The following is a 115,343-nucleotide window of genomic DNA, read 5'->3' as shown; positions in this document are numbered from 1 at the left end:
CGAGTAGACGACGGCGTCGGCGCCGTCGGTGAGCGGATGCTGCAGGATCGGCGACGCGAAGGTGTTGTCGACGACGACGCGCGTGCCGTGCTCGTGCGCGAGCGACGCCGTCAATGCGATGTCGGTGATGTTCAGCAGCGGGTTCGACGGCGTCTCCACCCAGATGTAGCGGTACGACTTGCGCGCGAGCGCCGTGTTGACGGCGGCCGGGTCGGTGATGTCGACGACGTCGAGTTCGACGCCCCACGGCACGAAGACCTTCGCGAGCAGTCGGTAGGTGCCGCCGTAGACGTCGTTGCCGATGAGGATCGCGTCGCCCGGCTTGAGCGTCGAACGCAGCAGCACGTCGATCGCGGCGAGTCCGGAAGAGAACGCGACCGCGTGCCTTGCGCCTTCGACGGCGGCGAGCTGTTCGGTGAACGAGTCGCGCGTCGGGTTGACGGAGCGGCTGTAGTCGTAGCCGTGGCGCAGTCCGCCGACGCCGTCCTGCTTGAATGTCGAGGTCATGTAGATCGGCGTGGAGACGGCGCCGGTGATCGGGTCAGGCTCCTGTCCGGCGTGGATGCCGCGCGTCGCGGTGCCGTAAGTCGTGGTTTCGTTGACGTCGAAGTTGCTCATGGGTGCTGTTGTTCCTTTGGATGCTCTGCGATTGATGATTGATGATTCGGCGATTCATGCGCGCGTTCAAGCGCGGCGCGGCCTCGCGATGTAGCTCGTGACGCTGCCGCTGCCGTGCCCGCGCAGCGGCGCGTGGTGGATGATGAAGGTCGTGCCGCCGGCCGTCCTCGTCGTCGTGCGCGCCGTGTGTATCGTGTCGTGCTTCATAGGTCCGTCTCCTCTGTCGTATCCGTCGTATCCGTCGTATCCGTCGTGATGTGCCGCGTTCAGATCTGCAGCAGCGCCTCGTCGACGATCGACGGGCGCGCCGTCGCGGCGACGACGTCCGCGTAGCCGTGGTCGATCATCCAGTCATCGTTGAAGATCTTCTCGAGGTAGCCGCGGCCGGAATCGGGCAGCAGCACGACAACGGTCTGCGTCTCGTCGAGGTCATGCTCCTTTGCGTATTTGACGGCGGCGGCGACGGCCATGCCGCTCGAGCCGCCGACAAGCAGCCCCTCCTCGGCGGCGAGGCGGCGCGTCATCAGGAACGCCTCGGAGTCGGTGATCTGCACGATCTCGTCGGCGATGTGCTGGTCGTAGGCGCCGGGCATGAAGTCCTCGCCGACGCCTTCGATGTTGTAGCCGTGGATGTTGTCCGGATTCGAGTAGATCGAGCCTTCCGGGTCGGCGCCGATGACGGTGACGGCGCCGTCGGAGACGTCCTTGAGGTAGTTGCCGGTGCCGGAGATCGTGCCGCCGGTGCCGATGCCGGCGACGAAATGCGTGACTTGATGGTCGGTCTGCTTCCAGATCTCCGGGCCGGTCGTCTCGTAGTGGCTGCGCGGTCCGGCCGGATTGAAGTACTGGTTCGGCTTGAACGCGCCCGGGATCTGCTGCGCGAGGCGATCGGAGACGCGGTAGTAGGAGCGCGGATCGTCCGGCGCGACGTCGGTCGGCGTCACGACGACCTCGGCGCCGTAGGCGCGCAGCACGGCGCGCTTCGTCTCGCTGACCTTGTCCGGCAGCACGAAGATCGCGCGGTAGCCGCGCTGCTGGGCGACGAGCGCGAGGCCGACGCCGGTGTTGCCGGAGGTCGGCTCGACGATGACGCCGCCCGGCTTGAGCCTGCCGTCGCGTTCGGCGGCGTCGATGATGCGTTCGGCGATGCGGTCCTTCGACGAGCCGCCCGGATTGAAGTATTCGACCTTGACGGCGATTGTGGCGCGCACGCCCTCGGTGACGTGGTGGAGCTTGACGATCGGCGTGTTGCCGATGTTCTCGGCGATGGTGTCCTGCAGCATGATGGTTCCTTCGGCGTTCGATTGTTCTGGTCTGTGGTCTGTTTGTTTGCTTCGCCGACGCGATTGTTCATGTTCGGTCAGCGGTTTTCGAGACGCCACATGCTCGCATTGGAACCGTATTACGCACAGTTTTTCGTTAGGAGACACCGATGGATTCCGCTGTTTCCCTCTCGTCGAAGTCGTGATGACTACGACCGAAAAGGCTTGGAATCATTGGGTTTCGCAGATGAAGTATCAGATATTGGCGTCGATTCGTACTGATGAATGACCCCGATGAATGATTCTGCTGTCTCAAGTTATGCGTCGATACCCGCGCGCCGGAGGCGTCGGTCAGCGACAACAACAACATGAGCGATTGATCATGGTTGCAAGAATATAACGCCACACCGACAATCAAAAAATACGGCGTCCATATATTGAACGCCGTCGCCCATGAGCCGGCCGCTCACAGCGTCGCCGCGGCGACGAGCTCGCGCGTGTACGGGACCTGCGGGTCGCCGAACACGGCGGCAACGCACCCCTGTTCGACGACGACGCCGTCGTGGAGCACGACGATCGTGTCGGCGATCGACTGCACGACGCCGAGGTCGTGCGAGACGAGCAGCATCCCCATGCGCGGGTCGCGTGCGCGCACCGCGGCGAAGGCGTCGAGGATCTGCAGGCGCGCGGCGACGTCGATTGCGCTCATCGCCTCGTCGGCGAGCAGCAGCCGCGGCCCGGTGACGATCGCGCGCGCGATCGCGACGCGCTGCGCCTGCCCGCCGGACATGTCGATCGGATAGCGGTCGAGGAACTCCTGCGGATCGAGCGCCACGAGGCGCAGCGCTTCGCATACACGTGCGACGAACCCATCATCGGAATGTTTCACATCGTGTTTCCCGCCATCGCCCCTGTCGTGCGCACGCAGCCGCAGCGGTTCGCTCACCGATTGGAACGCCGTCCATCTGGGGTCGAGCGACGAGAACGGATCCTGATAGACGATTCCCGACGCCCGCCGCAGCCGATGCCTCCCGTCGGCCGATGCGATCGGCTCGCCGTCGAAGCGCACGTCGCCCACGTCGGGCGCCTCGAGCCCGAGCAGGATCCGCGTCAACGTCGATTTTCCCGAACCCGAACCCCCGATGACGGCGACGCATTCGCCCTCGTGCACCCGGATCGAGCAGCCGTGCAGCACCTCGTGCCGCCGCCTGCCCTTGCCGAAGCTCTTATGGATGCCGATGCCTTCGAGCAGCGTCGGCGCGTCCGCAACGGAGGTCGCGGTGGATACGGTCGTCGCAGCCGCCGTGGTCCTCCCATCCGTCCCGTTCATCACCGCTCCTCCGTTCCCGTCGTCGAAGTCTCCACGACCGTCTCCTCCGTAGTCGTCTCCGCTACAGTCGTTTCCCTCATGACCGCCGTCTCCCGCGCGTGCGAATCGCCGACGTGCAATGTCAGCCGACGCGCCGCCCCGACGAGCGTGCGCGCCTGCGGCGTATGCGGATCGTCGAGCAGCGCCTGCGTGCGCCCCTGTTCGACGATGCGCCCGGCGTCGAGCACATAGCAGTAGCGCGTGGCGCGCGCGAGTACCGAGAAATCGTGCGTGATGAACAGCAGCGCCGCGCCGGCCTCGTCGACGAGCGAGACGAGCAGGTCGACGATCTGCCGCTGCGTCATCGAATCGAGCGCCGTCGTCGGTTCGTCGGCGATGATCAGCCGCGGCGACGTGATGAGCGCCGTCGCGATGCCGACGCGCTGCTGCTGGCCGCCGGACAGTTCATGCGGCCGCCTGCCGTACAGATCGGCGGGCAGCCCGACCTTGCGCATCATCGCGCGCACGCGCGCTTCGCGTTCGTCGGCCGTCAGCTCGTAGTGCAGCGCGAGCGGCAGCGCGATCTGCCTGCCGACGGTGAGCAGCGGGTTGAGCGACGTTCCCGGATTCTGGAAGACCATGCCGACGGCGGCACCGCGCAGCGCAGCCATCTCGACGTCCGGCAGCCCGACGAGCTGGCGGCCGCCGAGTTCAATCGAGCCGCTGCGCTCGGCCGTCGGCGGCAGCAGTCCCATGATCGCGCGCGAGATCATCGACTTGCCCGAACCGGAAGGTCCGACGAGCCCCACGCGCTGCCCGTCGCGCACCTCGAGATACACGCCGTGCAGGATCGGCCGCGATGCGATCGCGACCCGCAGATCATCGACGACGACGCCCATCGTCACCTCGCAATCTCGGGTTGGTGAGTGGGTCGGCGGCCTCACGCAGCGCGTCGCCGAAGAGGTTGAGCGCCACGACGACGACGGTCACGAGCAGGCCCGGCCACAGCACCGTCAACGGATAGATGTTGATGAAACGCACCGACGTGCTCAGCGAATGCCCCCAGCTGGGCACACCCGACGGCACGCCGACGCCGAGGTACGTCAATCCGGCCTCGGCGAGGACGGCCGTGCCCGCCGACAGCGAGCACTGCACGACGAGCGTCGGCATGACGTTCGGCACGATGTGCGTGGCGAAGACGCGCATCGCGCTTGCGCCGTCCGCACGCGCCGATTCGACGTACATGCTGCGCGCGGCGAGCATCGCCGACGGGCGCGCGACGCGCGCGAGGTTGAGGCCGTAGCCGAAGCCGCAGGCGAGCACGATGACGGCGACCGACGCGCCGAGCGGCACGGCGAGCATCAGCGCGATGAGCACCGTCGGAATCGAGATCAGCGCGTCGATGAGCACGACCGAGCCGTGCGCGAGCGCGGCGGCGCGCGACGTCATCGCGGCGACGAGCAGCAGCCCGATCGCGAGCGCGACGAGGACGGTGAGCGCGACGATGACGAGGTCAGTGCGCGAACCGGCCATCAGCCAGCTGAAGACGTCGGCGCCGACGCCGTCGGTGCCGAGCCAATGGTCGGCGGACGGCTTCGCCCAGACGGCGTAGCCGTTCGTCTCCCACAGCGAACGCGGCGTCCAGAAGAGCGAGACAAGCGAGACGAGGATCCACAGGCCGAGCGTGACGAGCGCGAAGCGGCCGGTGCCGCGCGCCCACATCGACGCGACGACGACGCCGGCGCGCCGCAGCCGGCCGCACTCGACGACGCCGTGCGCGGCCGCAGAGGATGCGTGTTGACTGTCATTCATCGTCCTGCCCCAATCTCGGGTCGAGCGCGCGGTGCGTCAGGTCGATGAGCAGGCCGATGACGAGGAAGAACGCCGCGAGCATGAACAGTTCGCTCTGCACGGCGATCAGGTCGCGGTGCGTCAGGTCGTCGACGAGCCCAGAGCCGATGCCGGGCAGCGCGAACAGGTTCTCGATGACCATGACGCCGGTGATCATCTCGGCGAAGGTCAGTCCGACGACGGAGACAAGCTGCGGCATCGCCAGCCGCAGACCGACGTGCGTGAGCGCGCGTCGGCGCGTCATGCCACAGGCCATCGCCATCTCGATCGCGCCGGTCGAGGCGACCGACTGCAGCGCCGAACGCGTGTAACGCATGATCGACGCGCCGACGATGACGCCGACGGTGACCGCCGGCAGCACGAGCGCGGCGAACGCACGCCCGGGGCTGGACCAGCCGTCCTGCGGGAATCCGGAGGCCGGCAGGATCGGCAGCAGGCCGGTGCCGCGCCCGAACAGCAGGATGAGCACGAGCCCCGCCCACAACGCCGGCACGGCACCGCCGACGATCGCGACCGCCTGGTAGAGGCCGCGGGCGCGCGCGGATTTCGCCATCACCGACGCGCAGCCGAGCGGCACGCCGAGCACGAGCGCGATCAGCAGACCCAGCACGATGAGCGGGAACGTGATCTGCGCGCGTGCGCCGACGACGGACGCGACCGGCTGCCCGGTGAGCATCGTCGTGCCGAAGTCGCCGTGCGCGAGTCCCGCGATCCACGCGCCGTACTGGGCGACGAGCGGACGGTCGAGTCCGAGTTCGGCGCGCAGCGCGGCGACGCGTTCGGGTGGCGAGTTGAGTCCCGCCATGATCGTCGCGAGGTCGCCCGGCAGCACGCGCAGTGCAAGGAACACGACGACGGAGACGACGAACAGCGCGAGCGCGAACAGCGCGCAGCGGCGTGCGAGGTACTTGAGCATCGGCGGGTTAGCCTTCAGTCATCGGGGATCATCGGGGATCATCGGAAATCAGTCGGCGCACGGCGTCACTTCGCCGGCGTGTAGGCGACGTTCCACAGCGGCAGATACGTCTGGTTCATGTTGAGCGGGAAGCCGGTCACGCCCTTGTCCATCGCCGTCGTGATGCGGTAGTTGAGCAACCAGTCGGCGGCCGCGTCCTCGCTGACGATGCGCGCGGCCTTCGCGAGCTTCTCGTCGCGCGTCGCGTCGTCGGTCGCGTGCAGCGCCTCGTCGGTGAGCTTCTGGACGTCCTTGTTGTCGTAGCCGTAGTAGTAGTCGGGGTTCGACCACTGCGTGAAGTCGTGGCTTTCGTTGTGGTCGACGAGCGAGAGGTCGTAGTCCTTGTCGGTGTACACGTCCTGCAGCCATGTCGAGAACTCGACGACGTTGACCTTGAGGTCGATGCCGACCTCCTTGAGCTGCGAGCGCAGCTGGTCGCCGATCTCGCTGCCGTAGGTGTTCGCGTAGGTGAGCGTGAGCTTGAGCGGATGGTCCTTCGTGTAGCCGGCCTCCTTGAGCAGCGCTTCCGCCTTGGCCGCGTCGTGCGGGTACAGCTTCGTCAGGTCCTCGTAGCCGGGGTCGAGCGACGGGATCGGGCCGCCGAGCGCCTTGTCGACGCCGCCGCGTGCCGCGATGAGCTGGTCGTGGTCGATCGCGTAGCGGATCGCCTGGCGCACCTTCTTGTCGGCCGTCGGCCTGCCGGCCGCGTTGTTCATGCCGAGCACGTACTTGTCGGTGCCTTCGCCGGTCTTGACGACGTATTTGGCCGTGTCCTTCCTGAACGGTTCGGCCAGCTGCGCGCTGATCGGCGCGAGCACCTGCACCTCGCCGGACCTGAGCGCGTTGACGGCCGCGTTGTCGTCGGCGTAGTAGCGCACGACGATGGTCGGCGTCTTCGGCTTGGCGCCCCAGTACGTCGGGTTTTCCTCGAGCGTGATCATCGTGTTCGGCTTGAAGTCCTTGACGAGGTACGGGCCGGAGCCGACGGCCTGCGTCTTCGCGACGTACTTCGCGTCCTTGTCGAAGACGAGCCCGGCACGTCCGGTGAGCGCCCACAGCAGCTGCGAATACGGCTGTGACAATGTGATGACGACGGTGTCGTCGCCGCTCGCGCCGATCGTCTCGAGGTTCTTGAGCGAGTCGGCGTCGTGGTACTGCTTGGAGACGAGCTCGTCGAGCGACCAGACGACGTCCTCGGCCGTCAGCGCGTCGCCGTTCGAGAACGTGGCGCCGTCGCGCAGATGGAACGTGTACTTGAGGCCGTCGTCGGAGACCTCCCAGCGTTCGGCGAGCGCGGGGACGACCTTGTTCTCGCTGTCGCGCGCGACGAGTCCCTCGTAGACGTTGCCGATGAGGATCTGGTCGAGGCTCGAGCCGGCCGTGTTGCGGATGTCGAGGTTCGTCGGCGCGAGCTTGAGGCCGATCGTGACGCTCTTCGCGGCGCCGTCGTCGGCCTTGCCGCCGCCGCGCGAGTTGGCGGCGCGCACGCCGAAGATCACGGCGACGAGGACGACGAGGACGAGGACGACGCCGATCCACGGCGCCGCCTTACGCGGGCCGCCCGGCCGCTTCGACTTCGCGGCGAGCGACGCATCCGTCGTCATCGAAGTGTTCGTGTCCGCCTGCTGCGGCTGCTGGTTGCTGTGCTGGTTCTCGGTTGCGCCGGCCTCGCCGTGCGCACCATCTGGTGATGCCATCTTCTGGTCTTTCGTTTTCGTTGGTCGGGTTCCCCGCTTACGGGTGCAGTCGGCACGCGGCGGGCGGTTGGCCGCCTCGATGGGTCGGCCACCACGCGTTATTGTAGAGGACGGTCCATATCTGCCGTGCCAGGCGCGGCGTCATCACCAAGCAAAGGAGCGCATATGCTGATCGCGGTCGATATCGGCAACACGAACATCGTCATGGGATTCGTCGACGACGACGAACGGATCTTCGGCACCTACCGCGTCACGACAAAGGCGAACCACACGTCGGACGAGTACGGCCTGATGCTGCTGCAGTTCCTCGCGCTCAACAAGCTCAAGCCGGCCGACGTTGACGACGTCATCATCGCCTCCGTCGTGCCAAAGGTCATGCATTCGTTCACGTCGAGCATCATCAAGTTCCTCGACGTCGACCCAATCGTCGTCGGCCCCGGCATCAGGACGGGCATGAACATCCGGATCGACGATCCGCGTTCGCTCGGCGCCGACTGCCTCGCCGACTGCGCGGGCGCGTACGCGACCTACGGCGGCCGCGTCCTCGTCATCGACATGGGCACGGCGACGACGTACAACTACGTCGACGCGCACGGCACGATCACCTGCGGCCTCGTGACGACCGGCATCCGCACGGCCTCGGAGGCGCTCGCCTCGGCGACGGCGCAGCTGCCGGAGGTGCAGATCGCGCGGCCGACGACGATCCTCGCGAAGAATACGACGAGCGCGATCCAGGCGGGCCTCTACTACGATTTCCTCGGTGGCATCGAACGGATCATCACGCAGTTCCACCGCGAGATCGACGACGACTTCCGCGTCATCGCCACCGGCGGACTCGCGCGCGTCATCGAGACGCCGATGATCGACGTCGTCGACCCCGACCTCATCTTCAAAGGCATGTTCGCGATCTGGCGCCGCAACGTGTGAGCCGCGCGGCTCAGCGCATCGTGAAGCCCTGGTTGGCGCCGTACTCCTTGAGGTCGGACTGCCACAGCGCGATGCCGTCGCGCAGCGTGACCTTCGCTCCGGGCTTCTCCGGCAGGTCCTTGACGTCAACGAGCCCCTCCTGCAGGCGGCGTATCGCGTCGTTGTAGCGTTCCGCCTCGTTCGCCCACGTGTACGCGGTGCCAACGGTCGCACGGAAGTCGGCGCGCGCATACACCTCGAAGGGCAGGTAACTGAAACGCGTGCTCACGCGTCCCGCCGCCTGCGCGAGCACGCGGTTGAACTTCTGGCCGCCGAAATACGGCACGTCGATGCCACGCGCGTCGGTGACGGTCGTCTTGTCGAGGAAGGCCTCGCTGCCGAGCGTCGCATTGTCGGCGGGGAACGAGCCGCCGTCGACGCGCGTGCGGATGCCGGCGCGGCTGTGGCATACGTAGTCGACGAGCCGGAACGCAGCGTCGGGTTTGCGGCTCGAATTGAGCACGCCGAGCGCGGATCCTCCGTTCTCGGCGTTCGTCGCCTTGCCGTCTCGCGTCGGCATTTGCGCGACGCGCCACAGGCCGGCCGTGCCGGGCACATCGGCGAGCAGCAGCGACGGCATCCATGCGCCGGCGAAGACCGATGCAACCCTGCCCGAGCCGAGCGCCTGCTTCCAACGGTCCGACCAGGTGACGAGCGTCGTGTCGACGAGGTCGTCGTCGATCATCCGCTGCCAGAACTCGGTGAAGGCCTGCGTGCCGGCGTCGGTATCGAGCGTGATCGAAACGTCCTTGCCATCCGGGCTCGTATGGTAGGGCGTGCCGCCGGCGAGCCAGATCATCGCATTGTAGAAGCTCGCGTCGCCGGCGTCGGCGGCGATCGACACGCCGATCCTCTTGAGCTTCACGGCGGCCTCGCGGTAGTCGTCCCAGCTGCGGATCTTCGTCGCGTCGACGCCGGCCTGACGGAACACGTCCTCGTTGTAGAAGAAGGCCATCGGGCCCGAATCCATCGGCACGCCGTAGACACGGCCCGCCAACTGCACCGACGCCCACGAGCCGGGCGTGTAGAAATCGCCGTACCCCTTCGTACGGTCGGTCAGGTCGCGCAGTTGTCCGCTGACCGCGTACTGCGGCAGCGCGAAGTATTCGAGCTGCACGACGTCCGGCGTGCCGTAGCCGTCCTGGATCGCCGAGTTGAGCTTCGCATAGTCGGCGGTGCCGATCTGCGTGACGTGGATGTCCGGGTTGTCCTTCTCGAATCCCCGGATGAGCGCGGCCATGCTCGGCTCCCACGACCACACGCTGATCTGCGTGCGCGTGTCGCCGTGTCCGCAGCCGGCCGCGGACACGGCGCCGGCGAGCGCGAGGAGCGCCGCGAGCGCACGCGTCAGCCGTCGGCGCGCGCCGACGGTCCTCGGAAAGCGGATCTTCGCAAAGCGGAAAAACTGCACCGTTTCAATATAGCCGATGTGCGCTATCGGCCGTCGTCGTACAGCCGCCCGCAGACGGCTGCATGACGACGGCCGCCCATGTGTCAGATATCGATGCTGACGTCTTCGCCGGGGCGCACGGCGATGCGCACGATGTCGCCTTCCTTGACGCCGTTCGAGGCGAGACGCTGCTGCGGGACGCTGACCTTGTCCACGCCGGTCTCGGTCTTGCGCGCCGTCTTGCTCGGATGGGCGTTGTACCACAGGATCCGCACGTCGGCGGTGCCGTCCGATTTCGGATCGATGTGGTTGACGATTCCCTTCTGATGCCAGCTGCTGCGCTTGTCGTCGTCGTAGATGATCGGCGTGCGGTAGAGCTCGTCCTGCTTGTCCGCGTCGATGCCGGCGAAGTAGCGCTCCTCGCGTTCGCCGTCGTCGCGTCCGAGCACGTAGGCGATCGCCGCGAAGGCCGCGAGCGCGACGACGCACATCGTGATTGCATATCCCATGTCTGCTCCTTGGTCACTACCGTTGTAGCAAATCCGGGCAGCCGCGGAACTGTTTTGCGCTACCTGCACAAGCGATCCGTGAACAATCGACGATCAAAAACAGCCGACCGACGACCGACACGCGCCGCGTCACCCGTGCAGCAGCGGGACCTGCGACGTGAAGACGCGACGTTCGCCGCTCAGCGGATCGGCGAACTCGAGGCGGCGCGCGACGAGTTCGAGCGGGCGGGAGAAGTCGTCCGACGCGCGTTCCTCGATCGCCGGATAGAGGTCGTCACCGACGATCGGCAGCCCGAGCGCGTTCATGTGCACGCGCAGCTGATGCGTCTTGCCGGTGCGCGGTCGCAGCACGTAGCGGGCGATCGGCGTGCCGTCAGCAGCGTGTCCAAGCGACTGCGCGCGTTCGATGTACGTTTCGGCGTTGACGATGCCGGGCGTCTCGCACGCCTGCAGCACGCCGCGCGTCTTGACGATGCGCGAACGGCGTTCGAGCGGGAACGGGCGCGGCGGCTCGAGGCGGCGCACGGTGCCGGTGCGGGGCCTCGACGCCGGACGCAGCGGCGCCGCGCATTCGTAGGTCTTCACGGCACGCCGCTCCTGGAACATCGTCTGGTAGGCGCCGCGCGCCGCCGGGTCGCGCACGAAGACGAGCACGCCCGCCGTCGCCCGGTCGAGCCGGTGGGCGGGCGTGATGTCCGGGTCGTCGTACTGTGCGCGCAGCCGCATCAGCGCCGTCTGCCGATACCACATGCCGCGCGGCATCGTCGCGAGGAAATGCGGCTTGTCGATGACGATGATCGCCGCGTCCTCGTGCAGCACCGGCATCGCGAAGGGGATGTCGGGCTCATCGACGACCCAGCGGTGACGCCGTGGCGTGCTCACTCGACGGTGACCGACTTCGCGAGGTTGCGCGGCTTGTCGACGTCATAGCCCTTCTGCTTGGCCATGTCCATCGCGAGCAGCTGCAGCGGGACGACGTCGACGAGTGGGCTCATCAGCGTCGGGCACTGCGGGCGCCAGAAGATGATGTCGGCGTAGCGTTCGACGTCCTTGTCGCCCTCCTCGGCGACGGCGATGATGAACGCGCCGCGTGCCTTGACCTCCTCGATGCCGGAGATGACCTTCGCGTGCAGGATGTTGCGCCCGCGCGCGGGAGGGACGATGAAGACGACCGGCTCGCCTTCGTCGACGAGCGCGATCGGGCCGTGCTTGAGCTCGCCGGCGGCGAAGCCCTCGGTGAAGGTGTATGCGATCTCCTTGAGCTTCAACGCCCCTTCGAGCGCCACCGGATAGCCGACATGGCGGCCGAGGAACAGGAACGAGTTGGCGTCGGCGAGCTGTTCGGCGGCCTTGGCGACGCGCGGCGGCTGCGTGTCGAGCACCTGCTGGATCTTCTGCGGCATCGCCTTGAGCGAGTCGAGCGTCTGGTGGATCTCGTCGCGGAAGACGGTGCCCTTGAGCTGGGCGAGGTACAGGCCGAGGATGTAGGCGGCCGTGATCTGCGCGACGAAGGCCTTCGTCGAGGCGACGGCGACCTCGGGGCCGGCGTGCGTGTACAGCACGGCGTCGGCCTCCCTGGGGATGCTCGCGCCCTGGGTGTTGCAGATCGCGAGGACCTTCGAGCCCTGCTCGCGCGCGTGGCGCAGCGCCATCAATGTGTCCATCGTCTCACCCGACTGCGAGATCGCGACGACGAGCGTGCGCGGCGTGAGGATCGGGTCGCGGTAGCGGAACTCGTGCGCGAGCTCGACCTCGACCGGGATGCGCACCCAATGCTCGATCGCGTATTTGGCGACCATGCCCGCATAGCTCGCCGTGCCGCAGGCGACGACGATGATCTTGTCGATCGCCCTGAAGTCGTGCTCGTCGATGCGCACCTCGTCGAGGTTGATGTTGCCCTCGTCGTCGAGACGGCCGAACAACGTGCGCTGCACGGCGGCCGGCTCCTCGTGGATCTCCTTGTCCATGAACGAGTCCCAACCGCCCTTCTCGGCCGCCGATGCGTCCCAGTCGATCTCGTAGACGGCCGGGTCGGGCACCGGGTTGCCGTCGAAGTCGGTCACGCTCACGCCGTCGGCCGAGATCATGACGGCCTGATCCTGGTCGATCTCCATCGCCGTCTTCGTGTACGCGACGAACGCGGCCACGTCGGAGCCAAGGAAGTTCTCGCCGTCGCCCAGGCCCACGACGAGCGGCGAATCGTGACGCGCGCCGACGACGACGCCCGGCTGGCGGCAGTCGATCGCCAGGATCGTGAACGCGCCCTCGAGCATGCGCCCCAGGCGGCGCATCGCCTCGAACAGGTCCGGCTCGCCGGTCTCGGCGATGATGTTGTCGACGATCTTGCCCAAGAGCTTGGCGGCCACCTCAGTGTCGGTGCTCGACGCGAAGCGGTAGCCTTCGGCCTGCAGGTCGAGGCGCAGCTGCGAGGCGTTCTCGATGATGCCGTTGTGGATGATCGCGACCTTGCCGTCACGGCTCGCGTGCGGATGCGCGTTGACATCGTTCGGCACGCCGTTCGTCGCCCAGCGCGTATGCCCGATCGCGACCGTCGCCTCCGGCAGCGGATCGGCCTTGATGTCGTCGATGAGATTGGACAGCCGCCCCGCCTTCTTGCGCACGGCCACCCGCTCCATGCCCGGCGCGGTCAGCGCCACGCCGGCCGAATCATAGCCCCGGTACTCGAGACGCTCAAGACCCTGGAGGCACACCTCGAGCGGCCGCATCGACGGGGAGTTCACATTACCTGCATAACCTACGATTCCACACATAGGCAACAGCATAACGGACATAGGGCGCAAATGCATGCGTCCGGCAGCGAAACCCGCCACTCCCCCACGATTCGTCCACATCGCGCGCCGCTGACGACGTATGCATGGATGCCGGACGCAAAACGCGAGACGGCCGCCGCCCGCGATGGGCGACGGCCGCCGACGGCACACGTCCGCCTAAAGGACTCACAGCACGTGCTGCAGGAAGTCCTTGAAGCGCGGCTCCTTCGGATTGTCGATGATCTCGGGGCCGCCGGACTCGACGACGACGCCGCCGTCCATGAACACGACCTGGTCGGCGACCTCCTTCGCGAAGCCGATCTCATGGGTGACGACGATCATCGTCATGCCCTCGTCGGCGAGCTGGCGCATGACGCCGAGCACCTCGCCGACGAGCTCCGGGTCGAGCGCCGATGTCGGTTCGTCGAAGAGCATGATCTGCGGCTTCATCGCGAGCGCGCGGGCGATCGCGACACGCTGCTGCTGGCCGCCGGACAGCTGCGCCGGATAGTAGTCGAGGCGTTCGCCGAGCCCCACGCGCGTGAGCTCCCTGACGGCGAGCTCGCGCGCCTGCGCCTTCGGCATCTTCTTGACGTGCACCGGCGCCTCCATGACGTTCTCGAGCGCCGTCATGTGCGGGAAGAGGTTGAACTTCTGGAACACCATGCCGAGCTTGGCGCGCTGGGCGGCAATCTCCTTGTCGTTGAGCGTCTGCAATGTGCCGTCGGGCAGCCGCTTGTAGCCGATCATCTCGCCGTTGACGTCGATCTCGCCGCCGGTGAGCGTCTCGAGCTGGTTGATCAGGCGCAGGAACGTCGACTTTCCCGAACCCGAGGGGCCGAGGATCACCGTCACCGTGCCCGGCATGACCTTCATGTCGATGCCCTTGAGCACATGCAAGTCGCCGAAGGCCTTGTGCACCTGCTTGGCCTCGACGGCCGGCTGCCCCGGTCTGGCGGCCTGCTGCTCGGCGGCCGTGTCCTGCTCCGCGAGGTCCTTGTTTTCGTCACTCATGCTTTCCGTCACGTCCTTCCCGTCCGGTTGGCCGCCGCGCGGGCGGCCGTATGTCATGCGCTAGGCGTTGTATCCGAGGAACGCCGCCTCGTTCGTCTTGTCGACGTCGTCCTTCGGTTCGCCTTCGGTCTTGCCCGGCAGCGGCGGCTGCTTGCCCTTCGTGCCGACCGGACGCGCCTCGAAGCCCTTGCCGAAGTGCTTCTCGAGCATCGACTGGATGACCATCAGGATCGACGTGATGAGCAGGTACCAGATGCTCGCCACGAGCAGCAGCGGGATCGGCTTGTAGATGCGGTTCGCGATCGCGTTCGTCGCGTACTGCAGTTCGAGCGTGAACGGCACGGCGAGCACGAGCGACGTCGTCTTGAGCATGCCGATCGTCTCGTTGCCGGTCGGCGGGATGATGATGCGCATCGCCTGCGGCAGGATGACGCGGCGCATAATCATCGAACGCTTCATGCCGAGCGCCTGCGCGGCCTCGGCCTGTCCCGGGTCGACCGCCTCGAGGCCGGCGCGTACGATCTCGGCGAGGTAGGCTGCCTCGTTGAGCGCCAGGCCGATCCATGCGGCGTTGAACGCGGTGATGACGGCCTGCGAGTCGACGCTCCAGAACTCGATCGACGTCAGCGGGATGCCGATCGACAGCCTTGGGATGAGCACGGCGAACAGGCCCCAGAACACGAGCTGCGTGTAGACAGGCGTGCCGCGGAAGAACCAGATGTAGAACCAGCTGACGCCGCGCAGCACCGAGTTGACCGATTTGCGCATGATCGCGAGGATCACGGCGAGGATGATCGCGACGACCATCGAGATCACGGTGAGCAGCAGCGTGTAGCCGACGCCTTCGAGCACGCGTTCGTTGAACAGGTACTTCCAGACGATGTTCCATTCGAAGCGCGGGTTCGTGACGAGGCCCTTGACGAGCATCGCCGCGAGGATCGCCACGATGACGGCGGCGACGATCGAGCCGGTGCGCCTGACCGGCTTCGCTGAGATGCGGTTCGGGATCGGCAGTCCCTCACCGTCCGGTTCGACATGATGCGGCATGGTCTCTCCTTAGCTGTTGTGTATGAGCCCGGGCCTCAGTCGAGGTCGGTCGGGTCGATCTCGGCCTTGTCGATCGCGCCGTTCTGGACGCCCCAGGCCTTGAGGATCTTCATGTAGTCGCCGTCGTCCATCAGATGCTGCATGCCGGCCTGCACGGCCTTCGCGAGCTCGGTGTCGCCCTTCTTGATCGCGATGCCCTGCTTGACGACGCCTTCGGCGCTGCCCAGCTCCTCGAGCTGGTCGCCGGTCTGCGAGATCGCGTAGCCGGCGACCGGCGAATCGGCGTAGAACACGTCGGCCTTGCCGGTGACGACGGCCGTCGCCGCGTCGGTCTGCAGCTTGCTCGGCAGGACCTCGACGGCCTTCTTGCCGTCGGCCTTGCACTGCGCCTTGATCTCGTTGGCCTCTTCCTCCTGCGTCGTGCCCACCTGGACGGCGATCTTCATGCCGCACAGGTCGTCGGTGTTGACGTTCTCGGGGTTGCCCTTCTTGACGGCCCAGCTCGAGCCGGCCTTGTAGTAGCTGACGAAGTCGACGGCGTCCATGCGCTCCTGCGTGATCGTCATCGCCGTGATGCCGAGGTCGTACTTGGAGCCCACCGACGGCACGATCGAGTCGAAGGTCGACGAGACGATCTCGGTGTCGAGGCCGAAGACGCGTCCGAGCGCCTTCGCGAGGTCGACGTCGTAGCCCTGCGGCGTCTTGCCGTCGTCGGCGAGGAACTCGGCCGGCGCATAGGACAGCTCCATGCCGACGGTCAGCTTGCCGCTGTCGGCGACCGACTTGGGTACCATCGCGGCGATCGCGTCGTCCTTCTTGACGCTCGCGACGTCGAAGGCGCCCTGCTTCGCCGCGCCGGCGTCGCCGGAATCGTCGCTTGTGCCGCAGGCGGCGGCGCCGAACAGCAGCGCCGCGCCCGCGAGCGCGGCGGCGAACCTCTTCAATCCATGCATGGACATGCTTCCTCACTCCTCAGATCATCATGCCGACGGCAGCCGTCGACGTTGACGCTTCCGGTCGCACCTTCGAAATACGTCAGTCAGTGTAGTGCATCGTGTGCTACGGGACGGTTACGTCGATCCTCGCGCGGCCGCACACGTCGTACTGAATAAATATGTAGTCGAGTGCATAAACATGCATGGCGTGGTTCTGCGCTGTGCGCGAACCACGCCATGTCATCGCCCGGCGTGTCTCGTCACGCCGTCGTCCGTCCGTGCGGGGCATATGCGGCCCCGCATGCAGGCGGACTCACTTCGTATCGGTCGGGTTGATCTCGGCCTTGTCGATCGCGCCGTCCTGGACGCCCCACTCCTCGAGGATCGCCTCGTAGGTGCCGTCGTCCATCAGATGCTGCATCGCTTTGCGCACCGCCTCGGCCATCTGCTTGTCGCCTTTCTTGACGACGATGCCCTGCTTGGTGACGCCGACGTCCTCGCCGAGCTTCTCCAACTGCCCGCCGGTCTGCGCGATCGCGTAGCCGGACACTGGCGTGTCCGCGTAGAAGGCGGAGGCCTTGCCGGTCGTCACGTTCGTCGTCACGTCGGTCTGCAGCTTGTTCGTGAGGACCTCGATCTCCTTCTTGCCGGCGGCCTTGCACTGCTCGTTCATCTCGGTCACCTGCTCCTCCTGCGTGGTGGCCGTCTGCACGGCGATCGTCTGGCCGCACACGTCCTTCGGGTCGATGCCGTCGGGGTTGCCCTTCTTCGTCACCCATGTGGAGCCCGCCTTGTACATGCTGACGAAGTCGACGGCGTCCATGCGTTCGGGCGTGATCGTGAACGACGAGATGCCGACGTCGTACTTCGAGCCGACGGCCGGGATGATCAGGTCGAAGCTCGCGACCTTGTTCTGGGCTTCGAGCCCCATGACCTTCGCGAGCGTCTTCGACAGGTCGACGTCGTAGCCGACCGGCGTCTTGCCGTCGTCGGCGAGGAACTCGGCCGGCGCGTAGGAGGTGTCCATGCCGACGGTGAGCTTGCCGTCCTGCTTGACGCTGTCCGGCACGAGCGCGGCGATCTCATCGACGGTCTCGACCTTCGTCACGTCGTAGCCCTGCGTCGTCTTGCCGGCGGCGTTCTTCGTGCCGCCGTCCGCGGCGTCGCTCGTGCCGCATGCGCCGGCCGCGACGCACAGCGACGCGCCGAGCACGAGCGCCGCGAGGTTCCTGAACGTGTTCTTCTTCTGCATAGGCGTACCCTCTGTCTTCCCTGCTGTATGCCGTCCGGGCCCGCGCCCGAATCCGCACACAGCGTACGCAGCCTCATGCTACGAACGCGTTTCGCCTGTGCAACGTGTGGACATGTCCGGCCATATGCGTCAGCCGCGGGCATGCATGTTGCGGTAGCGCAGCATGCGCTGCGCCTCGCGCTTGTCCTGCTCCTCGCGCAGCGCCTGGCGCTTGTCGTATTCCTTCTTGCCCCGGGCGAGCGCGATCTCGACCTTCGCGCGGCCGTCCTTGTTGAAGTAGATGCTCAGCGGCACGATCGTGTAGCCCTTCGCCTGGATCTGGCGGCCGAGCTTTTCGATCTGCGCGGCGTGCAGCAGCAGCTTGCGCTTGCGCTTGGGCGCGTGGTTGTTCCATGTGCCGTTGAGGTATTCGGGGATGTTGGCGCCTTCGAGCCAGATCTCCCCGCGCTTGTCGATGCTGATGAACGCCTCGGCGAGCGACGCCCGTCCCTCGCGCAGCGACTTCACCTCGGTGCCGGTGAGCGCGATGCCCGCCTCGTAGCGGTCCTCGATCTCGTAGTCGTGCCGTGCCCGCTTGTTGCGCGCGACGACCTGGTCGCCCTCGACCTTCTTCTGCTTCGCCATCGCCGCTCCTTTCGTGATGCGTCCTTGACGTGTCCTGTGTCCTATGTCTGTCCTTATGCCCGCGCCGCCCGAGGCCGCCGTGCGGCGCGCCGCCCGACCTCCCACATTAGCGCAGCATACGCGAATCCGCCGCCCGCGCATGGCGGATACGGCGGATTCGGCACGACGTGCGACGATGCGGTCAGTGCACGTAGCGGAAGCGTCCCGGATTGTACAGCGTGCGGTATGTGATCGTGTACAGGCCGGCGACGTTCGATTCGGAGATCGTGATCGAGTTCGCGCCGACGCTTTCGACGACGGCGACGTGGCCCCACGGCGACGACGCGCCCTCTTGGCCTGGCAGGAACGACAGCGCGGCGCCGACCTGCGGCACGTTGTCGACGCGCAGGCCGTAGCGCGGCGCGTTCGCCGCCCAGTCGCCGCCGTTGCCGAGGTAGGACGGCGTGCCGATGCCCATCTGCCGGCGGCGCTCATAGGCCCACCAGGTGCACTGGCCGGCGGCGTAGGCGTTGCCGTAGTCGCCGTTCGACGTGCCCTGACCTCCGCTCGAAGGCCGCGTCGGCTGCGTCGGCTGCGTCGGCTGCACAGGCTGTGTCGGCTGGCTCGGCTGCACGGGCTGTGTCGGCTGGCTCGGCTGCACGGGCTGTGTCGGCTGTGTGGTGTTCGTGCCTGTGTTCGTGTTCGTCGGCGGCCGCGTCGTGCCCTGCGCCTGCTGCTGGCGCACATGTTCGGCCTCGGCGGCCTGCTCGGCCTGGTATTTGCGGTTGTTCGCGTCGATCTGCGACTGCAGCATGACCGTCTCGGCCGCCTGCTGCGCCGCGGCCGTGCTCAGTTCGCTCTTGCGGCTTTCGAGGTCGGCGCGGATCTGCTCGCCCTTGACGCGCTGCGCGTCGAGCGAGTCACGCTTCGCCTGCGCGTCGGCGGCGGCCAACTGGGCGGCCGACGACTTCTCGTCGGCGTCCGACTTGTACTTCGTGATGCGCGTCTCGATCGCCTTGAGGCGGTCGCCGCGGTTCATCGAGATGCTCAGGCCGTCGGCGGCCTCGGAGGCGGCGTTCGCCTCGCTGCGCGACAACGCGTCGCGCGACTGCATCTGGCGGATGAATTCCTTCGTGTCGGTCGCGCCGGTCATGACGCTCATGACGTCCGACGTGTCCGAGCCGTGCATCGACTCGCGGGCGACCTGTGCGACGGCGGCGTGCGCGTCGTCGTAGTCCTCGCCGGTCTTCTTGATCTCGGCCTCGAGGTTCTCCTTGTCCTTCTGCGCGGCCTTGAGGCGCTGCGCGGCCGATTCGGCCTCGGCCTTGGCGGACGCGGCGGCGGCGTTCGCCTCCTGGACCGCCTTGGCGGCCACCGGGATCTGGTTGTTCGTCAGGTCGTCGAGTTCGACGACCTTGTCTGCCAGGTCGCTGTTGACGCCGGCGAGCTGGTCGCGCAGCTCGGCCTCGCGCTGCACGCTTTGCTGATGCGAGTTCTGCGCGTTGACGAGGTCGCTGTAGGTGTCCGCATGCGCCTGCGGAACCGGCGCGATCACCGGCGCCGCGAATCCGACCGCGCACAGCGAAGCGGCGAGCAGCGTCGCGATCCATGGACGACTTGCAGTTCCTCGAGTCATTGCACACCTTTCGACGTCTCGACGGCAGTCACGGCACCCAAGCCTAGCATTGCCACCTGAGGGCATGCCGGCGTGCCGCGACCGGCATGCGTTTTGCGCACAGATTCTTCACATTCCTCCCCGCCATGCTCCGGCGGGACGCGCTCAGGCCTTGAGGTAGCGGTTGAGCGCGACCGACGAGGCGATGACGGACAATACGATCGCGCCGACGATGAGGATCGGCGAGATCATCAGCACCGTGCCCTGCGTGACGTACGGGATCCAGGTGACCGATTGGGCGAGCCAGTCGGTGATGAAGACCTTGACGAGGGCGCTGAGCGCCAGGCACGACAGCAGCGAGCCGAGCAGCGCGGCCACGGCGCCCTCGAGGATGAACGGCAGGCGGATCGTCCAGTTCGACGCACCGACGAAGCGCATGATCTCGGTCTCCTCGCTACGTGATGCCGCCGACATGCGGATCGTCGTGCCGGTGAGCATGACGGCGACGACGACCATGACGGCCGCGAGCATCGCCGTCGCCGCCGTCGCGTGGTTGAGCACGGCGAAGACCGGTTCGAAGATCTGCCGCTGGTCGACGACGTCCTCGACGCCGTCGCGTCCCGACAGCACTTCGGAGACGACCTTGTACTTCTCCGGGTTCTTGAGCTTGAGCCACAGCGAGCCCTGCATGTCGGCGGCGGTGAGCGTGCGCCCCTGGAACTCGCCGTTCGGGTACTGCTTGAGGAACGAGTCGTTGTAGAAATCCTCGGGGCTCTCGTAGGTCACCGACGAGACGTCGTCGCCGAGTTCCTGCTGGATGACGTCCTGCAGCGCGTTGATCTGCTGCGCCGTCGCGGCCTTGCCGGCCGCGCAGTTCGGTGACTGGCTCGTGCCGTCCGGGCACAGCCACACGACGACCTCGACCTTGTCGTACCAGTCGCCCTTCGCCTTCGTGATCTGCGCCTGCATGAGGAAGGACGCGCCGATGAACAGGAACGAGATGAAGGTCACGAGCATGACCGACAGCAGCATCGGGACGTTGCGCCGCAGGCTCGTCCATGTCTCGCTGAGGATGAATCGCAATCTCATCGGCTGCCCTCCTGCTGATGCGTCTGTCCGTGTCCGCGGCCGTGCCGTCCGCCCTGCGGGGGCCTCGGCGGCTGCGGGGGCCTCGGCGGTGCGAGCGGCGGCGTCGGCGGCTCGCCCGTCGCGTCCGTCGTCGTCTCGGTCGCGGTCGTGCCGTCCGCCATGACCGTCTCGGTCGTTTCGTTCGTCGTGGTCGTCGTGGTCGTCGCCATCTCGGTTTCGGCGGCAGCATCCGCCGCCGTCTGCGCCCCGGCGCCGTCCTCGCGCTGCGCGAGCTCGTCGAACGTCAGTCCGCCGCCCCACGTCAGCGTCTCCTCGACCGGCGCGAAGGCCTCGCCGTAGCGTCCGGTCTTGCCGGCGTGCACGCTCTTCGCGAGCCGCGCGATGCCCTCGCTCGACTCGTGCTCGATCACGTCGTTGACGGCGTCGGCGGCCGCCTCGGCGCGTTCGATGCGTTCGCGGCGGTTCTTCGGACGCGCCGCGTGCGCGAGGTCGGCGGCCGGCCGCGTCGCCATCGCCGCGTCGCCGCTGATCGCGTCGTGCGCCTGCGCGGCGACCTGCTCGTCGGGGAAGTACAGCGCCGAATCGTAGACGCCGGCCGCCTGGTCGCGCACGATCCTGCCGTTATGCAACTCGACGACGCGTTTGCGCATCGAGTTGACGATCTCCTCGTTATGCGTCGCCATGACGATCGTCGTGCCGGTGCGGTTGATCGCGTCGAGCACCTCCATGATGCCCAGCGACGTCGTCGGGTCGAGGTTGCCGGTCGGCTCGTCGGCGAGCAGCAGCTGCGGATGGTTGACGTAGGCGCGCGCGATCGTGACGCGCTGCTGCTCGCCGCCGGACAGCTCGAGCGGCTTGTTGCGCTCCTTGCCGGTCAGGCCGACCGTCTTGAGCACCTTCGGCACGAGCGAGCGGATCGCCGAACGCGGCGTGCCGATCACCTCGAGCGCGAAGGCGACGTTCTCCCAGACGGTCTTGTTCGTCAGCAGCTTGTAGTCCTGGAAGATCATGCCGACCGAGCGGCGGTACTGCGGCACCTGCCGGTTCGGCAGGCGGCGCAGGTCGTAGCCGCCGACGCGAATCTCGCCGTCGGTCGCCTCCTCCTCGTGCAGCAGCAGACGCAGCAGCGAGGTCTTGCCGGAGCCGGAGGCCCCGACGAGGAAGACGAAGTCGCCGCGGTCGATCCGCAGGTTGACGTCCTCGAGCGCGGGACGCGTGGAATTCGGGTAGATCTTGCTCACATGGTCCATCGAGATCAGCGCCATGTCATCTCCAATCCATCGTGCGCACGGCTGCGCGCCGACGCGCCGGTCGCCGTGCGGCAAGTCTACTCGGCAGCCTGCTCAGCGGCCTCGCGGCGCTGCTCGTGGCGCCAGCGGATGCCGGCCTGGATGAACTCGTCGATGTCGCCGTCGAAGACGGCCTGCGTCTGCGAGGTCTCGTAGCCGGTGCGCAGGTCCTTGACCATCTGGTACGGGTGCAGCACGTAGGAACGCATCTGGTCGCCCCAGCTGGCCTTGATGTCGCCGGCGAGCTCCTTCTTCTTCTTGGCCTCCTCCTCGTGGCGCAGCACGAGCAGTCGGGACTGGAGCACGGCCATCGCGGCGGCGCGGTTCTGGATCTGCGAGCGCTCGTCCTGCATCGTCACGACGATGCCGGTCGGCAGGTGGGTGATGCGCACGGCCGAGTAGGTCGTGTTCACGCCCTGGCCGCCGGGGCCGGAGGCGCAGTAGGTGTCGACGCGGATCTCGCTGTCCGGCACGTCGATGTGGTCGGTCGCCTCGACGAGCGGCACGACCTCGACGGCCGCGAAGCTCGTCTGGCGGCGGCCCTGATTGTCGAAGGGCGAGATGCGCACGAGGCGGTGCGTGCCGCCCTCGACGGACAGGCGTCCGTACGCGTAGGGCGCATCCACCTGGAACGTCGCCGACTTGATGCCGGCCTCCTCGGCGTAGGACGTGTCCATGACCTTCGCCTTGTAGCCGTTGCGTTCGGCCCAGCGCAGGTACATGCGCAGCAGCATCTGCGCGAAGTCGGCCGCGTCGACGCCGCCGGCGCCGGAGCGGATCGTCACGACGGCGGAACGCTCGTCGTATTCGCCGTCCATCAGCGTCTGGATCTCCATGTCCTCGAGGTCCTTCGCGATCGAGCCGATCTCGTTCTGCGCCTCGGCGAGCGTGTCGGCGTCGTCCTCCTCACGGCCGAGCTCGACGAGCGTCTCGACGTCGTCGATGCGCGAGGCCGCCGAGGACAGCCGCTTGATCTGCGACTGCACGGCGGAGAGCTTCGACGTCACCTGCTGCGCGTGCTCCGGGTCGTCCCACAGGCCCGGCTCGGCCGCCTCGACCTCGAGCTCCTGCTCCTGACGCTTGAGCCGGTCGACGTCGAGCGCGAGCGCGATCTCCTCGTATTTGGCGCGCGCGTCGGCGATCGCCTGGGAAAAATCAAATTCTGCCATGATGCTCCTCAAAAAACTCTACAAAATCGTGGGTTCGGTATCGTTCCGCGCGTCCAGCAGGCGCGCGAGGCGGGGTTCCGCGCTCCCCGCTCCGGTGTCGTCCGTCATCTCGTCGAACTGTCATCTCGTCCAACTGTTCGGGACGGACATGCATTCCCGGACGTCCATGTCACGGGAACATGGAGGTTCAAAGGCCGGACAGAACCATCGGGACGCACATCCCGACGACGATGGCCGCGATGACGGCGACGGTGAGGATGCGGCGCAGGTCATGGCCGCCCTCGTCTCGACGTTCCGGTTCATGCTGGTTCTTGGCGCTCACAGGAACCACAGTGTAGCGCACACCCAACCCGTGTTCGCGCCGGGCCGCATCCGCCCCGTGCCCATGCGTGCCCGCGCACGCCGCAGTGGCCCCACGGCGCATCCCCCGTTGTATCGTGGGAAGCGCGCGGCGCGCGTGGATGCGCCGTGGCAGCGCGGCCGGCACGACGCCGGCCGGCACCGTCTTCACTGAAGGAGCGCACATGACCGATGAACGCTGGGCATGGGGCTGGGGTCTCGCCAACGTCGACGCCGCCGGCAACACCCTCGACGTCTGGTATCCGAAACTTGAGATGGGCGAAGCGAAGCCGTCCGCACCGGCCGGCACGCACGGCTTCGGCACGCTCGTGCACGACGGCCCCGACGCGCGCGGCGTCAAGCGCGTGCCGGTGTTCACGGCCGCGAACATCGACGGGCCGATCGCCGACGCCGCGGACGCCTACCTGCGCCTGCACCTGCTGAGCATGCGCATGGTCAGGCCGAACTCGATGAACCTCGACGGCATCTTCGGCGCGCTCAACAACGTCGTGTGGACGAACTACGGCCCCTTCGCCGTCGAGGACTTCGCGCTGCGCCGCCTCGACGCCATGAACGCGAACGCCGGCGCCGGCATGCCGGGCATGCACGCCGACGTCAACGTGCTGTCGGTCGACAAGTTCCCGCGCATGCTCGACTACGTCGTGCCCAGCGGCGTGCGCATCGGCGACGGCGACCGCGTGCGCCTCGGCGCCTATCTGAGCGAAGGCACGACGGTCATGCACGCCGGCTTCGTCAACTTCAACGCCGGCACGCTCGGCACCTGCATGATCGAGGGCCGCGTCTCGCAGGGCGTCGTCGTCGGCGACGGCTCCGACGTCGGCGGCGGCGCGTCGATCATGGGCACATTGTCCGGCGGCGGCAAGCTGCGCAACTCGATCGGCGAGCATTCGCTGCTCGGCGCGAACGCCGGCATCGGCATCTCGCTGGGCGACAACTGCGTCGTCGAGGCGGGCCTGTACGTGACGGCCGGCACGAAGATCGAGGTGTGGGACAAGGAGAAGGTGGCCGCGGGCGTCGCGCTCGACGTCGTCAAGGGCGCCGAGCTGAGCGGCAGGGACAACATCATGTTCATCCGCAACTCGCTGACCGGCGCCGTCCAGGCGCGTGCGCGCAAGGTCGGCATCGCGCTCAACGACGCGCTGCACAGGAACTGACGGAGGAAAATGCTCCTCCCCAGCGGGAATCGATTTCGCGAAACGGCGTCATCGTGCCGGTTCCGCGGACGTATTCCCGCTGGGGAGGAGCATTTTCCATATAGGGGGAAGCCATGAACATCGACATCGTCTGCGTCGGCAAGGTCAAGGAACGCTATCTGCGCGACGCGATCGACGAATACCGCAAACGCCTGTCGCGCTTCGCGAAGGTCGACGTCATCGAGGTCGGCGACGAGAAGACGCCGGAGCACGCCTCCGACACGCTCAACGAGCAGATCAAGGCGAAGGAGGGCGAGCGCATCCTCCGGCATCTGCGCGACAACGCCTTCGTCGTCGCGCTCGCGATCGAGGGCAGGCAGCTGACGAGCGAGCGGCTCGCCGCGCAGATCGCGCAGTGGGGGCTGCACGGCGTCAGCCATCTGCAGTTCGTCATCGGCGGCTCGCTCGGCCTCGACCCGCGGGTCCTCAGACGTGCGGACATGCTGCTGAGCTTCTCGAAGATGACGTTCCCGCACCAGCTGATGCGCGTCATCCTGCTCGAGCAGGTCTACCGGGCCTTCAAGATCAACGCGCACGAGCCGTACCACAAATGAACGTGCGGGGCGCGCCCATGGAGGGCACGCCCCGCACGTTCGGACACGAACGGACGACTCAGCCGCGTTCGTCCATCGGCACGTAGTCGCGCAGCACCTCGCCGGTGTAGACCTGACGTGGACGGCCGATCTTCGTCATCGGGTCGGCGAGCATCTCGCGGTACTGGGCGATCCATCCGGGGATGCGGCCCAGCGCGAACAGCGGCGTGAACATCGATGGGCCGAAGCCGATCGCGCGGTAGATCAGGCCGGTGTAGAAATCGACGTTCGGATAGAGGTGGCGCGAGACGAAGTAGTCGTCGTTGAGCGCGATCTCCTCGAGCTTGAGCGCCACGTCGAAGAGCTCCTCGTCGCCCGGCAGCAGTCTGAGCGTCGCCGTCTGCTCCATGATCCGCTCCAGATAGTGCTTCGCGATCGCCGCGCGCGGGTCGTAGGACTTATAGACGCGATGGCCGAGACCCGAGATGCGTTCGCCGTCGCGCTTGGCGCGGTCGACGAACTCGCGCACGCTCATGCCCGAGTCGCGGATCTTCATCAGCTGGCGCAGCACCGCCTCGTTCGCGCCGCCGTGCAGCGGCCCGGACAATGCGTTGATGCCGGCCGCGACCGCCGAATACAGGTTCGCGTGCGCCGAGCCGGCGATACGCACGACCGACGTCGAGCAGTTCTGTTCGTGGTCGGCGTGGATGATGAGCAGACGGCCGAGCGCGTGCACGTAGAGCGGGTCGGATTCGAACTGCTCATACGGCACGGCGAAGCACATGCGGATGAAATCGTCGACGTAGCCGCGCGCATAGTCCGGGTAGAGCATCGGCTCGTCACGCCGGCGGCGCAGGATGTAGCTGACAATCGTGCGCGCCTTCGCCATGATGATCGTCGCCGCCTCGTCGAGCTGCTCGGGATCGCCGATGTCGGTCGTCTCCGGATTGAAGGCGGCGAGCGCGTTGACGGCGGACGCCATGACGCTCATCGGCTGCGCCTCGCGCGGGAACGAGCCCATGAAGGTGCGGAAATCCTCGCCGACCATCGTGTGGTGGTTGATGTCGTCGACGAACTTCTCGTACTGCGCGCGCGTCGGCAGCTCGCCGTGACGCAGCAGCCACGAGACCTCGAGGAAGTCGGAGCGTTCGCACAGCTGCTCGATCGGGTAGCCGCGGTAGCGCAGAATCGAATGCTCGCCGTCGATGTAGGTGATCTTCGACTCGCACTGCGCCGTCGTCAGGAATCCCGGATCGAGCGAAACCCATTTGTCATTGCGCAGCGAGGACATGACGATGCCGTCGGGTCCCGCGCTCGCCTTCACGACCGGCAATTCGAACTGGTTGGACTCCACATGCAACTGCGCTACGCCCATGCCGCCTCCTCTGTATCTGACGCTGCTTCCTTCCGCCCGTGGCGTGCGCACCGCCGGAAAAGGCTCCATGCGCGCGGCTCCGGGCACTGCCGACCACTATAGGGTATCCGTATTTCGCGGGCGCCGCGCCGTCTCAAAACGGGTGTCGCGGCGCCCGTGAAATGCACGGGCCCCGCGCATCGGATGCGCGGGGCCCCTGTCCGTCGATGGGCGCCGGTGGCCGATCAGCCCTTGAATTCGGCCGAGATCGGGTCGCCTTCACGCTGCGTGAGCACGATCGGACCGCCTTCGGTGATCGCGATCGTGTGCTCGCTGTGCGCGCCGCGCGAGCCGTCCTCGCTGCGCAGCGTCCAGCCGTCCTTCGGATCCTGGTAGATCTCGTCGGTCGTCTTGAGGAACCACGGTTCGATCGCGATGACGAGGCCCGGACGCAGCTTGTAGCCGTGATGCGCCTTGCCGTCGTTGGGCACATGCGGGTCGCCGTGCATGATGTGGCCGACGCCGTGGCCGCCGAACTCGAGGTTGATCGGGTATCCGTAGGCGCGCGCGACGTCGCCGACGGCGTGCGAGATGTCACCGAGGCGGTTGCCCGGCTGCGCGGCGGCGATGCCGGCGGCGAGCGCCTCCTGCGTGCACTTGATCAGGCGCAGGTCCTCGGGGTCCTTGTCCTTGCCGACGACGAAGCTCACGGCGGAGTCGGCGACCCAGCCGTCGACGCTGATCGCGAGGTCGAGGCTGACGAGGTCGCCGTCCTTGAGGTCGTAGTCGTAGGGCACGCCGTGCAGCACGGCGTCGTTGACGGACACGCAGATGTAGTGCGCGAACGGGCCGGTGCCGAAGTCCGGCGCGTAGTCGACGTAGCAGGATTCCGCGCCCTTGCGGTCGACGATGCGCTGATGCACGAATTCGTCGATCTCGAGCAGGTTCGTGCCGACCTTCGTGCGTTCCTGCAGGTCATGCAGGATGCCGCCGACGAAGCGGCCCGCCGGCTTCATCGCTTCGATTTCCGAATGGGTCTTGAGTTCGATCATGGAGTTTCTACCACCTTTTGTCACGCTTGCCGATCATTGCAGCGACTGCCCTGTCACTCTATCCCCCACAGCTTACATTGGGCGCTCAGGCGGCGGATATGGCGCAGGCCGACCCCGCGCGATGCGGGACCGGCCTGTGAAGGATGCGTCAGGCCATATGGCTCAGTTCTGCTTCGGCACGCGTCCGAAGGTGAAGGCGCGCACGATCGCGACGATGCCCATGACGATCATCGCGCAGCCGCCGAAGATGATGAGCGCGACGGTCGAGGCGGCCGGCATGCACAGAATCGCGAATCCGGCGATGATCGAGATGATCGCGTAGGCGATCGCCCAGCCGGAGCTCGGCATCGACCATGATTCGGCGAGCGCCATGACGCCTTCCAGGATCCAGCAGATGCCGACGATGAGCGTGAACATGATCGCGAGCGTCGCCGTCGAGAACGCCGTGTAGCGCAGTGTGACGAGGCCGCCGATGATCAGGATGATGCCGATGAGGATGCCGAGCACGCGCCATCCGGCCGGCAGGCCGACTTCGACGATCGAGCTGACGATGCGCACGATGCCGGAGATCAGGAAGTAGATGCCGAGCATGATGCAGGCGACGACGAGCGTCTTGCCCGGCCACACGAGCAGGCAGATGCCGAGCGCGAGCGCGGCGAGGCCGATGACGGCGTAGGCGATGCGCACGGCGTTCTTCGCGCCGGTCGGCAGCGACTGCTCGACGAGCCTGAACGGGCTCCAGTTGCCGTTCGGCGAATCATTGACGTTGGACATGGTGACTCCTTTCTTCCCGTCGCGGCCCATGCATATCGCGCCTTCGGGCGCCGCACATTCGGGGTTCCGCGACCACATGGTTCCGACCGCGGATCCGCCCGCGGCCATGTCTCCAGTGTGCCCCATGCGTCGTCCCGCCGTCGCGTTTTCGCGATTGTTTCCCTTGTCGCGTAGTCGGCGGCGAAATCGGTCCGGATGTGGCCGGCGCGCCGCGGACCCCGCCGAGGCACCCGCATGCAGGGCCGTTCCGGACTTCCGGCATCCGCCGCGCCGGGCCGGGTCCGCCGTCCGCCGTCCCTCCGGCGTTGTCAGAAAAGCTCTATAGTGTGGAATCATGAGCAACAGCTATCAATCCCACCGGCCCGGTCGATCCGGCATCGATCCGGCCGCGTTCTCCTCCGTGATCCGCCCCGCCGACGACCTGTTCCGCTACGTCAACGGCCCGTGGATCGACACCTACGCGCTTCCCGACGACCGTTCCCGCTACGGCTCCTTCGACCGCCTCGCCGAGAACGCCGAATCCCAGATCCGCGACATCCTCGAGTCCGACGGCGACGAGGCCGCCGTCTCGAAGGCGATCTACCGTTCCTTCCTCGACGTCGACGCCGTCGAGAAGGCCGGCGCCGAGCCGATCCGCCCCGACCTCGACCGCATCGACGCCGTGCAGTCGAAGGCCGAGCTGACCGCGCTGCTCGGCGAGCTGAGCCCCTACGGCGGCCCCGACCTGTTCGGCTTCGACATCTTCGGCGACTTCAACGACCCCGACCACGACATCATGCATATGAGCCAGGGCGGTCTGGGCCTTCCCGACGAGGCCTACTACCGCGAGGACCACTACGCGCCGATCCGCGACGCCTACGTGACGATGGTCGCCCGCCAGCTGCGCAACGCCGGTTACGACGACGCGCAGGCGCAGGCCGAGCGTCTGCTCGACGTCGAGAGGACGATCGCCTCCCACCATTGGACGAACGTCGAGACGCGCGACTCGCAGAAGACGAACAACCCGACCGACTTCGCCGCGCTGTCGTCGATGCTCGCCGCGTTTGACGTCGAGGCGTGGGCGAAGGCGATGCAGACGTCGTACGACCGTTCGAAGACGGCGCGCAGCTACCCGGTCGACGTGCTCGGCGCGCTCGCGCACGTCAACGTCATGGAACCGTCGTTCTTCACCGGACTCAACACGTTCTGGGCGGACGCCGACCTCGAGGACCTCAGGCTGTGGGCGCGCGTCCACGTCATCGTCGGCCGCGCGAGCATGCTGTCGAGCGCCTTCGACACGGCGAACTTCGACTTCTACGGCAGGACGCTCTCCGGCGCCAAGGAGCAGCGCGCGCGCTGGAAGCGCGGCGTCTCGCTCGTCAACGGCGTCTGCGGCGAGGACGTCGGCCGCGTCTACGTGCGCGAGCACTTCCCCGAATCCTCGAAGACGCGCATGGAGCAGCTCGTGCGCAACCTGACCGAGGCCTACCACGTCTCGATCCTGAACAGCGACTGGCTCGGCGACGAGACGAAGCGCAAGGCGCTCGACAAGCTCGACCATTTCGAGGCGAAGATCGGCTATACGAACCATTGGCGCGACTACACGGCGCTCGACGTCGACATGTCGGCCGGCCTGATGGACAACATGCGCGCCGCCTCGGTCTACGAGTTCGGCTACCAGATGGCCAAGTGCGGCAAGCCGGTGGACAAGGACGAATGGCTGATGAACCCGCAGACGGTCAACGCCTATTATGAGCCGACGCTCAACATCATCGTGTTCCCGGCCGCGATCCTGCAGCCGCCGTTCTTCGACCCGGACGCCGAGGACGCGGTCAACTACGGCGGCATCGGCTCGGTCATCGGCCACGAGATCGGCCACGGCTTCGACGACCAGGGCGCGCAGTTCAACGGCGAGGGCAAGCTCGAGGACTGGTGGACCGCCGAGGACAAGGCGCGCTTCCAGCAGCTGACGAAGGCGCTGATCCACCAGTACGACCAGTTCGTGCCGACGCAGCTGCAGGAGAAGTACGGCGACGATCCGGACAAGGCGCCTCACGTCAACGGCGCGTTGACGATCGGCGAGAACATCGGCGACCTGTCCGGCGTCAACATCGCGCTCAAGGCCTACGCGTTCTCGCTCGACGAGGCGCAGGGCAAGCCGATCGACGGCGACCCGGACGCGGTCGAGGCCGCGCTCGACACGGCGCCGACGCTCGACGGCTTCACCGGCCTGCAGCGCTTCTTCCTTGGCTATGCGCTGATCTGGCGCACGAAGAACCGCGACGAGCTCGCCGAACAGTACCTGCAGATCGACCCGCATTCGCCGGCCGAATGCCGCACGAACGGCATCGCGCGCAACGTCGACCTGTTCTACAAGGCCTTCGGCGTCACGCCGGACGACCGCATGTGGCTCAAGCCCGAGGAGCGCGTCCACATCTGGTGACACGATCCGGCTTGATACGCCGGATATGACGGTGGGGAGTGCGCGGTTCAGTTCTGGACTGAACCGCGCACTCCCCTTTTCGTCGTGTCGTCGCGTCGTCGTGTCGCCGTGTCGCCGGCGTCCGCCGCCCGTCAGAAATCGTCGCCCTGTGCGCCGACGGCGACCGGTTCGGCGGCCTGCGCGGCGACGGCGTTCGCCTCGGCGATGACCTCGGCCTGCGCGGCCTCGTCGGCCGTGACCTCGCCGGTGCGCGGGTCGACCTGCACCGCCTGCGCGTCGAGCTCGGCCGGCGCGTCGTCGCGCCCTTCGCCCGGCCGTGGCGGCCTTGCGTCCTGCGCCTCATTTTGTTCCTTCGCGATCCTGCGCACCACCGTCACGCCGTAGTTGAGGTCGTGGCCGACGTTGCTCGCCTCGATGAAGGTGTGCGAGCGCGGGTTGCCGTCCTCGTCCTTCCATTCCTCGGTCGACAGCACGCCGACGACGATGACGGCCTGTCCCTTGTGCAACGAGTTGACGATGTTGAGCGCGAGTTCGCGGAACGCCTTGACGGTGATCCACGTCGTCGGCAGCGACTGCCAGCGCCCGGCGCCGTCCCGGTAGCCGCGCGTGCATGCGAGGCGGAACCGGCAGGCGGCGCGCGCCCCGTCGTGCATGCCGAGCGGCGTCGGCTCGCTGCCGAGGAATCCGGTGATCGTGATCTGTCCCTGTTGTATCGCCATGGTCGTGTCCTTTCGTCTGGCTGCGCCGTCGTCGGGCGCCCGGGTTGACCCCACCTGTTGGGTCCCACCACTATCGGCGCGGGCGCCCCGTCGGCGCAAGCGTGACGGGGTCATGTGACCGGAAGGGTGTGTCGCGCCCGGAATGTGGATGGGCAGGACCTCCATCCACAGCAATCCACATGCGCGATGTGGATGGATTCGCAAAGTCATGCACGTCGTGCATGGCTTGCCCGCCGCTGCCGTCCGCCGTCATCGGCGACGCGGACATGGCGACTCCCGGCGCAGACGACGGGACCCGCCACCGTGTGCAGTGGCGGGTCCCGATCGATCATGCACGCGCGTGCGGCGCGGCGATCAGAGCATCCGGCGCAGACGGTCGGCGATGACCTGTGCGGCCGATTCGGCCGGCACGGCCTCCTTGTTGCCGCCGTCGCGGTCGCGTATCTCGATCGTGCCGTCGTTGACGGTGTCGCGTCCGGCGACTGCGATGATCGGCACGCCGATGAGTTCAGCGTCCTTGAACTTGACGCCCGGCGAGACCTTTTTACGGTCGTCGTAGATGACCTCGACGCCGTCGGCCTCGAGTTGCTCGATGAGGCGCTCGGCCGCTTCGAAGGCCTTCTGGTCCTTGCCGGTCGCCACGACGTGCACCTGCGCCGGGGCGATGTTCGACGGCCATGCCAGGCCGCGCTCGTCGTGATGCGTCTCGGCGATGCAGGCGAGCACACGGCTCACGCCGATGCCGTAGCAGCCCATCCACACCGGCACCGTCTTGCCGTTCTGGTCGAGCACCTTGAGGCCGAGCGCCTCCGAATACTTCAGGCCGAGCTGGAAGACCTGGCCGATCTCGACGCCGCGTTCGAAGCTCAGCGGGCCGGAGCCGTCCGGGCTCATATCGCCGTCGCGGACCTCGACGGCCTCGACGACGCCGTCGGCCTTGAAGTCGCGGCCGTAGACGAGGTCGTAGTAGTCGACGTCCTGCTCGTCGGCGCCGGTGAACCATGCCGAGCCTTCGGCCACATGCGCGTCGATGAAGTAGCGCAGCGCATCGTCGGCGTCGTTCTGCGGACCGGCGATCATCGGGCCGATGAAGCCCTGCACAAGTTCCGGATGCGCCTTGAGGTCCTCCTCGGTCGCCTCCTCGAGCTCGGCCGGGGCGAACTGCGCCTCGAGGCGCTTCATGTCGATCTTGCGGTCGCCGGGGATGCCGACGACGATCAGTTCGCGCCACGGTTCGTCGTGCTCGTCGTCCTCGGCGTGCCTGACGGCGACGACGACGTTCTTGAGTATGTCCGAAGCCTGCCATGCGCGGCCGTCGGCACGCGGATAGGTCTCGTTCGCGAACGCGACCATCTCGTCGATCGTCTTCGCGTCCGGCGTCGCGCGCTTCTCGGCGGCCGGCGTCGCCGAGAAGTCAATCGCCTCGACCTGAGGCGTGTGCAGCGCCTCGACGTTCCATGCCTTGCCGCTCGGCGCGAGCGCGAAGGTGTCCTCGCCGATCGGCATCGGCGCGAGGAACTCCTCGGACGCCGAGCCGCCCATCGGGCCGCTCATCGCGAACACCGGGACGTACTTCAAATCGAGACGCTGGAAGATGCGCTCGTAGGCGCCGCGCTCGTCCATGTAGGCCTTGCGCATGCCCTCCTCGTCGACGGTGAACGAGTAGGCGTCCTTCATGATGAACTCGCGGCCGCGGATCAGGCCGGCGCGCGGACGGAACTCGTCGCGGTACTTCGTCTGGATCTGGTAGAGCGTCACCGGCAGGTCCTTGTAGGACGAATACATGTCCTTGACGAGCAGCGTGAACATCTCCTCATGCGTCGGCGCGAGCAGATAGTCGGCCTCGTGGCGATCCTTGAGACGGAAGATGTTGTCGCCGTACTCCTCCCAGCGGTGCGTCGCCTCGTACGGTTCGCGCGGCAGCAGCGCCGGGAAGTGCACCTCCTGGGCGCCGATGCCGTTGATCTCCTCGCGGATGACGCCCTCGATCTTGTTGAGGACGGCGAGGCCCAGCGGCAGCCAGGTCCAGATGCCCGGAGCGGCCTTGCGGATGTAGCCGGCGCGCTGGAGCAGCTTCGCGGAATCGACGTCTGCGTCGGCGGGGTCTTCGCGCAGCGTACGCAGGAACATGGTGGACATTCGAAGAGCTTTGGTCATACCTGTTAACCTACGCGGCTTGCGGGACGAAGACCCATACGGAAACGTCCGCCGCGCACGCTGCGGATGCACGACGGACGTTTCGACGAAATACGGTGGTCGAGGCCTCCGTCCGTCGGCCCGCGTTCACTTCGTCTTCGGGTACTTCGCCGTGTCCCCGGCGTCCTCGGCGCGCTCGTCGACGTCGTTCTCGAGGATCTCGTCGTTGACCGAGCCGAAGGGGTAGACGAAGATCATCAGCATGCCGACGCAGCCGAGGAAATACAGCACGTCGCACAGCGCGAGGGAGCCGAGGCTGACGAAATCGTTGGGAATGAGCAGGCCGACGACCATCAGGAACATGCCGATGACCGGCAGCAGCTGCCACACCCACGGGTTCGGCGCATGCTCCTGCGCCTTGATGCGCACCGACAGCGAGTAGAACGGGACGACGAACATCAGTCCGCCGACGATCGTCAGGATGTCGGAGAGCTTGATCCAGTTCCACAGCGGCACCGGCTGCGCGTTGTACATCAGGAAGGCGACGAACAGCACGATGGCGCCGACCCCCGAGACGATATACGCGTTCCTACGCTTCATGATGCCTTCCTCCTGCCTGCCGCGGCCGCCGCCGGCCTCTCTCGTTGTGCGATCGGCGCGGCGCCGATGACGGCGCGACGCCGGTCGCCGATGTCGATTCACATTGTAGCGATGCGCGGCCGCGCCCGCGTTCACGACGGGCGTGGCCGCGCATGCGGGAACGACAAAGACTCAGAACAGCTCGTCCTGCGCGAACTCGTCGTCGTCCCCGGCCGCCGTCTGCGCGTGCCCCTGCGCGGCGACGATCGACGAGGCGCCGTCCTCGTGCAATGCGCGCGCCGCTTGCGCCGAACGTTCGCGCAATGTGCCGTCGAGGCGCACGGCGTCGTCGCTGACGTCGAACATGCGGTTGCTGACGCCGTTGAGGAACAGCCCGTCGAGCCGTTCGACGCGGGACAATGCGACGTAGCCCATGCCGGGCGCGAAGGTGCGCTTGAGGTCCATGACGGCCGCGTCGAGCGTCATGCCCTGCGACTTGTGGATCGTGATCGCCCACGCGCAGCGCAGCGGCACCTGCGAGACGGCGGCGAGCGTCTTCTCGTTGTCGGTGAGCTCCCAGTCGCTCGGCTTCATCGTCGCGATGTTGCCGTTCTCGAACGCGACGATCGGCCAGCCGCCCTTGTTCTCCGGCGCGAAGCCGCGCACGGTGCCGAGCGACCCGTTGACGAACTGGTGGTCGGCGTCGTTGCGCACGGCCATGACCTCGGCGCCCTCCTTGAGCGTGAGCACGTCCGGGGCGAGCATGTTGCGTTTGAGCCGTTCGACGAGGTTCGCCGGCCCCGCGCAGGTCGCGTGGAACGTGTGCGCGGGCGCGTCGATCGCGGCGAGCATGCGGTCGTTGAGCTGGTCGGCCTGGCGGTTGACCGGGAACAGGTTGACGGCCGTCCTCCCCTCCGGCGGCCGCACGCCGAGGCGCGTGACGAGCAGGTCGCGGTCCTGCCGCGTGACATGCCCTTCGCGGATGTCGGTCAGCACGCCGAGCAATGCGCCGTCGTCCTGACGGTGCTGCTCCTCGAGATAGCAGACGACCGGGTCGAGCTCGTCCCATGCGAAGGATTCGGTGATGAAGCCCTCCGGGTTGCGTCCGGCGCGCGCATAGCGCTCGCGTTCGGCGACGAATTCGGGGCTCGGCGCGACGACGTCGCGGTTGTGCGCCCCGACGCTGACCGGCGGCAGCTGGAAGAAGTCGCCGGAGAGCACGACCTGCACGCCGCCGAACGGACGGTCGTCGCGCCGCACGATGCGCATCGCGCGGTCGACCATGTCGAACAGCCACGCGTGCATCATCGAGACCTCGTCGACGACGAGGACGTCGGTGGCCTGCAGCGCCTTGCGCCGGCGCGTGCGCACGTTCTTGAGCGTCTGCTCGGTGAGCGCGTTCGCGACGCCGAGGCCGCTCCACGAGTGGATCGTCTGACCGTTGATGTGCGTGGCCGCGATGCCCGTGGACGCCGTGACGGCGACGCTCGCCCCACGCCGGCGCGCGGCGGCGATGAACTCGTTGAGCGTGTACGTCTTGCCGGCGCCGGGCGCGCCGGTGAGGAAGACGGACGCGCCGGCGTCCATGATCTCGAGCGCCTCGGCCTGCCGCATCAGCGCACCAGCCGATCGACGACGCGGATCACGCCTTCCTCCGTGTTCGCCGGCGCCAGATAATGCGCGACCTTCCTGACCTGCGGATGCGCGTTCGCCATCGCGAACGAATACTCGCCCTCGCGCAGCATGCCGATGTCGTTCGGATAGTCGCCGAAGACCATCGTCTGCGCACGCGTGACGCCGAGCGCGCGCTGCAGCGCCTTGACACTCTCGCCCTTGTTGACGTGGCCGTCCATGATGTCGACCCAGTGCGCGCTCGACGCGGTCGCCGTGTACGGGGATTCGACGAAGCCGAGTTCGCGCTCGGCCATCGCCTGCGCGTCGCCGAAGTCGAAGATCGCGAGCTTGAGGATCTGCTCGTCCTTGTAGCGCAGCACCTCGCGCAGGTCGGGCACGACGGTCAGCTTCGTGTAGTATTTGCTCGCCTCGGCGATGAACGGCGCGTCGTCGCGGCTGACGTAGGCGCCTCCGAGCGCGCAGATGACGAGGCCGAGGTCCTCGCTCGTGCGTTCCGTCATCGCGATCGTCTCGTCGACGATCGCGCCGCTGACGCCGTGCGTCTCGATGACCTTGCCGTCGAGCGCGACGACGTTGCCGTTCTCGGCGATGATCGGCAGCCGCTGCGGCGCGTCGGCGAACATCCTCTCGAGCGTCTGGTATTGGCGGCCGCTCGCCGGCACGAAGCGCACGCCGAGCTGCGTGAGCCGGTCGAGCATCGGCTTGAAGCCGAGCGGGATCTGGCTGTCGCCGTCGAGCAGCGTGCCGTCCATGTCCGCGACGACGAGCCTGATGTCGTTAAACGGCTCGAGCGTCTTCCAATCCTTGGGTTCCTCATTCGTCATGGTGTGCGGGTGCCTCCTCATCCTCGCTGTGTCGTTACGTGTGCGACCGCGCGATGTCCGCGGTCGTGGAAGTATGCGTTGTGCGGCGCGCACCGCGGCCGTTCACTGCCGCGCGATGCTCGTGCGCTCGATGTCGCCGGCGATCCGCTTCGCCTCGGCCGCGTCGGGGCCGGGCTCCGGCGCCATGACGGCCGCGCGGTAGTAGCGCAGCTCGTCGAGCGATTCGATGATGTCGGCGAGCGCGCGGTGGCCGCCGTTTTTCGCCGGACGGTTCTCGTAGACGGCCGGATACCAGCGGCGCGCGAGCTCCTTGATCGTGCTCACGTCGATGACGCGGTAGTGCAGCCGGCTCATCAGGTCCGGCATGTAGCGGTCGAGGAACTTCTTGTCGGAGCCGACCGAGTTGCCGGCGAGCAGCGGCTTGACGCCTTCGGGGATGAAGCGCGTGACGTAGTCGATGACCTTCCGCTCGGCCTCCTCGACGCTCAGGCCCTGCTCCCATTCGGTGATGAGGCCGGAACGGGTGTGCATTGCACGCACGAAGTCGTTCATATGCGCGACGGCCGCGTCGGAGGGACGGATGACGAGGTCGATGCCGTCGTCGAGCACGTTGAGTTCGAAGTCGGTGGGCACGACGGAGATCTCGCACAGCTCGTCGTGGAAGATGTCGAGCCCCGTCATCTCGCAGTCGATCCAGATGAGTCGTGAATTCGTCGCCGAGTACACCTCGTCGTCATGTGCTTCCACCATAGCGTGCCTCTTTCCTTGTGTTCCGTTGATGCATCCGGGCGGCGCGCGGCCGTCGCGGGTTCGCGGCGCGCGGCCGTGCCGACTTCGCGCCGAACATTCGAGCCTACCTCACGTCGCCCCGCCGTCGCCAGTTCTATCCTGACCGCAAAACAAAAGCGCCGTGCGCGGCCGGAGACGACGGACGGGGCCGCGCACGGTTCCATGTGCGCGACCCCGTCGTGTCGTCAGCGTATGAGCGGCCGTTCAGCGGCCGCCTTTCGCTCAGCCGGCGTGACGTCCGTTCGGGCGATGGCGCTTCAGCTGCAGCGTGCCGAGGCCCGAGCACAGCAGCGCGGCGGCGACGCAGATGATGAGCGCGACGCTCGAGCCGGTGTTCGCCGTCGACGTGTTCGTCGTCTCGGCCGGCGCCGTCGGCTGATGCTCCGGCTTCGGATCCGGCGTCGCCGGCTGCTGCGCGACGGCGAGGCGTCCGTTGTTGCCAAGTGCAACGTCGACGGTCGTGCCGTCCCAGCGCGGCGCGATCGCGGCGGTCGCCGTCTTCGTCACGTTGTCCTTCTTCGCGACCGTGTAGTTCGCCAGGCCCATGCGCACGGTGCCGGCCGGCACGGAGACGTCGCCGGTCGTGACCGACTTGTCGGTCCAAACACGGCCGTTCGAACGCGGGTCGAGCGGGTTGCCGACGCCTTCGGTCCACTGCGTGAAGGTCGTCGGGTCGGCGGTCGCCGTCAGTTCGGCGGCCTGCGCGCGGCCGACGCCGAACACGGCGCTCGCGACGAGCATCGCGAAGGTCACGACGAGCGCAGCGATGCGAACGGTGGCATTGCGCGTCCTCGACTGCCGTGTAGCCTGGGTGTCCATGAAGGGGTTCCTTACTGCCTCTTGGTGTTGGAAATCGCCGCGATTGCGATGATTCCCTGACTCTTTGGCCGTATCGCCCACACCGGCGGCTTTCTCCACTGGTGAACGAATACGATATCATCCTCAACAATACCGGAAGGTTTGCACAATATCTCCATATCCGGCCCACCGTACGGACTGCATCGGCGCCAATCCTCCATCGCATTGTCCCCCACCCACAGAATGCCATTCCGACGGCCAACCATGACAGTATTCGGGTGGCCCACCTACAGAATGCCGTCGCATCCCTTGTCAACGGTAGTATTCTGGTGCCTCACCCAAATACGACCACCGCACCGCACAATGACGGCAGTATGTAGGTGACCTCACCCGAATACTGTCGCCTCAGCGGCCAAACAGAACGAAAAGGGCCGTCCCCGTATGGCTGCAGCCATATGGGGACGGCTCGGTGCTTGCGCAGTGCGTCAATCCGCGGCACGCACGGTCTTCGCCATGCGCGCGCGGCGGCGATCAGCGACCGGAGTAGTTCGGCGCCTCGGCCGTCATGACGATGTCATGCGGATGCGATTCGCGCAGGCCGGCGTCGGTGATGCGGATGAAGCGGCCCTTCTCGCTCATCTCCGGGATGTTGTGCGCGCCGATGTAGAACATCGACTGGTGCAGGCCGCCGATCATCTGGTACAGCACGGCGTTGAGCGGTCCGCGGTACGGCACCTCGCCCTCGACGCCTTCCGGCACGACCTTGTCCGAGCTCGTGACGTCCGCCTGGAAGTAGCGGTCCTTCGAGTACGACTTCTTGCCGCGCGGAGCCATCGCGCCGAGCGAACCCATGCCGCGATACAGCTTGTACTGCTTGCCGTGCAGCAGCACCTTCTCGCCCGGGGCCTCCTCGCAGCCGGCGAGCACGCCGCCGAGCATGACCGAGCTCGCGCCGGCGACGAGCGCCTTCGCGATGTCGCCCGAATAGTGGATGCCGCCGTCGGCGATGCACGGGATGCCCGCGGCGCGGCAGGCGCGCGCGGCCTCGTACACGGCCGTCAGCTGCGGCACGCCGACGCCTGCGACGACGCGCGTCGTGCAGATGGAGCCGGGGCCCACGCCGACCTTGACGGCATCGACGCCCGCGTCGATCATCGCCTGCGCGCCCTGACGCGTCGCGATGTTGCCGCCGATGATGTCGACGCCATTGAAGGCCGGGTCGTTCTTGATGCGGCGGATCATGTCGAGCGCGAGCTTGGCCTCGCCGTTCGCCGTGTCGACGACGAGCACGTCGACGCCCGCCTCGAGCAGCGCGCTCGCGCGCTGCCAGGCGTCGCCGAGGAAGCCGATGCCGGCGGCGACGCGCAGGCGGCCCTGCTCGTCCTTCGTCGCATCCGGGTACTGCTCGGTCTTCACGAAGTCCTTGACGGTGATCAGACCGGTGAGGTGGCCTTCGTCGTCGACGAGCGGCAGCTTCTCGATCTTGTTCGCCGCGAGCAGGTCGTGCGCGTCGCGCTTCGAGATGTTCGACGGACCGGTGATCAGATGGTCCTTCGTCATGACGTCCTTGACGCGCAGATGGTCGTAGTCGTCCGACGCGATGAAGCGCATGTCGCGGTTCGTGATGATGCCGACGAGCTTGTTCTCATGGTCGACGACCGGCAGGCCGGAGATGTGGAACTTGCCGCACAGCTTGTCCAGGTCGGCGAGCGTGACGTCGGGGTTCACGGTGAGCGGGTCGGTGATCATGCCCGATTCGGAGCGCTTGACGTAATCGACCTGCGCCGCCTGGTCGTCGATCGACAGGTTGCGGTGCAGCACGCCGATGCCGCCGTTGCGGGCCATCGCGATCGCCATCTCGGACTCGGTCACGGTGTCCATCGCGGCGGAGATCGCCGGGACCTTCATCGTGATGTTGCGGGTCAGATGGGTCGTCGTATCCACCTCGGAGGGGATGACGTCGGTCTCGTTCGGCAGCAGGAGCACGTCGTCATAGGCGAGCCCGAGCTGGGCGAAGATGGGGGGAAGGGGAGCGTACGGGGATTCTGCATGCATATCAGGATTTGTAGCCATAGACCTACTATATGGACGCACGACGACGAACGCCACTCGCCGTCCCACGATGCAACATGCGCCCGCCGGTCTCCTCTCCCCGACCGCCGCGACGGGCGTGCGGACGTCAGCGATCGCCGCGGATGTGCCGTGCGCGGCGGCGACGGCCGCCGGCGGCGCGCGCATGCTCCGGATGGTCGGCGTCGCGTTCCTCGGGCAGTTCCTCGACCTCGCCGTTCATGCGTCGGCGGATGTACGGATACATCGTCGCGACGGTGAGTGCGGCGGCCGCGACGAGGAAGACGACGAGTACATGGATCGGGCGGAAGAACAGCAGCATCAGCGAACCGAAGGCGATGAGCGCCGCCCATCCCCACAGGATGAGCACGGCGCCGCGCACCGAATGGCCGATGCGCAGCATCCGGTGGTGCAGATGCATGCGGTCGGGATGCATCGGCGACTGCCCTTTGCTCAGGCGCCGGCAGATCGCCATCAGCATGTCGAGCACCGGCAGGAACAGCACGAGGATCGGCAGCAGGATCGGCATGAATGCGGGCAGGTAGATCGACGCGTTCACCGTGGCCGGGTCGATGCGGCCGGTCATGATGATCGACGCGCAGGTGATCAGATAGCCGAGCAGCATCGAGCCGGAGTCGCCCATGAACAGCTTCGCCGGATGCCAGTTGTGCAGCAGGAAGCCGAGGCAGATGCCGACCATCGCGACGTCGACGAGCGTCGCCATCGACGCGTACGACGGCGCCGAGCGCGCGAGGATGTACGAGTAGATGCCGAAGGCGACGCCGCCGATCGCGACGATGCCGGCGGCGAGGCCGTCGAGGCCATCGACGAAGTTCACGGCGTTGATCGACACGACGATGAGCAGCGCCGTGATCGCGATCGAGATCGTCGGCGACGCCGTCACGAGCGAGCCGATCGGCAACGTGATGATCTGCAGGCCGCCCCACGCGACGAACACCGCGATCAGCAGCTGCCCGGCGAGCTTGAGCATCCAGTCGAGGTCCCAGATGTCGTCGCACACGCCGAGCAGGCAGATGAGCACAGCGCCGGCCATGACGATGTACGCCTGATGGTTCTCGCGGAAGACGCCCTGCAGGAAGTTGAGCCGGGAAGCGAAGAACATCGCCGTCAGGAAGCCGCACAGCATGCCGACGCCGCCCATGCGCGGCGTCGGCACCGTGTGCACGTCGCGCGCGCGCACCTCGCCGACCGCGCCGACGCGGATCGCCACATGGCGCACGATCGGCGTGTACAGGAAGGTCGCGCAGGCCGCGAGCAGACAGATGAACAGATAGACCTTCATAGACCCAGCCCGCCGCCGTTCATATGAATCATGCGACGGATGACCGAAGCCGGGACGACGCCCTCGCGCAGGATCTCGACGCCGTCGCGCGCGAGAGGATCGGCGGCGACGACGGTGCTCGCGACATGCCCCGCGGTCGCACCGCCGTCGAGATAGAGGTCGACGTCGTCGCCGAAGGCGCGCACCGCCTCGTCGACGCTCTGCGCGCTCTCGTCGCCCGAACGGTTCGCGCTCGACGCGGCGAGCGGGCCGGTCGCGCGCAGCACCTCGAGGCACAGATGCGAGTTCGGCACGCGGATCGCCTGCGTGCGTCCGCCGCGCGCGTCGCGGCTCGTCGTGCACAGCGTGCAGTCGTCGTCGGCGAGCGCGATCGGCGAGAACGCGCCGGGCAGCAGCTGCGCGGCGAGACGGTTGAGCGGCGACGGCAGCACGAGGCCGAGCCCGTCGAGGTCGTCGACCGAGGCCATGATCACCTGCAGCGCCTTCGTGCGCGGACGCCGCTTGGCCCGGTAGATCCGTGCGATCGCGTCGGCGTTGCGCGGATCGCACGCGATGCCGTAGACGGTGTCGGTCGGCAGCACGATGAGGCCGCCGCCTTCGACGACCTTCCTCGCCTCGCGCAGCGACCCCTCATCGATGGCTCGTACGTCGCTCATGCTCGCTCCCCGCCTTTCCGCGTTGCTGATAGTTCGATGTTCCGCGATGTTCCCGCGATGTTCCTTCAGTGCCGTCGCGCGCGACGGCCTTCGGTGACGACTGTAGTCGCCGCGGCGGCCGCCGCCTACCGCGTCGCCACGAGGTAGCGCGGGCGTCCGGTGAGGTCGATCTCGGTGCGCGCGTCGGCGAATCCGCTCGCGCGCGCGAACGCGACGGTGCGGTCCGTCTGCGTGACGTCGTGCTCCATGATGAGGACGCCGTCGGGACGCAGCAGCGCCGCCGCGCGCACGATGATGCGCTCCGGCACCATCATGCCATCGGCGGATCCGCCGTAGAGCGCGGTCTGCGGGTCGTATTCGCGCACCTCGAACTGTTCGGGCACGTCGGTCAGCGGAATGTACGGCGGGTTGCTGACGACGACGTCGACGGTGCCGTCGAGCTGCGCGAGCGTCGTCGGACAGGTCGCGTCGGCGATCTCGAGATGGTAGTTCGCGGTGATGTCGGGGAAGACGGCGCCCGTCTCCTGCACGTTGCGGCGCGTCCACTGCGCGGCGAGCACGTCCTTCTCGACGCCCCACACCTGCGCGCCGGGCACCTCGGTGGCGATCGCCAGGCCGATCGCGCCGCTGCCGGCGCACAGGTCGACGACGCGCGGGCAGTACAGGCCGTTGCGCGTGACCCAGCCGATGGCCTCGTCGACGAGCAGCTCGGTCTCCTGACGCGGGATGAACACGCCGGGACCGACCTTGATGTCCAGATACCTGAACGGCACATGGCCGACGATGTACTGCAGCGGCTCGCGGCGCTCGCGGCGCGCGAGCATCGCCGAATAGTCGGCGAGCGCGGCGTCGACGCCGATTGATTTGCCGGCGACGAGCTTCGTGACGCCGTCGCCGAGCAGCGCCGCCTTGTCGACGTCGCTCAGCGAGGCGCGCGTCGCCTCGGCGAGCAGCAGCTTCGCGTCGTGGCGCGGCGTGTCGACGCCGACGCGGGCGAGGCGTTCGCCGCCGGCCGCGATGAGGTCGGCGACGCTGCCAGCGGCGTTCGTCGGCGCGTTGTCCGTCGGCGTGGAAGGGCGCGGCGTTCCCACTGCGCGCGCCGTCGCCGCGTCGCTCATGTCGTCGCTCATGTCGTCGGTCGTCGATGCCATCGTCGCCTCCTGCATGTCTGGTGCTGTCGTCTGTCGTGACGCGTTCGCGTCGGCCGCGCCCGCGTCTGCGTTCGTCGTCGGCGCGCGCCGCGCGATCGCTCAGTCGTTGCCTTTCGCGAGACGCTGCGCCTCGTCGGCCTGGATGTCGCTGTCGATGACGGCCTGCAGGTCGCCGTCGAGCACGGCGTCGAGATTGTACGCCTTGTAGTTCGTGCGGTGGTCGACGATGCGGTTCTCCGGGAAGTTGTAGGTGCGGATGCGTTCGGAACGGTCGAGCGAACGCACCTGCGAGTGGCGCATGTCGGCGGCCTCGGCGGCCTCCTGCTCGTGCTTCATCGCGAGCAGGCGGCTCTTGAGGACGCGCAGCGCCGACGCGCGGTTCTGGATCTGCGACTTCTCGTCCTGCATGTTCACGACGATGCCGGTCGGGATGTGCGTCATGCGCACCGCTGAATACGTCGTGTTGACGGACTGGCCGCCGGGACCGGAGCTCATGAAGGTGTCGATTTTGAGGTCCTTCGGGTCGATTTCGATCTCGTCGTCGTCCTCGTCGGCCTCCGGGAACACGATGACGCCGGCGGCCGAGGTCTGGATGCGCCCCTGCGATTCGGTCACCGGGATGCGCTGCACGCGGTGCACGCCGCCCTCGTACTTGAGCGACGCCCAGACGCCCTCCTCGGGCGCCGGCGTGCCCTTCGCGCGGATCGCGAGCTGCACGTCCTTGACGCCGCCGAGCTCGGTCGAGTTCTCGTTCTGGATCGTCGTGATCCAGCCGCGCTTCTCGGCGTAGCGCGTGTACATGCGCAGCAGGTCGCCGGCGAACAGCGCGGCCTCCTCGCCGCCGGTGCCGGCCTTGATCTCCATGATCACGTCGCGCGCGTCGTCGGGGTCGCGCGGGATGAGCGCCGTGCGCAGCCGCTCCTCGGCCGCCGGCAGCGCCTCTTCGATCCGTTTCGCCTCGGCTTCGAAATCGGGATCCTCCCCCGCCATCTCGCGGGCGGCCTCGAGGTCGTCGCGGAGGTGCAGATAATCGCCGTACGCGTTCACGATCGAGCCGAGCTCGGCGTAGCGCCGCCCCAGCTTGCGCATCTTGTCCGGGGACGACGCCACGTCCGGCTGCGCCATCTCCTTCTCGATCCTGCGGTATTCCTCAAGTGCGGTACGCGCCGCCGGGAACTGTTCCTCTGCCTCTGCCATCTTCGCCTTTTCGATGCTGCGGCCACGGGGCGCGCCGACCGGCGGCGCATGCGGCCTTTCGTCCAAACCGTTCCATCCTAGCAAGAGCCGTTGTCGCAACGGCCGGAACGCCGGGGAAACGCGGATGCGCGCGGGCGGGAATAAACACGGCACCCGGGAAGTTGTCTGTGATGGCAAGGCTCGCGGTTCGCCACGGGACGAGCCGTGCGGCCGCGTCAATGCGCAGCCGTACAATGCATGTATCCGGTTCACGCCTGCCATCGGGGCATGGCGACCCGGGTCCCCCGTATCTTTAGGAGACAAATTATGCAGCCAGGAATTCATCCTGATTATCATGCGGTGCAGGTTACCTGCTCCTGCGGCAACACCTTCGTCACGAAGTCGACCGCCAAGGGCGACCATATGACGGTGGATGTCTGCTCGAAGTGCCACCCGTTCTACACCGGTAAGCAGAAGATTCTGGATACCGGCGGCCGTGTGGCTCGCTTCGAGAAGCGCTACGGCAAGAAGAGCAGCTGACTCTCACGCTGATACGAAAACGCCGGCCTTCGGGTCGGCGTTTTCGTTATGTGGGCATGCGCGGGGCATCTGTGCGGCGTCGGCGCACACGCGCCGTCCACATGTCACATGCGGCGGCTCGCGGACAAGTCGTTCCAGTCGTCGACCGCGGTCAGCGCACGCTCGGCACACAGTCGGCACATCATCGACGCGCGACTGGCAGGCAGTCGGCGGACGGCCGACATACAGCCGCGGCATATGGTCGACACACGGTCGACGCATATGTACAGAGCAAGTCGGCACATGATCAGCGCACGGTCGGCACACGGCCGGACGGCTGTGCTCATGCGACGCCATATGGTCACGTCGTTTGCTACACTTTAGCGAGTCGCATCCGCGGTGTTTTCCGCGAAACGACGTGGGGCCTTAGCTCAGTCGGTTAGAGCATCGGACTCATAATCCGCCGGTCCAGGGTTCAAGCCCCTGAGGCCCCACCATCCGAAACCCGCTGGAAACAGCGGGTTTTCGCGTATCGGCCCCGATTCTGCTCCGTGCGTCCGTCCAGCATCGTCGCCCCGCAGCGTCACGCACTGCGCACACATACGCCCCGCGTGTCGTTATCACACCCGTCAGCGTCCCAATCCGCGTACGCATACGCAATCCACGACACCGACGCACGCCCCAGCGCCCCAGTCCGCGCACACGTACGCCCCGCGCGACGCAACCACACACCCCGGCGTCACACACCGCGCACGCATACGCAATCCGCGACGCGTACATAATCAGCGGCGGTCGTTCTCCTTGTTGCCGCCGTTGTTCTGATTCGTGTTGCGGTCGCCGTCACGGTTGGACTGGTTCTCCGCCTTCCTGCGGTCGGCCTCGGCCTGCGCCTTCTTCTGCGCGTCCTCGCGCGCCTTGCGTTCGTCGTCGGCGATCTTCTTGTCGCGCGACGCGTTGACGTCGCCGATCGCCGTCTTGATGTCCTGCTCGACCGACGTGATCTCGTCGAGTTTGCCGCCCTCCTCGGCCTGCTTCGCCTTCGTATAGAGGTCGGACAGACGATTCCACGTCGCCTCGTCCGCCACCTGCCCGCGTGTCAGGTCGAGCGTCGTCTGCGCCTCGCGCAGCGTGTCGTCGAGCGTGGCCGTCGCCTCCTCGACCTCCTTGAGCTGCTTCGAATCGTTGACGCCGTTGACGGCCTCCTGCAACGAGCGCATATGCGCGTCGTACCACTCCTCGTAATCGTGGATCTGCTGGATGCGCGCGTCGTACTGGTCGACCGACGACACGGCGCAGCTCGTCGCCGCCGGCGCCTGCGCCTTGAGCTGTTCGTCGAGCAGCTTGACGGTGCCGCTGTCGGCGACCTGAATGTCGGAGATCGCGCCGGCCGCCGCGCCGTCGCCCGAACGCAGGTCCTCGTATTGCTTCGCCTTCTTGTCGAGCTCAGTCATCGCGCTTTCGCAGCGCGCATGCTCCTGGGCGAGCTGCTGCTGACGATGGTTGTGAATCTGCACGCCGACGAGGATGACGGCGGCGAACAGCGCGAGCACGACGATCGACGCGAAGATCACCCACAGGTATTTGCGTTCGTCGTCCTTCGGCGGCTTGTTGTTGTCGGGTTTCTTCGCAAGCGCGGCGATTTCGTTGGGGTTGATGAGTTCGGTCTGCGTGCCGGCTTCGGCTTCCGCGTACACAATCGTGCTGTCGTCCATCATGAACAAACCTTCTTTTCACGTGATGGCGCCCATCTCGATGATGTCGCTTTCCTCGTCACGATGCACGCTCTCTCTTATGCCGATACATCGTCGTCATCAGTGTACGTGGACGTCTTCCCGTCCGCCCGCCGCCCATCTTACGTAGTGGAACGGCACCGACGACGATCACGGCAGTCCGTGATTGACTCCGATCACCAACTGCCGCCGCACATAGGGAACAGCGGCGGCAACGCATGAATAACCTTACGCGCAAAGTGCCATGTACGACGATCACGAGGGCGCTCCATAGATGAGCACACGCATAGAACGCCATCAACGGCAATCACGGTGGCAGTATATGGGTGAGCCACCCACAGAATGCCGCCATCGGCGACCACAACGGCATTCTACGGGTGCACTCACCCACAGAATGCCACCATCGGCAGCTACGACGGCAGTATCTAGGCGAGCCACCCACAAAATGCCAACGATGGCGGCTGCGGCGGCAGCTTATGGGTGACCTTACGCACAGAATGCCGTCAACAGCGGCTACGGCGGCAGCATATGGGTGAGCCACCCACAGAATGCCAGCAACAGCGGCTGCGGCGGCAGTATATGGGTGCACTCACCCACAGAATGCCGTCGACAGTGGGAATGGCTGCGGTATTGAGGCAGATGCACCCACAGACCGCCGCCATCCGCGGCGACCACGGCAGTCCGTGATCGACCCCAATCACAAACCGCCACCGCACGCAGGGTGCGACGGCACTCAGCGGTCAGCTGCTGCTGCTGCGGTGCGGACGGCGCGGCCTGAGGCGAAGCGGTCGAGGACGCCGGTCTTCGCGATCGCCAAGTAGAGGTACCACGAGCAGACGCCGGCGATGAGCACGCCGCCGATGATCTCGCTCACCATGTGCACGATGCCGCGCGGGCTGAGGAACGCGACGCCCTGATAGCGGAACAGCATCAGGTAGACGCCATATTCGATCGCCGTGCACATGCCGGAGAGGATTGAGATCGGCAGGTTGAAGACGCGGTAGCGCGTCAGCGCGAACGGCAGTTCGGCGAACAGTCCCTGCAACGCGGCCGACAGGAAGACGAAGCCGAAGGAGAACGAGCTGCCGATCAGCATCTCCGCGGCGCATCCGACGAGATTGACGAACACGGCCGATCCCGGCTTGCGCAGGATGAGCACGGCGAGCGTGCCCGAGAAGTACCACACGGCGTGCAGGATGCTCGCGCATCCCGGCAACAGGCCGCCGAGCATCGGGGAGATCGACATGTAGGCGAAGTTGAATCCCCAGAAGACGACGCCGGCGGCGATGCCGAGCGCGGCGGCCACGGCGATGTCCGCGGTCGTCCAACGCAGTCTTCTGCTGGAACGGATGGTGTTGGCTTGATTTTGGGTGTGTTCGACCATGGAAGTCCCTCTTCCCGACGGTGCCGCGCACAGCGATTCGTCAAGACGTTCCTTGACCTGCGCAGCTCGGGCGGGAACGCCTCCGCCAACATAGCAGCGGCCGTCGACGCGGCTCACGCCCATGCGATGCCGACATAGCCGCGTCGACGGCCGCATGGCATGCGCAACCGTGCGGTGCAAGGCCATGCATCGTTCCACGACGAGGTCTCACATCATGAGATTTCGGCGTCATGCACATGCGTCATGCACCGGCGTCATGCACATGCAGGTCACGGACGCGCAGCCGCCGCGAATAACGTGCCCGCGTGCTCACGACTTGAGGTATGCGAGAGGCTCGTCGACGAAGCGGCGCAGACCGGTGACGGCGGCGCCGAGCAGCGCCGGCCGCGCGCCGCCGCCGGCGCGCGAGACGCGCACATGGACGACGTCGCGCGCGAGGATGCGATCCTGCACATGGCGTTCCATCGCGCGCAGCCGTGCGTCGTCGAGCTGTGCCCATGCGCCGCCGAGGACGACGACATCGAGGTCGCTGACGTTGACGATCGAGACGATCATCGATTCGATCGCGCGCATCGCACGGTCCATGACCTCGAGCACCCGTGCATCGCCGGCCTGGGCGCGCCGGAAGAACTCGTCGACCGACTCCTGGCTCGCGGCATCGGCGCCATGCGCGATGCCGGCGGCCTCGACGATCGCGCGGCGTCCCGCATAGGCCTCGACGCAGCCGCGGCGCCCGCAGCGGCAGAGCGGTCCGTCCATCTGCACGGAGATGTGGCCGACCTCGCCGGCGAAGCCGCGGTCGCCGTGTACGAGCGAGCCGCCGCGCACGACGGCGCCGCCGATGCCGATGTCGGTGGAGATGTAGAGGAACGATCCGTTCGGCCCGACGACGCCTTCGTCGGCGCGCTGCGTCGCGTAGCCGGGCAGCTGCGCGACGGCGGCCATGTTCGATTCGTTGCCGGCGATGACGTCGAGCCTGCGCATCAGTGCCTGCTCGTTGAGGTCGACGTCCTCCCATCCGAGGTTGCGCGCGACGATGAGGTGGCCTTCCTCGGTGACGAGGCCGGGCAGCGCGAGTCCGGCGCCGGCGATCGTGTAGCCGTGCTTGCGCAACGTCCGCTCCTGCGCGCGCAGCATCACGTCGAGGTCGTCGAAGACGGCCTTCGTGTCCGCGCCGTGCAGGTCGCCCTCGACCCAGCGTTCGGCGACGACGGAGCCGTCGAGGTCGAGGACGAGGTAGCCGTAGCCGTCGGTGTTGATCTGGATGCCGATGCCGCACATCGCGCCGCCGGCGACGAGCAGCGGCGTGCTCGGCCGTCCGTAGACGGACTGCACGATCGGCATCCCCTCGCGCACGATGCGGTTGTCGATGAGCAGCGAGACGAGCAATGACATCGTCGCCTTCGTCAGCCCGGTCTCCTTGGCGAGGTCGGCGCGGCTGAGCGGCGTCGTGCGGCGCATCATCGTCTCGAGCACGACGGACAGGTTGTGGTTCCTCAGATCGTTCTGGTTGATGCTCCTCAATGTCGCCATACGCCGCCTCCTCGCTTCCGCGGCGTACCCCTCTGGTCGCGCCGAACTTACGGTCATGCTACACTACACAGTATAGTTTATTCATCTAACTATTCATGGCGGGCGACGATCGCCCGTCATCGGAAGGCGCGCGGACGCGGACGCACGACGACGTGCACGACGCGCGCCCATACGGCGCATATGCGCGGAAAGGAGCCACGATGCAGCGCACGCTCGTCGCGGGAGTCGACACATCCACCCAATCATGCAAGGTGCGCGTCACCGACGCGCGCACCGGCGCACTCGTCCGTTTCGGCCAGGCGAAGCACCCGTCGGGCACGACGGTCGATCCACAGGCCTGGTGGGACGCGTTCCTCGAGGCGTCGGCGCAGGCCGGCGGCCTCGACGACGTCGCCGCGATCGCCGTCGGCGGCCAGCAGCACGGCATGGTGCTGCTCGACGAGCACGGCCATGTCATCCGCGACGCGATGCTGTGGAACGACGTCAGCTCGGCGCCGCAGGCCGACGAGCTGATCATGACGCTCGGCGCGCGCGGCGCCGACGACGGCGACGCGGCCGCCGTCCATGCGCGCGGCGTCGCGCGTTGGGTCGAGGCGGTCGGCTCGTCGCCGGTCGCCTCGTACACGCTGACGAAGATCAAATGGGTGGCCGAGCACGAGCCCGACAATGCGGCGCGCATCGCCGCCGTCTGCCTCCCCCACGACTGGCTCAGCTGGCGCATCGCCGGCTATGGTCCGGTCGGCGACGGCGAGGACGCGCATCTCGACATGCTGCGCACCGACCGTTCCGACGCCTCCGGCACCCTCTACTTCGACGCCGCGCACGACGAATACCGCCGTGACCTGCTCGCGCTCGGACTCACGTCCGGCGCAGGCGAACCCGACAAGGCCGCGCTCGACTTCGCCGAGCATATCGTGCTGCCGCATGTCCTCGCGCCGCACGAGGCCGCGCCGACGCGCGCGGCGGCCTCGGTCGCCGGCGCCGACGTCCCCGGCGGCTGCGTCATCGCCCCGGGCGGCGGCGACAACGCGATGGCGTCGCTCGGCCTCGGCATGGGCGTCGGCGACGTCTCGGTCTCGCTCGGCACCTCCGGCGTCGCCGCCGCCGTCAGCGAGACGCCGGTCCACGACATGACCGGATCGGTCTCCGGATTCGCCGACTGCACCGGCCACTTCCTGCCGCTCGCCTGCACGATCAACGCGTCGCGCATCCTCGACGCCGCCCGCGCCGCGCTGCGCGTCGACTACGACGAGCTCGCCGCGCTCGCGCTCGCCGCGCGTCCCGGCGCCGACGGCATGACGCTCGTGCCGTATTTCGACGGCGAGCGCACGCCGAACCGTCCGGACGCGACGGCCACGCTGTCCGGGATGACGATGGCCAACACGAACGCCGAGGACATCGCGCGCGCCTTCGTCGAGGGACTGCTGTGCTCGCAGCGCGACTGCATCGAGCTCATCCGTTCGCTCGGCGCGCCGATCGACCGCGTGCTGCTCATCGGCGGCGGCGCGAAGTCGCTCGCCGTGCGCACGCTCGCGCCGTGCGTCCTCGGCTTGGATGTCTCATGCCCGGCGACCGACGAGTATGTGGCGATCGGCGCGGCGCGGCAGGCGGCGTGGACGCTTGACGGCGGCGACGACGCCCCCGACTGGCCGATCTCGATCGATGCGGTGTCCACCGGCGTACCGACGCCGCAGGTCTACGAGGCCTACGTGCGCGCACGCGGCTGACACGACGCACGTCGTGAAGCGCCCCGCCGAGGTCATGTCTCGGCGGGGCGCTTCACGACGGCCACCCGCCACCCAAGGCGGCGATGACGTCGGCATAGAGAAAGGCCCACGGACCAGTCGGTCGCCGGCACATCCCGCGCGCAGAGAAGGAAAGACAAGCGCGGATGCGTGCATATCGGCGATCAGCCGACCCTGGGCCCTGGCATCTGCGGTCCATGTGAGGAAAGGGAAGGAAAGGCCGGACCGGGGATGCCGCGCAGGAAAGTGGAAGGGAAGTAATAATCACCAAGAAGGGTGCCGCGCGCCGCCCGTGCGCAAGGACGGCGCGCGACGGACGACGTCAGGCGTTGGCCAGCGCGTCGATGATGTAGTTGTTGATCGTCGCCTTGACGTCCTCGAGGTGGTCGGGCTTCGTCGAGGCGATGATCTGCTGCTGCGGCATGTCGATCGCGTAGTCGTTGAGCGATGCGAGCGTTGCGGTGCCGTCGTCGATCGTCTTGCCGATGCCGGAGTCGTAGGAGCCGTAGCGGTTGGCGACGAGGTTCTCGATGTAGCCGTCCTGACGCATCTTGTCGGCGACGAGCAGGCCGGCGGCGAAGGAGTCCATGCCGGCGATGTGCGCGCGGAACAGGTCCTCGGCGCTGAAGGACGTGCGGCGCGGCTTCGCATCGAAGTTGAGGCCGCCGTGGGGGCCGATCTGGCCTTCGTCGAGCACCTCCCACATCACCGACGTCGTCTCGTACAGGTTCGTCGGGAACTCGTCGAGGTCCCAGCCGAGCAGCATGTCGCCCTGGTTCGCGTCGAGCGAGCCGAGCACGCCATTGTCGCGCGCGACGCGGATCTCATGCTGGTAGGTGTGGCCGGCGAGGTTCGCGTGGTTGCCTTCGAGGTTGAGCTTGAAGACGTCGATGAGGTCGTAGGCGCGCAGGAAGTTGCAGGCCGTCGCCGCGTCGAAGTCGTACTGGTGCGTCATCGGCTCCTTCGCCTTCGGCTCGATGAGGAACTGCGCGCCCATGCCGATCTCCTTGGCGTAGTCGGCGCACATGTGGAAGAACTTCGCCATGTGCTCCTGCTCGCGCTTCATGTCGGTCACCCACAGGTTCTCGTAGCCTTCGCGGCCGCCCCAGAACACGTAGTTCTCGGCGCCGAGGCGCTTGCCGATCTCGAGCGAGTGCTTGAGCTGGCCGGCGGCGTAGGCGTAGACGTCGGCGAACGGCGACGTCGAGGCGCCTGCGACGAAGCGCGGGTTCGTGAACAGCGACGAGGTGTTCCACAGCAGCTTGACGCCGGTGGACTTCATGTTCTCCTCGATCTTGTCGACGACGCGGTCGAGGTTCGCGTTCGTCTCGCGCAGCGTGTCGCCTTCCGGCGCGATGTCGCGGTCATGGAAGCAGAAGTACTCGACGCCGAGCTTCGTGAAGAACTCGAAGGCGTAGTCGACCTTCGCGAGCGCGTTGTCCATCGGATCGGCGTACTTGCCGTCCCATGGGCGCTGCGCGGTGCCGTTGCCGAAGGGGTCGGTCAGCGGCGCGTCGAAGGTGTGCCACCAGGCGACGCCGAAGCGCAGCCAGTCCTTCATCTTCTTGCCGGCGACGACCCTGTCGGCGTCGTAGTACCGGAAGCCGAGCCCCTCCACCGGGCCGTTGCCGCGGCCGACGTACTCGATCTTGTCGATGTCCCACAGTCCCATCATGACTCCTTTGTGCTGTGCTGCGCCGCGTTGCGGCGTCGTCTTCGGTGCGCGGCGGCGTCTGCGTCGTTGCGCACGTCCGCCGCGACGACGGCCACGTCGAAATGGCCGCGAACATCGCCGCGCCGACCGCTCCCGTCATGGCGGCGGTCGCTTCCGAACGACTATGTTCATTCGTCTTATTAAGTAAGCTACAACGACGCCCGTTATTTGTCAAACCATCTAACTTTCATCGGCGAGTCCCGCATGACGCCGCCGTTTTCATGTCACCCGTGCAGCCGCGCAGCGCCCGAATACGGAAACCGTGCGCACGCACACGGCGTCACCCAGCCGCGCGTCGGCGTATGCGCGAGCCGCCGCTCCCCTATGCCGCCCCGCACGGTCACGCGGCAGGGCGCGCCGCTCAGCCGCGCAGCCGCCGCACGAACCGCTCGCCGACCGCCGCGAGTTCGTCGTCGTCGATTGCCTTCGACGAGCCATGCACGACGAAGGGCTCCTCGTAGTCGAGACCCAGATAGCGCGCCGTCGTGCGGTACGGCAGCAGCAGCGCGTCCATCGTCGCGCCGTGCCTGCCGCCGGTCGTATACATGTCCTCGGCGCCGCCGGTCGTCACGGCGAGCAGCATGCGCTTGCCGGCGATCGACGCGCCGTCGCCGTACGCCCAGCCGGGCGTGAACACGGCGTCCTCCCACAGCTTCATCAGCGCCGGCGCGCTGTACCAGTAGAACGGGAAGAGGAACGCGAGGCGGTCGGCGGCGCTGCACACGCGGTGCTCCTCGTCGACGTCGATATGGAAGTCGGGATACAGCGCATACATGTCGCGCACGACGACGTCGGCGGTGTCCTCGCGCGACGCCCGTTGCGCGAGCGCGCGGTTCACCTTCGACTGCCGCAGCCGGTCATGGAACACCATCAGGACGGTCGTCATCGTTCTCTCCTTCGTCATGCGCGGCGCACGAGCGGCGCACACAGTGTGGGACGTACCGGCGGCGCGCGCGGCCGTCGTGGTTTAATACCGGTGTCCAACCTACTCCGCCACGTCTACCCGCCGCACGGCGCGCGTGGCGGGAAGCCAACCGCAGACGAGGAGCGTACATGTCAGACACAGCCACACCGATCAGCACCGAACACGAGGACACAATCTGCGTGCAGGGCGGCTACCAGCCGGGCAACGGCGAGTCGCGCACGCCGCCGATCATCCAGGCGACGACCTTCAAATACACGTCGAGCGAACAGATGAGCCGCCTGTTCGACCTTTCCGAATCCGGCTACTTCTACACGCGTCTGCAGAACCCGACGAACGACACCGTCGCCGCGAAGATCTGCGCGATGGAGGGCGGCGCCGCGGCGATGCTCACCTCCTCGGGCCAGGCGGCGAACTTCTTCGCGCTGTTCAACATCTGCAACCAGGGCGACCACATCGTCGCGTCGAGCGCGATCTACGGCGGCACCTTCAACCTGATCAACGTGACGATGCGCAAGATGGGCATCGAATGCACGTTCGTGAGCCCCGACTGCTCCGAAGAGGAGCTCGAGGCGGCGTTCCGCCCGAACACGAAGGCCGTCTTCGGCGAGTCGATCGCGAACCCGGCGCTCATCGTCCTCGACTTCGAGAAGTTCGCGAAGGCCGCGCACGGCCACGGCGTCCCGCTCATCGTCGACAACACGTTCCCGACGCCGATCAACTGCCAGCCGTTCCGCTACGGCGTCGACATCGTCACGCACGCGACGACGAAGTACATGGACGGCCACGGCTCGTGCGTCGGCGGCGCGATCGTCGACTCGGGCAACTTCGACTGGCTCGCGCACGCCGAGAAGTTCCCGGGGCTGTGCACGCCCGACGACTCCTACCACGGCGTCGTCTACGCGAAGGACTTCGGCAAAGCGGCGTTCATCACAAAGGCGACGGCGCAGCTGATGCGCGACTTCGGCTCGACGCCGGCGCCGATCAACTCGTGGATCATGGGCATGCACCTCGAATCGCTCGGCGTGCGCATGGAACGCCACTGCGCGAACGCGCTCAAGGTCGCCACGTTCCTCGCGAACGACCCGCGCATCTCGTGGGTGAGCTGCCCGGAGCTGCCCGGCGACAAGTACCACGCGCTCGCCGAGAAGTACATGCCGAACGGCACCTGCGGCGTCATCTCCTTCGGCGTGCCCGGCGGCCGCGAGAAGGTGTCCGCGTTCCTCGACCACCTCAAGATGATCGCGATCGCGACGCACGTCGCCGACGCGCGCAGCTGCGTGCTCTACCCGGCCGGCACGACGCACCGCCAGCTCACCGAGGAGCAGCTCGACGAGGCCGGCGTCGGCATCGACCTCGTGCGCCTGAGCTGCGGCATCGAGAACGCCGACGACATCATCGCCGACATCCGCCAGGCGCTCGACGCGGCGCTGTGAGCCGCGCTTCCGCCGATGCGAACGTCTAAGGAGTCCCGCGCATGGACATGCGCGGGACTCCCGCTATACTGGCTGCCCATGCAACGACCGATCGTCACCTCCATCCCGTTCCTGTCCGAACCGTCCGAGGACGCCGACCCGACGAATCCCGCCGACGCCGCGATCGCGGCCAATCTCGTCGACACGCTCAAGGCGCACCGCGGGCGCTGCGTCGGCATGGCCGCGAACATGATCGGCGAACGCAGGCGCATCATCGCCTTCGTCGACGAGGAACTCGACGGTCTGGTCACCGTCATGTTCAACCCGACCGTCATGCACGCCGACGGCCCGTACGAGACCGAGGAGGGCTGCCTGTCGCTCGACGGCGAGCGGCCGGCGCGTCGGTGGTCGCACATCGACGTCACGTATCTGACGCGGCGCGGACGCGAGCGGCGCATCTCCCTCGACGGCTTCACCGCGCAGATCGTCCAGCATGAGATCGATCACTGCGACGGCACGATCATCTGAGCGCACGTCATCCGCACATCCCCGCCGCCGCGCCGCTGAGGGGACACGGCCGATGGAATACATGTGCCGGCGCGGCGGTAGAACGAACTGTAGACCTCTTTTGGAATAATGGTCGTGCATTTGTGACCGCTTCGATTCCACGAAGCAAGACGGACAACGGAACGGATTCAACTTTGGCTGAGTTTATTTACCAGATGATCAACGCCCGCAAGGCATACGGCGACCGCGTGATCCTCGACAACGTCACGCTGAGCTTCCTGCCGGGCGCGAAGATCGGCGTCGTCGGCCCCAACGGCATGGGCAAGTCCACGCTGCTTAAAATCATGGCCGGTCTCGACACGGTCAGCAACGGCGAGGCGTCGCTGACGCCGGGCTACACGGTCGGCATCCTGCAGCAGGAGCCGCCGCTCGACGAGGACAAGACCGTCGGCGAGAATATCAAGATGGCCTTCGGCGGCATCGCCGACAAGGTCGCGCGCTTCAACGAGATCGGCGAGGAGATGGCGAACCCGGACGCCGACTTCGACGCGCTGATGGAGGAGATGGGCAAGCTGCAGACCGAGATCGACGCTGCGAACGGCTGGGATCTCGACTCGCAGCTCGAGCAGGCGATGGACGCGCTGCAGTGCCCCGACCCGGACACGCCGGTGTCGGTGTGCTCGGGCGGCGAGCGCCGCCGCGTCGCACTGTGCAAGCTGCTGCTCGAGGCGCCGGACCTGCTGCTGCTCGACGAGCCGACGAACCACCTCGACGCCGAGTCGATCCTGTGGCTCGAGAAGTTCCTGCACCAGTATCCGGGCGCCGTCATCGCCGTCACCCACGACCGCTACTTCATGGACAACGTCGCCGAATGGATCTGCGAGGTCGACCGCGGCCAGCTCTACCCGTACAAGGGCAACTACTCCACCTATCTGGAGACGAAGGCGAAGCGCATGGAGATCCAGGGCGCCAAGGACGCCAAGCTCGCCAAGCGCCTCAAGAACGAGCTCGAATGGGTGCGTTCGTCGCCGAAGGCCCGTCAGGCGAAGAACAAGGCGCGCCTCGAACGCTACGACCAGATGGAGCAGGAGGCGCGCAACTCGAAGAAGCTCGACTTCTCCGAGATCCAGATCCCGCCGGGACCGCGTCTGGGCTCGACGGTGCTCGAGGCCGAGCACATCCACAAGGCCTTCGGCGACCGCGTGCTCATCGACGACCTGAGCTTCACCTTGCCGCGCAACGGCATCGTCGGCGTCATCGGCCCCAACGGCGTCGGCAAGTCGACGCTGTTCAAGACGATCGTCGGCCTCGAGCCGCTGTCGGGAGGCAGCCTCAAGATCGGCGACACCGTCAAGATCAGCTACGTCGACCAGAACCGCGCCGGCCTCGACCCGAACAAGAACCTGTGGGAGGCCGTTTCGGACGGCAACGACTTCATCGAGGTCGGCGGCGTCGAGGTGCCGACGCGCGCCTACGTCGCGAGCTTCGGCTTCAAGGGCTCCGACCAGCAGAAGCTCACCGGCGTGCTCTCCGGCGGCGAGCGCAACCGCCTCAACCTCGCGCTGACGCTCAAGCAGGGCGGCAACCTGCTGCTGCTCGACGAGCCGACGAACGATCTGGACGTCGAGACGCTCGAAAGCCTCGAGAACGCGCTGCTCGAGTTCCCGGGCTGCGCCGTCGTCATCTCGCACGACCGCTGGTTCCTCGACCGCATCGCCACGCACATCCTCGCGTGGGAGGGCGACGACGAGAACCCGGCGCGCTGGTACTGGTTCGAAGGCAACTTCCAGTCGTATCAGGAGAACAAGATCGCGCGTCTGGGCGAGGAGGCGGCGCGTCCGCACCGCCTGCACCGCAAGCTCACCCGCTGAGCGCCGTATCGGCTGCCATAAGGGCCCGGTCGCGAACATCAATGCCGCACGAGACGGCGTCCATGTTCGCAACCGGGCCCTTATGCGACCGCAGGAGGCGCGGAACACATCCGTAGCGTTCGCGGGGAGACCCGGCAGCGACCGCAAGCGGTGAAAGTCACGCCCGTGACGTTCGCGATGAGCCCCGTCCGCGACCGCGAGCGGCGCGGAATGCACCCATGGCGTTCACCTGAACATCGGCTCCCCCGACTACGCTGTCGGTGGCAATCGCCGGGACGTGTCCGTTTCTTAACACGCCGCTGATAGATTGCAGACAGTCAGCGCAATCGCCCGCGCATCGGGCGCCGACCGGGCGCGTCGAGCCACGCCCCGAACCAAGAAAGGACGCCGCATGACGTCGGATACCACTCCCCTGAAGCATCTGATCGATGTGCTGAGCCTCGGCGAACCTTCCGTCTACCGCGACCACACCTACATCAGTGGCGAAAGCATGTACTTCCCGACCGGCCGCGTCTACGGCGGCCAGGTCATCGCCCAATCGCTCGTCGCCGCCTCGAGGACGGTGCCCGAGGGACGCGAGCCGCATTCGATCCACGGCTACTTCATCGCCCCCGGCGACATCCACGAGGACCTGCTCTTCGACGTCGAAAACCTGCGCGACGGCCATTCGTTCTCGGCGCGCCGCGTCAACGTCACCCAGTCGCAGGGCCCGATCCTCACGGCGATCGCAAGCTTCCAGAAAACCGGTCAGCCGGGCGTCGCCTACGCCGACCCGATGCCTGCCGACATCCCGGCCCCGGAGACGCTCAAAAGCTCGAAGGAGCTGATGGCGCCCTACGCCGACCAGTCGAACTTCGCGAAGTACTATGCGTACAAATCCCCCTTCGACATCCGCTACGCCTGCCAGCCGATCCTGCTCGGCCCGGACAAGGCGAGCGCGGAGGCCGACTGCGGCCGTCAGCTCGTGTGGATGCGAGCCGACGGAGACTGCGACGTGTCGCAGACGATGCACCGCGCGATCCTCGCGCTCGGCTGCGACCAGATCATGCTCGAGCCGATCCTGCGCCGCGCGGGGCTCACGGTGATGACGCCGGGCATCTCCTTCGCCTCGATCGACCATTCGATGTGGTGGTACCGCGACATCGACGTCACCGACTGGCATCTGTACGTGCAGGACACACCCACCGCCGGCCACGGCCGCGGCCTGTCGACGGCGAGGGTCTACCGCCGCGACGGCACGCTCGTCGCCGCGATCGTGCAGGAGGCGATGGTGCGCGTCCCGCAGCCTGAGGACACGCACTGAGCCGCCCGTAGCCGTCCTTGTCCCATAGGCCGCCGTCACCGGCCCGGTACGGCGGCCTCGCCATCGTTGTCGTCGCCCTTCCATGCGACGCCGCGGTCGCGCCGTTCACCGCGCATCCGCTTGCGTTCCTCGACCTTCGGATGCTCGGGGCCTTCGGACGGCGGCAGCTGGCAGAAGCCCTCGGCGATAATGCCGCAGACCATGTCGATCAGGCTCGCCGCGCACGCGACGACGCATTCGATGGCGATCTGGCGGTAGTACGGCGCCTGCAGATGCCCGACGAGCATGAGCAGCTCGCCCGCGTACCAGCCGAGCAGCACGGCGCCGGCGAGCGCGAGCGCCTTCGACATGATCAATGTGTCGACGGCGCGTTCGGGCGTGACCGTCCTGAGCTGCACACGTTTGCGCGGTTCGGTCGTCGTGTAGCGACGCACCTGCCATGCGGCGACGAGCACGCCGCCGCCGAAGACGACGAGCATCGCCGAGACGAACCACGGCAGGCCGAGCAGCGAGACATGGTAGCGCTCCTCGAGCGCGGCCGTCGCGGCGCCGCCGCCGACGCCGAGCGCAGCGGCCAGCAGATACACCCACCAGCGGATGCGATGCGCCCTCATCGCGCGCCCCCGATGATCCAATGGTCCGATTCGGGGCCGGCGAACGGCGCGTCGGGCGCGCTCGCGAGCAGATACGCAAGCGGGTCGCCGTGGAAGGTCGCCGTCGGATCCATGTCCATCCACGGCGCGAGGATCGCGGCGCGGTTGCCCGCTCCCCCGTCGTCGATGCGCGCACGGCCTTCGGCGTCGTCGATGTCGACGATGTGCAGCGCGACGTCGCCGTCGTGGACGCGCGCGGCCGCGTTGAGGAAGGCCGTCAATGCGGCCGCGTCCATCGTCGTGTCGAGCGCGGCGACGGCGGTGCGCGTCTCGCCGCCGTCGGCCGTCATCGCATGGTAGAGCGGCGAGATGCCTTCGATCTGCGTGCCCGGGGCCTCGTCGAGCGCGACGATGACGTCGCGGAACAACACGTCCGCCTGCGGCGAAGCGCTTTCCATCGAGACGACGGCGCGACGCGGTCCCGTTTCTGATGCCGAACCGGGCGCCGTCTGTTCGTCCGCCGCCGCGTCCGTCGTCGTCTCGCCGGAGGCCGCGGTCCAGCGCACGGCCTGGCATGCCGGCTTCTGCCCCGTCGGCGTCAGCGTCAATGTCACCTGCGTCGTCGCCGCCGCCGTCTCGCGGCGCACCGCCTCGGCAACGGCGTCGGCGATCATCGCGCCGGTCTCGCCGTCATGCGCGGCGACGACGCGACGCACGGACCCGACGAGCGTCGCCGCCGAGACGCGCGCGACGAGGCCGCCGCCGAGCTCGACGTCGACGTCCATATGGTTCGCGCCGCCGAAGGGGTCGTCGACGACGTCGATCGCCGCCGTCCGAATCCCTTGGCAGCTGAGTGTGTGCGTTGCCATATCCGTATCCTTCCTGCCTGCCGACTCCCGCTAATTGCCGCCGACCAATGCGACAGGCCCGGGCTTTGCGGCGCCGGGCCTGTTGGATGACCGACTCGTCGGATCCGGTCAGAACTGCTGCTGCGGGATGCCCGCCGATTCCTTGAGCGATTCGGGGATCGGCACCGGCGGCACGTCCGAATCGGGACGGTTCGGGTTGCTCAGCCACACCGGACGTTCCGGCGCCATCTTGATGTCGGCGAAGACCTCCTTGAGCTCCTTCTCGTTGAGCGTCTGCTTGACGAGCAGTCGGCGCACGAGTTCGTCGAGGATGGCGCGGTTGTCGGTGAGGATCTGCCACGCCTCCTGATGCGCGGTCTCGATGAGGTCGAGCACCTGCTCGTCGATCATTTCGGCCGTCGCGTTCGAGTAGTTGCGCGGACGCAGGCCGTCGAGGCCCTGATCGTCGTCGGAGTCAATCCATTTGACGGCGCCGAGCTGTGAGGACAGGCCGTATTCGCCGACCATATGGCGGGCGATGTTCGTCGCCTTCTCGATGTCGTTCGACGCGCCGGTCGTCGGATCGTGGAAGACGATCTCCTCGGCGGTGCGGCCGCCCATCGCATAGGCCATCTGGTCGAGCAGCTCGTTGCGCGACTGCGAGTAGCGGTCCTCGGTCGGCATGACGGCCGTGTAGCCGAGTGCGCGGCCTCGCGGCAGGATCGTGACCTTGGTGACCGGGTCGGTGTTGTGCAGCGCGGCGGCGACAAGCGCATGGCCGCCCTCATGGTAGGCGGTGTTGCGCAGCTCGTCGAGCGCCATGCCGCGCGTGCGGCGGCGCGGGCCGCTCATCACGCGGTCGATCGCCTCGTCGATCGCGCGGTTGTCGATGAGCTGCGCGCCGACGCGTGCGCACAGCAGCGCGGCCTCGTTGAGCACGTTCGCCAGGTCGGCGCCGGTGAAGCCCGGCGTGCGCACGGCGATCGCATGCAGATCGATGTCCGGGACGAAGGGCTTGCCCTTCGCATGCACCTTGAGGATCTCCTCGCGGCCTTCGAGGTCCGGCGCCTCGACGGCCACCTGGCGGTCGAAGCGGCCCGGGCGCAGCAGCGCCGGGTCGAGCACGTCGGGACGGTTCGTCGCGGCGATGATGATCAGGTTCGTGTCGTTGTCGAAGCCGTCCATCTCGACGAGCAGCTGGTTGAGCGTCTGTTCGCGCTCATCGTGGCCGCCGCCCATGCCGGAGCCGCGCTTGCGTCCGACGGCGTCGATCTCGTCGATGAAGATGATCGCCGGGGCGTTCTTCTTCGCCTCGTCGAACAGGTCGCGCACACGCGAGGCGCCGAGGCCGACGAACATCTCGACGAAGTCGGAGCCGGCCATCGAATAGAACGGGACGCCCGCCTCGCCGGCGATTGCACGCGCGAGCAGCGTCTTGCCGGTGCCCGGAGGGCCGTACAGCAGCACGCCGCGCGGGATGCGCGCGCCGAGCGCCTTGTACTTCGCCGGGTCCTTGAGGAAGTCCTTGATCTCCTCGACCTCCTGGACGGCGGCCTCCTCGCCGGCCACGTCCGAGAACTTCGTCTTCGGGATCTGGCCGTCGGCGAGCTTGCCGGCGTTCTTCTTGCCGCCCATGCCGAGCATGCCGCTCGTGCTGCTCATGCGGCTCATCAGGAACCAGCCGAAGCCGAGAATGATCAGGATCGGCAGCAGCGACGTGAGCATGTAGGTGAGCGCGCCCTGCGTCTTGATCGTCGCCGTCCATCCGTTCGCCGGCTTGGCGTCCTCGACGGCCTTGACGATGTCGGCGTCCTGCGCGGTCGCGAAGTAGAACTGCACGTCGGTGCCGTAGTTGCGCTCGTTGCCCGAGTTCGGGTCCTTGCCGGAATAGGCGTCCTTGAGCTTGAGCTCGACGAGGTTCTGGTTGTCGACGATCGTCGCGTTCGTGATGTTCGACGCGTTGCTCTTGAGGATCGACAGGCCCTGCTCGGTCGTGATCGTCTTCGCGCCGCCATTCATCGAGAAGAAGATGATGACGAGCGCGACGAGCGCGACGATCGTGCCCCAGAACCACGGCGAGCGCCAGGCGTTCCTCCTGCCGTTCTGGTTGCCGTCGCCCGGATTGTTCGGGTCGGACGGGTTGAACGGGTTCGGGCGGTTGCCCGGCGACCCGTTGCGGTTGCCGCGTGGCTGCTGTGGCCCCTGCGGGATGCTCATGCCTGCTCTCCTTCGTATACTTCCGGCTTCAACACCGCGATCGAATCGAGGTTCCGGTAGCGTTCGTCATAGTCGAGTCCGAAGCCGACGACGAACTCGTCCGGGATCACGAATCCCTTGTATTTCACGTCCAGCTGCACCTGATGCCGCGCCGGTTTCTCCAGCAGCGCGAAGATCTCGACCGATGCAGCGCCCCTGCGCTCCAGTTCGCCGACGAGCCATTTGAGCGTGACCCCCGAATCGATGATGTCCTCGACGATGAGCACGTCGCGCCCGCGCACGTCGGCCGACAGGTCCTGCCGCACCGTGACGGTGCCGCTGCTCACCGTGCCCGACCCGTAGCTCGACAGGCTCATGTAGTCCGTCTCGACCGGGATCGTCATCGCCTGGGAGAACGCGACCATCGTCGTCGCCGCGCCTTTGAGCACGCATACGAGCAACGGTGTGCGTCCGCGGTAGTCCTCGCTCGCCCGGGCGGCGACTTCGGTGATCTTCCCCATGATCTGTTCATGGTTCAGAAGCTCATAATCGATTTCATCCTCTATGTCGACGATTTGCATGCGTTACATCTTCGCACACCTCAATGACGTGTTTCTGACGATTGGCTGTGCGTTTTCTGGGAAGTTGCACGCCCCTCTGCCCATGCCAATCCGAGATGAGGGCCTCGACGGCTTCGACGTGGCGTCTGCCGCTGCCCGGCGCGCACAGCGCGAGCGTGCGCGCGACGACGCGGAAGCGCAGCGCCGCGTCCTCCTTCGCGAGCGCGCGCACGTCGATCGACGCGCGCAGGCCGCGTCCGTCGTCCTCGATGCGCACGCTGCGCGCGAACACGTCGTCGGTCAGCCGTTCGAGCAGATCGACGTCTCGGCGCGCGAGCGCGGCGCCGTCGGCGAGCATCGTCGCCATGTCGCGACCAGCGAAGGCGCTCAGATACGGCAGCAGCGTGTGCCGCACGCGCGAGCGCAGCGGGAAACGCGCAGGCAGCTCCTCGTCGGCTGGGAACGCGTCGCCGTTCGTCGGGTCGTCCCACCATGCGAGGCCGAGGTCCTCGCAGATGCGCGTCGTCTCGGCGCGCGCGAGTCCGAGCAGCGGCCGCGCGAAACACACGCCGTCGATCCGCTGTTCCGCAGGCATGCCGGCAATGGCGTCGAGGCCGCCCGAACGGATCAGATCGATGAGCACGCTTTCGGCCTGGTCGTCCTTCGTGTGCGCGAGCAGCACGACGGCGGCGCCGAGGCGGCGCGCCTCGTCGACGAGCGCCGCGTAGCGCGCGTCGCGCGCGGCGGCCTCACCGCCTTCGCCGTGTTCGTCGACGACCCGCACGTCGCGTACGACGACCGGGTCGAGGCCGAGCGCCGCGCATCGGCGGGCGGCCTGCGCGGCGACGTCGGCGGAGCCTGGCTGCATCCGGTGGTCGACGACGACGGCGCCGCATCGCACGCCCCATGCGGCGCACACGGTCGCGGCGACGGCGGCGAGCGCGAGCGAGTCGCGCCCTCCCGAACAGGCGACGAGGACGAGCGGCGCGTCGGCGTCCGGCTCATGTGCGCCATGCCGGGCGAAGCGCGCGTCCTGCATCCCGATCCCCTGATTGGCGAGCGTGGCGCGCACGGTGCCGATCGCCTGTTTCATCACGGCCGAATACGCCATCTCACAGCTCCGTGAGCGCGGCGATGAAGACGTCGATCGCCTCGCGCGCCGCGGCCATGTCGTCCGGGTTGTTGACGATGACCGCGAACACGGCGACACCGCCCTGCTCGCGCGAGACGTTGCCGGTCATCGACGTGACGGTGCCGAGGCTGCCAGTCTTGACGCGCATCAGGCCGGCCGCGCCGGCGTCGGCGAGCCGCGTCGCGGCGGTGCCGACGAGGCCGGGCACCGACAGGCCTTCGGCGGCGGCCGGTGCGACGCCGACCTCGATGTTGCGCAGCTGCACGTCGGCGAACGTCGTCACCGTCGCGCGCGAGCCCGGCGACAGTCCCGAACAGTCGGCCATGACGAGGCCGTCGAGCGGCACGCCGAGCGTCTCGAGCTGCGAACGCACGGCCTTGACGGCCGCCTCGGGCGAGTTGCCGGTCTTCATATGCAGCGCGAGCAGACGGCCGAACTGCTCGGCGAGCGTGTTGTCGGAATGCTGGAGCATGAAGCGCATGACGGCGCTCAGCGGCGCCGATTCGACCGAGGCGAGCGGCGTGCGTCCGTCGGGCGTGCGCATCCGCTGCGGCTGCCTCGCGTTCGTCACGTCGACGCCGGCTTCGGTCAGACGCGTCGCGAAGACGTCGGCCGCGTCGGCCGCCGTCGTCTGCGACAGCGGCGGATAGTCGGAGAAACGGTCCGGGTCGAACGATGCGCCGCCGCGCTGGCGTCCGCCGTCGACGGCCATCGACGAGACGGGCGTGTAGTACAGGTGGTCGCCGTCGATCTCGCCGATGCGGTCCGGATAGCGGTCGTCGCCGAACATCGTATCGTCCCAGGCGAGGCGCACCTTCGTGACGCCGCGCTTGGCCAATGCGGCGGCCGTGCGTTCGGCGAGCGTGCCGAGGCCGGCGCGGCCGTTGACGTGGTGCTGGTCGCTTTCGCCGGCACCGAGCAGCATGTCGCCGTCGCCTTTGAGGATCAGCGTGTCCGCGCCGTCCTGTTCGTGCACGAGGTAGGTGGAGGTCGTGAACGTCGAGCCCATGTCGAGCGTCGACGCGGCGGCGAGCGCCGTCAGCGTCTTCATCGTCGACGCCGGCTCGCGCGCCGTGCCCTGCCCGCTCGCGGCGGCCGTCATGCCGTCGGGCTGCAGCACGAGGACCGAGACCTCGTCGCCGACGCCTTTCGCATGGACGAGCGCGTCGACGGCCGCGACGGCCTTGCCGGCGTCGATCCGGCGTGCGAGGTCGGCGTCGGCGACGAGCGTCGCGCCCTTGCGCGAGGCGCGCAGGGCGGCGCGCTCCTGTTCGGCGACCGGCGAGAACGTGAGCGCGCCGTCGACGAGGTCATAGCCGTCGGCGAACACGTAGCCGACGGCGAGCGCGATCGAGACGAGCGCGGCGACGGCGACGAGGATGACGCGGCGCGCGCGGCGACGACGCCAGCGGCGTGTCTGCTCGGCGGTCAGCGCGCCGGCCGATGCGCCGTCGCGCACGTCCTCGTCGCCGTCCTGCGGATTCGTCGTAGCGTCGCGCACGCGCGTTCCTCCCCTCGCCGCGGCGGCCCGCCGGGGCCGCGAAGATCACTGCTGCAGCGCCGCGAATCCGTCCAACGTGTCGAGGACCTTGAGTTTGCGGCGCTCCAACAGCTTAGCCCCCAGCCATGTACCAAGCCACAGGACGCCTACGCCGTTGGCGAGCGCGACCGGGATGAGGACCGGATACCACCGGTCGAACGCGCCGCCGAAGCCGAGGCCGGCGATGACGCCGACCGTCGGGATCATGACGGCGACGAACAGCAGCATCTGCAGCAGCGGGATGAACATCTGCGCCGCGCCGCGGCCCTGGGGCGTGCTGAACGGCTTCTCGAGCGACGGCGTCGGATACATGAAGACCGGGTTCATCGCCTCGGCCACGCCGATCGTCGCGAGCGTCCACGACCATCCGCATACGCCGATCGTCAGGCCCTGCAGCCAGCCGGCGGGCGTGCGCCAGAAGCCGGAGCAGGCCATCGAGATGACGAACAGCACGATGATGCTCAGCGTCGCGACGAGCACATAGGCGCGGGCGCGGCCGCGGCGGTCGTCGACGGCGCGCACGCCGCAGATGACCTCCATCGCGAAGCCGCGGCCGTCGTAGCCGAGGCCGTTCGCCTCGGCGATCGCGAACATCATGCAGCTGACGATCATGCCGGTCCACACGTACCAGTCGCCGATCTGGCGTCCCATGAACGCGAAGATGAAGACGATGAGCAGCGGCATGACGAACATGACCGACTGGCGCGGGTCGCGACGGAGCATGCACAGCAGGCGCGCGGTCACGGCGCCGGACGGCGAATCGGGCATCCGTGTGAACATGCCGAGGCCCTTCTCCGCCCTGCCTCCGGAGACGGCGGCGTCGTGGGTGCGCGCGTAGTGCAGGCACCACATCGTCAGCCACCAGCACACGGCGCAGGTTGCGCCGGCGATGAGCAGGTGGGCGGCGAAGGCGCCCCAAGCGCCGTCGGCGGCGTCGAAGGGCAGCATGAACGGCGCGCCGAGCGGCGTCCAGCCGACGACCGACGAGGCTTGCGCCATGTGATGCACGTCGATTGCCGCGCCGGCCGTGTCAAGCGACGCCATCATCATGCTCGGCGCCTCGGCGAGCAGTATGATGACGACCATCATGACGATGTAGAACATGTTCTTGCCGGCCTGCGAGCGCACGAGGACGCCGAAGAGCGACAGCAGCGCCTTCGAGCACAGCATCGCCGTGGCGATGACGACGAACGCGGCGAGCACGGCGGCCGCGACGGATGCGGCGCCGAAATGGGCGTAGGCGGGTGCGAACGCGAGCAGGCATGCAAGGAAGGTCAGTCCGGTCGGCCCGGCGAGGCCGGCGGCGACGAGCCCGGTCGTCAGCCGGCGGTCGTCGATGCCGTAGATCGCGAAGTTGTCGGGCGTCATCGTCGAGTTCTCGCCGACGATCATCAGCTGGATGATGACGGCGAGCAGGATCGCGAAGGCGCCGGCGAGCGGCACCGCGATGCGCAGCACGACGCCGACGAGCGGATCGGTCTGCATGCCGAGCACGATGCCGCCGACCAGTGCGCCGCCGATGCAGCTGGCGGCGATGATCAACGTGACGATGAAGCCGACGAGCTGCCAGACCGAGCGTCTGATCGTCGCCATCGTGATCGCCCAGCGCAGCCGCACGAAGGTGCCGACCGGCGGCTGCGCCATCGCCTCGGGCGCCGGCGGCGTCCCGGAGGCCGCCCCGCTCATCGCGCGCCGCCTTCGGTCGCGGCGACGACGGCATCGGCATCGGCGGATTCGCCGTTCTTGCCGCCGTCGAGCCATGCGATGTGCGCGGCGCCGTGACGGCCGCCGACGAGCTGCAGGAAACGCTCCTCGAGGTCCTCGCCGGCCGCGACGGCGTCGACGGTGCCCGCCGCGACGACGCGGCCGCGGTTGATGACGGCGACGTGCGTGCACATGCGTTCGACGAGCGCCATGACGTGCGACGAGATGATGACGGTGCCGCCGGTCGCGACGTATTCGACGAGGATGTCCTTGATGTTCGCGCTCGAGATCGGGTCGACGGCCTCGAAGGGCTCGTCGAGCACGAGGATGCGCGGGCTGTGGATCATCGCCGTCGCCAGGCAGATCTTCTTCGTCATGCCGGCCGAATAGTCGCGCACCATGACGTTCGCCGATTCGGTCAGGTCGAAGGCGGCGAGCAGGTCGGCGCCGCGGCGCGACGCCTCGGCGCGGCCCATGCCGCGCAGCATGCCGGCGTAGACGAGCAGCTGCATGCCGGTGAGCGTCGTGAAGATCTGGTCGGGCTGCGGCATCAGGCCGATGAGGCGCTTGGCGTGCGCCGTGTCGGCCCACACGTCATGGCCGAGGATCGATGCCGTGCCGGCGTCCGGCACGAGCATGCCGGTGAACATGTTGATCGTCGTCGTCTTGCCGGCGCCGTTGGGGCCGACGAGGCCGTAGAACGAGCCAACCGGGATGTCGAGCGACAGGCCGTCCACGGCCACCTTGTCGTCGAAGCGTTTGAACAGGCCGCGCATCGAGACGGCCATATGCGGATCGGTGGCGAACAGACGCGGATCGGGCGCGCCCGGCGCCGGCCTCGGGGAAACTGCACTCATGCCTGCCACACTATTGCACACATCGGCGGGGCCGAAAAGCCCGTCTCAGCTCGTGGGCGGAACCGTGTCCACGGGGCGTGGCGGGCGGCACCGGCTACGCGGCGTTGCCGACAGAGGCTTCCTGCTTGCCAGCAGCGGCTGCCTCGTCCGCGGACCTCTCCTCTTCGAGCTCCTTGTTGTCCGGTGTGCCGCCCTTGTGCTCGATCGGCTTCCACTGCGCCTTCGAGAAGATGGCCTGGAACGAGATCGGCACATAGCTGAGCATGTAGATCGGGAAGCTGAGCACATAGGCGAACAGCTCCTTGTTCGTCGCGCCGATCTGCTTGCGTTCGACGACGATTGTCAGCGCGGCGAGTGCCATCATGAACAGCAGCGACCAGACGATGCCGTTCATCCAGTTGAACAGCGAACCGAGCTGGCTCGACCATGAGACGAAGCCGAAGGCCGCGTAGATCGCGCCGAGCGCGATGCGGATCATCGCGAGCAGCATGAACGGGCACAGCAGCAGCGTGAAGTCGATGCACGAGAAGTCGCGCTCATGGATCGCGCGCCGGATCAGCGCGGGGCCGTAGTAGCGGAAGACCTGCAGGAAGCCCTTGCTCCAGCGCAGGCGCTGGCGCCAGCTCTGCGCGAAGGTGACCGGCTGCTCGTCGTAGAGGATCGCCGAGCCCACATAGCCGATGCGGTCGCCGTGCAGCACCGAGTCCATCGTGAACTCGAGGTCCTCGGTGAGCAGATGGAACTTCCATCCCTTGTTGCGGCGCATGACGCCCTGCGAGAACATGAAGCCGGTGCCGCCGACGTGGCAGCTGTTGCCGAGCCACATGCGCGAGGCGCTGACGAACCTGGATTCGCGGATGAACCACAGCGCCGAACCCGACGAGACCCAGTTGTCGGAGAGATTGACCGAGTTGCGGTAGCTCGTCAGGATGCGGAAGCCGGCCTGGAAGCCCTTGTTCATCTCCTCGAAGTAGTGCTCGTCGAGGCGGTTGTCGGCGTCGAAGACGAAGAACGCGTCGTAGCGGTCGGCCGTGCCGTCGTCGATCATCGTGTCGAGCAGGTAGGTCAGCGCGTACCCCTTGCCGACCTTCGTCTGGTCGAAGCGTTCGACGACGTTGCAGCCGAGGTCGCGCGCGATCTGCGCCGTGTCGTCGGTGCAGTTGTCGGCGACGAGCCAGATGTCGATGAGCGCGGACAGGTACGTCTGCGTCTGGATGTCGCGGATGAGGTTGCCGATGACGGCGCGCTCGTTGCGCGCCGAGACGAGGACCGCGTAACGCTTGTCCATCGGCGCTTCCGGGAACGTGGTCGGTTTGGCGAACAGCGAGATCAGGATGCACACACCCTGATAGATCATGCCGACGCCGCCGGCGACGATGAGCAGGATGTCCAGAACGTTGAGCAGCACCATCAGCGCCAATGACTCCTTGGATTGTCCGGGCCCTTGGACCCGGAACGTCTCTTCTTGTTGTCTTGCTTGCCGCCTTCCGATTCTACCGGCCGTGCCGCGTCGATGGAAGCGTCGGCTGCGGGCGAAGCGGCCGCGGCGGCGCCCTTCGGCTCCTCGTCGCCGCCCTTCGCGGCGCCTTCGTTCTCCGTCTCGTCGCCGACGCCGTTGAGGCCTCGGTGGTGGCCGGAGTCGAGGATGCGCTTGGGGATCGCGACGGTCGGCGAATCGGCGGTGACATGCGCGGCGGAGTCGCCGTAGGCGGCCTCGCGCAGCTGCGCGATCGCCTCGTCGTCGAAGGAGACGTGCGCCGACGAGCCCTTCGCCTGGCGCGGCCCCGGCATGTGCTCGCCCATCGGCTTGAACACGTGCTCGTTGATCGCGTCGGCCGCCTCGACCATCCTCGACTTCTTCTTCGTCGTCGGGTCGTTCATCAGCGGTACGTCGACGAGCGGGTACTGCTTCATCGAGACCTTGAGCAGCACCTGTATGCTCGCCGTGATCGGCAGCGCGAGGAACGCGCCGAGCGCGCCGAAGATCGATCCAAAGAGCAGCACCGACAGGAACGCGATGCACGGGTTGATGTCCATCGTGCGCTCCGAGATCTTCGGCGACAGCAGCAGGTTCTCGATCTGCTGGTAGATCGTGATGAACACGACGACGCCGACCGCGTAGCCGATGCCGCGCTCGCCCCATGCAAACATGACCGGCAGCGCGCCGCCCAGATAGGTGCCGATCGTCGGGATGAACTGGGAGACGATGCCGCAGAACAGCGCGAGCGGCAGCCAGTACGGCACCTTGATGATCATCAGGAACACGGCGGTGCAAGCGGCGTTGATCGCGGCGAGGATCGAACGGGAGAACAGGAATCCGGAGATCTGCTCCTGCACGACGGTCCACGTCATCAGGAAGCGGCGCTGCGAGCTCGGCGCGATCCACTTGCACAGGCTGCGGCGCAGGCGCGGGCCGGCGATCGCGATGTAGAAGGCGACCATGAGCGCCGTGATGAAGTTGAGCAGGCTCGAGAAGACGCCGATCGTCGTGCTGAAGGCCTGGCCGGCGAAGTCGGTCACCCAGTTACCGTGGATGTTCTTGATGATCTCGCCGCCGAGGTCGTTCATCTCGGGGATCTTGAAGTCGGTCTTCTCGCTGACGAACGCGGCGAGCTGGTTGTACAGGTCGGGGAAGCCGCGCACCATCGAGATCATCTGCTGGACGAACATGTTGCCGAACAATGCGAGCAATGTGATGACGATGATGATGAGGCCGACGAGGCACGTCACGGCCGCGACGCCGCGACGCCAGCCGTGCTTGATGAGGCGGATGATCAGCGGTTCGACGGACAGCGCGAGGAACAGCGCGATGACGATGTCGAAGACGAGATAGGTGATCTTGAACCACGACGTGTACGCGAACCAGGCGAGGAAGACGGCGATCGCCGTGTACAGCAGCGCGCGTCCGTACCATTCGGGCGGACGCCGCGGGTCGCCCTTCGCCGGAAACAGCGACGAGACGTCGATCTTCTTCTTTTCGCCGCCCTCGGGGCCGGTCGCGCGCTGCGCGCCGGCCCCGCCGGGCATCTCTTCGGTCTGTGGCTCGCTCATGCCCCTCATTAAAGCACAGGCGCGGGGCGAAGGCCCCGGCGCACGGCGCGCACTGTACGGTCGCGCACATATCCTTGAACCATGCTGAAAGTATCGATCATCATCCCGGCGTGGAACGAGCAGGACCGCATCACCGACTGCCTCGACAACGCGCTGCGCCAGACGGTGACGCCGCACGAGGTCATCGTTGTCGACAACCGATCCACCGACGACACGGTCGCTGTCGTCGAGCGCTATATGCGCGAGCATCCGCAGGCGCCGATCAAGCTGCTGCACCAAGACGAGGAGCAGGGGCTCATCCCGACGCGCAACTTCGGCCTCAACGCGGCGACCGGCGACGTGCTCGGCCGCGTCGACGCCGACTGCATGCTCAAGCCGGACTGGGTCGAGGTCGTCGCCGGGATCTTCACCGAGGACAGGGACGCGATGGGCGCGACCGGCCCGGTCACCTACTACGACATGCCGGCGCGCCGCATCTCGCTGCGCGGCGACGACAGCGTGCGCCGCCACACGTTCCGCGCCGACGGCGGCAAGGTGCTGCTGTTCGGCTCGAACATGGCGCTGCGCGCGAGTGCGTGGCACCAGATCGCCGGCGAGGTGTGCCGCGACCGCGAGGACGTCATGCACGAGGACATCGACGTCTCGCTGCATCTGCTCGGCCGCGGCTTCAAGACCGTCTATTCGGAGCGCATGATCTGCGGCATCTCGGCGCGCCGCATGGACACGTCGTTCAAGTCGTTCCGCAACTACATGAAGCGTTTCAAGAACACCTTCGAGGCGCATCCGCAGCACTGGCGCAAGCGCAAGTCCGAGCGCACGCTGTATCTGATGTATCCGTGGCTGCACGCACTGTTCCCGGTCTACCAGCAGTACCTCGAGTCGAGGGACATCAACCCGGCGCTGCGCATCTGGTTCCGCGAACAGGCCAAGCTCGCGCGCGAGCAGGGCGATTCGCTCGCCGACCTGCCCGGCATCGACGAGCTCGTCGAGGAGGAACCCACCGATGTGCCCGGCATCGACGAGGTCACCGGCGACCTTCTTCTCGACGACGAGGTCGAGGCGGCCGACGGACTGACGGCGGAGACACCGGCGGCCGCGGCCGAGGACATGCGCGACGGCGCCGCCGAAGCCGAGCGCGACGCGGTCGACGCGGCCGAGCAGGCCGTGGCGGCCAACGGACCGGCGATCCCCGTCGCGACGAGCGACAGGGGCGCCGACGCCTCCGCCGACCACGACGCCGGCACGAGGGACTGACATCCCGCGACCGTCGCCGTCCCCCCCATCATTCAGCACGACGCCCCGCCTGCGGTTCTCGTTCCGCGGCGGGGCGTCGTGCGTTCGGGCGCAGTCGGCGTGCGACGCGCCACCGCGGAACGATGCGCCGTCACGGATTTGATACGCCGCCGCGCGACACACCGACGTCCTGCCGCGATTTTGTTTTACCGTCGTACTATATATAGTTTCATCAATGAACCAACTCGATCGTCGAGTTGACAACGTCGGCAGCGTCGCCGTCGCCCTCCCCATGACGCGCACGCACGGCAGAAAGGACCGGACACGGTGAAATACGGCCACTTCGACGACGCACGCAGGGAATACGTGATCGAAACCCCGGCGACGCCGCTCCCCTGGATCAACTACCTCGGCAACGAGGACTTCTTCTCCCTCATCTCGAACACGGCCGGCGGCTACTCGTTCTACAAGGACGCGAAGCTGCGCCGCATCACGCGCTACCGCTACAACGGCGTCCCCGCCGACGAGGGCGCGCGCAGCTTCTACCTGACGCTGATGGAGCCGGACGACGGCGCCGAGCCGGCCGCCGACGCCGCGCTCAGGCCGGTCGCCAGCTGGTCGCCGACCTTCCTGCCGCTCAAGACGCCGCTCGACTCCTACGAATGCCGCCACGGCATGGGCTACAGCGTCTTCCGAGCCTCCTACGCCGGCATCGACTCCGAACTGACCGCCTTCGTCCCGCTGCACACGCCGGCCGAGATCAACAAGCTCACGTTGACGAACACGACCGACGCCGAAAAAATCGTCGACGCGACCGCATGCGTCGAATGGTGCCTGTGGAACGCCGTCGACGACGCGAGCAACTTCCAGCGCAACCTGTCGACCGGCGAGGTCGAGATCGAACAGAGCGACGAGGCGACGCTGATCTACCACAAGACCGAGTTCAAGGAGCGCCGCAACCACTACGCGTTCTACTCGGTGAACGAGCCGACGGTCGGCTACGACACGGTGCGCGACGAATTCCTCGGCAAATTCAACGGATGGGACTCGCCGCAGGTCATCGCCGAAGGACGTGCCCACGACTCGGTCGCCTACGGATGGTCGCCGATCGCCGCGCCGCGCGTGCGCGTGCGTCTCATGCCCGGGCAGAGCGCGTCGCTCGTGTTCATGCTCGGCTACATCGAGGTCGCCGACGACGAGAAATGGGAGGATCCGGACGATCCGGCGAAGGTCGGCATCATCAACAAGCGCCCGGCGCACGCGCTCTTCGCGCGCTTCGACACCGTCGAGAAGGTCGACGCCGCGCTCGACGAGCTCAACGGATACTGGGCGTCGCTGCTCGACGGATTCCAGGTGAGGACCGGCGACGAGAAGCTCGACCGCATGGTCAACATCTGGAACCAGTACCAGTGCATGGTCACGTTCAACCTGTCGCGCTCCGCCTCGTACTACGAATCCGGCATGGGACGCGGCATGGGCTTCCGCGACTCGAACCAGGACCTGCTCGGCTTCGTGCATATGATCCCCGAACGCGCCAGGGGACGCATCATCGACATCGCCTCGACGCAGCTTCCCGACGGCTCGGCATGGCACCAGTACCAGCCGCTGACGAAGCAGGGCAACGCCGACATCGGCGGCGGCTTCAACGACGACCCGCTGTGGCTCGTCGCATCCGTCTTCGCCTACCTCAACGAGACCGGCGACGACTCGATCCTGCGCACGCCGGCGCAGTTCGACAACAAGGAGGGCTCCGAACAGCCGCTGCTCGAGCATCTGCGCCGTTCCGTGCGCTTCACGATGACGCACCGCGGCCCGCACGGACTGCCGCTCATCGGCCGCGCCGACTGGAACGACTGTCTCAACCTCAACTGTTTCTCGTCGACGCCGGGCGAAAGCTTCCAGACCGTCAAGAACAACGACACCGGCATCGCCGAATCGGTGTTCATCGCCGGCATGTTCGTGCTCTACGGCGAGCAGTACGCGCAGATCCTCGAACGCTTCGGCGAGGCCTGCGGCATGGACGGCGACGCCGTGCGCGCCGAGGTCGCCGACATGCGCGAAGCGATAGCGCAGGTGCGCGAGGCGACGCTCGACGCCGGCTGGGATGGCGCATGGTTCCGCCGCGCCTACGACGCGAACGGCAATCCGGTCGGCACGAGCGAGGACACCGAAGGACGCATCTACATCGAACCGCAGGGCATGTGCGTGATGGCGGGCATCGGCGTCGACGACGGCCGCGCCGCGCAGGCGCTCGCCTCGACGAAGAAGCTGCTCACCTGCCGCTGGGGCACGGCGATCCTCGCGCCCGCCTATTCGACCTACCGCATCGAGCTCGGCGAGATCTCCTCGTATCCGCGCGGCTACAAGGAGAACGGCGGCATCTTCTGCCACAACAACCCGTGGATCTCGATCGCGAACGCGCTCATCGGCAACGACGACGAGGCCTTCGCCGTCTACACGCGCACCTGCCCGGCGTACACCGAGGAGTTCTCGCAGATCCACCGTACCGAGCCCTACGTCTACTGCCAGATGGTCGCAGGACCGGAATCGCACGCCCCCGGCGAGGGCAAGAACTCGTGGCTGACCGGCACCGCCGCATGGACCTTCGTCGACGTCTCGCAGTACCTGCTCGGCGTGCGTCCGACCTTCGACGGCCTGCTGCTCGACCCGCACATGCCCGCCGACTTCACCGAGCTGCACATCGAGCGCGCATGGCGCGGCACGCGCTACATCATCGACGTGACGCGCACCGGCGCGCCGTCGCTCACCGTCGACGGCAAGGCCGTCACGGGCAACGTCGTGCCGATCGCCGACCCGGGCACGAAGGAGGTCCACGTCGCGCTGACGATCTGACCTCTTTCCCTCCTTTCCCTCCCCGCGCACATGACCGATGGCCCGCGGTCCGCCTCCCCGGATCGCAGGCCATCCGCGTACGCGCGCAGTCATGCGGCAGTTTGCGAACACCCCCGACATGAACCGCACCCGACACGTTCGCCAGACACCGCCTCCGCGAACACCCCCGACACGAACCGCACCCGACACGTTCGCCACGGGGTGCGGCAGCGAACTCCATTGACGCGAACCGCACCCCATGCGGTCGCCCCCTCTGGAGCGACCGAACGTCGCATCCGCATACAATGCGAGAACCCCTCCGCATCATCGATGCGGAGGGGTTCTCCAGTGGTGGCTCCGAGCGGCGTCGATCCGCTGACCTAACGATTTTCAGTCGTTCGCTCTACCAACTGAGCTACAGAGCCATGAACTCTACCGGACCGAAGTCCTGTAGATTTCGCGACCACGACCGGACTTGAACCGGCGACCTCCGCCGTGACAGGGCGGCGCTCTAACCAACTGAGCTACGCGGCCTTGAATCATGAAGAGGAAACCCTCTCTCTGACCAAGCGACCCCGGCCGGACTTGAACCGGTGACCTCCGCCGTGACAGGGCGGCGCTCTAACCAACTGAGCTACGGGGCCGTGTTCTTCGCAGTGAGAAGCTCACCGCGACAACAGATGTATATATTACCGAAATGACACCAGAGCGCAACTCACGGCGTGTCGCCCGATATCGCAAGGCTCACGCCGTGGATCGCGGGACTCACATCGCGAGTTCGTAGACGATCTTCGAAGCCGTGGCGTCCGGCAGGCGCGAGGCCATGTCGTCGTTCTCGAACGCGGTCTCGTCGCCGTGCGGGAAGTCGTCGTAGTAGTCGTAGTCCGTCGACGTGCATTCGTTGTTGATGCACACCTGCAGATCGTCGCCGTTCTCGACGACCTTGACGTCCATCGCGTTGACGGCCCACACGAGGATCGCGATGCCCACGATCGACAGCACGGTGAGGACGGCGCCGATGATCGTGCCGGCGATCGCCATGCCGCGGCTCTTCTCGCCGGTGCGCCTGATGCGCACGAGCGCGATGATCGAGATGATGAGGCCCGCGATCGGCATCAGGAACGAGAGGATGAAGCCGATGATGCACAGCGCGCTCCAGCGTGCGCCCGGATCGGTCTCGCCGCCCGCATAGTACTGCGGCGCGCCCGGATACGGCGTGGACGGCCCCGTGTAGGCGCCGCCCGGCGCGCCGTAGAAGCCCTGCGGCAGCGGCTGCGGCGCCTGATAGGCCGGCTGCTGCTGCTCGCCGTACGCCGGCTGCGGGGCGCCGTACGATTCCTGTCCTGCGGCGTAGCCGTTCTGCGGCGCCGCGGCGTTGTCATAGCCGCCCTGCTGCGCGTAGTCCATCGGCTGCGGGGCGTCGTTGTGCTGAGAATAGTCTTCGTTCATGCGACCCACTCTAGCGAATCCGACCGCCGAACGCGACGCCCGCTCCACTGGGTAGGCATCGGTGTGGACCCCGTGCGGATCGGCGGCGCGGATTATTCGGTGCAGCCGTGAGAATACTCGCCCCCGCTCGCGCCGTGCGACTCGTACCGTGGAAGCAGCGGACATCGTGAGCCGTACCGACGAATGAAAGGAAGAGGCAATCATGGCGAACAAGACCACGGCAGTCGATCCGACGAAGTATCCCGACGAGCTGAGCGACACCGAGCTCGACGAGCTGCATGATCCGGACGACAATCCCGACGAGGCGGACGTCGACGCCTCGAAGCACAACGTGAACATCGCCGCCGTCATCTGCGGCATCGTCTGCGGCGTGCTGCTCATCGGCGCGATCTGCTGGCTCGTCGCGCGCAATCGCGAGCATCGCGAGGCGCATGAGCTGCGTCGTGACTTCGAGGAGCTCAGACGCAACGTGAAGCGCGTGCCGGAGCTCGTCTCCGAGAACGAGGACGTGCGCAAGGCCGTCAAGACGATCTCGACGCATGTGCGCGACATGCGCGACGACGCGCAGGACGCCTTCGGCCGCGCGCACGATGCGCTGCGCCGCTGAGCGTAACGCGGCAGCGACCCATGCGGCAGGGGCCGGAGCGACATGATCCGTCGTTCCGGCCCCTGCCGTCATCGCCGGCCGCCGCGGGGCGTCACCCGACGTCCGCGTCGTCGGCGGCGTCGTCGACGACCTGCGCCTCGACCTCGTCCGTGATGCGTGCGTGCCGTCCGCGCCCCTCGTTCGCCGCCTTCGCCTCGCGCGCGTCGGCGAACTTCTCGCGCATCGTCGGGTTGCCCCAGGTGAGCTTGCGGATCGTCAGGTCCTGCGCCTTGTTGTTCGCCAGTTCGAGCTGGCGTTCCGAGCCGGCGAGTTCGTCGCGCGTCTTCTGCAGCTCCCGAATCGCGTTGTCGATGCGCTTGATCGCCTCCTGGTAGTGCCGCGCCGCCAGATCGAAGTTCTTGCCGAAGCGGTCGCGGAAGTCGTTGAGCTTGTCCTCGAATCCGGTCACGTCGACGTTCTGCCGGCGCATCTGCTCGACCTCGCGGCGCAGGTCCACCGATTTGCGCGCCGCGTTGCGCAGCAGCGTGATCAACGGAATGAAGAACTGCGGGCGGATGACGTACATCTTGTCGCACTCGTACGAGACGTCGACGATGCCGGCGTTGTAGAGCTCGCTGTCCGCCTCGAGCATGCTGACGAGCACCGCGTATTCGCAGCCCTTCTCCTTCCTGTCCTTGTCGAGCTCCTTGAAGAAGTCCGCGTTCTTGTGCTTCTTCTCGGTCGACTCCATCTCGTTCTTCATCTCGAACATGATCGAGATGTACTCGTCGCCGTCCTCGTCGTAGTCACGGAAGATGAAGTCGCCCTTGCTGCCGGTGCGCGCGTCGTTGTCCTTGTCGAAGTACGCACCCGGGAACAGGCCCATGCGCACCTTGTTGAACTCGTTCATGCAGTGCTGTTCGAGCGATTCGCCGACCATCTTCGTCGACTGCCGCGTCTTGAAGTCCTTGAGCCGTTCGATCTCGTCGTCGCGCAGTGCGAGCTCCTTGCGGTGCTGTTCCTCGCTCATCTGCAGCTGCGACTCGTACTTGTCGGTGATCGACTGCTTGTCGAGCTCGCGCTTGTACTGCTCCTGCTCGAGCGAATGCCTGAGGTCGTCGCGTTCCTTCTCGGCTTCGGCGACCGCCTCGCGCACCTCGAGCTGCTTGTGCACGTCGGCCTGTTCGATCTTCGCGTTGAGCGCGGCGATGCGCGCCTCGTAATCCGACGTCGCCTTGAGCATTGCGGCGTCGCGGCGAGCGTCCTCCTGCTGGCGTGCCGCCTCGAGCTGCGCCTTGAGCGCGTCCGTTTCGGCCTGATGCTTGATCCTCGACTGCTCGAGTGCCGCCTCCTTGTCGTCCTTGGCCTGCTGCGCGTCGCGTTCGATGCGTTCCTTGAGCGCGGCGATCGTCGCCTTGTCGTCCGCCTCCTGACGCGTGTGCTCGCCGCGCAGCTGTTCGAGCGCGGCGTCGCGTTCGGCCGTCGATTCGCGCTGCGCCGACTCGAGCTGCGCCTTGAGTTCCTTGATCTGACCGTCCTTCTCGAGTTTCATATGCTCGATCCGGGCGGTGAGCTGCGCCTTGAGCGCGTCCGTTTCGGCCTCGTGCTTCGTGCGCATCTGGTCGAGTTCGGCCTGCGCCTCGCTGCGCGCCTGCTTGAGTTCCGCGTCGGCCTGCTGCCTGATGAGCGTGCTGCGCTTGTCGACCTCCTCGTCAATCGCGGCGCCGCGCACCTGCTGCAGGATGTCGGCGTAGTCGTCCTCGTCGATCGCGAACTGCGTGTGGCAGTGCGGACAGATGATCGTATGGTCCATCGTTTCCCTCTCTGATGGTTCGTTGCCGTTGTCGTCGATGCTGATGGCGCCGCCGGCATGACGGCGCCATCGGGGGTCCTACTTCGTCTTCGGCGGGCAGCCGCCGTCCTGGCACACCATCGTCTCGTTGTTGTCGTAGTCCAACCACGTCGAGTCCGGCTGCACCTTGTAATAGGCGACCTGCTCGCTCGGCGCCGGCGCGAAGGGCACGAGCTTCTTGTTCTCCGTCGCCGAATCATAGACGAAGGGATTGCGTGGATGGGTGCCGTCGGCGCTCGCCGTCGTCTCGTCGTAGAGCGACGGGTCGCGGATCAGCAGATACGGCCGCGTCGTGTCCGGCTCCTTCACGTCGCCGTCCTTCGCCCGCACGAAGTATCCGTCGGCTTCGAGTTTCTTGATGTCGGCGCCGGCCGGCACGACGACGAGGAAGTCGCCCATCCGGTATTCGAGGCCGCTGCTGGTGAAATCCCCGTCGGGGTACTCGGACGTCGGCGTGCCGTGGTCGCACCACGACCCTGCGCCACCCATCTGCCGGGTACCGCACCATGGCGCGTACGCGAAGGAGTCGTAGATCTCGAAGGCTCCGCTGTCGCCGGCGATCAACGAATGCATCATGCTCTGCGAATACTGAGTATTGATCGGATCGCACATGCCGACGCCCTGCGAGAACGGGCAGGCGCCCAGACCGAACTGCGCGTCGGTCCTGCCCTGGATCTGCACGCTGCGCACGTAGTCGACGGCGGGGCCGTTCTGCTGGTCCTCGACGAGCGTGATGCAGTCGCCGCCGTCGGTGCACCAGTCGCCGAGCAGGATGCGCAGATCGTCGTAGGAGTGGAATTCGTTGCCGGCGGATTCGTCGTGGTCGACGAGCATCGCCTGCTTGACCTCGTCCGGCGTCGCGCCGTAGTACAGCGTCACGTCCGTCTCGTCGCTCGTCGCGCCGATGCCCGGGTCGGCGTCGGCGATCTTGCCGGTCATCGCCTTGTCGGCCATCATCGGCGTCAACGTGACGTCGTAGCCCTTCGATTCGAGCCGCTGCTTCGCCTTGTCCTTGTCCATGCCGGCGATCTCAAACGGGATGCCCTTCGTCGAGCCGCTGCCGACGGCGAGCGCGATCTGCCGGTCGCCGCCCTTGCCGACGACCGGATGGTCCTCCTGCGGCATCGTCGCGATGACCTTGCCGTCCTGCTCGGACGGCACCTCGACGGTCACGACCCGGACGCCCATGTCGCGTACCCGGTCGATGGCCTTGTCCTCGTCCAGTCCGACGGTGCCCTTCGGCACGCCCGGTCCGAGCGATTCGACGACCGTCACCGTCTCGTCGCGGTCAATGCGTTCGCCCGGCGTATGGCCGTCGAGCCGCAGGTAGTCGCCCTTTTTGGCGGCGCCGTACGCCTTCGTCCGCTTCACATGGATGCCGCTGCCCTCGAGCTTGGCGGCGACGTCGTCGGCCTTCGCCGAGGCTTCGAACTGCGGGATCTGCCGCTCGCTCCATGCGCCGAACCCCTTCGTGACGATGCCGGCGGCGACCACCGCGATGACGGCCACGGCGGCCACGATCATGATGATGAGCCTGCGGCGCGCGCGATCGGCCACCGTTGCGACTGTCGCAGCGCCCGCGGCGCCTACGACCGTCGGAGCGCCCGGCGCCGGCGGAACCGCAGTCCCCGGCGCGTCGTTCGGCGTTCCGGATGCCGCCGGCGCGCCGCAGTTCGTGCAGAACATGGCTCCCGGTTTGAGCGGCCGGCCGCATCGTGTGCAGTATCGCATCGTGTTCCCCTCTCCCGTGTTGCTCCCGTGTTTCCGGATTGAATCGGATGCGTGGTTCCATCGTAGTATCCGGCCGGCGTCATTCGCCGAGCGCCGTGCGGATTCTCGCCGCCGCGTACTGCGCGCCTTCGTCGAAGCTGCCGTTCGACCGGTACAGGCCGTGCGCGTCGCCGTGGCCGCCGAGCTGGCATGCGAAGTCGTCGGCGTTGCAGTAGCTGACGATCCTCCCCTGCACCGCGCGCAGGTCGTCCTTGCCGCGCGCGCCGAGGATGCCGTCGGTCGCGCGGTCGTAGCTGCCGGCGCCGTAGTCGGCGGAGCCGTCGAAGCGCGGGTCGCCGAACAGTTCGACGGCGGCGATGTCCGCGAACGCATGTTCGCTCAGCCGCTGCCCGTCGTCCTTGTTGAAGCGCGCCTGCGGGTCGCTCAGCGCGTCGCCGACGACCATCGCGCCCTGCGAGTAGCCGAGCAGCACCGTCTTGACGCCGGGGCAGGTACGGGCCTGCGTGTTGAGCGTCTTGACGAGCATGTTGACGCCGCGCGCCCCGCTGCCGTTGCGCCATGACGCCGGATAGTCGAGCTCGTCGATCGCCGCGCGTCCGCCGATGGCCTCGTCGATCATCCGCGCGAGTTCGTGCAATGAATTGTTGCCGACAGGTTCGAGCGTGCCGCGCACGATGATGATCCGCACGTCCTTGTCCGCCGGGCACGACGTGTCCACGGCGCCGTCCCAGTGGTCGGGGCCGTTGAACAGCATGTCCCCGCCGGCATGCTCGTCGTCGCCGGAATCCTTGCCGGCGTCCGTCGTCGGCGACGGCGCGGCGGCGGATGTGCCCGGCGTCTCCGACGGCTGCGGCGACGGACCGTCCGATGAGCCGCATCCGGCGGCCGGGAACGTCAATGCGCAGACGAGCGCCGTCGCGATCGCCGTATACCCGATCCGCGCGCGCCGATGGCCGCGCCTGCGTTGCCCGTGCCGCATGCCCGTCCGCTCACACGCTCGCGGCGGCGACGATCCACAGCCGTGCCGGCGAATCCCATGCGTTGCATTCCTCGCCGAAGCCGCGCGCGAGCGGCAGCGTCTGCCGCGGCGTCGCCCAGTCGTCGGCGTTGAGACGGCGTGCGCGCGCCATCGTCTGCGCCAATGGCCTCACATGCTTGAAGACGCCGTCGTAGACGAGACGTTCGGCCTGTTCGACGCGGTTGCGCAGCGCCCGCCACAGCCACGTCTCCTCCCATGCGCGCACCGGCAGTCCGCTGCCGTCGAGCGCGTGCAGCGTCGCCGAGACGAACAACGAGCGTTCCTTGGCGTTCCATGGCATCGGCGCGCAGACGCGCAGCCCCACCCTCTGCGCCGTCTGTCCGATGCGGCACAGGTCGGCGTGCCGGTGCGTGAGCCCTTCGGCGTTCGCGATGCTCGTCAGATGCCAGCCCGAGCATTGCGGGCACGGATAGGCGCGGCACTCCTCGCGATCGTCGTTGGCCGATCCCCTGCAGGATGCGAGCGCGAGCAGCGCCTCGTCACGGGTGGGATAGCGCCGTTTGCCGCATCGTTTGCTGTAGCTGGAACGGTACAGCCGTGCCATCGCGATCACCACTTTCAATCACAATCATGCCGCCGGCATGGCACACGACGTGCTGTCACCGATCACCGGCGTGTTGCCACCAATTATAGGAACGCGCCACCGGCGGTCAACCCGGCATCGCCGATGGGTGCACGACGTTCACCGAAGGCTCACAGACCCAGATGCCCCTCGCGTTCGGTCACGCTGGGTTCGACGTCGAGCGTGACCGTCGGGAACGCCATCGGGTCGTCGACGAACTTGCGGATGAGCCGCCATTGGCGCTTCGAGACGCCGATGCGCGAGTCGGGGCGCACGGCGAACACCGGGAACAGCGGACCCGCCGATTCGATGACCTGCTTCGCCCGCACCGTGCATTCCTCGTCGTCGATCCATACGATCGGCAGCGGCGTCATCGACTCGTCCTCGATCCCGATCCTGCGCACAACGGTGCGCAGCTTGCCGCCGCGCATGCCGGTGTAGGTGATCGGGTCGTACCATTGCGCGGTGCGCACGTCGCGACCATCCCAACCGAGCGTCGCGTTGAGCGCGGCCGTGTACGGCTGCCATGTCGACAGCCAGACGAGTTCGATCGTGCCGTCGTGCGCGAGGGAGGCCATGTCCGCGGCGAGCTCACGCGACCAATGCACCGGGTAGGCGACGCCGCCGGCCGGCACGGCGGCCTCGCCGTCGAGTCGGAACGTGACGTCGTCGCCGCTCGCACGCACGGCGCCGGCGCCGGCGAAGGCGTTGAGCACGCCGTCGAAGTCGGTGTAGACGACGGCGCGCGGTCTTGTCACGTCCAGCGTTCTCGCTTCGTTCATATGGTCCCCCTATCGGTTTCACGCGGTGTTTCGCACGGCCGGCCCGTCGCGCCGCCCGTCGTCCGCACGACGTCGTTGAGCAGCCGCTGCACGCTCGCGATGCGTCGCGCGACGGCGGCGTCGATCGCCGGCATGACGGCGAGCACGGCGCGCGTCTTGTTCGCCCGCATCCGGCAGAAGCGCGCCACATCGGCGTCCTTCAGCGTACCGTCGCGGCGTCTGCGGCGCATCTCCTCGAGTTCGCCGCGCCGGAAGCCGCCGCGCGCGAGCGCGTCAAAGGCTGCGTTCGCGCCGAGCGCGCGCACGTATTCGCCTTCGAGGTCGGGATACGACACCCACACGTGCTGCGCCGGCAGGTCGCCGACGCGCACGCCGTAGTCGTGCGCGATCGCGTCGGCCGCGTCGGCGTCGATGAGCTGCGTGAGCGGAACCTGGAAGCCGTGCTCGCCGAAGACGTGCCGCCATGCCGGCATCTCGCGGCAGCCGCCGGCCTCGAGGACGACGACGCCGTAGGTGTCGAGGTTGCGTCCGGTCACATCGGCGCAGTGTTCGAGCAGCACGCGGTCGGTGATACCCTCGACGACGACGACATGCTCGGCGGTGAGCGGCTCGAGGCGGTCGCGCACCCACATGCGCAGCAGCAGCTTGTCGTCGTCGTCGAGGAAGTCGCGCTGCGGCTGCACGACGTCGTCGGTGCGCACGACGACGATCTCGTCGGGTTCGAATTCGCCGATGATGTCGGGCGCGTGCGTCGCGATGATCTTCTGGCTCGGGCCGCGCGCGAGCAGCCGCGCGAGGTTGCGTTGGCTCGTCGGGTGCAGATGCGTCTCGGGTTCGTCGATGCCGATGACGCCGGCGTCGCCGTCGAGCAGGTCGAAGAGGGCGACGACGAAGACTGCGCGCAGGCCTCCCGATTGCGCGCCGAGGTCGCGCTGGCCATTGGGGCCGCGCAGCCGCAGGCGCACACGATCGAAGGGGTCGTCCTCGCGCGCGGTGGCGACGAACACGAGGTCGTCGCCGCGGTAGCATCCCGGCAGCGCGGCCGTCAGCTGACCGGCGATGCGCTCGCGCAGCGTCCGCAGCGTCCCGGAGCGCCGCAGCGCGCCGTCGGCCGCATGTTCGGCCTGGACGAGCGCGCGGCGCTCGTCGCCGAGATCGAGCGTCGCGAACAGACGGCGCAGCATCGGCATGTCGCCGGCGTGCAGGTCGGCGTCATCGGGCATCATCGTCCATCCGATCGCGGCGAGCTGCGCGGCCGTCAGCTCGGCGCCGCCGTCACCCGTCACGACGCGCCGATGGATGTCGAGCGTCTCGCCGTCGGCGCCGACATGCGCGTCGAGGCGCAGCCGCACGGCGCCCGCCGCGTTCATGTCCGGGAAGACGGCGCGCTCGGCGCCGGTGAGCGTCGCCTCGACGACGAAGGGCCGCGCCGGGTCGCGCACGTCGGCGGCGGTGAGCGTCGCGTAGAGCCGTGCGCGCGGCGCGCCGAGCAGCAGGTCGATGCAGCGCAGGATCGACGATTTGCCGGATTCGTTCGTGCCGACGAGGACGAGATGGTCGCGCACTTCGACGTCGAGGTGGGCCACACGGCTGTGGTTGCGGATCTTCAATGCGGACAGGCGCATCCGTCCTCCTTCGTCGGCGCCGCTGATGGTTCCACTGTAGCCGACTTGGCACGACGACGGGGGCGCCGCGGCACGATAGTCGTCGTGCCGCGGCGCCCCCGAGTATGTTCTTCGCAAAAAAGGGAAAGCCTTCGTCCGCCCGTGCGCCTCCGTTTCCGCCCTGTCGGGCTCTCGCGCCGCGCATGACGCGCGTCGCAGATCGTCGTGGACGTCGGCGTGCGCCGCGTCCTTTGGCTCCCCCAGCATCGCAGCATCCGCGTTTCGCGACGTGAAACGCCGTATTACGGCCACGTTTCCGCCCGTCCGCGCGCCGACTTCGGCGGTTGCCGAAATCGTTGGAACGGCAGCGTTCCCAAGGCCGGCCGACGTGTGGGACGGCGATGCCGGCGCCCCTGCTTCCGTTCACCGTAGGTGGAACGCCGGCGATCCCGCGCGCGGCGCGGCAGATAATACGAAAGGATGCCCGCGTCCGCCGCGCGCGAGCGGATACAGGGATGGGAGCCGTGCATCGGCCTTTGGCGACGCACGGGCGACGCGGAAGTGGAAAGGACGATCGTTGGATCTTCTCGAAGCCATGCACAGGAGGCACGCGGTGCGTGCGTATACCGACGAGCCGATCGACGCAGGGACGTGCGACGATCTGCGCGCGCAGATCGCGCGGCTCAACGCCGAGGGCGGACTCAAGATGAGGCTCGTCGCCGACGAGCCGGACGCCTTCGGCAACGCGCTGCTGCATTACGGCGTGTTCCGTAACGTGCGCAACTATGTGGCGATCGCCGCCGACCAGACGAAGGACTGGGAGCGGCGATGCGGCTACTACGGAGCGCAGGTGCTGCTGCATGCCGTGCAGCTCGGGCTCGACACCTGCTGGGTCGGGCTGTCGTTCAGCAAGCATCAGGCGGCGAGGCATGCCGGCATCGGCGCCGACGGCAAGGTGCGCTTCGCGATCGCCGTCGGCCATGGCGTGACGCATGGCAGGCCGTCACGCTCGAAGACCTACGGGCAGGTCGCCTCGGTCGCGGGGGGCATCGCGGTGCCGACGTGGTTCGAACGTGGCGTCGAGGCGGCGCTGCTCGCGCCGAGCGCGCTCAATCAGCAGCGTTTCATGTTCCGGCTCGAGGCCGACGGGCGCACCGTCGCCGCCGATCCGGGCATCGGCCCGTACACGAAAACCGATCTGGGCATCGCGCAGTACTTCTTCGAGGTCGGCGCGGGGCCGCATGAGCCCTTCGCCTGGCGCTGAGCGGCGTCAGCCTTCGGCGCCCGCGCCCTGCGGGTCACGCTGCGTGTGTTCGGCGACGTAGGCGAGGAACTCCGGCGTCTTCGACCAGTACTTCACTCCCCAGTTCTCGAAGTCCCACGTGTCCTTGTAGGGCTTGCATTCGAAGTCGATGTAGTGGACGACGCCGTCCTCGACGACGAAGTTCGTCGGGAAGTAGTTGATGTTGAGACGCTTCGCGGCCAGCCGCTTGGCGAGCCGGCGGATCTGCTCGAGATAGTCGTCCTGCATCTGGTCGGCGAGGACGAGCTCGTAGATCGTGGGCCCGTCGACGTACTCCTTGAGGATGCGGTCGTGGCCGAGGTCGATGTCGAGCATCGCCGGCAGCTTGACGCCCAGTTCGCGCAGCTTGCGGTAGTCGCGGATCTCGGCCTGCATCTTGTCGTCGTACTGGTAGTAGTCATACGGCCCGTAGTGGATCTGCTTGAGCACGTAGAGCACCGGCGGATGCGTCTGCGAGCGCACGAGGAACGAATAGCCGCCATTGCCTTTGCCAAGCAGCCGGAGCACGTCATACGGGGTCCCGTTGACGGTCAGCGTTTTGCACTTTCCCATAACGCAAAGCGTATCATGCGCCTGTGTTACGACCTGTTTGCCGGCGTCGACCGACGGACGGATCCGGACAGTGATCCGCGGCCTTCTGCGTGCAGTCTCCGACGTCGCGCGGACATCCTCGATTCCGTGCGCGACGACGTCCGCGATCGCCCTGCCGACTACTGCAGCGGCCGCATCGCGGCGGCGGTCCCGATGGCCGACGCGGCCGCCGTAAGATCGTCGGCGCCGCCGCTCAGCTGCCGCGAGCGGAGCACGAGCAGCGCCGCGACGACGATCGCCGCGACGAGCATGACGACGACCATGCGTCGCAGATGCGCGCGCTCCTCGTCGACGGGCGTGCCGCACACCGGGCACACCTTCGCCTGTTCGTTGAGTTCGCTGCCGCAACGTGTACAGCGCCGCATGGCGTCCACCTTCCGTCCCTTGACGACTCCGGACCCGAATGGGGATCCCGTTGGCCACTGCCCATCCTAGGCGCATCCCGACGCCCCGTCACACCGGCACGCCCGAAGCGTAGGCCGGACGACGCCCATATCCGCGACCGTATTGCGACGATGCCCGCGACCACGCGATCGTGCCGGAGGTCGGTACCAGGTTGGCACCGGGTCGTTACTGCGTCATTACCGAGAACGAAAGAAGCCTTGGAATCGTTGCAATTCCAAGGCTTCTAAATGGTACCCCCTGAGAGAGTCGAACTCTCGTTGTCAGATTGAAAGTCTGGTGTCCTAACCGTTAGACGAAGGGGGCTTTCGACAACTCAATTGATAATACACGAATCGCGATATCGCGCAAGCATCGGCGTGTCGCATCGTACGACAGCCGGAAACGCGACGCGCGGCAGTCGCAGACACGTCATGCGACGACGGAAAACACGGTATGGGCGGCCGTCGCACGACGCCGGCGCGGCCGCCCATGCACGACGGCCTCCGCGGCCGCTCAGACCCTGCGGTATGCGAAGTCGTGGATGACGCGGCCGGCGTCGAGACCCTTGCGTTCGAAGTTCGTCAGCACGCGGCCGTCGAAGCGCTCCGATTCGACGAAGTCGGCGTGCGGCAACGCCGCCGCCTCCTGCGCGTTGCCCTTGCCGACGTGCTCGGTCGGCAGGCTCACCATCAGGGCGCCGACGTTCTCGAAGTCGTCGCGCGCGTCCATGACCTCGTGCACATGCAGCGCGTAGTCCTCGATGTCGGTCGCGATGCGCCACACGCCGCCCCCGCCGAGCGCGTCGTGCACGTGCGCGGCGAGCTCGGGCTGCACGATCCTGCGCTTATGGTGCCGCATCTTCGGCCACGGGTCGGGGAAGAAGGTCCACACCTCGTCGACGACGCCGGGCTCGGCGACGGCGAACAGCTCCGGCGCGTTGATCTGCGCGATCCGCAGATTGTCCAGGTCGTGCTTGGCGGCGAGCAGCACCGTGTGCGCGACGCCCGGATCGTAGACCTCGAGCGCGAGGAAGTTGCGTTCGGGATGCGCGGCGGCCGCGGCGACGACATTCTCGCCCTGCCCGCTGCCGATCTCGACGGTGAGCGGCGCGTCGGCGTCCCAATGCCCGCGGATGTAGTCGGCGTCGAAGCGGAAGCCCTCCGCGGGATCGAGCCTGCCCTCCTCGGCGATGTCGTCGAGGACGTAGCGGGCCGCATGGTTGTCCATCGCGCGCTGCAGCCGCGCGTCGAGGCGCGCCGAGCGGCGCACGAAGGAGAGCACCTTCCTGCCGTGGAGCGGATTGGCGGCGTCCGGCGCGTCGCCGGCGGCCGCGTTGTCGATGCCATCGATGTTCTGCTGAGCCATACCCCACAGTGTATGCGGCGACCTGTATCGCCCCGCCCGCGCGCCGCGAAACCGCGATCGGCGACGTCAGGCCGCGTCATAGACTGGGAACGGCCGCGCGCCGCGCCGCGTCGATCGGCGACGCATATGCGGCAACGTCGCGGCGCAACACACCGACGTCGCCAGTTTTGTGCGATAGTGTTCGGGTGATACACTGTAATCGAACACAAACGAACATTGCGGCAAAAAAGATACCAGCATCGTGATGTTCGACCCGTCAAAGGAAGGCTCAACATGACTGTTCTTGTCACTGGCGGCTGCGGCTATATCGGCGCGCACGTCGTCCATGCGCTGCACGAGGCCGGAGAGGACGTCGTCGTCGTCGACGACCTCAGCTACGGCAAGCCGACCCGCATCGGCGGCGCCCGTCTCTACGGCATGGACATCGCCGCCCCGGGCGCCGGCGAGCGCCTCGCCGAGATCATGAAGGCCGAGGACATCGACGCCGTCATCCACTTCGCCGCGCGCAAGCAGGTCGGCGAATCGGTCGAGAAGCCGCTGTGGTACTACCAGCAGAACATCAACGGCATGCTCAATGTGCTCGAGGGCATGAAGGAGGCGGGCGTCAAGAAGCTCGTCTTCTCCTCCTCGGCCGCCACCTACGGCGAGCCACCGGTCGACGTCGTGCCCGAGGACGTCGAACCGATGATCCCGATCAACCCCTACGGCCAGACGAAGCTCTTCGGCGAGTGGATGGCGCGCGCCTGCGAGCAGCCCTACGGCATCCGCTTCTGCGGCCTGCGCTACTTCAACGTGGCCGGCTGCGGCCCCGTCGAGCTCGAGGATCCGGCGATCCTCAACCTCATCCCGATGCTGTTCGACCGTCTCAAGCAGGGCAAGGCACCGGCGATCTTCGGCGACGACTATCCGACGCCGGACGGCACCTGCATCCGCGACTACATCCACGTCTCCGACCTCGCCGACGCGCATCTCGCCGCGCTCAAGTACCTCGACCGCGACGAACGCAAATACGACGTCTTCAACGTCGGCACCGGCGAGGGCACGTCGGTGCGCCAGATCGTCGACGAGGTGAAGAAGGTCACCGGCCTGCCGTTCAAGGAGACCGTCATGGCTCGCCGCGCCGGCGACCCGCCGCAGTTGATCGGCTCCCCGAAGCGCATCAACGAGGAGATGGGCTGGCATGCGCGCTACGACGTCGACGACATCGTCGAGTCCGCGTGGAACGCATGGCAGGCGAATCCGGAGCACCACATCGACGTCGAGACCTGGAAGCAGCAGGACGTCTGATCGCACCCCCGTCCGTTCCGGCCTCGTCGTCGGGACGGACGGACACGGCACGGATACGACAGGGGCGACGCACGAATCCTCGTGCGTCGCCCCTGTCGTCGTCTTGGTATGCCGGCGGAGGGCAGCTCAGCGCTGCCCGTTGTCGAGCTGCTGCCCGACGTAGTCGGCGATGTACGGCGCGACCTCCTCGATCTGGTCGATCGCCGTCTCGAACTCGTGCATGCCGCCGTACCACGGGTCGACGAGGTCGATCTCGCCCTCGTGTCCCGGCTGCGGGTCGGGCAGCGACGGATCGAAGCTGCGGTACATGTGCACCTCGCTGCGCTTGCTCAGTGGCAGCATGTGCATCAGCGCGTTCATATGGGAGGCGGTCATCGGCAGGAACAGGTCGGTGTCCTCGATCTCCTGGCGCGTGATGCGGTGCGCGAAATGCTGCGCCGGGATCTCGTAGCCGTGCTCCCTGAGCACCTTGACGGCGCGGCGGTCGATCGGGTTGCCGTATTCCTCGTCGCTGACGCCGCTCGATTCGACGCGGACGCGGTCGGCGAGGCCGCGCTTGGCGAACTCATGACGGAGGATGATCTCCCCCATCGGCGAACGGCAGATATTGCCGGTGCACACGGTCATGACGGTGTATGGCTTCGTCTCTTTCCTCTTCACGTTCATCCCTCACATGGGCCGCATCGGCGGCCGCGGTCATTTCATTCGGTCGGTGTTTCCTCGTTCGCACGCCGATTCTCGAGCGTCAGGTAGCGGTATCCGCGAATGGTCCCGTCGGCATGCTCCGGACGCGTCCAGTCGGTGCGTTCGACGACGTGCCAGTCCCCGGAACGCAGCGCCTTGTCCACGTCGGGGGCGTAGGTGTCCGCGTCCACGTCGGCGTCGATCTGCGTCAGATAGATCTTCGATGCGATCGGCAGCATCTGCTCGAAGAGCTGCGCGCCGCCGATGACCCAGATCTCGCTGCGGTCGAGTCCGTCATCGGGGATCGCCTCCTGACGAGCCAGATCGAGCGCCTCCTCGACGTCGCACACGACGGTCGCGCCCGGCGCGCGGAATCCGCGGTCATGCGTGAGCACGATGTTGTCGCGGTTCGGCAGCGGACGGAACTTCGGGTTGAGCGCCTCCCAGGTCTTGCGCCCCATGATGACGGGATGCGAGACGGTGAGCGCCTTGAAACGGCGGAGATCCTCGGGAAGACGCCACGGCATCGTCCCTTCGAATCCGATGGCGCCCGAACGACCGTCCTTGTCGTTCGCCTGCGCCCAAATCAGGTTGATCGAGAAGGTCTTGGCGTAGTCGTCGCCCCAGTCGTCCTCGAACTCATCCTCGGTAGGCCCGGCAAGACCGGGCACGGGTTCGTGATAGCCACTGCGGCTACTGTCATGCTCCATTTCGTCTCCTTGAACGTAAGTAACCGGGTCACCAGTCTATGCAATCCCGGCGACGCTCGGCCCTGCGGCGGCGTGGACGCTCAGACGGCGATCGGCGCCTTGATCGTCGGATGGTATCGGTAGTCGACGATCGTGAAATCGTCGTAGTCGTAGTCGAACAGCGAATCGGCCTTGCGGATCTCGAGACGCGGATACGGGTACGGCTCGCGCGACAGCTGCTCGAGCACCTGATCGACGTGGTTGTCGTAGATATGGCAGTCGCCGCCGGTCCAGACGAACTCGCCGGGCTCGAGCCCCGTCTGCTGCGCCATCATCATCGTCAGCAGCGAATAGCTCGCGATGTTGAACGGGACGCCGAGGAACATGTCGCACGAACGCTGGTACAGCTGGCAGCTGAGACGGCCGTCGGCGACGTAGAACTGAAACAGCGCATGGCACGGCGGCAGCGCCATATGCTCGACCTCGGCCGGATTCCACGCGCTGACGACCATGCGACGCGAGTAGGGGTCGTTGCGGATCAGGTTGAGCACGTTCGAGATCTGGTCGATCGTGCGGTTCGGGTCCTCGGGCGTCGGCGCCGGCCAGCTGCGCCACTGCACGCCGTAGACCGGGCCGAGGTCGCCGTTCTCGTCGGCCCACTCGTCCCAGATGTGCACGTTGTGCTCCTGCAGCCAGCGCACGTTGCCCGACCCCTTGAGGAACCACAGCAGCTCGTAGGCGATGCCCTTGAAGAACACGCGCTTCGTCGTCAGCAACGGGAAGCCCTTCGCCAGATCGAAGCGCATCTGCTGGCCGAACAGGGAGATCGTGCCGGTGCCGGTGCGGTCGTTCTTGAGGTTACCCTCCATCAGGATCTTGCGCAGCAGATCCTCGTACGGCATCGGGATGTCGGTGTGCGGACGCGACGGCACGTCCTGTTCTCGGATTCGCTGAAGATCTTGATGAGTCAATGGCATGGTTGGCTATCGTAACCGCAGCAGCTGACCGAGGCCGTATAACACCGCCGTGAGACCAAATGGGATGCGGAATGCGTCGGCGTGGCGACACGGCGGGGCATGGACGCGCCTAGAATGTGCTTGACCAAGACCAGCGGAAACATCCGCGGAAACGGAAAAGAGGGCATATGAGCAAGCGACTGTGGGTCGAGAAGAACAAGGATGGTTCGTGGGACGCGTTCAGCGACGACGGCGCCCACATCAAGTTCGGTCATGACCGCGGCCAGTTCTCGCCGGGCGACCTGATGAAGATCGCGCTCGCCGGCTGCGCGGCGCTGTCGAGCGAGTTCGCGATCGAGCATGCGCTCGGCGAGGGACACGGCGCGAAGGTCGTCGTCGACGGCACCTACGACGCCGACAACGACTCCTACATCAATTTCAACGAGCAGGTCATGATCGACGCGACCGACGCCTCGCTGAGCGAGGAGGACGTCGACAAGCTCAAGAAGCGCGTCAAGGCGCACATCGAGAAGGGCTGCACCGTCATGCACACCTACGAGCAGGAGACGCCGGTGCGCATGGACATCGAAGTGCGCCGCTGAGCGCACACGCGGACGACGCGACGTCGTCCGCGGCAATTCGGACAACAGGGCGGCCGCCGCACCCGCGAGGTGCGGCGGCCGCCCTGTTGCTCTCGTGCGAGAGGGAATCGGTCAGTCGTCGTTCCCGTCGCCAAGATAGTCGGCGGCCTTCGGGTCGATCTTGATCTCGATCTGGCGTTCGACGTCCTCGTCGGCGCGGTCGACAGGCACTTCGGTGACGAGTTCGTCGAGCGTGACGGTGGCGGTCGGCTCGCCTTCCTTCTCGGCGCGCTGCGCCTCGGCCTCGACGAACTTGCGCGGCACGACGAGCACCGGGGACACTGAATGCTGCAGCAGGCCCTGGCTCGTCGAATTGAACAGCAGGCCGGTGAAGCCGCCGCGGCCGCACGAGCCGACGACGACGACGTCATGGTCGCGGCTCGCCTTCGTCAGCGTCTCGACGGCGTTGCCGGCGACGATGTTCTTGCGCACGTTGAGTCCCGGGTACTCCGCGAGGATCGGCTTGAGCCGTGCGTCGAGCTCGTCCTCGAACTTGCCACGAACCTCGTCGTCGGCGAGGTTCGTGTTCGACGGCACGACGGTGATCACGTCGAGCTGCGCGCCCCACGAATGCGCGAACTGCGCGGCGAGCTCGAGCGCGCGGATGCCCCACTTCGTGTCGTCGGAGCCGACGGCGACCTTCGTGATGACGTTGTTGAGATGCATCAGGTTGCCCTTGTCGTCGGTGTACGGGACGACGACGATCGGGCAGTACGCGTATGCCGGCAGGCTCGAGCTCGTCGTGCCGAGCAGGCGTTCGGCGAGGCCTCCCTTGCCGCGGTTGCCGATGACGATGAGGTTGTAGTTGCGCGACAGCTCAACGAAGACCGACGACGGGTCGCCGGTCACGATGAGCGTCTGCGCGTCGACGCCCTGCTCGTCGGCGATCGCCTTTGCCTTCGACAGGATCTCCTGCGCGTCGTTGTGCGCGGCGTTGTCGTCCCCCATCGCCGTGTACGTCGCGTCGAAGGAGACGGCGGCGTAGCTCGGCAGCGAATACGCGCACACGATCTGCAGGCTCAGCCCGACGTGCTTCGCGTAGTTGGCGGCCCACCACGTCGCCTTGTAGCTCGCGTGCGATCCGTCGACGCCCACCAGAATCGTGTTGTCGTTCACCATCAGGGACCTCCTTGCCCAGCGCAACCTTCTCTTCGGTTGGTTTCCACGTTCAAGAATACCGTGGATTTCCTTCGGCACCTACCTTACCAGCCGAAAAGCCGCCCAAAGTTACGCCGGCGACGCTCTCGGGGCCGCCCGAGGCGCCCCGTTTCATCGGCCCCGTCGACGAACCCGCCCGCAGCGTCCCGACCCGTCGACGCCCTCGACGAAACCACCCACAAAATGGCCCGTCTCCGTCCCGAACCGTCGGTGCAATCGACGAACCCATCCGCGAATCAGCCTGTTTCCGGGCCGTTCCATCGGCCCCGTCGACGAACCCACCCACAGCGTCCCAATCCGTCGACGCCCTCGACAACCCCACCCGCGAATCAGCCCGTTTCCGGGCCGTTCCATCGGCCCCGTCGACGAACCCACCCACAGCGTCCCAATCCGTCGACGCCCTCGACGACCCCACCCGCGAATCAGCCCGTTTCCGTCCCGTTCCATCGGCCCCGTCGACGAACCCACCCACAGCGTCCCAATCCGTCGACACCCTCGACAACCCCACCCGCAAAACGGCCCGTTTTCGTCCCAACCCATCGGTCCCGTCGACGAACCGACCCACAGCGTCCCGACCCGTCGACGCCCTCGACGACCCCACCCGCGAATCAGCCCGTTTCCGTCCCGTTCCATCGGCCCCGTCGACGAACCCACCCACAGCGTCCCAATCCGTCGACACCCTCGACAACCCCACCCGCAAAACGGCCCGTTTTCGTCCCAACCCATCGGTCCCGTCGACGAACCGACCCACAGCGTCCCGACCCGTCGACGCCCTCGACGAACCCACCCGCGAAACAACCGATTTCCGTCCCAAACCGTCGGTGCAGTCGACGAACCGACCCGCACAACATCCCTCCGCGCAGGTAAAAGGCGAGGGTGCACGGTTCCGGAGAACCGCACACCCTCGAGAAAAGTGAAATGTGGGGATTGGGATTACAGCACGCGACGGATGGAGTATCCGCCAACGAAGACGCTGAGGTTCGTGATCTGCGTGCCCTGCGCCGGATTGAGCGCGTTGACGACCAGACCACCGCCGATGTAGATCGCGGCGTGCATGCCGTTGGCGATGATGTCGCCCGGCTGCGCTTCCGCGAGGCTCGGCACCGCGGTGCCGACGCCGGCCTGCGCACCCGACGTGCGCGGCAGCGAGACGCCGAACTGGCCGAACACCCACTGCACGAAACCGGAGCAGTCCCAGCCCGCCGGCGTGTTGCCGCCCGGGACATACGGCGCTCCGACGTACTTCGTCGCGAAGTCGGCGAGGGCCTTGCCGTTCTTGCTTGCCGGCACGGCCACGCTCGGAGCCTCGGTCTGAGGCGCGGCCGGCGTCTCCTCGACGACCGGTTCACGTTCCTGGCTGCGGCTTGCGGCAGCAGCGGCCTCGGCCTGTTCACGCGCAGCGGCTTCGGCCTGCTGGCGTGCAGCCTCCTCCTCGGCCTTCTTGCGTGCTTCTTCCTCTTCCTTGGCCTTCTGTTCGGCCTCCTTCTCCGCAGTCGACTTGGTCTGAGGAACATTCATGCTCTCCAGGCCACCCCAGTTGGAGTCTTCGTCGACGTTCGTGGAGGTGGCTTCGGCGAAGAAGTTGGTCTTCGCCGTATTCACTTTGGGAAATGAGCGTGTCGAGACGACGTAATTCGAACTCGACGCTGCATCATCTGCGACAGCCGCAGGCGCACCTACAACGAACAGGGATGCGGCGAGTGCTGCAGCGGTAGTAATCGAAATAGAACGTTTCATCTTTTTCATCATCCTCTACGCTAGCACATGCTCGACGCGGCGATTACGGCACGATTTATTGAAACTTATTGCCGTCGCTTGCGACACGCCGAATGCAATCGTTATCTCAATCTTTGGTGGTATAGCGTGTTTTTTTCATCCCGCACGCCACGTCCGGCGCACATGCAACCGATGTCATCCCCACTGCGACGTCGACGGTGAGGACGACATCGGCGAAAACGGACGTCGATGTCAGTAATGGATATAGGTGAAGGTCTTCGCCTGATCGGCCGTGAACTCGCGCTGCGAGATGACGCCAAGGCCCTCGACGTTCGATTCGGAGATGCGAATCGACCCGTCCGGGTTGACGGCTTCGACGATCGCGACGTGGCCGTAGTAGCCGTGCGCACCCTCCTGACCGGGGGCGAACACGAGCACGTCGCCGACGGCGCGCGCCTGATTGTCGACCCAGTAGCCGAGCGCCTGCGCCGAGGCGCCCCAGCTGCGCGCGTCGCCGAAATGCGATCCGGTGCTCAGTCCGAGCTGATGGCGGCGTTCGTACGACCACCACGTGCACTGTCCCCACGGGTAGGCGTTGCCGACGTCGCCGGTCGCATGGTTCGCGTTGAAGCCTGCCGGAAGCTGTTCCTCGTCCTTGTCGACCAGCTTCGAGACCTTGTTGTTGTACGCCTTCGCGGTCGTCAGCGATGCCGCGTCCTTGACGGTGTTCGTCTCGCCGAGGTTCCAGCTGCCGGTGACGGCCGTCGATTCCTGACCGTCGATCACCTCGCGCACATCCGAACGGGATGCGCCGGCGTCGGTGACGCGCGAGATGTCCAGCGTCTGCGTCGTCTCCGCGCCGTCGGCGAGCGGCGGCAGCATCTCGTCGTCCGCCTTCATGAAGGCCATCGACGTGGCGGCGGTGCCGACGAGCGCCGCGAGCGACGCCGATGCGAGAATCGTGTTGCGTCGCTGCGCGGCGCGTGCGGATTCACGGATCGAGCGGCGAGTCAGAGGCGCCACCTCGTTCAGTTTGCGGGCAAGCGCCGGATCGAGACCGGCCACTTCGCCGCCAGCGGCTTTGCTGGCGTAGACCGATTCGGCGGAATGCGCACCGTGCTTCGTGGTAAACAGGGACTTCGTCAGGGCTATAGCGCCTACACCCTTGCGGGTCGCGTGGGCAGCATGCCTCATACGCAAATCACTCCTTATTCAACGTTGCTCGACTGCGTGCACTGGCGTGCGTGCGTTCGACTCACAAAAAATCAGGGTACATCATCGAAACGCCAAACCGTACCGCATCCGCGTTTTCCCGAATATCCCCGAGCCTGGGTCCACTTCGTCGAAACCTTGTCCGCAGTAGCGTTTTCACCTCGTCCCGCAGTGAACGACGACCCGTCAAATCTTCACATTTCGAAGCCCGTCCGCCACATGTCCTCCACATCCATATGTCATATATAGGCGTCTATCCATCCCCCAATACCATCCCAGCCCATCACCGTCCCATCCCATCGGCCAAGTCGACGAAACCACCCGCACAACAGCCCCTCCGCGTCCCGTTCCGTCGACCCGACCGACGAAACCACCCGCGGCGTCCCAATCCATCGGCCACACCGACAACCCCATCCGCACAACAGCCCCTCCGCGTCCCATTCCGTCGAACCGACCGACGAAACCACCCGCAGCAAAGCCCGGCCGGCGCATGCCGGCACCATCCGTCCCGACCGCCGGCGCTCATTCGCGCCGATGTCCGCGCCGCGGCCCGCACGCCGCCTTTTTCCCTTGCTGTGGCTACGCTGGAGGCATGGACACAATCACGATTCCGCAGTCAATGCTTCCCGAGGACACCCGTTTCGGTTCCGGCCCGAGCAAGATCCGCCCCGAGCAGATCGAAGCACTCGACCGTGCCGCGCTCACCGTGCTCGGCACCTCCCACCGTCAGGCCCCCGTCAAGGACATCGTCGGTTCGATCCGTGAAGGCCTCGCGTCCTTCTTCTCGATTCCCGACGGCTATGAGGTCGTGCTCGGCAACGGCGGCGCGAGCGCGTTCTGGGACGTCATCTGCGCATCGTTGATCACACGTCAGGCCGCGTGCGGCGTCTACGGCTCCTTCAGCGCGAAAATAGCCGCCTCGGTCGAGTCGGCGCCGTTCCTCGAACCGCCGATCCTGTTCGAAAGCGAACCGGGCACCTACTGCATCCCCGAACGCACCGAATACGTGGACACCTACTGCTGGGCGCAGAGCGAGACATCGACCGGTGTGCAGGCGCCCGTCTACCGCATCGAAGGCTCGCGCGAGCAGGGCGCGCTCATCTGCATCGACGCGACGAGCGCCGCCGGCGCGATCCCGGTGGACATCGCGCAGACCGACGCCTACTACTTCTCCCCGCAGAAGGCCTTCGGCTCCGAAGGCGGCCTGTGGATCTCCATCCTCTCCCCCGCCGCGATCGAGCGCGCCGAGGGCGTGCGCCGCGGCGCGAGCCTCGAGGGCGCGCGCCGCTGGATTCCGCCGTTCCTGTCGCTGACGTCGGCGATCGACAATTCGCGCAAGAACCAGACGCTCAACACGCCGGCGCTCGTGACGCTCGTGCTGCTCGACGAGCAGGTGCGCTGGCTCAACGAGAATGGCGGTCTGCCGTGGGCGTCGGCGCGCTGCCGTCGTTCGTCGGACATCGTCTACCACTGGGCCGAGCATTCCTCCTACGCGCGTCCCTTCGTCACCGATCCGGCCGCGCGCTCGCAGGCGGTCGTCACCGTCGATCTCGACGAGTCGGTGCCGGCGGCGAACGTCATCGCCGCGCTGCGCGACAACGGCATCGTCGACGTCTCCGGATACCGCAAGCTCGGGCGCAACCAGCTGCGCATCGGCGTCTTCCCGTCGGTCGAGCCCTCCGACGTCGAGGCGCTCACGCACTGCATCGACTACGTCGTCGAACGCCTCTAGTCCCGCCCCACAATCGCAGATGCCCCGCGAAACGCCGATGTTTCGCGGGGCATCTGCGATTGTGGGGTGCCTCAGAACGGCGTCGACGCCATCAGATACGACCCCGATTCGCCGCCGACGCGTGCCCAGCCGTCGGAGGCCGGGATGAACACGGCCTCCCCCTGCCGCAGCGTGCGCGAACCGGTTTCGGTCGTGCAGACGATCTCGCCCTGCGTGCACAGCAGCACGCGCGGGCCGGAGTGCGGCACGACGCCGCGACCGCGCATCTGCTGCACGAGCGCGTCGTAGCGCACGGCGAGACGGTCGACGATCGGCCACGGTTCGGCGGCGTCGACATGCCCGTAGGCGAGCACGTATTCGCTGACGCCGGGCTTGTAGAAGACGACGTCGCGCATGAGCAGTGTGCCGAGCCGGGAATCGGAGGGGTTGACGGGGCTCGACGGCCTGCAGTCGACGCATTGCAGCAGGTTGGCGATGTCCTTGTGCTTGACCGTCATGCCGGCGCGCAGCACGTTGTCCGAATTCGTCATAATCTCGGCGCCGGTACCATATATATAGGCGTGCGGCACGCCGGTCGGCAGGAACACCGACTCGCCCTCCTCGAGCCGCACCGGGTTCATCATCAGCAGCGCGAGCACGCTCGTGTCGCCGGGGAACGCGCGGGCGGCGCGCGTCGCGAAGTCGAAGGCCATCACGTTGCGCGCATGCGTCGCCTGCGCGGCTGCCTGACGCAGGTCGTCGAGCAGCTCCTGCGGGTCGCTCGCGGCGGCCGTGACCGCCGTATGGAACGCGCGGAAGACGCGTTTGCGCGATTCCGGCCAGACCGTCGCGGCGACCGGCATCATCATGTCGGCCTGCGCGAAGGAGTCGTCGCCGCGACGCCCGCCGGATGCGAAGGCCTGCACCATCCGCCGCGCGACCGGCGAGCGCAGCAGCTGCAGATTGCGCAGCGCGAACGCGTGCGGCGCGAAGCCGACCGACGCGAGGAACGGCTCGAGCGCGACGACCATCTCGCTTTTCGCGTTCATGTCCTTGAACGAACGTTCGGGCGCGTCGAGCGCGATGCCCTGCCGGTTCTCCATGTTGAAGCCCGCGCGCGCCTGGAAGTCGACCGGATGCACCTGCAGCGACAGCGGTTCGTCGGCGGCGATCGTCTTGAACAGGAACGGCAGCTCGGGGCCGAATTCGCTGACGCCGCGCGCGCCCACCATCGCGTCCGGATCGCGGGCGATCATCTCGGTGAGCGCGACCTGCCGCGTCGTGCCGTCGGCGTCCGGCACGTCGAGCATCGACGGCGACTGCGCATGTCCGCTGAACCACATCTCGGCGAGCGGTCCCTGCGCGTCGGCGCCGTCCAGATGGAACATCCGCTGCAGGCTGCCGCGCGACCCCCACGCGTAGCACTTGGGCACCGGATGGATCGTGTACACGCGCGCGTTCCTTTCTGCCGTCTGTCCGAACGCCCCCATTGTACGCGATGCGCCACGGAGCAGCCGTGCCAGCCGTCCCGGCCGAATCAGCCCAGAGGATGACGGCGTCGTGTCCCCACCTGTATTAAGGTTGAGGGTTATGAAGTTTGCCCCGATCATCGATCCGCACGCCCGGCGTCCTATGCCGAAACCGGTGCAGGTGGACCTTCGCAAGGCATTCATCTTCGGCACCATCCTGTGGACGGTCGCACTCGTCGTATGCGGCTGCTGCTGGTATTTCGGCCATATCCGCTGGTTCCAGATGGCCACGTTCATCTGCGCGTTCGGCATGCTCATCGGCTTCGCGCTGCTCATCTGGGAGCACTTCGACCGTTCCGACTACCGCCGTCTCGGCCAGTGACGCGCCGAGAGCCGCGTCCCGTTCCCGTTTCGCCTACTCGCGTTCCGTCCGTTCCTGTTTCGCCATCGGCAGCACGAGGCTGAACGTGCTGCCCTGCCCCGGGCGGCTCCACACCTGCACGCTGCCGTGGTGCGTGAGCGCGACGTGCTTGACGATCGCCAATCCGAGGCCCGCGCCGTCGCCGGTGCGCCCGTTCTGGTTGTGCCCGCGGTAGAAGCGTTCGAAGATCCGCTGCTGTTCGTCCTCGGCGATGCCGTATCCCCTGTCGATGACGCGGATGACGACGTCGCGTCCGTCGCGGCTCGCGCGCACGTCGACGCTGACGGTCGCCCCACCGGGCGAGTATCGCAGCGCATTGTCGAGCAGTTTGCCGATCGCGGCGCGGATCTGCGCGCTTTCGCCGTGCACGACGAGCGTGTCGTCGCCGCGCACGGCGATACGCTGCCCATGTTCGGCGGCGAGCGGACGCGCGACGTCGACGGCCGCCTGCACTTCGGCGAGCACATGCAGCGTGTTGTCGGCGGTCGGCTCGATCTGCTCCTGCGCCTTGATGAGCAGCATCAGGTCGCCGATCATATGGTCGATGTAGCCGATCGTGCGGCGCACGTTGCGCGCGTCGCGCGCGATCTGCCGTTCGTCGAGCCCTCCTCGCTCGAGCGTCGCCGCCAGATGCTTGAGTTCGTCGCTCGGCTGCACGAGGCGTTCCGAGACGTTCGTGATGAAGTCGTCGCGCACCTGCGCGAAGCGCACCGATTCGCTGACGTCGTCGAGCAGCACGACGACGAGTCCCTCCGAGATCCTGCCGACGGTGACGTTGAGCCAGTTCGGTCTGCTCACCGTCCTGATATGCGGACGTTCGGCGGCGGTGCCCGCGTCGTCGCCATCGTCGCCGTGGCCGTCGTCGCCGACGTCGGCGAAGCGGCGCGGCGTGCGCGTCATCAGTTCGAGCGTGCGGCGGCCGCCGTGTTCGCGCACGTCGCGGACCGCCTCGGCGATCGGCACCGACACGATCGCATCGTCGTCGACGACGCCGAGACGGTAGGCGTCCGGGTTCGCGCGCACGACCTCGTCCGTCTCGTCGACGACGACGGCCGCGGCCGGGATCATCGTCAGCAGCGCGGCCGTCGAATCCTGCAGGTCGTCGTCATCGTCGTCGTCATCGTCGTCGTCCCTGTTCTTCCTGTGCCTGCAGCGCAGGCGGGACAGCAGGTCGTCGACGCGCTCCGACAGCGGCACGCCGTCGCTCGCACGTGTGAACAGCGGCGTGAGCAGGTCGACGAGCAGGATCACCAGTCCGATGAGCGCGCCGACCGCGAACAGCGCGAAGGTCGCGGCGATGATGGCGGACGTTTCGATATGCATACCGCCATTGTGGCACATCGCCGCGCCGTCTTCGGCGTCCGCCGCCGAAGACGGCGCCGTTCGCCGACGCGGGCATATGGTTGGTTTCTCCGGGCGTGTCCTCTACACTGGTGAACGGCGGGCCGCCGCAGCAAGGGCGGCCAATGAACGAAAGGCGGGAAGATGCGCGTTATCTTCAACGAGGGGCTCAAGGCCGTCGCGGACGACCTCGATCATATGGTGCGCAACGTGCGCGACGCGATCCACGGCGCCGGGGCGGCGCTGCTCAGCCAGGATCTCGACGCCGCGCAGAAGGTCATCGACGACGACGCCGAGACCGACGCGCTGTCCACGTCGATCGTCGACCAGTGCGTCGAGCTGCTCGCCCGGCAGAACCCTGTCGCCACCGATCTGCGCGTCGTCGTCTCGACGATGCGCCTGGCGATCACCTTCGAACGCATGGGCGACCTGGCCCGGCACATCGCCGAGGCCGCGCGCCGCACCTATCCGGATTCGCCGCTGCCGGCGAACGCCGTCGACCTGTTCCGGCAGATGCAGGACTTCCTCGACGTGACCGCCGACCGTCTCGTGACGATGCTCGCCGACCGCGACACGCACACGGCCGACGAGATCATCCGCGACGACGACCGGCTCGACGACCTGCACCGCAGGACGCTGCAGCTCGCGCAGTCGGACGATTTCCCGGGCACGAACCAGCAGCTCATCAACGTCGTGCTCATCGGACGCTTCATGGAGCGCCTCGGCGACCATTCGGTCTCGGCGGCGCGCCGCGTCGTGTTCATCGTCTCCGGCTTCGATCCGTCGAAGGAGCCGGCGCGCGACGAAGGCACCGATATCGACTGACCGCGCGGTCACGTGCTTGCCTTCCGCCCGTTGTGGGCGGACGGCACAGATTATCCCCAGCATCCATGTGGATGCTGGGGATAATCTGTGGATGGCGTCCCGCTCAGCCGTCAACGCGGACGGCGTTCAGCGGCGCGCTCACTTGCCTCACTTATCGGATTCCGAAGCCGTGAACCGTTCCTCCGCCTCGGGCTTGTCGGAGCCGGACGGCTGCGGGTCGGCGCTTTCCTGCGCCGGCGTGATCGCGGCCGTAGCCTCCACTGCCGCCTTGTCCGGGAACGCGGCCGCTTCGGCCTCCTTCGCATGCTTCATCAGGCGCTCCTCGTCGGCCTCGCTGAACGAGGCGTCGAAGCGCATGCCCGGCTTCATGTCGACCGGATGCTGCGGGTCAGCAATCGCGCCGAAGGTCTTGAGCATCTCGTAGATGTAGGTACCCTTCGTGCGGTTGAGCGCGACCTCGATCGCCTTGCGCTCGATGCCGTTGCGGCCGAAGGTCGTCAGCGGCTCGCCGTCGCGCAGCTTGACGGCCGCGTTGAGCATGTCGCGCACGTCGTATTCGCTGTTCCACACCTCCGGCACGCCACGGTCGACGTCGCACAGCGTGTAGACGGACTCCATGCCGGTGCGCATCGAATACTCGGTCGTGAAGATCGTGTCGCGCGGCTCCTCGGCGAACTGGCCGATGAACGCGAAGTTGACGGCGCCGTCGGGCACGACGTCCGGGCGGTCGCCGAGCTCGCGCGGCATGAAGAACGCGTCGACGTACGGCATCATGACCGGGACCGTGTTGCAGTGCTTCGAGGCGAGCTCGTGGATGCGGTCGGTCGGCACGCCCAGATGGTAGAGCCATTCCTCGCAGATCTCCTCGCCGGTGCAGTCCTGCATCTTCTTGCGGATGTAGTTGCCTGGGTTGTCCGGCAGCAGCGCGTCGATCCAGACGCTGATCTGGTCGGCCGGCTGGTCGCGGAACTGCTGCTGACGGTTGATCGTCCAGCTCATCAGCCAGTTCGAATCCTCGACGCTGACGATGCCGCCGGTCACCGTGTGGCCGCCGAAGGGCGAACGGCCGGTGATCTTCTCGATGTACGGGATGATCTCGTCGTCGAGCGTCGTCGCGGTCGCGCTCATCCACTTCGTCAGGTTCGGGTCGTAGATGAACTTCTCCGGATGGCCGAAGCTCGGGTCGACGGCGGCGATGCGGTTCCACGTGTCCCAGCCGTTGCCCGGCTTGAGCGCCGGGTCGAAGCCGGCCGGCGTGTTCTGGTTGCCGATCGTCGTCGATTCGACGAGGCCGCCGTTCGTGATGAAGACGAGGTCGTTCTCGGTCAGCTCGATCGTCTTGTGCTCGTCGTTCTTCAGGTCGGTGATGACGAGCGTCTTCGCGACCTTCTTGTTCGGCGTCGAATACGGGTTACGCGGAAAGGCGCCGTTCTCGGCCTGCGCGCGGGCGATCTCGTCCATCGCGACGTTCGTGAACTCACGCTTCGGCCCCATCTCGGTCTCGCTGACCTCGAAGGTCACGTCGTCGACCGACGTCTGCATGTGGAACTGCACATCATGCGCCTTCAGGTAGTTCATCAACGGCAGCACCATCGACTCGTACTGGTTGTAGCGGGTGAAACGCAGCGCCGAGAAGTCCGGCAGGCCGCCGATGTGGTGGATGAAACGGTGGATGTAGCGGCGCATCTCGAGCGCCGACTGCCAGTTCTCGAACGCGAACATCGTGCGCCAGTACAGCCAGAAGTTCGAATTGAGCACCTCGTCATCGAAATAGTCGGTGATCTTCTTGTTCGCGAGCTCGTCCTCGGTGGCCAGATACAGCTTGAGGATCTCCATGACGGCCTTGTCGGACAGGCCGAACTTGCGGTCGGTGTGCGCGTCCTGACCGCGCCCCTTCGTCGCGCGGCACTTCGAGAAGTTCGGATCCTCCTTGTTGAGCCAGTAGTAGTAGTCGAGCATCGAGACGTCCTCGTCCTCGATGCTTGGCACGTCGCGGTAGACGTCCCACATGACCTCGAAATGGTTGTCCATCTCACGGCCGCCGCGCATGACGTAGCCCTCGCCCTTGATGAAGGCGCCGTCGAGCGCGCCGCCGGGAACCGCGTCCTTCTCGAAGACGTGGATGTTCCTACCGGGCATCTGCGCATCGCGCACAAGGTAGAACGCCGCCGTCAGCGCCGCCAGACCGGTGCCGATGATGTAGGCGCTCTTCTGCTCGATGCCCTCGGGCTTCCTTGGATGGGCGAACGCCTCGAAATTGCCTGCCGAATAGTACATGGTTCCTCCTTCGCGCGGTTCGTTCCACGACGGTTGCTGATTCACGCGTCATCTTGCCGACGCTCCGTCTCCTATTGTCCGTCTATTCCCTCTCGCCGTGTGGAATCTATGCTGTTAGCAAGGTTGCCGGCCTTTTCTCGCCAAAGTGCAGCATGCACGACCGCACTCGCGCGCCGCTCCCCTCATCCTTCACCCCTCTTCTTCCTCCTCTCTTCACCTCCCTTCCCTCCTGCCCATCTTCGCACAACTCGGTATTTCGTCCGTATTCTTGAGTTGTGCTTTTTCGATTCACGCACAACTCAAGAGAACATGCAGATTCCTCGAGTTGTGCGAACAAAACCAGCGGATGCTCAATCAACAAGCACGCACAACTCGAGAATACGGTCGAAATATCGAGTTGTGCACGACCACACACCCGCGCACACCCGCGCACGGGAGGCTGCGGGTAGGCTGGATACAGTCAATCAACCGGTCGAGGAGTCAGCAATGGAATTTAGGAACATCATCGCGCGCACGGATGCGGGATTCGCATACTTCGAGCGACTCGCGAGCGCCACGCAGGCGGATGCGGACGTGTGGGCGCGCGCAGTCGGCGGCGCGTCGGTGTTCCTCACCGACGATCTGCTCAACCTCGGTGTGGACGTGCGCGATGTGCTCACGGTCGTGTCCAACGAACCACTGCGCATCTCAATCGAAGGCCAGCCGATGCAGAACGCCGCCGACCCGCTCCACGCCGACGCGGAACAGCTGTATGCGCAGACGTTCCGACGTTGGCATCAGGGCGCCTCACTCGCGCACACGATGGAGCGCGTGTGGTACGCTGCACGCACGCCGGCGGACATGGATGCATTGCCGAGCGCTGATGCGCTCCGTCTGCTCACTTGGCAGCTGCGCGACGCGCACGACGAGCTCGACTGGCTCGCGCGCGAAGTCGGCGAGGAGACCGCCGCGCGCATCCGCGAGTCGGTCACCGGACCGCAGCCGCCGCGCACGCCGTACACGAAGCAGCCGATGCCACGGTTCAAGCCGTGGGAGATGCGCAAGCCATGGCTGATCTACGAGGAGATCGTCGAACTGCAGAACCGCGACGTGCAGGATGTGCGCACCGCCGTCGAACACCGCGTGAGCGACGGCATGACGCTCGAGGAGTCGCTCGTCACCGAGTACGGCGCCCACCCGACCGCCGGCGTGCTCGTCGGAATCGATCTGGAGACGACGGGACTCTCGCCGGCGTCCGACTACATCGTGGACGCCGGCTGGGAGCAGTTCGACATGACCGGCGGCCGCGGATTCGACGCGCACCGCGAGCAGTACGGCGTGAGTATAGAGCGCGCGGCTCTCGGACTGCGTGAGGCGACCGTGCAGCTCAACGGCATCACCGCGGAGTCGCTCGCCGGACTCGTGCCGTTCCAAGAGGATGCGGGTGCGCAACGCGGGATCATGGAGGCGCTCGACGGCTCCGTCATGGTGGCGCACAGCGCGAATTTCGAGAAGAAGTTCCTCACCGGCAACTGCGCGGGGTTCGCGGAGGCAGTGCGCGCGGGAGACATCCGGATTCTCGACTCGCGCAAGGTGGGCGTGCACAGCGACGACTACCGGTTCCGCGGATTCCGGCTCGACGACTACGCGCGCAGATACGGCGCGCTGGGTGACGACCGCGAGCGCGCGGTGGCCGGCGCGGACGGAGAGCCGCTCACGCTCGACCAGGGCGAGAGCGAGCGGCACCTCGGACTGGAGGACGCGCACATCATGATGCGCGCGATGTTCAACCAGCAGGCCGCTCTCCACCGCCGGTACCTCGCCGGCGAGCCGGTCATGAGGGACGACCTGAGCGAGGAGTGAGCGACAGGCTCGCCGGCTCCGCGCCCGCGAAAGCAACCGCTCAACACGAGCAAAGCAACCGCTCAGCGTGCATATGGTCGGTGATCATATGCACGCTGAGCGGTTGCTTCGGCCGCGCGCGAAAAACCGCTGATTCCCAACGATGTGGAACCATCCGCCGTCTTCACCATGACCATTGTGTTCCGCTGAGCGGTTGCTTCGGCCGCGCGCGGAAATCAGCGGGCGGACTTCGGCGGCTTCACCGAGCCGCGCCTGATCGTGAGCGGCAGTTCCTTGAGGTCGTCGTACGCGAGCTCCATCGCCGCGGTGACGCGCTCCTTGTCGAGCCCGCGTTCGCTGATGACCTCGTCGAGCGCGCCGGCATAGTTCCGCTTGAATCGGTCGTTGATCAACTTCCAGTCGACGTCCTTGAACTGTTCGGAAAGCGAGCCGTCCAGCGGAAGCCGACCCTGCAGCATGAGCACGGCGATGATCGGATAACCGGCGTAGCCCTGCCAGTAGGTCGCGTTGTCGTTGGACGTGTAGGTGTCGTCATCGAACGTGACGGTGTACGTCTTCGCGGAGTCGGACGAGGTGACGAGCGCGCGTCCCTCGGCCGGATCGAGCAGGACGTGGCCATCCGCGATGGCGGTCCACACCTCCGGGATCTTCTCGATCGGCGGCAGCTTGGTCATACCGGTCACCGGCTCACTTGACCATGCGGAAGCCGCCGTCGAAGCCGACCTGCTTGGCGAACATCATGCGCAGCTGCAGGCGGCCGAACGCCTCCATGTCGCGTGCCTCGGCGAGGTCGCCGGCGTCGATGACCTCGAGCGGGCTGCCGTCGAGCGCCTTCGCGAGCGCCTTCTTGGCGGCGTCGCTGTCGGACGCCATGAGCACCTGCGCGCGGCTCCCGTCCGCCATCGTGCCCGCGCTCAGGTTGACCGCGGTGGTCGTGTTGAACGCCTTGATGATGTCCGCGTCCGGAATCCTCATCTTGAGCTGCAGTGCGGCGGACATGTCCGCGGGCACGAGCATCTTGAACGTCTTGAAGTCGATCGGGTTGGTCGCGTCCACGACGACGCGCTCCTGGAGCTGGTCGCGGTAGCGGTCGGTGACGTCGTCGAACGCCTGGTACGGCACGCCGAGCACGACGATGTCGCCGAGCGTGACGCCATTCTCATGGGTGATGTACTGCACCGTGTTGCCGGCGAGCTCGAAGTTCTTGCCGACGGCCGTCGCGAGATTGCCGTGTCCGAAGATCGTGATGTTCATGGGTGCCTCCTTGTGGTGCGCTGCGCGCTGATGTTCTGTCTGGCTGAGGCACAATATAAGCCGTGTGCGCGGGAATGGGAGGCCGAATGCTCTGTAGGCTGCACGGTTGGAATCGTGGTCTGGCAGGTGTTGGCGGCTGATTGAGTGCCGGACGTCGTGCACAACAGCATATTTCAATCGATTTCTTCCGTTGTGATTTCGGCAGTCTCCAAATCAGAGTCAATGGACGCTATTTTTTGTTCTGTTCTGATTTATACTGTGTGATTTTTATTCATATTTTGATTGATATGTTCGCATTTGTTAGGTATTCGCAGCGGCCTTCGAGTGCCCGCGCGCACAACGGCGTTTTTCATCCGAACTGTTCCGCTGTGTACGACGATCCGCATGTGCATGTTGCCGAATCGACGTTCGAATAAGCAGGGAAAGCGATTCTGGACCGCAATACTTGGCTTAGTATGCAATATTCTGCAACCCAGATGACGACATGCATAAACTACAAACGAAGGAAGCAGGGAGGAATCCAAGAGGTGCTGAGCAAATCTGATCACGAGCCCCACGAGCTTGCTGATTAGACCATACATGTCCCTGTTTTATATATTGCAAAGGCAATGACACATGTGTCAGCCGTCTCAACTGAAGGAGGAGACATCATGACGCCAACTGAGGACACCTATCGCGGATTCCGCAGAATTCTGCATATATTCTGCGATATCGTGGCGTACAACTATGCGCAAGCCGACGAGCGGGAAACGCGTTTCACGACCATTCATTCCGCCAATCCCGAGAAAAACACTGAATTCAATGCGCAGTTCGGCGTAGAGGATGGCTGGAATAAGCTGCCGGACATGCCTGATCCGCCACTCTTCAATATCTCATTGTTCAGCTCCGGCCGTTTCAATACGCCCGGTTCCACATATCTCAACATCGACATCGTCAATATCTGCGCGCTGTTCGAGAGAGGGGACGGCCGCGGAAATGGCATGGGGAGCGCCGCGCTCGGCTTCCGTGTGGGCATCAACAAACACGGTCATTGGCTGTATCAGCGTAATGGCGCGCTCGAGCACTATGAGGGCAACGATAGAGGGAAACTCGAGCAGGACATGCAGCACCTGGAAGCAGCCCAGTACAATCCGGTGGGCCTGAACCCGGCTGACTTCTTCACCGTGGAGAAACTCGGCCTCAATTCAGACGGACCGGAAACGACGCCGCAGCTCAAGGAACTACTCAACTGGTTCCTGAGTCTCTATACAGCGAACCGCGAAGTTCTCGATGTTCTCGAGGGGCAGCACTGACAATCTACACGGCATTAGCTCACAAACTCACCCGGAGACTCCGCACTACGCGGACATGAGTGTGTGATGTCAACACGCTGTAGATAAGACGACTATGCACATCAACCGCTCGAGAATTGAGTAGAACAGATAGAACTCCCATAATAATTAGCACAAAGGAATACAACATGGTAGATAACTTAAAAGCAAATAACACCGATATCAGTTACCTGAAATTTCGCAATATCTTACGGGCGTTTCGCGATGCGTGCCGTTACAACTCAGAGCACGAAAGCGTGCTTCGTTTCAAGAAAAATCCTCTTCGCGATGAACGCGAACGTTTCGAAAAAACGCTCGGACTTGTGGATGGATGGAATGAGTTAACACTTAAATGCATATTTAACATTCAGCTGCATGGTCAGCCACAGAAAGACAACAAAGGTTACAACAATGCCGTCACATGTTTTCTCAATGTAGGAATATTGAACATTGCACCTATTTTTGAAACAGGACGAGACAAATTTGATTCCACAAAATTCATGGGAAATGAATTACTCGGATTTCGTCTCGGAATAAGACAAAAATATCTTCCTGCTATCCCGTCAGATCCGAATGATCCTTCATACAACGATATATTAACCGAACATAAGTACCTATATAAGCCAAAAACAAACAATGACAAAGCCCTTATGGACAAGTATTTCTACCCAATCAAGCAGCTAGATCTCGACTCCACAAGCCCTGACACCACACCAGAACTCCGGAAATTTTACGACGATTTCATGGAGGCTCTGTCAGTAACTAAGACATGCGAAAAGTATGAAGCACAGGAAAGTAAGAACATGGAAGACAATCGTTTCATCCCAATCCGCGAACGCATCGAGACTGCTGCGAATCGTGACCATCCCCAAAACCTCATCTTCCATGGCGCTCCCGGCACCGGTAAGACCTTCGGCGTACTCAAAGCAGTGATTAAGCTCGTCAGCGACGATGAGGAGACCGTGAACTCCGCACAGGAATTGAGCGAGCGTCTCAAGGAAGAACAGCGGAAAGACTCCCCGCGTTTCCGCTTCGTGCAGTTCCACCCGAGCTATGACTACACCGACTTCGTGGAAGGACTGCGCCCGAATCCAACCGGCGACGGCTTCTCCCTCCAGGCGGGCACGTTCATGAAGTTCTGTGCCGACGCCCGAGCCGCACAGAAGAAATATGGCGATGAGGCACCGCAGTATTACTTCATCATCGATGAGATCAACCGCGGCGATGTCTCGAACATCTTCGGAGAGCTGTTCTTCCTGCTCGATTCCGGTTACCGAAACGTCGGCATCGATACCCAGTACGCGAACATGCACGATGTCTCTGGAGATGACGGAATGACCTTTGCTTCCCGCTACCTCGACGAAGGCAAGTTCAATATCCCGTCAAACGTAACGATCATCGGCACAATGAACGACATCGATCGCAGTGTCGATTCGTTTGATTTTGCGATGCGCCGTCGATTCCACTTCGTGCCGGTAACCGCTGAGGACAGCATCAAGATGCGCGACGACCTCGAGGATGCTCCAAGCTGCGGACCGGCAATCGATCTGATGCGTGCAATCAACAACATCATTAGCAACCAGAAGAAGGAGGTACTCGACGAATCATATGCTCTCGGAATCTCCTACTTCGCGGATCTGGCGAAGACCGAACCCGACCAATTCGAAGACGTGAAGGAAGAGCTGTGGCAAAACCGAATCGAGCCGCTGCTCACCGAATATCTCCGTGGCACCAACGAGGAACTGACAGACTTCAAGACAGTATGGGCTGCTACGTCCTCCACCAATGCGCCTCAGAGCGACAGCAATGACAATGGTGAGGGGAATGCAACGGCATGAGCGAGCAGGATCCCCAGTCTTGGGCGCCGTGGATTTCCGACGCGCGCGAGATTCGCTATCTCGCGCGCGATAACAGTGCACTCAACCAACTGGGTGCGCCGGATGCGAATGATCAGGTCCCGCTGCAATGGGCATATGATCATAGTTCCGATTTCTCAAGCCGCCCAGGCGGCGGAGAGCAAATCACAGAGGATAGCCCCGTCCTGCCACCTTGGATGCTGAGCTCCGAACAGCATGGCTTCATCCAGAAGGAGCTCGTCGGAACCGTCGTGCGGAATCACCCTAACTGGTTCTACTTCGGATACGAATCCGGCAACGATGACGAGAAGGAGTTCGACGCCAAGCAACCTCTACTTAACTACGGGCCGTGGCCTCAGGCTGACGGCCCGGTGCTCAGCACCCAAAACGTCGCAGGAATCATTCGAAACGACGACGGCAGCTTTCAGATGTCGATCTCCTCACGTTTCTCCGGTTCCAAGGACGACTCGCCCGTTCATCTTGGACAGGACCGCTTCTTCAATTACATGATGGAGCGCGTGATGCACTTCAATCTGTTGAGCCTCGATTTCTCGGCAGACCCAAAGTCAAGTTGGAGCCAGCTCATCCGCATGCTCTTCCCCTCGTTGCTGCAGAAGGCAGTGCAAAAAGGTATGTATCGCCAATACGTGCGCCGATACCACAACGATCCGCATCCGCGTGGCCGTATCGATGTGGCGCGCCATATCCGTACGAATACGCCCTTCATGGGGTCTGTGTCGTATAGCACACGAGAGTTCGATGCAGACAATCCGGTAACTGAGCTCATCCGTCATACCATTGAATTCCTCGATGATCAGGACGCCCGCGCGCGGAGCCTCTTGCAGCGTGATGATCAAACCAGAAAATGCGTAGAACAGATTCGGCAGGCGACTCTTCATTATGAGGAGAATGAACGCAGAAAGGTCATCTCGACTAATATCCGCCGTCCGGTGCTCCATCCGTTCTATCAGGATTACCGGGAGCTGCAGCGGTTATGTCTTGATATTCTCGCCGAACGGGGAGTCGAATATGCAGCAACAGACAGGTACCAATTGAATGGTGTGCTGTTCGATTGCTCGTGGCTGTGGGAATCCTATCTCAACGTAATTCTCGAGGAGTACGCGTTGCAGCAGGAAAACATCACGATGCAGCATCCGGACAACAAGGGTCGCAAGCACGCCTACCCGGTATTCAAGGAGGTGCAGGAAGACGAGGAGGAAGAGGAATGGAAGAACCTCTATACGCTCTTCCCAGATTTCCTGTTCGACTATCGGACCATGGCAGAGGACGAGGAACAGGACCACATCATCGTCGCCGATGCCAAGTACAAGCCCGCGGACGGCATTGGTCGCGATGATCGATTCCAGCTGCTCGCCTACATGCTGAGATTCGAATCGAATCTGGCACTCGACCTGAGTCCCCAGCGCAGGGAAAACGCGGATGCTCCGGCATATGAGCTGAAGCAGTATGCCGTGGCGCGGGGATGCGACCTCATCCCGAAGGAACGGACGCCGCAGAAACTCAATCAGCACGTAGCTCGGATACGGCTGAATGTCTCCGATGTGGGCATCGACTCCTATGAGGAATACTGTGAGGTGATGAAGAAACGCGAGTGCGAGTTCCTAACCCGGATTGCAGGGATTATGGGCTCGAGTGCCGGCAACGAGACTACACGCAGATAGATTCGACGGCAGCCGAGGGAAGGCGTCCGTGGATCTTGAATCATCAGCGACCACGGGCGCCTTCTCTGTTGTCCCATCATCATCGCGCAGCTCAGCAACCGGCCAGATCTCAGGCACATTTTTCCTTTGCAGTATTCTTCAATTCCTTCCGCGACCACTGACAATGGAGTCAACAGATCAACGGCAGGAAACATCATGCAGACCAGCACACTCAACGCCGCCGAAACCATCACCACGACCATCCCGGACACGAACACCGACACCGGCTTCCCGGACGTGCCCGAGGACAACCGCCACGACCGTCACTCGTGCTGCTGGGACGAGAGTATCTGCGACAACGCCGCCACCCACTTCATCATCGAGTTCTGCCAGGACCCGGACTGCACGGCAAGCCACCAGTCCTACTACTGCGCGCAGCACTATGCGATCATGCTCTCTCGCATCATCGCCCACCTCAAAGAGTGCCCGGGCTACAAGCATCCCGAACCGTGTGATGAGAACCGCAATGTCACGCTCGCGCACATCGCCGCCTTCGGCAAGATCGAGGACGACGACATCGATGTCCGCAACCCGCGCGACGACTCCGCCTCCGCGGATACCACCGCGGACGACGAACCGCTGTGGGCGACCGACGACACGGTCACCATCACGCCGGACATGTCGCTCGCCGACATCCGCGCCGCCATCGAGAAGGCCACGGAGGTCGACTACTTCCACACGCCACTCCACGTCGTGCGGTTCAAGCCGCTGCCCGCAGACCTCCCCCAGAAGGAGCGCAGTACCGAAGTGCTCCAGTTCGACGACCTCCATCTTGCCCCGGTGACGCACTGGAGCCTGGATGTCGCGCGTGATTTCGAGCGCGGCGCCAACACCAGCATGTCCAGTTCACTCCACATGGTCTACGAGAGCGTCAGCGACGCGTCTGCTAACGCGCCCATCAACGCATCTGCGACCTACGGCCGCTTCGTCATGCATGCGCAGATTCCGCCCACGCCGCAGATGATCGCGGAGGACGACGACCCGGATGTCATCCCGGGCATCTACGGCATCGTCACCGACCGTGTCAATCTCGTGTTCCCGTTCACTGATGACGCCGTCCTCTCGTCCAACACGTTCTCGAACTACGGCGAGAACGTCATCGAGGTGCGCTCCGGCGTACGCATGCGGGAGGACCGCACTGCCGACGGCGCTCTCTACGACGCAACCGAACCGAACAGCGCCGAGATTCTCAAGTCGATCGACGACTCCTCGCGCTGGCTGCACCAGCTGATTGACACCGGTGCGAATCCTCAGATGACCGACTGATTCCACCACACGCGGGCCCGCCTCCTTCCCGGAAGCGGGCCCGCGTGTCTCGCACACCATCACCCGGTCATTATTGTAATATTATGCAAATCGTCGATTCTAGGGAGCAGTAGCAGCATGACTGGGAACGAATCCGGGAAAACGGGCTCTTCCCTTTTTAGTGTGTAAGGATGTCTTTGATTCTTCCGGAGTGGATGAGGCTTCGTTGGCGGTAGTGTTCGAAGTTGTCGAATCCCATGGCGATGCCGCGCAGGGTCTCGAGGCGGCCGTTGATGGCTTCGGTGGGTCCGTTGGACGAGTGTCGGTGGGTGAAGTAGGCCAGGATGTCGGCGCAGCGTCGTTTCAGGGTGCGTCCCAGTGATCGCAGTTCGGGGCAGCGGCGTGTGGCCGTCGGCTCGACCAGCG

General features: G+C 66.2%; 96 protein-coding genes, 5 tRNA genes and 3 pseudogenes (2 of these 104 only partly in view). 25 read left to right on the top strand and 79 right to left on the bottom strand.

The window, feature by feature from the left end:
* The 8 genes from BcFMB_RS05285 to BcFMB_RS05255 all read right to left on the bottom strand — a co-directional run.
* On the bottom strand, nt 1-618 hold the 5' portion of the coding sequence (locus tag BcFMB_RS05285) for a cystathionine gamma-synthase (protein ID WP_024540710.1). 567 nt of this gene lie to the left of the window's left edge; only the first 618 of its 1,185 coding nucleotides appear in the window; the start codon lies at nt 616-618; its stop codon lies off the left edge, out of view.
* A 66-nt stretch (nt 619-684) separates the two neighbouring features.
* Nucleotides 685-825, bottom strand: a complete 141-nt coding sequence (locus BcFMB_RS09545) for a hypothetical protein (protein WP_157775123.1) — start codon at nt 823-825, stop codon at nt 685-687.
* A gap of 59 nt (nt 826-884) precedes the next feature.
* Nucleotides 885-1,901 (bottom strand): pyridoxal-phosphate dependent enzyme, encoded by a 1,017-nt coding sequence (locus BcFMB_RS05280; protein WP_418214990.1) that lies wholly within the window; start codon nt 1,899-1,901, stop codon nt 885-887.
* 445 nt (nt 1,902-2,346) lie between these two features.
* The gene (locus tag BcFMB_RS05275; protein ID WP_099721221.1) at nt 2,347-3,210 is read right to left on the bottom strand and encodes an ABC transporter ATP-binding protein; all 864 of its coding nucleotides are present in this window, start codon (nt 3,208-3,210) and stop codon (nt 2,347-2,349) included.
* Entirely contained in the window at nt 3,210-4,088 is an 879-nt protein-coding gene (locus BcFMB_RS05270) for an ABC transporter ATP-binding protein (RefSeq protein WP_099721220.1), read from the bottom strand. Before BcFMB_RS05270 ends, BcFMB_RS05275 begins: the two co-directional genes overlap by 1 nt.
* Nucleotides 4,069-4,911 (bottom strand): ABC transporter permease, encoded by an 843-nt coding sequence (locus tag BcFMB_RS05265; protein ID WP_099721729.1) that lies wholly within the window; start codon nt 4,909-4,911, stop codon nt 4,069-4,071. Before BcFMB_RS05265 ends, BcFMB_RS05270 begins: the two co-directional genes overlap by 20 nt.
* An 82-nt stretch (nt 4,912-4,993) precedes the next feature.
* A complete protein-coding gene (locus BcFMB_RS05260; RefSeq protein ID WP_099721219.1) occupies nt 4,994-5,956 on the bottom strand; it encodes an ABC transporter permease in 963 nt (320 codons plus the stop codon).
* 65 nt (nt 5,957-6,021) lie between these two features.
* Complete coding sequence (locus BcFMB_RS05255) at nt 6,022-7,692, bottom strand: ABC transporter substrate-binding protein (protein ID WP_099721218.1); 1,671 nt, start codon at nt 7,690-7,692, stop codon at nt 6,022-6,024.
* Nucleotides 7,693-7,857: 165 nt separating this feature from the next.
* Between BcFMB_RS05255 and BcFMB_RS05250 the strand changes: the two genes are divergently transcribed.
* Nucleotides 7,858-8,619 carry a type III pantothenate kinase gene (locus BcFMB_RS05250; RefSeq protein ID WP_024540281.1) on the top strand — a complete coding sequence of 254 codons (762 nt, stop codon included), beginning with the start codon at nt 7,858-7,860 and terminating at the stop codon, nt 8,617-8,619.
* Between the two features lie 10 nt (nt 8,620-8,629).
* Here BcFMB_RS05250 and BcFMB_RS05245 read toward each other — a convergent pair whose 3' ends face one another.
* The 14 genes from BcFMB_RS05245 to BcFMB_RS09960 all read right to left on the bottom strand — a co-directional run bounded on the left by BcFMB_RS05245 (nt 8,630) and on the right by BcFMB_RS09960 (nt 23,663).
* A complete protein-coding gene (locus BcFMB_RS05245) occupies nt 8,630-10,009 on the bottom strand; it encodes an ABC transporter substrate-binding protein (RefSeq protein WP_029675243.1) in 1,380 nt (459 codons plus the stop codon).
* Nucleotides 10,010-10,152: 143 nt separating this feature from the next.
* On the bottom strand, nt 10,153-10,557 hold the full coding sequence (locus tag BcFMB_RS05240) for a hypothetical protein (protein ID WP_099721217.1): 405 nt from the start codon (nt 10,555-10,557) through the stop codon (nt 10,153-10,155).
* 129 nt (nt 10,558-10,686) lie between these two features.
* A complete protein-coding gene (locus BcFMB_RS05235) occupies nt 10,687-11,382 on the bottom strand; it encodes a pseudouridine synthase (RefSeq protein ID WP_029675245.1) in 696 nt (231 codons plus the stop codon).
* A 53-nt stretch (nt 11,383-11,435) separates the two neighbouring features.
* Nucleotides 11,436-13,328 (bottom strand): glutamine--fructose-6-phosphate transaminase (isomerizing), encoded by a 1,893-nt coding sequence (glmS, locus tag BcFMB_RS05230; protein WP_024540285.1) that lies wholly within the window; start codon nt 13,326-13,328, stop codon nt 11,436-11,438.
* A 186-nt stretch (nt 13,329-13,514) separates the two neighbouring features.
* Nucleotides 13,515-14,342: an amino acid ABC transporter ATP-binding protein gene (locus BcFMB_RS05225; RefSeq protein ID WP_024540286.1), complete on the bottom strand. Its 828-nt coding sequence runs from the start codon at nt 14,340-14,342 to the stop codon at nt 13,515-13,517.
* A gap of 60 nt (nt 14,343-14,402) precedes the next feature.
* Nucleotides 14,403-15,389, bottom strand: a complete 987-nt coding sequence (locus tag BcFMB_RS05220) for an amino acid ABC transporter permease (RefSeq protein WP_024540287.1) — start codon at nt 15,387-15,389, stop codon at nt 14,403-14,405.
* A gap of 35 nt (nt 15,390-15,424) precedes the next feature.
* The gene (locus BcFMB_RS05215) at nt 15,425-16,348 is read right to left on the bottom strand and encodes an ABC transporter substrate-binding protein (protein WP_099721216.1); all 924 of its coding nucleotides are present in this window, start codon (nt 16,346-16,348) and stop codon (nt 15,425-15,427) included.
* Nucleotides 16,349-16,637: 289 nt separating this feature from the next.
* Nucleotides 16,638-17,576, bottom strand: a complete 939-nt coding sequence (locus BcFMB_RS05210; protein ID WP_099721215.1) for an ABC transporter substrate-binding protein — start codon at nt 17,574-17,576, stop codon at nt 16,638-16,640.
* A gap of 129 nt (nt 17,577-17,705) precedes the next feature.
* Nucleotides 17,706-18,200, bottom strand: coding sequence for an SsrA-binding protein SmpB (gene smpB / locus BcFMB_RS05205; RefSeq protein ID WP_024540290.1), 495 nt, complete (start codon nt 18,198-18,200; stop codon nt 17,706-17,708).
* Nucleotides 18,201-18,381: 181 nt separating this feature from the next.
* Nucleotides 18,382-19,815, bottom strand: coding sequence for a CHAP domain-containing protein (locus BcFMB_RS05200; protein ID WP_099721214.1), 1,434 nt, complete (start codon nt 19,813-19,815; stop codon nt 18,382-18,384).
* Nucleotides 19,816-19,959: 144 nt separating this feature from the next.
* Nucleotides 19,960-20,883, bottom strand: coding sequence for a permease-like cell division protein FtsX (gene ftsX, locus BcFMB_RS05195; RefSeq protein WP_024540292.1), 924 nt, complete (start codon nt 20,881-20,883; stop codon nt 19,960-19,962).
* The gene (gene ftsE, locus BcFMB_RS05190) at nt 20,880-22,148 is read right to left on the bottom strand and encodes a cell division ATP-binding protein FtsE (RefSeq protein WP_099721213.1); all 1,269 of its coding nucleotides are present in this window, start codon (nt 22,146-22,148) and stop codon (nt 20,880-20,882) included. Before ftsE ends, ftsX begins: the two co-directional genes overlap by 4 nt.
* A gap of 62 nt (nt 22,149-22,210) precedes the next feature.
* The gene (gene prfB / locus BcFMB_RS05185; protein ID WP_099721212.1) at nt 22,211-23,341 is read right to left on the bottom strand and encodes a peptide chain release factor 2; all 1,131 of its coding nucleotides are present in this window, start codon (nt 23,339-23,341) and stop codon (nt 22,211-22,213) included.
* A 187-nt stretch (nt 23,342-23,528) separates the two neighbouring features.
* On the bottom strand, nt 23,529-23,663 hold the full coding sequence (locus tag BcFMB_RS09960; protein WP_257790230.1) for a hypothetical protein: 135 nt from the start codon (nt 23,661-23,663) through the stop codon (nt 23,529-23,531).
* A gap of 202 nt (nt 23,664-23,865) precedes the next feature.
* Between BcFMB_RS09960 and dapD the strand changes: the two genes are divergently transcribed.
* The gene (gene dapD, locus BcFMB_RS05175) at nt 23,866-24,855 is read left to right on the top strand and encodes a 2,3,4,5-tetrahydropyridine-2,6-dicarboxylate N-succinyltransferase (RefSeq protein ID WP_024540296.1); all 990 of its coding nucleotides are present in this window, start codon (nt 23,866-23,868) and stop codon (nt 24,853-24,855) included.
* Between the two features lie 113 nt (nt 24,856-24,968).
* A complete protein-coding gene (gene rlmH, locus BcFMB_RS05170) occupies nt 24,969-25,448 on the top strand; it encodes a 23S rRNA (pseudouridine(1915)-N(3))-methyltransferase RlmH (protein ID WP_024540297.1) in 480 nt (159 codons plus the stop codon).
* Nucleotides 25,449-25,506: 58 nt separating this feature from the next.
* Here rlmH and BcFMB_RS05165 read toward each other — a convergent pair whose 3' ends face one another.
* The 3 genes from BcFMB_RS05165 to BcFMB_RS05155 form a co-directional block, all read right to left on the bottom strand.
* The gene (locus tag BcFMB_RS05165) at nt 25,507-26,802 is read right to left on the bottom strand and encodes a citrate synthase (protein WP_099721211.1); all 1,296 of its coding nucleotides are present in this window, start codon (nt 26,800-26,802) and stop codon (nt 25,507-25,509) included.
* A gap of 224 nt (nt 26,803-27,026) precedes the next feature.
* Nucleotides 27,027-27,833 (bottom strand): type I methionyl aminopeptidase, encoded by an 807-nt coding sequence (map, locus tag BcFMB_RS05160; protein ID WP_024540299.1) that lies wholly within the window; start codon nt 27,831-27,833, stop codon nt 27,027-27,029.
* Nucleotides 27,834-27,995: 162 nt separating this feature from the next.
* Nucleotides 27,996-28,607: an HdeD family acid-resistance protein gene (locus BcFMB_RS05155; protein WP_024540300.1), complete on the bottom strand. Its 612-nt coding sequence runs from the start codon at nt 28,605-28,607 to the stop codon at nt 27,996-27,998.
* A gap of 334 nt (nt 28,608-28,941) precedes the next feature.
* Here BcFMB_RS05155 and BcFMB_RS05150 point away from each other — a divergent pair, with 334 nt between their 5' ends.
* Nucleotides 28,942-31,029 (top strand): M13 family metallopeptidase, encoded by a 2,088-nt coding sequence (locus BcFMB_RS05150; protein WP_099721210.1) that lies wholly within the window; start codon nt 28,942-28,944, stop codon nt 31,027-31,029.
* A 131-nt stretch (nt 31,030-31,160) separates the two neighbouring features.
* Here the strand turns inward: BcFMB_RS05150 and BcFMB_RS05145 are convergent, their stop codons facing one another.
* The 12 genes from BcFMB_RS05145 to prfA form a co-directional block, all read right to left on the bottom strand.
* A complete protein-coding gene (locus BcFMB_RS05145; protein WP_157775120.1) occupies nt 31,161-31,748 on the bottom strand; it encodes a single-stranded DNA-binding protein in 588 nt (195 codons plus the stop codon).
* 354 nt (nt 31,749-32,102) lie between these two features.
* Nucleotides 32,103-33,905 (bottom strand): proline--tRNA ligase, encoded by a 1,803-nt coding sequence (locus BcFMB_RS05140; RefSeq protein ID WP_029675248.1) that lies wholly within the window; start codon nt 33,903-33,905, stop codon nt 32,103-32,105.
* 126 nt (nt 33,906-34,031) lie between these two features.
* On the bottom strand, nt 34,032-34,484 hold the full coding sequence (locus tag BcFMB_RS05135; RefSeq protein ID WP_099721208.1) for a permease: 453 nt from the start codon (nt 34,482-34,484) through the stop codon (nt 34,032-34,034).
* 171 nt (nt 34,485-34,655) lie between these two features.
* Nucleotides 34,656-36,077: a PIF1 family DEAD/DEAH box helicase gene (locus BcFMB_RS05130; RefSeq protein ID WP_024540305.1), complete on the bottom strand. Its 1,422-nt coding sequence runs from the start codon at nt 36,075-36,077 to the stop codon at nt 34,656-34,658.
* The gene (locus tag BcFMB_RS05125) at nt 36,077-36,922 is read right to left on the bottom strand and encodes a Cof-type HAD-IIB family hydrolase (protein WP_099721207.1); all 846 of its coding nucleotides are present in this window, start codon (nt 36,920-36,922) and stop codon (nt 36,077-36,079) included. The genes BcFMB_RS05130 and BcFMB_RS05125 overlap by 1 nt, the downstream gene beginning before the upstream one ends.
* Nucleotides 36,923-37,024: 102 nt before the next feature.
* Nucleotides 37,025-37,672 carry an oligoribonuclease gene (gene orn, locus BcFMB_RS05120; RefSeq protein WP_024540307.1) on the bottom strand — a complete coding sequence of 216 codons (648 nt, stop codon included), beginning with the start codon at nt 37,670-37,672 and terminating at the stop codon, nt 37,025-37,027.
* 261 nt (nt 37,673-37,933) lie between these two features.
* A complete protein-coding gene (locus tag BcFMB_RS05115) occupies nt 37,934-38,530 on the bottom strand; it encodes a hypothetical protein (RefSeq protein ID WP_099721206.1) in 597 nt (198 codons plus the stop codon).
* Between the two features lie 510 nt (nt 38,531-39,040).
* Nucleotides 39,041-40,582, bottom strand: coding sequence for an IMP dehydrogenase (guaB, locus tag BcFMB_RS05110; RefSeq protein WP_024540309.1), 1,542 nt, complete (start codon nt 40,580-40,582; stop codon nt 39,041-39,043).
* 106 nt (nt 40,583-40,688) lie between these two features.
* On the bottom strand, nt 40,689-41,882 hold the full coding sequence (locus tag BcFMB_RS05105; RefSeq protein WP_024540310.1) for an MraY family glycosyltransferase: 1,194 nt from the start codon (nt 41,880-41,882) through the stop codon (nt 40,689-40,691).
* The gene (locus BcFMB_RS05100; protein ID WP_099721205.1) at nt 41,879-42,538 is read right to left on the bottom strand and encodes an L-threonylcarbamoyladenylate synthase; all 660 of its coding nucleotides are present in this window, start codon (nt 42,536-42,538) and stop codon (nt 41,879-41,881) included. The genes BcFMB_RS05105 and BcFMB_RS05100 overlap by 4 nt, the downstream gene beginning before the upstream one ends.
* A 125-nt stretch (nt 42,539-42,663) precedes the next feature.
* Nucleotides 42,664-43,689, bottom strand: a complete 1,026-nt coding sequence (gene prmC, locus BcFMB_RS05095; RefSeq protein ID WP_232513748.1) for a peptide chain release factor N(5)-glutamine methyltransferase — start codon at nt 43,687-43,689, stop codon at nt 42,664-42,666.
* A 99-nt stretch (nt 43,690-43,788) separates the two neighbouring features.
* Nucleotides 43,789-44,886 carry a peptide chain release factor 1 gene (gene prfA / locus BcFMB_RS05090; RefSeq protein WP_099721728.1) on the bottom strand — a complete coding sequence of 366 codons (1,098 nt, stop codon included), beginning with the start codon at nt 44,884-44,886 and terminating at the stop codon, nt 43,789-43,791.
* Between the two features lie 306 nt (nt 44,887-45,192).
* Between prfA and rpmE the strand changes: the two genes are divergently transcribed.
* Nucleotides 45,193-45,405, top strand: coding sequence for a 50S ribosomal protein L31 (rpmE, locus tag BcFMB_RS05085; RefSeq protein WP_024540314.1), 213 nt, complete (start codon nt 45,193-45,195; stop codon nt 45,403-45,405).
* Between the two features lie 399 nt (nt 45,406-45,804).
* Nucleotides 45,805-45,881, top strand: a tRNA-Ile gene (locus BcFMB_RS05075).
* A gap of 285 nt (nt 45,882-46,166) precedes the next feature.
* Here the strand turns inward: BcFMB_RS05075 and BcFMB_RS05070 are convergent.
* The 3 genes from BcFMB_RS05070 to BcFMB_RS05060 all read right to left on the bottom strand — a co-directional run bounded on the left by BcFMB_RS05070 (nt 46,167) and on the right by BcFMB_RS05060 (nt 50,031).
* Entirely contained in the window at nt 46,167-47,099 is a 933-nt protein-coding gene (locus BcFMB_RS05070; RefSeq protein ID WP_099721203.1) for a hypothetical protein, read from the bottom strand.
* A 748-nt stretch (nt 47,100-47,847) separates the two neighbouring features.
* The gene (locus BcFMB_RS05065) at nt 47,848-48,498 is read right to left on the bottom strand and encodes an ECF transporter S component (protein WP_051354825.1); all 651 of its coding nucleotides are present in this window, start codon (nt 48,496-48,498) and stop codon (nt 47,848-47,850) included.
* A gap of 309 nt (nt 48,499-48,807) precedes the next feature.
* Nucleotides 48,808-50,031, bottom strand: a complete 1,224-nt coding sequence (locus tag BcFMB_RS05060; RefSeq protein ID WP_024540317.1) for an ROK family protein — start codon at nt 50,029-50,031, stop codon at nt 48,808-48,810.
* Nucleotides 50,032-50,231: 200 nt separating this feature from the next.
* Here BcFMB_RS05060 and BcFMB_RS05055 point away from each other — a divergent pair, with 200 nt between their 5' ends.
* Nucleotides 50,232-51,758, top strand: coding sequence for a xylulokinase (locus tag BcFMB_RS05055; RefSeq protein WP_024540318.1), 1,527 nt, complete (start codon nt 50,232-50,234; stop codon nt 51,756-51,758).
* A gap of 340 nt (nt 51,759-52,098) precedes the next feature.
* Here BcFMB_RS05055 and xylA read toward each other — a convergent pair whose 3' ends face one another.
* Both xylA and BcFMB_RS05045 read right to left on the bottom strand, forming a co-directional pair.
* Entirely contained in the window at nt 52,099-53,448 is a 1,350-nt protein-coding gene (gene xylA / locus BcFMB_RS05050; RefSeq protein WP_099721202.1) for a xylose isomerase, read from the bottom strand.
* Nucleotides 53,449-53,851: 403 nt separating this feature from the next.
* Nucleotides 53,852-54,376: an NAD(P)H-dependent oxidoreductase gene (locus BcFMB_RS05045; RefSeq protein ID WP_157775117.1), complete on the bottom strand. Its 525-nt coding sequence runs from the start codon at nt 54,374-54,376 to the stop codon at nt 53,852-53,854.
* Nucleotides 54,377-54,543: 167 nt separating this feature from the next.
* Here BcFMB_RS05045 and BcFMB_RS05040 point away from each other — a divergent pair, with 167 nt between their 5' ends.
* From BcFMB_RS05040 to BcFMB_RS05025, 4 genes are all read left to right on the top strand, one after another.
* Nucleotides 54,544-55,848 carry an O-acetylhomoserine aminocarboxypropyltransferase/cysteine synthase family protein gene (locus BcFMB_RS05040; RefSeq protein WP_029675258.1) on the top strand — a complete coding sequence of 435 codons (1,305 nt, stop codon included), beginning with the start codon at nt 54,544-54,546 and terminating at the stop codon, nt 55,846-55,848.
* 78 nt (nt 55,849-55,926) lie between these two features.
* On the top strand, nt 55,927-56,355 hold the full coding sequence (locus tag BcFMB_RS05035; RefSeq protein WP_024540329.1) for a peptide deformylase: 429 nt from the start codon (nt 55,927-55,929) through the stop codon (nt 56,353-56,355).
* A 173-nt stretch (nt 56,356-56,528) separates the two neighbouring features.
* On the top strand, nt 56,529-58,205 hold the full coding sequence (ettA, locus tag BcFMB_RS05030) for an energy-dependent translational throttle protein EttA (protein WP_024540330.1): 1,677 nt from the start codon (nt 56,529-56,531) through the stop codon (nt 58,203-58,205).
* A 391-nt stretch (nt 58,206-58,596) separates the two neighbouring features.
* A complete protein-coding gene (locus BcFMB_RS05025; protein ID WP_024540331.1) occupies nt 58,597-59,508 on the top strand; it encodes an acyl-CoA thioesterase in 912 nt (303 codons plus the stop codon).
* 35 nt (nt 59,509-59,543) lie between these two features.
* Here the strand turns inward: BcFMB_RS05025 and BcFMB_RS05020 are convergent, their stop codons facing one another.
* The 10 genes from BcFMB_RS05020 to BcFMB_RS04975 form a co-directional block, all read right to left on the bottom strand.
* Nucleotides 59,544-60,122 carry a DUF3180 domain-containing protein gene (locus BcFMB_RS05020; protein WP_099721200.1) on the bottom strand — a complete coding sequence of 193 codons (579 nt, stop codon included), beginning with the start codon at nt 60,120-60,122 and terminating at the stop codon, nt 59,544-59,546.
* Nucleotides 60,119-60,970: a hypothetical protein gene (locus BcFMB_RS05015; protein ID WP_024540333.1), complete on the bottom strand. Its 852-nt coding sequence runs from the start codon at nt 60,968-60,970 to the stop codon at nt 60,119-60,121. Before BcFMB_RS05015 ends, BcFMB_RS05020 begins: the two co-directional genes overlap by 4 nt.
* A 108-nt stretch (nt 60,971-61,078) precedes the next feature.
* Nucleotides 61,079-63,166 carry an ATP-dependent zinc metalloprotease FtsH gene (gene ftsH / locus BcFMB_RS05010; RefSeq protein WP_024540334.1) on the bottom strand — a complete coding sequence of 696 codons (2,088 nt, stop codon included), beginning with the start codon at nt 63,164-63,166 and terminating at the stop codon, nt 61,079-61,081.
* Nucleotides 63,163-63,726 (bottom strand): hypoxanthine phosphoribosyltransferase, encoded by a 564-nt coding sequence (hpt, locus tag BcFMB_RS05005; RefSeq protein WP_024540335.1) that lies wholly within the window; start codon nt 63,724-63,726, stop codon nt 63,163-63,165. Before hpt ends, ftsH begins: the two co-directional genes overlap by 4 nt.
* Entirely contained in the window at nt 63,701-64,816 is a 1,116-nt protein-coding gene (gene tilS, locus BcFMB_RS05000; protein ID WP_099721199.1) for a tRNA lysidine(34) synthetase TilS, read from the bottom strand. The genes hpt and tilS overlap by 26 nt, the downstream gene beginning before the upstream one ends.
* Nucleotide 64,817: 1 nt before the next feature.
* Entirely contained in the window at nt 64,818-66,296 is a 1,479-nt protein-coding gene (locus BcFMB_RS04995; RefSeq protein WP_198405453.1) for a D-alanyl-D-alanine carboxypeptidase/D-alanyl-D-alanine-endopeptidase, read from the bottom strand.
* Nucleotides 66,297-66,383: 87 nt separating this feature from the next.
* Nucleotides 66,384-68,063: an ABC transporter permease gene (locus BcFMB_RS04990; protein ID WP_099721198.1), complete on the bottom strand. Its 1,680-nt coding sequence runs from the start codon at nt 68,061-68,063 to the stop codon at nt 66,384-66,386.
* Complete coding sequence (locus tag BcFMB_RS04985; protein ID WP_099721197.1) at nt 68,060-68,938, bottom strand: ABC transporter ATP-binding protein; 879 nt, start codon at nt 68,936-68,938, stop codon at nt 68,060-68,062. The genes BcFMB_RS04990 and BcFMB_RS04985 overlap by 4 nt, the downstream gene beginning before the upstream one ends.
* A gap of 94 nt (nt 68,939-69,032) precedes the next feature.
* On the bottom strand, nt 69,033-70,349 hold the full coding sequence (locus tag BcFMB_RS04980) for a glycosyltransferase family 2 protein (protein WP_024540340.1): 1,317 nt from the start codon (nt 70,347-70,349) through the stop codon (nt 69,033-69,035).
* The gene (locus BcFMB_RS04975) at nt 70,349-71,965 is read right to left on the bottom strand and encodes an AI-2E family transporter (RefSeq protein ID WP_051354830.1); all 1,617 of its coding nucleotides are present in this window, start codon (nt 71,963-71,965) and stop codon (nt 70,349-70,351) included. The genes BcFMB_RS04980 and BcFMB_RS04975 overlap by 1 nt, the downstream gene beginning before the upstream one ends.
* A 105-nt stretch (nt 71,966-72,070) precedes the next feature.
* Here BcFMB_RS04975 and BcFMB_RS04970 point away from each other — a divergent pair.
* Both BcFMB_RS04970 and BcFMB_RS04965 read left to right on the top strand, forming a co-directional pair.
* Nucleotides 72,071-72,985, top strand: a pseudogene (locus BcFMB_RS04970) (glycosyltransferase family 2 protein); the annotation flags it as partial.
* 564 nt (nt 72,986-73,549) lie between these two features.
* Nucleotides 73,550-76,075, top strand: a complete 2,526-nt coding sequence (locus BcFMB_RS04965; protein ID WP_099721196.1) for a glycoside hydrolase family 94 protein — start codon at nt 73,550-73,552, stop codon at nt 76,073-76,075.
* Between the two features lie 328 nt (nt 76,076-76,403).
* Here BcFMB_RS04965 and BcFMB_RS04960 read toward each other — a convergent pair.
* The 4 genes from BcFMB_RS04960 to BcFMB_RS09540 form a co-directional block, all read right to left on the bottom strand.
* Nucleotides 76,404-76,479, bottom strand: a tRNA-Phe gene (locus BcFMB_RS04960).
* 35 nt (nt 76,480-76,514) lie between these two features.
* Nucleotides 76,515-76,588 (bottom strand) — tRNA-Asp (locus BcFMB_RS04955).
* A gap of 36 nt (nt 76,589-76,624) precedes the next feature.
* Nucleotides 76,625-76,698, bottom strand: a tRNA-Asp gene (locus tag BcFMB_RS04950).
* Between the two features lie 121 nt (nt 76,699-76,819).
* A complete protein-coding gene (locus tag BcFMB_RS09540; RefSeq protein ID WP_157775114.1) occupies nt 76,820-77,503 on the bottom strand; it encodes a DUF4190 domain-containing protein in 684 nt (227 codons plus the stop codon).
* Between the two features lie 202 nt (nt 77,504-77,705).
* Between BcFMB_RS09540 and BcFMB_RS09535 the strand changes: the two genes are divergently transcribed.
* Nucleotides 77,706-78,110 (top strand): hypothetical protein, encoded by a 405-nt coding sequence (locus BcFMB_RS09535; protein ID WP_024540895.1) that lies wholly within the window; start codon nt 77,706-77,708, stop codon nt 78,108-78,110.
* A gap of 91 nt (nt 78,111-78,201) precedes the next feature.
* Here the strand turns inward: BcFMB_RS09535 and BcFMB_RS04940 are convergent, their stop codons facing one another.
* From BcFMB_RS04940 to BcFMB_RS04915, 7 genes and pseudogenes are all read right to left on the bottom strand, one after another.
* On the bottom strand, nt 78,202-79,902 hold the full coding sequence (locus tag BcFMB_RS04940) for a DUF2130 domain-containing protein (protein WP_099721194.1): 1,701 nt from the start codon (nt 79,900-79,902) through the stop codon (nt 78,202-78,204).
* 78 nt (nt 79,903-79,980) lie between these two features.
* Nucleotides 79,981-81,498, bottom strand: coding sequence for a PASTA domain-containing protein (locus BcFMB_RS04935; protein WP_232513747.1), 1,518 nt, complete (start codon nt 81,496-81,498; stop codon nt 79,981-79,983).
* 108 nt (nt 81,499-81,606) lie between these two features.
* A pseudogene (locus BcFMB_RS10065) lies at nt 81,607-81,672 on the bottom strand (zinc-ribbon domain-containing protein); the annotation flags it as partial.
* 79 nt (nt 81,673-81,751) lie between these two features.
* Complete coding sequence (locus BcFMB_RS04930) at nt 81,752-82,651, bottom strand: cutinase family protein (protein ID WP_099721192.1); 900 nt, start codon at nt 82,649-82,651, stop codon at nt 81,752-81,754.
* A 10-nt stretch (nt 82,652-82,661) separates the two neighbouring features.
* Complete coding sequence (locus tag BcFMB_RS04925) at nt 82,662-83,255, bottom strand: hypothetical protein (protein WP_157775111.1); 594 nt, start codon at nt 83,253-83,255, stop codon at nt 82,662-82,664.
* A gap of 149 nt (nt 83,256-83,404) precedes the next feature.
* On the bottom strand, nt 83,405-84,055 hold the full coding sequence (locus BcFMB_RS04920; protein WP_099721190.1) for a hypothetical protein: 651 nt from the start codon (nt 84,053-84,055) through the stop codon (nt 83,405-83,407).
* Nucleotides 84,052-85,680 (bottom strand): ATP-dependent nuclease, encoded by a 1,629-nt coding sequence (locus BcFMB_RS04915; protein ID WP_099721189.1) that lies wholly within the window; start codon nt 85,678-85,680, stop codon nt 84,052-84,054. The genes BcFMB_RS04920 and BcFMB_RS04915 overlap by 4 nt, the downstream gene beginning before the upstream one ends.
* A 268-nt stretch (nt 85,681-85,948) precedes the next feature.
* Here BcFMB_RS04915 and BcFMB_RS04910 point away from each other — a divergent pair, with 268 nt between their 5' ends.
* On the top strand, nt 85,949-86,923 hold the full coding sequence (locus tag BcFMB_RS04910; protein ID WP_335617947.1) for a nitroreductase family protein: 975 nt from the start codon (nt 85,949-85,951) through the stop codon (nt 86,921-86,923).
* A 6-nt stretch (nt 86,924-86,929) separates the two neighbouring features.
* Here the strand turns inward: BcFMB_RS04910 and BcFMB_RS04905 are convergent, their stop codons facing one another.
* The 4 genes from BcFMB_RS04905 to trmB all read right to left on the bottom strand — a co-directional run bounded on the left by BcFMB_RS04905 (nt 86,930) and on the right by trmB (nt 89,302).
* On the bottom strand, nt 86,930-87,514 hold the full coding sequence (locus BcFMB_RS04905) for a BUD32 family EKC/KEOPS complex subunit (protein ID WP_099721187.1): 585 nt from the start codon (nt 87,512-87,514) through the stop codon (nt 86,930-86,932).
* A gap of 158 nt (nt 87,515-87,672) precedes the next feature.
* Entirely contained in the window at nt 87,673-87,918 is a 246-nt protein-coding gene (locus tag BcFMB_RS04900; protein ID WP_099721186.1) for a zinc-ribbon domain-containing protein, read from the bottom strand.
* A 268-nt stretch (nt 87,919-88,186) separates the two neighbouring features.
* Nucleotides 88,187-88,261: transfer RNA gene (locus BcFMB_RS04895), tRNA-Glu, on the bottom strand.
* A 189-nt stretch (nt 88,262-88,450) separates the two neighbouring features.
* Nucleotides 88,451-89,302: a tRNA (guanosine(46)-N7)-methyltransferase TrmB gene (gene trmB / locus BcFMB_RS04890; RefSeq protein WP_099721185.1), complete on the bottom strand. Its 852-nt coding sequence runs from the start codon at nt 89,300-89,302 to the stop codon at nt 88,451-88,453.
* 273 nt (nt 89,303-89,575) lie between these two features.
* Between trmB and galE the strand changes: the two genes are divergently transcribed.
* The gene (galE, locus tag BcFMB_RS04885) at nt 89,576-90,589 is read left to right on the top strand and encodes a UDP-glucose 4-epimerase GalE (RefSeq protein ID WP_099721184.1); all 1,014 of its coding nucleotides are present in this window, start codon (nt 89,576-89,578) and stop codon (nt 90,587-90,589) included.
* Between the two features lie 126 nt (nt 90,590-90,715).
* Here the strand turns inward: galE and BcFMB_RS04880 are convergent, their stop codons facing one another.
* The 3 genes from BcFMB_RS04880 to BcFMB_RS04870 form a co-directional block, all read right to left on the bottom strand.
* Nucleotides 90,716-91,216, bottom strand: coding sequence for a low molecular weight protein-tyrosine-phosphatase (locus BcFMB_RS04880; protein ID WP_232513909.1), 501 nt, complete (start codon nt 91,214-91,216; stop codon nt 90,716-90,718).
* Nucleotides 91,217-91,290: 74 nt separating this feature from the next.
* Nucleotides 91,291-91,983: a dihydrofolate reductase gene (locus tag BcFMB_RS04875; protein ID WP_024540905.1), complete on the bottom strand. Its 693-nt coding sequence runs from the start codon at nt 91,981-91,983 to the stop codon at nt 91,291-91,293.
* 80 nt (nt 91,984-92,063) lie between these two features.
* Nucleotides 92,064-92,864 (bottom strand): thymidylate synthase, encoded by an 801-nt coding sequence (locus tag BcFMB_RS04870; protein WP_193345748.1) that lies wholly within the window; start codon nt 92,862-92,864, stop codon nt 92,064-92,066.
* Nucleotides 92,865-93,106: 242 nt separating this feature from the next.
* On the opposite strand from BcFMB_RS04870, the gene BcFMB_RS04865 reads away from it, so the two are divergent.
* Nucleotides 93,107-93,520: an OsmC family protein gene (locus BcFMB_RS04865; protein WP_024540907.1), complete on the top strand. Its 414-nt coding sequence runs from the start codon at nt 93,107-93,109 to the stop codon at nt 93,518-93,520.
* Between the two features lie 111 nt (nt 93,521-93,631).
* On the opposite strand, the gene BcFMB_RS04860 is transcribed toward BcFMB_RS04865, so the two are convergent.
* From BcFMB_RS04860 to BcFMB_RS04850, 3 genes are all read right to left on the bottom strand, one after another.
* Nucleotides 93,632-94,678 (bottom strand): universal stress protein, encoded by a 1,047-nt coding sequence (locus tag BcFMB_RS04860; protein WP_198405396.1) that lies wholly within the window; start codon nt 94,676-94,678, stop codon nt 93,632-93,634.
* Nucleotides 94,679-95,650: 972 nt separating this feature from the next.
* Nucleotides 95,651-96,454 (bottom strand): C40 family peptidase, encoded by an 804-nt coding sequence (locus tag BcFMB_RS04855; RefSeq protein WP_024540909.1) that lies wholly within the window; start codon nt 96,452-96,454, stop codon nt 95,651-95,653.
* Between the two features lie 231 nt (nt 96,455-96,685).
* Nucleotides 96,686-97,627 carry a CHAP domain-containing protein gene (locus tag BcFMB_RS04850; RefSeq protein WP_024540910.1) on the bottom strand — a complete coding sequence of 314 codons (942 nt, stop codon included), beginning with the start codon at nt 97,625-97,627 and terminating at the stop codon, nt 96,686-96,688.
* A gap of 610 nt (nt 97,628-98,237) precedes the next feature.
* Here BcFMB_RS04850 and serC point away from each other — a divergent pair.
* Entirely contained in the window at nt 98,238-99,377 is a 1,140-nt protein-coding gene (serC, locus tag BcFMB_RS04845) for a phosphoserine transaminase (protein ID WP_024540911.1), read from the top strand.
* Nucleotides 99,378-99,448: 71 nt separating this feature from the next.
* Here the strand turns inward: serC and manA are convergent, their stop codons facing one another.
* On the bottom strand, nt 99,449-100,807 hold the full coding sequence (gene manA, locus BcFMB_RS04840) for a mannose-6-phosphate isomerase, class I (RefSeq protein ID WP_099721183.1): 1,359 nt from the start codon (nt 100,805-100,807) through the stop codon (nt 99,449-99,451).
* Nucleotides 100,808-100,946: 139 nt separating this feature from the next.
* On the opposite strand from manA, the gene BcFMB_RS04835 reads away from it, so the two are divergent.
* Nucleotides 100,947-101,207 (top strand): hypothetical protein, encoded by a 261-nt coding sequence (locus tag BcFMB_RS04835; protein WP_024540913.1) that lies wholly within the window; start codon nt 100,947-100,949, stop codon nt 101,205-101,207.
* 33 nt (nt 101,208-101,240) lie between these two features.
* Here BcFMB_RS04835 and BcFMB_RS04830 read toward each other — a convergent pair whose 3' ends face one another.
* Entirely contained in the window at nt 101,241-102,569 is a 1,329-nt protein-coding gene (locus BcFMB_RS04830; protein ID WP_198405395.1) for a sensor histidine kinase, read from the bottom strand.
* 162 nt (nt 102,570-102,731) lie between these two features.
* Between BcFMB_RS04830 and phoU the strand changes: the two genes are divergently transcribed.
* On the top strand, nt 102,732-103,412 hold the full coding sequence (gene phoU / locus BcFMB_RS04825) for a phosphate signaling complex protein PhoU (RefSeq protein ID WP_024540915.1): 681 nt from the start codon (nt 102,732-102,734) through the stop codon (nt 103,410-103,412).
* A gap of 147 nt (nt 103,413-103,559) precedes the next feature.
* On the opposite strand, the gene BcFMB_RS04820 is transcribed toward phoU, so the two are convergent.
* Nucleotides 103,560-105,689 carry an oleate hydratase gene (locus BcFMB_RS04820; protein ID WP_099721182.1) on the bottom strand — a complete coding sequence of 710 codons (2,130 nt, stop codon included), beginning with the start codon at nt 105,687-105,689 and terminating at the stop codon, nt 103,560-103,562.
* A gap of 486 nt (nt 105,690-106,175) precedes the next feature.
* Between BcFMB_RS04820 and BcFMB_RS04815 the strand changes: the two genes are divergently transcribed.
* A complete protein-coding gene (locus BcFMB_RS04815) occupies nt 106,176-107,531 on the top strand; it encodes a 3'-5' exonuclease (RefSeq protein WP_099721181.1) in 1,356 nt (451 codons plus the stop codon).
* A gap of 215 nt (nt 107,532-107,746) precedes the next feature.
* On the opposite strand, the gene BcFMB_RS04810 is transcribed toward BcFMB_RS04815, so the two are convergent.
* Both BcFMB_RS04810 and BcFMB_RS04805 read right to left on the bottom strand, forming a co-directional pair.
* Nucleotides 107,747-108,214 (bottom strand): hypothetical protein, encoded by a 468-nt coding sequence (locus BcFMB_RS04810; RefSeq protein ID WP_198405394.1) that lies wholly within the window; start codon nt 108,212-108,214, stop codon nt 107,747-107,749.
* A gap of 4 nt (nt 108,215-108,218) precedes the next feature.
* Complete coding sequence (locus BcFMB_RS04805; protein WP_099721179.1) at nt 108,219-108,785, bottom strand: NADPH-dependent F420 reductase; 567 nt, start codon at nt 108,783-108,785, stop codon at nt 108,219-108,221.
* A gap of 650 nt (nt 108,786-109,435) precedes the next feature.
* Here BcFMB_RS04805 and BcFMB_RS04800 point away from each other — a divergent pair.
* The 4 genes from BcFMB_RS04800 to BcFMB_RS04785 all read left to right on the top strand — a co-directional run bounded on the left by BcFMB_RS04800 (nt 109,436) and on the right by BcFMB_RS04785 (nt 114,938).
* Nucleotides 109,436-110,077, top strand: a complete 642-nt coding sequence (locus tag BcFMB_RS04800) for a hypothetical protein (protein ID WP_099721178.1) — start codon at nt 109,436-109,438, stop codon at nt 110,075-110,077.
* A 167-nt stretch (nt 110,078-110,244) separates the two neighbouring features.
* The gene (locus BcFMB_RS04795) at nt 110,245-111,933 is read left to right on the top strand and encodes an McrB family protein (protein WP_099721177.1); all 1,689 of its coding nucleotides are present in this window, start codon (nt 110,245-110,247) and stop codon (nt 111,931-111,933) included.
* Complete coding sequence (locus tag BcFMB_RS04790; protein WP_099721176.1) at nt 111,930-113,633, top strand: 5-methylcytosine restriction system specificity protein McrC; 1,704 nt, start codon at nt 111,930-111,932, stop codon at nt 113,631-113,633. The genes BcFMB_RS04795 and BcFMB_RS04790 overlap by 4 nt, the downstream gene beginning before the upstream one ends.
* Before the next feature lie 195 nt (nt 113,634-113,828).
* Nucleotides 113,829-114,938: a hypothetical protein gene (locus BcFMB_RS04785; RefSeq protein WP_099721175.1), complete on the top strand. Its 1,110-nt coding sequence runs from the start codon at nt 113,829-113,831 to the stop codon at nt 114,936-114,938.
* Between the two features lie 157 nt (nt 114,939-115,095).
* On the opposite strand, the pseudogene BcFMB_RS04780 reads toward BcFMB_RS04785, so the two are convergent.
* Nucleotides 115,096-115,343 (bottom strand): annotated as a pseudogene (locus tag BcFMB_RS04780) (ISL3 family transposase) (it continues 1,031 nt past the right edge of the window).

This window comes from Bifidobacterium choerinum (assembly GCF_002761235.1).
Classification (GTDB): Bacteria; Actinomycetota; Actinomycetes; order Actinomycetales; family Bifidobacteriaceae; genus Bifidobacterium; species Bifidobacterium choerinum.
The sequence above is the reverse complement of the archived record's forward strand: the minus strand, read 5'-3'. Positions and strand labels throughout refer to the sequence as shown.

Excerpts from the sequence above, each read along its gene's own strand:
- BcFMB_RS05115 (WP_099721206.1), bottom strand. The coding sequence starts at position 38,530 with ATGGACACCCAGGCTACACGGCAGTCGAGGACGCGCAATGCCACCGTT.
- BcFMB_RS05275 (WP_099721221.1), bottom strand. The coding sequence starts at position 3,210 with ATGAACGGGACGGATGGGAGGACCACGGCGGCTGCGACGACCGTATCC.
- BcFMB_RS04870 (WP_193345748.1), bottom strand. The coding sequence starts at position 92,864 with ATGCCGTACGAGGATCTGCTGCGCAAGATCCTGATGGAGGGTAACCTC.
- BcFMB_RS05015 (WP_024540333.1), bottom strand. The coding sequence starts at position 60,970 with ATGGCAACGCACACACTCAGCTGCCAAGGGATTCGGACGGCGGCGATC.
- BcFMB_RS04795 (WP_099721177.1), top strand. The coding sequence starts at position 110,245 with ATGGTAGATAACTTAAAAGCAAATAACACCGATATCAGTTACCTGAAA.
- rpmE (WP_024540314.1), top strand. The coding sequence starts at position 45,193 with ATGCAGCCAGGAATTCATCCTGATTATCATGCGGTGCAGGTTACCTGC.
- BcFMB_RS04835 (WP_024540913.1), top strand. The coding sequence starts at position 100,947 with ATGAAGTTTGCCCCGATCATCGATCCGCACGCCCGGCGTCCTATGCCG.
- BcFMB_RS05070 (WP_099721203.1), bottom strand. The coding sequence starts at position 47,099 with ATGATGGACGACAGCACGATTGTGTACGCGGAAGCCGAAGCCGGCACG.
- BcFMB_RS04905 (WP_099721187.1), bottom strand. The coding sequence starts at position 87,514 with ATGGGAAAGTGCAAAACGCTGACCGTCAACGGGACCCCGTATGACGTG.
- BcFMB_RS04865 (WP_024540907.1), top strand. The coding sequence starts at position 93,107 with ATGAGCAAGCGACTGTGGGTCGAGAAGAACAAGGATGGTTCGTGGGAC.
- BcFMB_RS05130 (WP_024540305.1), bottom strand. The coding sequence starts at position 36,077 with ATGCGGCAGGCCGAGGCGCTCGAGATCATGGACGCCGGCGCGTCCGTC.
- BcFMB_RS09545 (WP_157775123.1), bottom strand. The coding sequence starts at position 825 with ATGAAGCACGACACGATACACACGGCGCGCACGACGACGAGGACGGCC.
- BcFMB_RS05260 (WP_099721219.1), bottom strand. The coding sequence starts at position 5,956 with ATGCTCAAGTACCTCGCACGCCGCTGCGCGCTGTTCGCGCTCGCGCTG.
- map (WP_024540299.1), bottom strand. The coding sequence starts at position 27,833 with ATGATCGAACTCAAGACCCATTCGGAAATCGAAGCGATGAAGCCGGCG.
- phoU (WP_024540915.1), top strand. The coding sequence starts at position 102,732 with ATGCGCGTTATCTTCAACGAGGGGCTCAAGGCCGTCGCGGACGACCTC.
- BcFMB_RS05155 (WP_024540300.1), bottom strand. The coding sequence starts at position 28,607 with ATGTCCAACGTCAATGATTCGCCGAACGGCAACTGGAGCCCGTTCAGG.
- BcFMB_RS05235 (WP_029675245.1), bottom strand. The coding sequence starts at position 11,382 with ATGCCGGTGCTGCACGAGGACGCGGCGATCATCGTCATCGACAAGCCG.
- prfB (WP_099721212.1), bottom strand. The coding sequence starts at position 23,341 with ATGGCAGAATTTGATTTTTCCCAGGCGATCGCCGACGCGCGCGCCAAA.
- BcFMB_RS05220 (WP_024540287.1), bottom strand. The coding sequence starts at position 15,389 with ATGCCGCATCATGTCGAACCGGACGGTGAGGGACTGCCGATCCCGAAC.
- BcFMB_RS05265 (WP_099721729.1), bottom strand. The coding sequence starts at position 4,911 with ATGTGGGCGCGCGGCACCGGCCGCTTCGCGCTCGTCACGCTCGGCCTG.
- BcFMB_RS05105 (WP_024540310.1), bottom strand. The coding sequence starts at position 41,882 with ATGAAGGTCTATCTGTTCATCTGTCTGCTCGCGGCCTGCGCGACCTTC.
- BcFMB_RS05150 (WP_099721210.1), top strand. The coding sequence starts at position 28,942 with ATGAGCAACAGCTATCAATCCCACCGGCCCGGTCGATCCGGCATCGAT.
- hpt (WP_024540335.1), bottom strand. The coding sequence starts at position 63,726 with ATGCAAATCGTCGACATAGAGGATGAAATCGATTATGAGCTTCTGAAC.
- BcFMB_RS04940 (WP_099721194.1), bottom strand. The coding sequence starts at position 79,902 with ATGGACCATACGATCATCTGTCCGCACTGCCACACGCAGTTCGCGATC.
- prfA (WP_099721728.1), bottom strand. The coding sequence starts at position 44,886 with ATGGCAGAGGCAGAGGAACAGTTCCCGGCGGCGCGTACCGCACTTGAG.
- BcFMB_RS05125 (WP_099721207.1), bottom strand. The coding sequence starts at position 36,922 with ATGACGAATGAGGAACCCAAGGATTGGAAGACGCTCGAGCCGTTTAAC.
- galE (WP_099721184.1), top strand. The coding sequence starts at position 89,576 with ATGACTGTTCTTGTCACTGGCGGCTGCGGCTATATCGGCGCGCACGTC.
- BcFMB_RS05255 (WP_099721218.1), bottom strand. The coding sequence starts at position 7,692 with ATGGCATCACCAGATGGTGCGCACGGCGAGGCCGGCGCAACCGAGAAC.
- BcFMB_RS05270 (WP_099721220.1), bottom strand. The coding sequence starts at position 4,088 with ATGGGCGTCGTCGTCGATGATCTGCGGGTCGCGATCGCATCGCGGCCG.
- BcFMB_RS04830 (WP_198405395.1), bottom strand. The coding sequence starts at position 102,569 with ATGCATATCGAAACGTCCGCCATCATCGCCGCGACCTTCGCGCTGTTC.
- prmC (WP_232513748.1), bottom strand. The coding sequence starts at position 43,689 with ATGGCATCGACGACCGACGACATGAGCGACGACATGAGCGACGCGGCG.
- glmS (WP_024540285.1), bottom strand. The coding sequence starts at position 13,328 with ATGTGTGGAATCGTAGGTTATGCAGGTAATGTGAACTCCCCGTCGATG.
- BcFMB_RS05215 (WP_099721216.1), bottom strand. The coding sequence starts at position 16,348 with ATGTCCATGCATGGATTGAAGAGGTTCGCCGCCGCGCTCGCGGGCGCG.
- BcFMB_RS05060 (WP_024540317.1), bottom strand. The coding sequence starts at position 50,031 with ATGGCGACATTGAGGAGCATCAACCAGAACGATCTGAGGAACCACAAC.
- BcFMB_RS04920 (WP_099721190.1), bottom strand. The coding sequence starts at position 84,055 with ATGAACGAAGCGAGAACGCTGGACGTGACAAGACCGCGCGCCGTCGTC.
- BcFMB_RS04855 (WP_024540909.1), bottom strand. The coding sequence starts at position 96,454 with ATGAAACGTTCTATTTCGATTACTACCGCTGCAGCACTCGCCGCATCC.
- BcFMB_RS05100 (WP_099721205.1), bottom strand. The coding sequence starts at position 42,538 with ATGAGCGACGTACGAGCCATCGATGAGGGGTCGCTGCGCGAGGCGAGG.
- BcFMB_RS04805 (WP_099721179.1), bottom strand. The coding sequence starts at position 108,785 with ATGAACATCACGATCTTCGGACACGGCAATCTCGCGACGGCCGTCGGC.
- BcFMB_RS05200 (WP_099721214.1), bottom strand. The coding sequence starts at position 19,815 with ATGACTCGAGGAACTGCAAGTCGTCCATGGATCGCGACGCTGCTCGCC.
- BcFMB_RS05165 (WP_099721211.1), bottom strand. The coding sequence starts at position 26,802 with ATGGGCGTAGCGCAGTTGCATGTGGAGTCCAACCAGTTCGAATTGCCG.
- BcFMB_RS04800 (WP_099721178.1), top strand. The coding sequence starts at position 109,436 with ATGACGCCAACTGAGGACACCTATCGCGGATTCCGCAGAATTCTGCAT.
- BcFMB_RS05040 (WP_029675258.1), top strand. The coding sequence starts at position 54,544 with ATGTCAGACACAGCCACACCGATCAGCACCGAACACGAGGACACAATC.
- BcFMB_RS04930 (WP_099721192.1), bottom strand. The coding sequence starts at position 82,651 with ATGCGGCACGGGCAACGCAGGCGCGGCCATCGGCGCGCGCGGATCGGG.
- xylA (WP_099721202.1), bottom strand. The coding sequence starts at position 53,448 with ATGGGACTGTGGGACATCGACAAGATCGAGTACGTCGGCCGCGGCAAC.
- BcFMB_RS04815 (WP_099721181.1), top strand. The coding sequence starts at position 106,176 with ATGGAATTTAGGAACATCATCGCGCGCACGGATGCGGGATTCGCATAC.
- BcFMB_RS04785 (WP_099721175.1), top strand. The coding sequence starts at position 113,829 with ATGCAGACCAGCACACTCAACGCCGCCGAAACCATCACCACGACCATC.
- BcFMB_RS04925 (WP_157775111.1), bottom strand. The coding sequence starts at position 83,255 with ATGGCACGGCTGTACCGTTCCAGCTACAGCAAACGATGCGGCAAACGG.
- guaB (WP_024540309.1), bottom strand. The coding sequence starts at position 40,582 with ATGGCTACAAATCCTGATATGCATGCAGAATCCCCGTACGCTCCCCTT.
- orn (WP_024540307.1), bottom strand. The coding sequence starts at position 37,672 with ATGGTGGAAGCACATGACGACGAGGTGTACTCGGCGACGAATTCACGA.
- BcFMB_RS05135 (WP_099721208.1), bottom strand. The coding sequence starts at position 34,484 with ATGAAGCGTAGGAACGCGTATATCGTCTCGGGGGTCGGCGCCATCGTG.
- BcFMB_RS04990 (WP_099721198.1), bottom strand. The coding sequence starts at position 68,063 with ATGAGCGGGGCGGCCTCCGGGACGCCGCCGGCGCCCGAGGCGATGGCG.
- tilS (WP_099721199.1), bottom strand. The coding sequence starts at position 64,816 with ATGGCGTATTCGGCCGTGATGAAACAGGCGATCGGCACCGTGCGCGCC.
- trmB (WP_099721185.1), bottom strand. The coding sequence starts at position 89,302 with ATGGCTCAGCAGAACATCGATGGCATCGACAACGCGGCCGCCGGCGAC.
- BcFMB_RS09535 (WP_024540895.1), top strand. The coding sequence starts at position 77,706 with ATGGCGAACAAGACCACGGCAGTCGATCCGACGAAGTATCCCGACGAG.
- BcFMB_RS04790 (WP_099721176.1), top strand. The coding sequence starts at position 111,930 with ATGAGCGAGCAGGATCCCCAGTCTTGGGCGCCGTGGATTTCCGACGCG.
- BcFMB_RS04880 (WP_232513909.1), bottom strand. The coding sequence starts at position 91,216 with ATGACCGTGTGCACCGGCAATATCTGCCGTTCGCCGATGGGGGAGATC.
- BcFMB_RS05210 (WP_099721215.1), bottom strand. The coding sequence starts at position 17,576 with ATGCAGAAGAAGAACACGTTCAGGAACCTCGCGGCGCTCGTGCTCGGC.
- BcFMB_RS05025 (WP_024540331.1), top strand. The coding sequence starts at position 58,597 with ATGACGTCGGATACCACTCCCCTGAAGCATCTGATCGATGTGCTGAGC.
- BcFMB_RS05145 (WP_157775120.1), bottom strand. The coding sequence starts at position 31,748 with ATGGCGATACAACAGGGACAGATCACGATCACCGGATTCCTCGGCAGC.
- BcFMB_RS04980 (WP_024540340.1), bottom strand. The coding sequence starts at position 70,349 with ATGGTGCTGCTCAACGTTCTGGACATCCTGCTCATCGTCGCCGGCGGC.
- smpB (WP_024540290.1), bottom strand. The coding sequence starts at position 18,200 with ATGGCGAAGCAGAAGAAGGTCGAGGGCGACCAGGTCGTCGCGCGCAAC.
- BcFMB_RS04850 (WP_024540910.1), bottom strand. The coding sequence starts at position 97,627 with ATGAGGCATGCTGCCCACGCGACCCGCAAGGGTGTAGGCGCTATAGCC.
- BcFMB_RS04860 (WP_198405396.1), bottom strand. The coding sequence starts at position 94,678 with ATGGTGAACGACAACACGATTCTGGTGGGCGTCGACGGATCGCACGCG.
- BcFMB_RS05055 (WP_024540318.1), top strand. The coding sequence starts at position 50,232 with ATGCAGCGCACGCTCGTCGCGGGAGTCGACACATCCACCCAATCATGC.
- BcFMB_RS04985 (WP_099721197.1), bottom strand. The coding sequence starts at position 68,938 with ATGAGTGCAGTTTCCCCGAGGCCGGCGCCGGGCGCGCCCGATCCGCGT.
- BcFMB_RS05140 (WP_029675248.1), bottom strand. The coding sequence starts at position 33,905 with ATGACCAAAGCTCTTCGAATGTCCACCATGTTCCTGCGTACGCTGCGC.
- BcFMB_RS05240 (WP_099721217.1), bottom strand. The coding sequence starts at position 10,557 with ATGGGATATGCAATCACGATGTGCGTCGTCGCGCTCGCGGCCTTCGCG.
- BcFMB_RS05250 (WP_024540281.1), top strand. The coding sequence starts at position 7,858 with ATGCTGATCGCGGTCGATATCGGCAACACGAACATCGTCATGGGATTC.
- BcFMB_RS04900 (WP_099721186.1), bottom strand. The coding sequence starts at position 87,918 with ATGCGGCGCTGTACACGTTGCGGCAGCGAACTCAACGAACAGGCGAAG.
- BcFMB_RS09540 (WP_157775114.1), bottom strand. The coding sequence starts at position 77,503 with ATGAACGAAGACTATTCTCAGCACAACGACGCCCCGCAGCCGATGGAC.
- BcFMB_RS05045 (WP_157775117.1), bottom strand. The coding sequence starts at position 54,376 with ATGACGACCGTCCTGATGGTGTTCCATGACCGGCTGCGGCAGTCGAAG.
- BcFMB_RS05225 (WP_024540286.1), bottom strand. The coding sequence starts at position 14,342 with ATGAGTGACGAAAACAAGGACCTCGCGGAGCAGGACACGGCCGCCGAG.
- serC (WP_024540911.1), top strand. The coding sequence starts at position 98,238 with ATGGACACAATCACGATTCCGCAGTCAATGCTTCCCGAGGACACCCGT.
- BcFMB_RS04875 (WP_024540905.1), bottom strand. The coding sequence starts at position 91,983 with ATGGAGCATGACAGTAGCCGCAGTGGCTATCACGAACCCGTGCCCGGT.
- ftsE (WP_099721213.1), bottom strand. The coding sequence starts at position 22,148 with ATGGCGCTGATCTCGATGGACCATGTGAGCAAGATCTACCCGAATTCC.
- BcFMB_RS04975 (WP_051354830.1), bottom strand. The coding sequence starts at position 71,965 with ATGCCCGGCGGGGCCGGCGCGCAGCGCGCGACCGGCCCCGAGGGCGGC.
- BcFMB_RS05065 (WP_051354825.1), bottom strand. The coding sequence starts at position 48,498 with ATGGTCGAACACACCCAAAATCAAGCCAACACCATCCGTTCCAGCAGA.
- BcFMB_RS05035 (WP_024540329.1), top strand. The coding sequence starts at position 55,927 with ATGCAACGACCGATCGTCACCTCCATCCCGTTCCTGTCCGAACCGTCC.
- ftsX (WP_024540292.1), bottom strand. The coding sequence starts at position 20,883 with ATGAGATTGCGATTCATCCTCAGCGAGACATGGACGAGCCTGCGGCGC.
- BcFMB_RS04820 (WP_099721182.1), bottom strand. The coding sequence starts at position 105,689 with ATGTACTATTCGGCAGGCAATTTCGAGGCGTTCGCCCATCCAAGGAAG.
- rlmH (WP_024540297.1), top strand. The coding sequence starts at position 24,969 with ATGAACATCGACATCGTCTGCGTCGGCAAGGTCAAGGAACGCTATCTG.
- BcFMB_RS05020 (WP_099721200.1), bottom strand. The coding sequence starts at position 60,122 with ATGAGGGCGCATCGCATCCGCTGGTGGGTGTATCTGCTGGCCGCTGCG.
- BcFMB_RS04915 (WP_099721189.1), bottom strand. The coding sequence starts at position 85,680 with ATGCGCCTGTCCGCATTGAAGATCCGCAACCACAGCCGTGTGGCCCAC.
- BcFMB_RS05280 (WP_418214990.1), bottom strand. The coding sequence starts at position 1,901 with ATGCTGCAGGACACCATCGCCGAGAACATCGGCAACACGCCGATCGTC.
- dapD (WP_024540296.1), top strand. The coding sequence starts at position 23,866 with ATGACCGATGAACGCTGGGCATGGGGCTGGGGTCTCGCCAACGTCGAC.
- ftsH (WP_024540334.1), bottom strand. The coding sequence starts at position 63,166 with ATGAGCATCCCGCAGGGGCCACAGCAGCCACGCGGCAACCGCAACGGG.